Raw genomic sequence first — 109933 nt, 5'->3', positions numbered from 1 at the left:
CCGCCGGTGTCGGGGATCTTGACGACGCCCGACGAGGTCATCGTGGGGCTCTGCGGCAGGAACGGCACCGACTCGCTGAAGACGACGTCGCCCGAGCCGTTGCGGACGGTGATCGTCGGAGCGTAGCCGTTGCCCATGAGGTAGACGCGGTCGCCCGCCATGGTGATCGGGTGGTTCACCTCGATGACCTGGTCCTCGGCCTTCTGCCCGGGGAAGCGCGTCGTCACGTGAGCGGCGAAGTCGCCCGCCTGCCCCGACGGCGGCGGCGCGTAGGTCACGTCGAAGCGGTCGAGGGTGATGGAGTACGGCGTCAGCGCCTCGGTGTCGACGAAACGGCCCGGGTTGAAAGAGGTGTAGCCGAGGCCGAGCGAGTTGACGAAGCCGTCGCCCTCGGTGATGACCGTCTGACCGGTGTAGGTGAACCCGCCGCCGATGCCGACCGAGAGGAGCACTCCCACCAGGGCGCCGTGGAAGATCAGGTTGCCGGTCTCGCGGAGGTAGCCGCGTTCGGCGGAGACCGAGGCGACGCCGTTCCGGTCGTACCGCTCGACGCGGTAGCGGGCCGAGCGCAGCTGCGCCTCGGCGAGGTCGACCGCGTGCGCCGCGTGACCCGCGGCATCCTCACCCTCGGGAACGGCGACCCGCGACTCGACGTGGTCGTCCAGGCGGGACAGGCGCGCAGGCGTGCGCGGCGGGCGGGCGCGCAACGCCTTCCAGTGGTGCTTGGTGCGCGGCAGCACGCAGCCGATGAGGGAGATGAACAGGAGGATGTAGATCGCCGAGAACCACACCGACGAGTAGACGTCGAAGAGCTGGAGCGTCTCGAAGGTCGGGTAGAGGTCGGGGTTGGTGGCCCGCCACTGGGTGACGCCGTTCGGGTCGGCGCTGCGCTGCGGCACGAGCGATCCCGGGATCGCCGCGATGGCGAGCAGCAGCAGCAGCACGAGGGCCGTCCGCATGCTCGTCAGCTGCCGCCAGCCCCACCGCAGCCAGCCGACGATGCCGAGCACGGGCTGAGTCGGCGAGCCGTCGTCGGCCGCGCCCCGCTCGCCCGTCTTGTCGAGGTGGTCGCTCGGTCGGAGCGGTCCGTCGACGGCCGTCGCGCCGGAACGGTCAGAAGAAGGTCGGGACACCACCGATCACCCCCTGGAAGTTCGAGATGAGCGTCGTCCACACTCCGGTCACCATGAGGACCCCGAGCGCGACCAGCAGAACGCCACCGACGATGTTGACCGTCCGGATGTGGCGGCGCACGAACGAGACGGAGCGTGTCGCCCAGCCCGCGCCGAGCGCGAGGAGGACGAACGGGAGCCCGAGTCCGAGGGAGTAGGCGACCGCCAGCGTCCCGGCCCGGAGGGGGTCCGCCTGGCTGTAGGCCATCGTCAGGATCGCTGCGAGCGTGGGGCCGATGCACGGCGCCCAGCCGATCCCCATGGCGACACCCAGCAGCGGGGCGCCGAGGATGCCGAGGTTCTGCGTGAGCTGCGGACGATAGATCTTCTGCGCGAAGCCGAAGACGCCGACGAAGACCAGTCCGAGCGCGATCACGACGAGACCCAGGATGCGGGTGATGAGGTCCTGGTACTCGATGAAGAGACGTCCGAGGGTGCCGGCGAACACGCCCATCATCAGGAAGATGACGGTGAACCCGGCGATGAAGAGGGCGACCCCGAGCAGGAGGCGTCCGCGGGCCGGCGCATCGACGCGGGTCCGCGTCGCGGCTCCCGCCGGGGCGGTGCCGGCGGCATCCGTCGATGTCACCCGTGAGGCGCGAGGGGTCATGGCCCCGCCGAGGAAGCCGAGGTACCCGGGGACGAGCGGCAGCACGCACGGCGAGAGGAAGGAGACGAGTCCGGCAAGGGCCGCGATCGGGATCGCGATCCACAGCGACCCGTCGACCACGATCGAACCGGGGTTCATCCCTTCTCCGCCAGGGTGTCGTCGACGAGCTCGCGGAGCGTGGTCGCATCGGGCAGCTGACCGAACAGTCGTGCGGCCACCCGGCCCTTGCGGTCGACGACGAGCGTCGTCGGTGCCGCCTGGAGCGAGGTCCAGTCCGCGAATGCGAGCTTCAGGTCGACGTCGCCACGGGCGAGGATCGACGGGTAGGTGATCTTGTACGTCTCGTCGAAGGAGGTCGCCTGCTCAGGACCGTCGTAGATGTTGACGCCGAGGAAGTGGGCTCCGTCGCCCTTCGTGTCCTGATAGGTCTGCTCGAGGACGGGCGCCTCCGCCCGGCACGGACCGCAGGCGGCGTACCAGAAGTTGAGGACGACGACGTCGCCCGCGAAGTCGGTGCTCGAGATCTCCGACCCGTCGGTGCTCGTGCCCGTGAACGACAGGGCGTCGCCTCGCTGAGCGGCGGGGATCGTCTCGACGCGACCGTCGCTCGAGATGAAGCCCTGCGTGTTGCCTTCGCGGTACAGGTCGGAAAGGTTGTCGTTCTCACTCGAACAGGCTGCGAGACCCGCGACGAGCGTCAGAGCCGCGACGGCGGCGAGGATGCGGCGTCTCATACGGCCCCCACGTCCACAGCGCCGGCGGTCGGGGCCGGCTCGGCGTAGTCGACTTCGCGCCAGACGTCGCCGTCGAGCTCGAAGCTCGTGATGCTCGACAGGTCGCACCGGCGGCGACGCGGGTCGTGACGGAGCGGGAGTCCTGCGACGGACAGGTGCGTGATCCAGATCGGGAGCTGGTGCGAGACGATCACCGCGTCGCCCGAGGGCGTGCGGTTCCACGCGTCGCGCATCGCCGCCTGCATGCGCTCGACCACCTCGAGGTAGGCCTCTCCCCAGCTCGGCAGCGCGGGAGTGCGCAGGTGCCACCAGTTGAGCGGGTTGCGCAGTGCGCTCCGCATCCGCTTCCCCTCGAAGACGTTCGTCGGCTCGAGCACACGGGCGTCGATCACGGGGGTCAGCCCGAAGAGCTCCGCGATCGGGGCGGCGGATTCGCGCGCCCTCTCTAGCGGGGACGAGACGAGCGACTTGACGGGACGCCCCTGCGCCTTCAGGTGCTCGGCCGCGGCACGGGCCATGTCCTGACCGTCCTCGCTGAGGTGGAAGCCCGGAAGTCGCCCGTACAGCACGCGGTCGGGGTTATGGACCTCCCCGTGGCGCACGAGATGGAGGCGGGCGGCAGGCACGCCTTCAGTCTACGTGAGGGGGTCCTATGCAGGGCCTGAGCGCCGACCGCATGCGGGGCCTCAGCCGGCGGCATCCTCCGTCGACTCCCGGCGGTGACGGACGGCGGCGCGGATGCGGACGAACAGGAACCACGCGATGAGGGCGACGACGACGACGATCACGATGTTCTGGAAGACGCCGGCGTACTGTTCGACGATGTGCCAGTTCTCGCCGAGGAAGAATCCCGCGAGCACGAAGATCGAGTTCCAGATGAGGCTGCCGGCCGTCGTCAGGAGCCCGAACTTCCACCAGGGCATCTTCGAGACGCCCGCCGGGATCGAGATGAGGCTGCGGAACAGCGGCACCATCCGGCCGAAGAAGACCGCGACCGAGCCGTGCCGTTCGAACCAGGCGACCGTCTTGGTGACGTCCTCCCCCTTCATGAGAGGCAGCTTCTCGGCGACGCGCGTGAGACGCTCCGCGCCGAGCACGCGGCCGAGCACGTAGAGGATGTACGCGCCGGCGAGCGACCCGAAGGTGGTCCAGCCGATCGCTTCGGCGAGGGTGAACGACCCACGCGACGCGGCGAGACCGGCTACGGGCAGCACCGCCTCACTGGGGATCGGCGGGAAGAGGCTCTCGAGGCCGACGGCGATGGCCGCGCCCGCGGGACCGATCGTCTCCATCAGCATCACGAGCCAGTCGGCCAGGGCCGACAGCCACGACCCGCCACCCGAGGAGGAGGTGGCGGCAGTGTTCATGACGGTCATCGGGTGCTCTCTCGCGCTCGGTGATCGGATGCCCGGCCGGGCTCCCCGTCGGGTCAGCCTACGGTGCGGGAGGTTTCGGAACCTGGGCGCCGCGTAGACTCGACCCTCGTGAGTGAACGCACCCTCGTCCAGCAGCTGCAGTCCCGTGAAGACGGCCCCGTCTCGGTCTCCGGATGGGTCGAGACCGTCCGAGACCAGAAGAAGGTGCAGTTCGTCATCCTGCGCGATGAGACGGGCGCCGTGCAGCTCGTCAATCCCGCGACGCGCCCCGCCGAGGACGGCAGTGAGCAGGATGCCGCGGCCCTGGCGCTGACGGACCTCATCTCCAACCTGTCGACCGGCACCTTCCTCACCGCGACCGGTGAGCTCAAGCACGACGAGCGGGTCAAGCTCGGCGGCGTCGAGATCAAGATCGGCGGGCTCGACATCGCGGCCGCCGCTCTGCCCGAGACGCCGATCGCGGCGGACTCCGGCCTCGACAAGCGCATGGACTGGCGCTTCATCGACCTGCGCCAGCGTCGCAACAACCTCGTCTTCCGCATCCAGACGACCCTCGAGCACGCGATGCGCACCTACTGGGTGGAGCGCGACTACATCGAGGTCCACTCCCCCAAGCTCATGGCCTCGCCATCGGAGTCCAACGCCGAACTCTTCGAGGTGCCCTACTTCGAAGACAAGACGGCCTACCTCGCGCAGAGCCCGCAGTTCTTCAAGCAGATGGCCCAGGTCGCCGGCTTCGGCAAGATCTTCGAGATCGCGCCCGCCTTCCGCGCCGACCCCTCGTTCACCTCGCGCCACGCGACCGAGTTCACCTCGATCGACGCCGAGATCAGCTGGATCGACTCGCACGAGGACGTCGCCCGCATGCAGGAGGAGCTCCTGCAGACCGCGATCCGCGCCGTCGCCGACAAGCACGGCGACGAGATCAAGGCCCTGTTCGACATCGACGTGGTTGTCCCCGAGCTGCCGTTCCCGCGCATCCCGCTCGCCGAGGCGCGCGAGATCGTCGCAGCGCGCGGGTACGAGATCCCCCGCACCGACGGCGACCTCGACCCCGAGGGTGAGCGTCAGATCGCGGCGCACGTGCAGGAGACCTACGGTCACCAGTTCGTCTTCATCACCGATTACCACCCCGAGATCCGCGCGTTCTATCACATGCGCGACGAGGAGACCGGGCTGACGAAGTCGTACGACCTGCTCATGGGCGGCGTCGAGATCACCACCGGTGCGCAGCGCGAGCACCGCGTCGACGTCCTGATCGAGCAGGCCAAGGAGAAGGGTCTCGACCCCGAGCACCTCGACTTCTACCTCGACTTCTTCCGCTTCGGCGCGCCGCCGCACGGTGGCTTCGGCATGGGCCTCGCCCGCGTGCTGATGCTGCTGCTCGGCCAGGACTCGATCCGCGAGGTCACGTACCTCTTCCGCGGACCCACGCGCCTCGCCCCGTAACACGGCACCCCGCACTCTCGGCAACCGCTCGGCTCCGGCCGGGCGGTTGTCGTATGGTGGCTGACTCTCCGACGGAAGGATCAGCGGTATGTGGGATGGATGGGTGGACTTCGGGATCGCGGTCGTCGTCGGGATCGGCGTCGCGATCGTCGTCGCCGTCATCGCGACGATCGTGCTGGCGGTCGTCGCGCGCCGCCGGCGATGGGCGGGGGTCCTGAGCCGGCAGTCCCGCGCTCCGTTCCGGATGCTGCTGCTCGTGGTCGCGCTCTGGGTCGCCGTCCGGGTGGCATTCCCCGACGAGACGTGGCGCGGCATCCTGGGCCAGATCCTGACGATCCTCATCATCTCGGCGAGCGCGTGGCTGCTGGCCTCGCTGGTCGTCGTCGCCACCGACGTGGCGCTCGGGCGGTACCGCATCGACGTGCCCGACAACCGGGTGGCCCGCCGCATCCGCACGCAGACCCTCGTCGTCCGGCGTCTGGCGATCGCGATCATCGTCATCATCGGGATCGGCGCCGTGCTCCTGACGTTCGACTCGGTCCGCGCGATCGGTGCGAGCGTGCTCGCGTCCGCGGGCATCGCCTCGATCGTCGCGGGCCTCGCCGCGCAGTCCGTGCTCGCCAACGTGTTCGCGGGTCTGCAGATCGTCTTCAGCGACGCCCTCCGGGTCGATGACGTCGTGGTCGCCGACGGCGAGTGGGGCCGAGTGGGCGAGATCACCCTGAGCTACGTCGTCCTCGACCTGTGGGACGACCGACGCCTGGTCCTGCCGTGCACGTACTTCACGACGACCCCCTTCGAGAACTGGACTCGCAAGGGATCGGAGCTCCTCGGCGCCGTCGAGATGGACCTCGACTGGAACGTCTCGCCCGCCCTCATGCGCGCGCACCTGCGGCAGGTCCTCGAGCGCACCGACTTGTGGGACGGACGGACGTCGGTCCTGCAGGTGACGGATGCCGTCGCCGGCTACGTCCGCGTCCGCATCCTCGTCACGGCGAAGGATGCGCCGACCCTGTTCGACCTCCGCTGCCTCGTCCGCGAGGCCATGGTCGCGTGGGTGCAGGAATCGATGCCGCAGGCCCTGCCGGTCCAGCGCGTCCTGATGACGGATGCCGCAGCCCCCGCACCCCGGACGTCCGCCGACCCGACGCCCACCGGTGACGGCCTGTTCACCGGCAGCGCCGAGGCCGAGCGACGCGCGAGCACCTTCACGAACGCGATCCCGATCCTGCGGGACGACGACGCGGAGCCGTCGACGTAACGTCACCGACCGTTCACGCATCGGGAGTCCTCGGGTCATCGGCCGGACGTAGCTTCCCCTCGTTCCCCCCGGCGCCCCGCATCCGCGGACGCCGGAACACCCGAGAGGAAACGCATGTCCCGCATGTCCCGGCGGCGAGCCGTCACGCTCGCCCTCACCACCATCGCCGCGCTGTCCCTGGCCGGCTGCGCCGGTGCCACCGGCGCCGAGAACGCCTCCGGCGCCAAGCCCGCCGCGGCGACCGCGAAGAGCGTCAGCGACCTCGGCGGCTTCGACAAGCTCGAGGCGGCGGCCAAGGCCGAGGGCGCCCTGAACGTCATCGCCCTCCCCCGCGACTGGGCCAACTACGGCGAGATCCTCGACCTGTTCACCAAGCGCTACCCCGAGATCACGGTCACCGAGCAGTCGCCCGACTTTTCGAGCGCCGAGGAGATCACCGCGGCCAAGACCAACGAGGGCCTCGACACCGCGCCCGACGTGTTCGACCTGGGCCTGACCGTCGCCCTCCAGAACACCGACCGCTTCGCGCCGTACAAGGTCCAGACCTGGGACGACATCCCTGCGGAGCTGAAGGAGTCGACGGGCCTGTTCGTCGGCGACTACGGCGGGTACATGTCGGTCGGGTACGACTCCTCGAAGTTCGCCGCGCCGACGCAGCTCAGCGACCTGCTGAGCTCGGAGTTCCGCGGCTCGGTCGCCATCAACGGCGACCCGACGCAGGCCGGTGCCGCCTTCGCCGCCGTCGGGCTCGCTACCGTGCAGTCCGGCGGGTCGCTCGACGACTTCCAGCCGGGGATCGACTTCTTCTCGAAGCTCGACAAGGCCGGCAACATGCTGAAGCTCGACGTCACGAGCGCCACCGTCGCGAGCGGTGAGACGCCCGTCGTCTTCGACTGGGACTACCTGAACGCGGCGCACTCCGCCGACGTCCCCACCTGGAAGACGGTCGTGTTCGACGGCGTGGGCTATGCCGGCTACTACAACCAGGCCATCAACGCCGACGCCCCCCACCCCGCCGCCGCGCGGCTGTGGGAGGAGTTCCTCTACAGCGACGAGGTGCAGAACCTCTGGCTCAAGGGCGGGGCACGTCCCGTCCGCATGGAGGCGATGACGAAGGCCGGCACGATCGACGCCGACCTCGCCGCGAAGCTCCCGAAGGCCCCCGCCGACACGGTCGTCCCCACCGAGGACCAGTCGACCGAGGCCGGCACGCTCCTCGGCAAGGAATGGGCGGCCGCGGTCCAGTGACCGCTGTCGCCCCCGCGGGGAGCCCGGTCACGGGCTCCCCGCTCCCCCGCTCGCGGCGGATCGGATGGTCATGGCTGGGCCTCGTCCCCTTCCTCGCCTACCTCGCCCTGTTCCTCCTCCTCCCCACCGTCCTCGCCGTCGTCACGGGCTTCCAGGACGGCACCGGGGCGTTCACGTGGGACAACCTGACCGCCCTCGTCGATCCGGTGATCACCGAGACGTTCTGGAACTCGACCTGGGTCTCGCTGCTCACCGCGGCCATCGGCGCGATCGTGGGATCGCTCGTCTGCTTCGCTCTGCTGGGGCTGCCCGAGACCGGAGTGATCCGCACCGCGGTGGATGCGGCATCCGGTGTCCTCGCGCAGTTCGGCGGCGTCATGCTCGCCTTCGTGATGGTCGCGACGCTCGGCACGCAGGGTGTCATCACCCGCCTGCTCGCCGGCGCTCTGGGAATCGACATCTTCGCGGACGGCGCCTGGATCTACGGACTGCCGGGCCTCATCCCCGCGTACATCATCTTCCAGGTGCCGCTCATGGTGCTCACGTTCATGCCGGCCCTCGCCGCCCTCCGCCCCCAGTGGGCCGAAGCGCACATGACCCTCGGCGGCACGCGCGCCGGCTTCTGGGCACACGTCGGCTTCCCCGTCCTCGCCCCCTCGTTCCTCGCGAGCTTCCTCCTGCTGTTCACGAACGCGTTCTCGTCCTACGCGACGGCAGCCGCACTCGCCAGCCAGGGCTCGTCGATCGTGCCGCTGCAGATCCGCACCGCGCTCACCAGCGAGACCGTGCTCGGCCGCGAGAACCTCGCGGGGTCGCTCGCGCTCGGCATGATCCTGGTCGTCGCGGCGGCGATGGTCGTCTACAACCTGGTCCAGCGGCGGGCCTCGAGGTGGCAGGCATGACCCGCTCGCCCCTCGCACCCTCCCGGGCGACACGGTGGACCATCGGCATCCTCGTCGGAGCGGTGTTCGCTGTCCCGTTCGCGGCAACCCTGCTGTTCACCCTGACCGCCGCCGACGGCAGCCTGACGCTCGACCGCTGGACCGCGCTCTTCGACCCTGCCCGCGCCGCGGCCTACGTCCCCGTCTGGGCGGGCCTGGTCAACTCCCTCGTCCTCGCGGTGGTGACGGTCGCGATCGTCCTCGTCGTCCTCGCGCCCACGATGGTGCTCGTCGCCCTGCGCTACCCCGCTCTCCGACGGGTGTTCGAGTTCTTCGCCCTGCTGCCGATCACCATCCCGGCCATCGTCCTGGTGGTCGGTCTGGCACCCATCTACCTCGCGATCGGCAGGACGTTCGGCACCGGGACGTGGAGTCTCGCCTTCGCCTACGGCATCGTCGTCCTCCCCTTCGCCTACCGGTCGATCCAGGCCTCGATCGACGCCGTCGACCTTCGGACGCTCGCCGAGGCGGCGCGCACGCTCGGCGCGAGCTGGCCGGCGGTCCTGATCCGCGTCATCGCGCCGAACCTGCGACAGGGGCTGCTGGCGGCATCCCTCATGACGGTCGCCGTCGTCCTCGGCGAGTTCACGATCGCCTCGCTGCTGAACCGGCAGGTGCTGCAGACGGGACTCGTCCTCGTCAACAAGCAGGATGCCTGGGCCTCCGCGATCTTCACCCTGCTGGCGCTCGCCTTCGCCTTCGTGCTCCTGCTCATCATCGGCCGCGCGGGACGCGTCGGCGCCGGAAGGAAGACCTCATGACTCTCGACGTGACACCCGCTGCCCGCGCTCTGCCCCAGACCGCGGACAACCACCTGCTCGCCGCCGCCGGCGACGGCACCCGCGTGGCGCTGCGCGGCATCGTGAAGGACTACGGTCCGACCCGGGTGCTGCACGGCGTCGACCTCGACATCGCACCGGGCGAGTTCGTGTCGCTCCTGGGGCCGTCCGGGTGCGGCAAGACGACCGCGCTGCGCGTGATCTCCGGCCTCGAGGACGCCACGGCGGGAACCGTCTCGTTCGGCGGAACCGACGTCTCGCGGACGCCGACGAACAAGCGCGACATCGGCATGGTGTTCCAGGCCTACTCGCTCTTCCCCCACCTGCGCGTGCGCGACAACGTGGCCTTTGGGCTCCGCCGACGCCGAGTGGATGCCCGGGCTGCGCGTCGCCGGGCCGGTGAAGCGCTCGAGCTGGTCGGCCTCGACCACCTCGCGGACCGCTACCCTCACCAGCTCTCGGGCGGGCAGCAGCAGCGCGTGGCGCTCGCTCGCGCGCTCGTGACCGAGCCGCGGGTCCTCCTGCTCGACGAGCCGCTGTCGGCCCTGGACGCCAAGGTCCGCGTCCAACTGCGCGACGAGATCCGGCGCATCCAGCTCCGCCTCGGCACCACGACCGTCTTCGTGACGCACGACCAGGAGGAGGCCCTCGCGGTGTCGGATCGCATCGCCGTCATGGATGCCGGGCGCATCGAGCAGATCGGGTCCCCCGAAGAGCTCTATCTTCGACCCGCCACACCCCGCGTGGCCGCGTTCATCGGGCTGTCGAGCTCGGTGCCCGGCGTCGCCGCGGGCGGCACGGCCACCGTGTGGGGGACGGATGTGCCGCTCCAGAGCGACGTCCCCGACGGGGAGGTCGACGTCCTGCTCCGTCCCGAGCACGTTCATCTGGTCGGTGCCGGATCAGGTGTGGGGGCGGTCGTCGAGGAGAGCATGTTCCTCGGCAGCATCCGCCGCTCGCTCGTGCGCACCGACGACGGGTCGCTCGTCCGCCTGCAGCATGCGGCCGACGAGAGGCTCCAGTTCGGCGAGCGGGTCCGCATCGCCGTCCGGCCGGTTCCTGTCGTCGCGACGCCTCGGCAGACCCGCTAACGGCCTCAGACCTCGAAGTCGACCGCCAGGCGGTCACCGGTGACGCTGCGGATGTAGCCGGCGACCTCCTGGTGAGCGGGGTGCGTCTGGTAGGCATCCAGCGCGGCAAGGTCATCGAGGTCGATGACGAGAGCGACGTCCGCGTTGCTCTCGGGCACGGCGACGTTCACGCCGACGCTCAGCGAGCGGATCACGGGGACGACGCCGACCAGGCCCTCGAGGAGGCGCGCGACCTCGGCCGCGTGCTCCGCTCTCGTCCCGGCGTCGTCGGCGGCCATCCGCCAGATGACCGTGTGCCGGATCATGCGCGGTCCTTCTCTGCGAGGGCGGCACGGAGGCGATCCGCAGACAGTCGCCAGTGGGCGTGCAGGTCTCCGTCGATGAGGACCACCGGGATCTTCTCCCACCACGTCGAATACAGCTCGGCGTCGTCGGCGATCGACAGCTCCCGGACCTCGACCTGCCCCTCGGGGAGATCGGCGACGACGGTGTCGACGATCTCGCGCGCGACGTCGCAGAGGTGGCAGTCGGGTTTCGAGATGAGGGTGAGTGCGGTCACGGCATCCATTCTCACCTGGGAATGGATGCCCCGGACGCAACACGAAGCGCCCCGACGACCGGCTGACCGGACGGGGGCGCTTGGTGTGCGATGCCGCTTACTTCTTGTTGCGGCGCTGGTGGCGAGTCTTGCGAAGCAGCTTGCGGTGCTTCTTCTTCGCCATGCGCTTGCGGCGCTTCTTGATGACTGAACCCACGGTAAACCTCACTAAGTAGGGGTCTGGACGCCCGATATCGGCGTCCGGGAACGGCAGAACGAAAAATGCCTCGGATCAGTCTAGCCGACGTCGGCGATGGGACGTTGCAACGCTGCGGTGACGGCCGTCTCGGGGACGCGGTAGCTGCGACCGAAGCGGACAGCGGGGAGCTCGCCGGAGTGCACCAGACGATAGACGGTCATCTTCGAGACGCGCATGAGGTCTGCGACCTCGGCGACCGTGAGAAAGCGCACATCCGAGATGTCCGACATGTGTGTCCCCTTTGAATTTTTTCATCCCCGCGAGTCCCTCCACATTAGGGGTTCGCTGGGACGCCTGTAAACCTGTGTGACCGGTGTGGCGAAAGGCGGGTCAGCGACCCGGCAGCTTGTTGAAGACGCTGGTGACCGCGTGCTTGGCCGACGCGGCGGCCCGCCCCACGACCTCGGCGGCGTGCGCCGCTCCCTCCGTCAGCGTCGCGCCGGCGGCATATTCGTCGTCGGCGACCGCGAAGAACGGGAAGAGCCAATCGTCGACCGCGTCGAGCGGCTCGGGCGACAGGCTGTAGTAACGGTGCTGGCCGTCCTCGCGGACGGAGACGAGGGATGCCTCGCGCAGTACCTTCAAGTGCTTCGACACGGTCGGCTGGCTGACGCCGAGCGCGGTGACGATCTGCGAGACACTCGTCCCGTTACCCCCGGACGCCCCGCGCTCGCGGAGCAACTGCAGGATGTCCCGACGGGTTCCGTCGGCGATCACGTCGAAGATGTCCGCCATGGCATTAGGTTAGCCCGCCCGCGCGCGGGAGTACCATGACAACGATCCGAACGAGGAAGGGGCGCGGATGACGGGCTTATCCGTCGACGAGCGCGCCCGACGGCGCGGACCGGCGTGGCATCGCCGCGCGTCCTCCGCGATGCGCGACCTGGCCACGGCATCGCCGTCCCGGTTCGCCGTCCTCATCTTCTCGGCGCTGATCCTCGTCTTCACCGCTCTCTTCTCGCTGCCGATCATGGCCTCGGACGGCCGGGTGACCCCGCTCCCCGACGCGCTGTTCACGGCGGTGTCGACGATCTGCGTCACGGGCCTCTCGACCGTCGACATGGCGACCCACTGGTCGCCCCTCGGTCACGTCGTCGTGTTCATCGGCGTTAACGTCGGCGCCCTCGGCGTGCTGACTCTCGCCTCGATCCTCGGCCTCGTGATCTCCAAGCGACTCGGACTCCGGGCCAAGCTCCTCGCCGCGGGCGACAGCAACCCGATGCGCGCGCACGGCGGCCCGGTCAACGAGGGCCAGGCCGTGCGCCTGGGCGAGGTCGGTCAGCTGCTCGCCACGGTCGCGCTCTCGACCCTCGTCATCGAAGCCGCCCTCGCGATCCTCCTCTACCCGCTGCTGCTGGCGAGCGGGGTCGACGCCGTCACCGCGCTCTGGGAAGCGCCGTACTACGCGGCGATGGCCTTCACGAACACCGGTTTCGCGCCGAACGCCGAGGGGCTCGCGCCCTTCGCCCAGAACTACCTGCTCCTCACCGTCCTCATGGCGGGGGTCTTCCTCGGGTCGATCGGCTTCCCGGTCATCTACGCACTCTGGAAGCACCAGTGGCACCTGCGCAAATGGTCGATCCACGTCAAGCTGACGCTGATCACCACGGTCGTCCTGTTCTTCGCCGGCGCCGTCGCCTTCGTGATCCTGGAATACGGCAATCCGAAGACCTTCGGGACGATGGATGCCTGGGACACGACGTTCCAGGCGCTGTTCCTGTCGGCCATGACACGCTCGGGCGGATTCTCGATCATCGACATCGGCGAGATGCACGAGTCCTCGCTCGTCGTGGGGTCGATGCTCATGTTCGTCGGCGGCGGATCCGCGTCGACGGCGGGCGGCATCAAGGTCACCACGCTCGCCGTCCTCGCACTCGCGGTGTGGTCCGAGGCGAAGGGCCGCCCGAGCGTCTCGGCGTTCGGACGCCGCATCCCGAGCGACGTGCAGCGGGTCGCCCTCTCGGTCGTCGCGTGGGGCGCGACGATCGTCGCGCTGTCGACGATCACCATCGCCCACCTGACGAAGGCGCCGCTCGACGAGGTGCTCTTCGACGTGGTGTCGGGCTTCGCGACGGTCGGCCTGTCGACGGGGCTGACGCAGGAACTCCCCGACCCCGCCGTCTTCGTCATGGCCCTGACGATGTTCATGGGGCGCGTTGGTACAGTGACACTCGCCGCGGCGGTGGCCGCGACCAATCGAACGCAGCACTATGCGCTGCCCGTGGAGAGGCCCATCGTTGGTTGAGCAGTTGCGCAGCGATTCGCCCGTCCTCGTCATCGGACTCGGTCGCTTCGGCGCCGCGTGCGCCGGCGAACTCGACCGTCTCGATCGTGATGTCCTCGCGATCGACGACAGCCTCGACCTCGTGCAGAAGTGGTCGGAGCGCGTCACGCACGCCGTTCAGGCCGACGCGCGCAACATCGATGCGCTGAAGCAGATCGGCGCACAGGACTTCCAGGTCGCCGTCGTCGCGGTCGGGTCCTCGATCGAGGCATCCGTCCTCATCACGGCGAACCTCGTCGACCTCAAGGTCCCGCAGATCTGGGCGAAGGCGGTCTCGCAGTCGCACGGCAAGATCCTCGCCCGCGTCGGCGCGAACCACGTGATCTACCCCGAGCGCGAGGCCGGCGAGCGCGTCGCCCACCTCGTGAGCGGCCGGATGCTCGACTTCATCCGCTTCGACGACGACTTCGTGCTGGCCAAGATGTACCCGCCGCGCTTCATCCGCGGCGTCGGCCTGAACGAGTCCGGAGTCCGTTCCAAGTACAACGTGACCGTGGTCGGCGTGAAGAGCCCCGGCAAGCCCTTCCGGTATGCGGAAGCGACGACCGTCGTGACCAACCACGACCTCATCATCGTGTCGGGGACGAACTCCGACATCGAGCGGTTCGCGTCGCTCGACCGCTGAGGACCTCGGTCAGATCTCGCGCTGCGCGTTGGCGAGAAGGCGCGCGAGGAGGCCCGCGAGGGCGTCGCGATCTGCGGGCGAGAACCCGTCGAGCAGTCGCTCGTCGTGAGCGAGGGCACGGGGCATCTCGCGTTCCACGACGGCACGGCCGGCATCCGTCAACGACAGCTGGACGGCTCGGCCGTCCCGGTCGGAGCGCTCGCGGCGCAGCAGCCCGACCGACTCGAGTCGCGTCGTGAGCTTCGTCGTCGCCGCCCCGCTGAGCATCGTCTCTGCTGTCACCTCGCTCGCCCGCAGGGGCCGGTCCATGCGGGCCAGGGCGCAGAGGACGTCGAACTCGGAGCGCGAGACGCCGCTGTCGGCGAGGAGGCGCTCGATCTGCGCGGTCGCGAGCGCGCTCGTGCGGTTGAGCCTCCCCCAGACATCGATGGGAGACGTGTCCATCTCGGGCATCGACGACGCCCAGGCGGCGCGGATGCGGTCGATCAGGTCGGCGCGCTCGGTCACGGGTCCACTGTAGCCGTGCGCACCTATTTAGTTCACTAGTAAATCATCGGTGTACAATTTGACGAATGACCGCCCTCGACACCGGAACCACCTCGACCGCCCCCGAGACCACCGCTCCGCGCCTGCTCTCGCAGCCGCCCGCCGTCTGGGCCATCGCTTTCGCCGCGATGATCGCGTTCATGGGGATCGGGCTCGTCGGCCCCATCCTGCCCACGGTCGCAGCCACGCTGCACGCCGCCCCCGTCGAGACGTCGTTCCTGTTCACGAGCTACCTCGCCGTGACCGCCTCGGCGATGTTCTTCACGAGCTGGCTGTCGACACGTATCGGCACGCGCGCCGTCATGATCCTGGGGCTCTCCGTCATCGCCCTTGCCGCCGTCGGCTGCGCCCTGTCTCCGACCATCGGCGCCCTGATCGCCTGCCGCGCCGTGTGGGGCCTCGGCAACGCGCTGTTCCTCTCGACCGCGCTCGCGTCGATCGTCTCGGCCTCCGGCGGACGCAGCGAGCACGCCGTCATCTTCTACGAGGCCGCACTCGGCATCGGGCTGGCCGTCGGCCCGCTCGTGGGTGGCCTGCTCGGCGAGATCGGCTGGTTCGCGGCGTTCTGGGGAACCGCATCCCTCCTCGCCGTCGGCGTCGTCGCCCTCCTCACCCTCGTCCGCGACCCCGGGCACGCCGCGCAGCGCAGCTCGATCGGCGCGCCCTTCCGCGCCTTCGCCGACAAGGGGCTACTCGCGATCAGCGTCGTCGCCTTCCTCTACAACGCCGGCTTCTTCGTCACACTGTCGTACACGCCCTACGCCCTCGAGCTGCCGGCCGTCGGGATCGGCCTGGTCATGATGGGCTTCGGCATCGGCCTCGCGATCGCCGGCGTGCTCATCGCCCCGCGACTGACGAAGCGGTACTCGGTCGTCTGGGTGCTGTTCTGGTTCCTCGTCGCCTTCGCCGCGACCCACGTCGCCGCCTCGCTCAGCGCAGGCTCGCGTCCCCTGCTCGTCGTCTGCGTCGTGCTCCTCGGCGTCGAGATCGGCGCGGTGAACACGATCCTCACCGAAGCGGCGATGGAGGCGACGACCCTGCCGCGTGCCGTCGCGAGCTCGGCCTACTCCGGATTCCGTTTCTTCGGCGGCGCCATCGGCGCACCCGTCGGCACCGCCCTCGCGGTGTACGGCGTCGGCGCCCCCTACGCGGCCGCGGCGGTGTCGGCGGCGGTCGGCGCAGCCATCCTGTTCGCCGTTCGCCGCGTCGTCGGCCGGGCCGACCACACCGCGGTGCTCAGCGAGCGGACGACGGCCGAGGACCTCACCCTCGGCGACGCCTGAGCGCCGGCCTCAGACGCCGGTCGCCAGCTCGCGCGCGCGGGCCAGCGCGGCATCCGTCGCCTGCGCGAAGAGACCGTCGAGGTTCCCCGTCTGCAGGACGCCGATGGCGCGCTCGGTCGTCCCCTTCGGGCTCGTGACGCGGCGGCGGAGTTCGGCGGGATCCTCACCGGATGCCGCGAGCAGCGCGGTCGCCCCGATGAAGGTCTGCTCGGCCATGAGGCGCGCATCGGCCTCGTCGAACCCCTTGCCGCGCGCGGCTTCGGTGAGGGCCTCGACGAGCAGGAACACGTAGGCCGGGCCCGACCCCGAGATCGTCGAGAGCGCGTCGATCTGCGCCTCAGGAACCTCGATCACGACGCCGCACGTCTCGAACAGCCGCCGCACGAGGGCGACGTGCTCGGGCGTCGCGGTCGAGCCGGCAGCAAGGCCCGTGACGGCCTTGCCGACGACGGCCGGCGTGTTCGGCATCGAACGGATGACGGGGATGCCGGGCCCGACGATCGCTTCGAAGGTGTCGATCGTGACGCCCGCCGCGAGGCTCACCACGATCGTCCCGGGGCGCAGCGCGCCCGCGATCTCGCGCAGCACGTCGGGCACCATGGCGGGCTTCACCCCGATGAGGACGATGTCGGCGGATGCCGCGGCATCCGTGTTCGCGCTCGGCTCGTCCGCCAGCGCCACGCTGGTGACGGCGTCGAGCCCGTCGAGCTCGCTGGCCTTGGCGGCGGTGCGGTTGGTCACCACGACCGACGATGCTTCCCCCGAGCGTGAGATGCCCTGGGCGATCGCACCCCCCATCGAACCTGCTCCGAGAATGGCGACGGGCGGGAGGTGGTGCGTCATGGACCCATCCTGTCATCGACGCCCTCGGCATGGATGCGGCGGCCGCCTATCATCGGGTCATGACCCTCCTCGACGGAATCTCGTCCCGCATCATCGACACGGACCGCCTGGGCGTCAACATCCTCGAGCGCACCGGCGACAACCCCGGCACCGCGCCCGACCGCACCGTCGTCCTCCTGCACGGCGGGCTCTCCTCCGCCCTCGTCTGGCAGGAGCTCATGCAGGACCTGCCTGCGGAGTTCCGCGTCGTCGCGGTCGATCTGCGCGGGTTCGGCGGCACGGAGCACATGCCGGTCGACGCGAGCCGCGGCGTCCGCGACCTCAGCGACGACGTCGCCGTAGCACTGGCAGAGCTCGGCATCGACGCACCGCATCTCGTCGGTTGGGATCTCGGCGGAGCGGTCGCTCTGCAGTTCGCCCTCGACCACCCCGTGCGGACGATTCTGCTCGAGTCCCCCATCTCGCTCTACGGGCTCGGCGGCACGCGCCTGGACGGCACCCGGTTGACCGACGACGACGCCGGCTGCGGCGCGGGCATGGCGAACGCGGAGTTCGTGCGCCGACTCAACGCCCGCGAATCCGACGAGGAGTCCCCCACCTCGCCGCGGAGCATCTTCCGCTCGTCCTTCGTGGCGGAGGGGTTCACCACCGAGCACGAGGACCTGTGGGTCGAGGCGATGCTGTCGACCTCGACGGCGACCGGCAACTACCCCGGCGAGGCCGTCCCCAGCCCGCATTGGCCCGGATACGCTCCGGGCCGCTTCGGCGTGCTCAACGCGCTCGCGCCGTCGAACTTCGACGTGTCGGCGATCGTCGAGCTGCCCGTCAAGCCGACCATCCTGTGGGTGCGCGGCGTCCTCGACCCGATCGTGTCGGACGCATCCTTCTCCGACCCGAACCACCTCGGCGCGCTCGGCATCCTGCCGGACTGGCCCGGCGCCGATATTGCGCCCGCCCAGCCGATGGTGTCGCAGACCCGTGAGGTCCTGCGCCGCTACACGGATGCCGGGGGTGTCGCCACCGAGCTCGCGCTCCCCGGCGTCGGCCACACGCCGCACCTCGAGCGTCCCGCGGTGTTCCGTCGCGCGCTGCTCGAACTGACGGGGTACATCGGGTCGCCGGCATCCCCCGCCCCTCCGACCGAGGCGATCATCCTCAGCTCGTCCGACTGACGCGCGGGATCAGCGCTTCTCGTCGAAGAACGCGCGCAGGAGCGTCGCACCCTCCTCGGCCCGCACGCCGCCCAGGACCTCGGCGCGGTGCGGCATCCTGCGGTCGCGCAGCAGATCGTGGACCGATCCGGCGGCGCCGGCCTTCTCGTCCCAGGCACCGAACACGACTCGGCCGACGCGCGTCTGCAGGATCGCCCCGGCGCACATGACACACGGCTCGAGGGTGACGACGAGGGTGCAGTCCTCGAGGTTCCAGGACCCCAGAGCGGATGCCGCGGCCCGCAGCGCGATGATCTCGGCATGCGCGAGGGGGTCGCCGTCGCGCTCGCGCAGATTGCGACCCTCGCCGATGACCTCGCCCGCCCGCGTGACCACCGCGCCGACGGGGACATCACCGTGGGCGGGGGCGGATGCCGCGAGTTCCAGCGCCCTCGTCATCGCCGCATCATCGGCGGCGGGAACGGGCAGACTCACGAGGTCAGCGTAGCCCCGGTACCCTTGGGCTCATGCGTGTGCACGTCGCCGACCACCCCCTCATCACCCACAAGCTCACGGTGCTGCGCGACAAGCGCACCACCTCACCGGTCTTCCGCCAGTTGACGGAGGAGCTCATCACGCTCCTCGCCTACGAGGCGACCCGCGGCGTCCGCGTCGAGGAGATCGAGATCGACACCCCGGTCACCCGCACAACCGGACTCAAGATCAGCGAGCCCCGCCCGTTGGTCGTCCCGATCCTCCGCGCCGGTCTCGGCATGCTCGAAGGCATGACGACCCTGCTGCCGACGGCCGAGGTCGGCTTCCTCGGCATGGCTCGCAACGAGGAGACCTTCGAGCCGTACACGTACGCCGAACGGCTTCCCGACGACCTGAGCGATCGGCAGTGCTTCGTCCTCGACCCGATGCTCGCCACCGGCGGCTCGCTCGGTGCCGCGATCGACTTCCTCTTCGCGCGCGGCGCGCAGGACGTCACCGCGGTCTGCATCCTCGCCGCCCCGGAAGGCGTCGCCGCCATCAAGAAGCAGGTCGGCGACCGGGATGTGACCCTCGTGCTGGGCGCGATGGACGAGCGCCTCAACGAGAAGGGCTACATCGTCCCCGGCCTCGGCGACGCGGGCGACCGTCTCTACGGGACGGTCTGAGGCGGCACCGTCTGAGACAGCTCGGTCTGGGGCGGCACCGCCCCCTCGGCTGATGCCGTCCCGACCAGCCGGGCGAACGCGCTGAGACGCGCGACCCCGTCGGGCGTGCGCGGCAGGTCGTCGAGCAAGCCCGTGCTGTAGACGACATAGGCCGTGTGCATCGCACGCGAGACGGCGACGTTGATGCGGTTCTGCAGCAGCAGGAACTCGAGCCCGCGTGGCGCATCGCGACCCGACGACGCCGCGAGCGAGACGACGACGACGGCCGCCTCCTGCCCCTGGAACCGGTCCACCGTCCCGACGCGCACGCCGGGGAACCCTGCCGCGACGAGCGCCTCTTCGACGAGCACCTGCTGCGCGTTGTAGGGCGTGACGACGATGACATCCTCGGGCGCGAGGGGACGGGCGGCGTCGCCGTCGGACCAGGGGGTGCCGCTGAGGTCGCGGACGATCCGGACGACCTCCTCCGCCTCCTCCGGCGACTGCGTCGCGTTGCGCGTGTGGGCGATCGGCACGGGGATCACACCCGCGGGCACGCCCTCGAGCCGCCGGAGTGCCGTGTCGGGGTGGGCCTCGAGCCGACCCTCGTAGGCGAGCTGCGACACGGGTTCGGCGACCTCCGGCCGCATCCGTCGCGTGCGGGCGAGGAAGTAGCCGCGATCTGCCGGGATGACCGCATGGTCGTCCATCACCCACGCGAGTGCCGACGTGTCGACGGGCTCGGGGTGGGTGCCCTGGCTGACCTGAGGCAGCTGCTGCGGGTCGCCGAGGAGCAGCAGCCGCTTCGCGGCGGCCGAGACCGCGATGGTCGAGGCGAGCGAGAACTGACCCGCCTCGTCGATGACGAGCAGATCGAGCGAGCGGCGCCCGACCCGTCCGGTGTGGGTGAGGTCCCATGCCGTGCCGCCCACGACAAACCCCGCGGGCTGGGAGTCGATGTAGGCGGAGAGCTGGTTCTTGGCGATGACGGTGAAGCGTTCCTGCCCGGTGGCCGGCCCCTTGGGGGCCTTGGCGACCTGCGCGGCATCCACCCCCGCCTCGACGATCCGGTCGAGCATGTGCTCCACCACGTTGTGCGACTGCGCGACGACGCCGACGCGGAAGCCGCGCTCGCGAACGAGGCGCGCCACGACGTGCGACCCGACGTAGGTCTTGCCCGTCCCCGGAGGGCCCTGCACGGCGAGGTAGCCGTCGGTCGCCTCAGCGAGCGCCGCGGAGATGTCGGCGACGTCGTCGCCGGTGCGCGGCAACGGGGTCTCACGGCGCGGCGGGCGGCGGAGCAGCAGGTCGGTCGCGGGATCGGTCGGCAATGCCGGCGCCGCGGCCAGCACGGCGTCGGCCCACTCGTCGATTGCCGCCTGCTGGCTGCCCGCTCGCGGTGGCGCGGGCGGCGTGAGCGCGACGGGCAGCTCCTGCCAGGTGAACCCCTGATAGGCGTTCTCCTCGATCACGACACCGTCGTCGAGGACGTCGACGACGGAGATGGACCGCGCCGCGTGGATCCACCGCGGGCTCGTCTCGATGGGGAACGGCGCCGGCAGCTCGTAGACGGCGTAGGGGCTCTGTCCCACGGTCACCCGCGTGCCGGGGGCGAACTCGCCCCGGATCTCGACGACACGGCGGACGGCGGTCAGGCCTTCCGGGCGGTGCCAGTCGGTGAGCACCCGGCAGCGGTCGCGATCGACGACCACGACGTCGCGGGTGTCCTCCCAGACCGACACCGGTTCGCGGAGGCGGAGGAAATGCGTCGCCCAGAAGGTCTTCGCCTCGCGCGGGTAGTAGTCGATCGCCGCCGCCCCGAGTCGGAGCGCCTGCGCGACCGATTCGTCCTCGGCGTCGGCAGCGAACCGGGCGAGCGAATCGGCGTGCGGCGAGGGCTCGTAGACGGCTTCGCCGGCGTCGGGCTCCCGCGAGGGCACGAGCTTCGCCTCTCGGGCCCGCTCCACGAGCCAGTCGCGCAGTCGACGCGTCGACACGCAGTCGTAGCGGTTGTAGTCGGCGAGGTCGTCGAGGATCATGCGGGCGGCCTCGTCATCGCCCGCATCCTGCAATCCGCGGGCCTCGACGTAGCGGACGATCGAGTCGTCCCCGCGCTGCACGTCGCTCGTGCGCACCTCGTCGCCCATGTAGAGCGGTTCGAGCTTCTTGATGGAGTACGACCGCGAGCCGACGCGCAGGGCACGCCGGACGATCGGGTAGAGGTCGACGAACACTCCGTCGCGGAGCAGCCGATCGACGGCCGCTTCGCCCACGCCGTGCCGTGCCGCCATGGCGAGCAGGTGCGTCGGCTCGTACGGTGCGTAGTGGTAGATGTGCAGGCCCGGGTGGGCACGGCGACGGACGGCGACGAATTCGAGGAAGTCCTCGAGCGCGCGCTTCTCGTCGGCGAAGGAGTGGGCCCACAGCGCGGAGTACTGCTCGGTCTCGTCGACCCAGCCGAACAGGTAATCGATCCCCCACTGCACGGCGGCGCCCTCGGTGTAGAGCGGGTCGCCCTCGAAGTCGAAGAACAGGTCGCCGTGGTCGGGTCGCGGCAGTGCTCCCAGCGCCTTGGGGAAGACGACGTCGAACGTCGGGATCGCGGGCCCCGTCCCGGCGGGGGTGTCGTCGACGCCGCCGGCGGGGCTTTCGAGCTGCAGGCGCGCCTGGGTCCGGAGCCCCGAGAAGGTGTCCCACGACATCCGAGGAGGAGCGTCGCGGGATGCCGCGAGGCCGTCGATCGTCGTAATGCCCGCCGCGCGGAGGCGGTCGCGCTGGACGGGACGCATGCCGGCGACCAGCAGCAGGTCACGGTGGGAGACGACCTCGAGATCGCAGGTCGCGCACCGCCCGCACGCGACGACCCGAAGCTCGCCGCGGTCATCGCCCCAGGGGATGGGCTCGCCTGCCGCACCGGCGGCGAGATCCCGGTCGGCGATGAGCGCGCGGAGGCGCTCGCGTCGCAGTGAGAAGACCGGCATGAGGTCGCGGACGGCGTGCGTCGAGGTCGTGCCGTCGCCGAGGAGCAGCTGCACCTCGTCGGCGCGGGGAACACCGAGTCGGTCGAGCTGATCCACGTATGCCGCCAGCTGCATGAGGGCCGTGACCCGCGCGTGGCGAGCGAGTTTGGTGTCCTGCACGATCCAGCGGCCGTCGTCGCCGCGGACGAGGAAGTCGGCGAAGCCGACGAACTCGTCGGTCGAGAACGCCGCCTGGTAGACGACGTGGACGGCGGGGTCGGCGAGAGCCGCATCGGTCGCGGCGACCGCCGCCGCCAGGCCCGCGGCATCCGACGACCTGGTCTCGGGGATCTCGACGACCGCCCCCGGGTGCGCGGCGCGGTAGGCCTCGTACACCCGCCGCTCGTGCTGGGTGCCGAGGCGGCCCGCGCGTTCGAGGGTGAGGTCTTCCGGGTCGTCGACCGCCGCGATCCGGCCGAGCTTCGCGTCGATCGCCCGCAGCCAGGCGAATTCGCACTCGGCCGCGGCTTTCAGGTCGCTCGCGCTCCAGACGATCCGGCCGTCGTCTTCGATGTATCGCATGATCCCCTCTCGGGAATCGACACTATCCGCGGTCGCCGACACTCTTGCCGAGCATGCCGCGACGCCACCCGTCCATGCGCTGCTGCGCGAAGGTCGTCCCGAGCTCGTGGCGCATCTCGGGATGCTCCGCCCAGAACCGGATGGAGGCGTAGATGAGCCACGCGTGGGCGCGGAAGCCGCTGATGTTCAGGTCGAGCAGGATCTCGTCGTCGACGGCTCGGAGTTCGACGGACGGGGTGAAGTCCCCCGTCGTCTCGTCGACGGCCGACACCGTCGGAGCGACGCGCGCGATGCGGGCCCAGTCGATGTCGTCCGTGTCATCGAGGTAGTAGCGGGTCACACCCGACGGTCCGATCCCGACGCCGATCGGCAGCCGACCGAAGGATGCCGCGCGCCACGTCGAGACGATCGCGATGCTGCCCGCCAGGAGGACCACGAGAGCCCCCAGGAGCAGCGGGATGAGCCAGATGAGGGCGAGGGCGGCATCCGTCGTCACGGACCGGACGATCGCCCAGACGAACGCCGCGGTCGACACGACGCCCGCCACGGTGAACCACGCGCTCACCCACGACCCGGCACCGCGCTCGCGGAAGAAGTGCACCCACGAGTCGGGAGGGCGCTTCTCCGCTCGCGTCAGGGCGACGGCGTTGAGGAGTTCCGGCATGCCCCGTTCACCGCCGGCGCGCTCGAAGTGGACGCCGAACCCGAGCGTCGCGCCCGCGAAGACGAGCACCCACCACGTCGCGGCACCGACGTTCCCGCCGAGCACCGCGAACGCGAGCGCCGCAGCGCTCCCGAGCACGACCAGGCTGTAGATCACGACCGTCCACGGACGGATGCGGGTGGGCGTGCCGACCCGCCAGTCCTTCGGGAGCGGATACGGCGGCGGGAGCGGCGGGTATCCGCCGGCACGGGTGGGCACCTGACGATGAAAGCACAGGCTGCCGCACGCGGGCGGGCACCTGACAGACTGGAGCCGTGACCCAGGACCTCCCGTTCGAGAACCCCTACCGGCACGGTTTCGCGCGCGTCGCCGCGTGCACGGTGCCGGTCGCGATCGCCGATCCGGCGACCAACGCCGAGGCGGTCCTGACCAGCGCCCGCGCCTGCCACGACGAGGGTGTGGCCGTCGCCGTCTTCCCCGAACTCGGCCTCTCGGGGTACGCGATCGAGGACCTCGTCATGCAGGACGTCGTGCTCGACGCCGTCCTCACGGCCATCGAGACGCTCGTCGCGGCATCCGTCGACCTCTCCCCCCTCCTCGTCGTCGGCGCACCGCTGCGCATCCAGAACCGGCTCTACAACTGCGCCGTCGTCATCCACCGCGGGCGCGTGCTCGGCGTCGCGCCCAAGTCGCACCTGCCCACCTACCGCGAGTTCTACGAATCCCGCTGGTACGCGCGCGGCGACGGCGCACCCGACACCGTGACGCTTGCGGGCGACGAGGTGCCGGTCGGTACCGACCTGCTCTTCGAGGCGACCGACGTCCCCGGACTCGTCGTCCACGCCGAGATCTGCGAGGACTTCTGGGTGCCGGTGCCGCCGTCCTCGCACGCGGCCCTCGCCGGCGCGACCGTCCTCCTGAACCTCTCGGGCAGCCCGATCACGATCGCCCGCGCCGAGGACCGCCGCGTCCTCGCGCAGTCGCAGTCCTTCCGCTGCCTCGCCGCCTACGTGTACGCCGCCGCCGGCCAGGGCGAGTCGACGAACGACGTCTCGTGGGACGGGCAGACGCTGATCTACGAGAACGGCACGCTCCTCGCCGAGACCGAGCGCTTCCCCGACGGACCGCGGCACGCGATCGCCGACATCGACCTCGATCGCCTCCGCCAGGATCGCCTGCGTCAGGGCACCTTCGAAGACAACGCCCGCAGCGAATCCACCTGGTCGAATCGCATCCCCTTCACGGTCGGGCCCGCGGCATCCGTCTCGGGGCTCCGCCGCCCGCTCGACCGGTTCCCCTTCGTGCCGGACGACCCCGCCCGCCTCGACCTCGACTGCTACGAGGCCTTCAACATCCAGGTGTCGGGTCTCGAGCAGCGCCTCCGCGCGATCGGGCAGCCGAAGCCCGTGATCGGCGTCTCGGGCGGGCTCGACTCGACCCACGCCCTCCTCGTCGTCGCGCGCGCCATGGACCGTATGGGACGCCCGCGCAGCGACATCCTCGCCTTCACGATGCCGGGCTTCGCGACCGGCGAGCACACGAAGTCGAACGCGATCGCCCTCGCCGAGGCGATCGGCGCGACGATCGAGACGATCGACATCCGTCCGATGGCGACCGAGCTGCTGGCCGGGCTCGGGCATCCGTTCGCGAAGGGCGAGCCCGTCTACGACGTGACGTTCGAGAACGTGCAGGCCGGCGCCCGCACCGACTTCCTGTTCCGCCTCGCCAACCAGCGCGGCGGCGTGGTCATCGGCACGTCGGACCTGTCGGAGCTCGCCCTCGGCTGGGCGACCTACGGCGTCGGCGATCACATGGCCCACTACGGCGTCAACGCGGGCGTGCCCAAGACCCTCATCCAGCACCTCATCCGCTGGGTGATCGCGCACAGCGACGAGTCGGGCGCGACTCTGACCGACCGTGCGAAGGAGGTGCTCCAGGCCGTCCTCGACACCGAGATCAGCCCCGAGCTCGTGCCGGCCGGTCAGGACGGCAAAGTCCAGTCGACCGAGAGCACGATCGGGCCGTACGCCCTGCACGACTTCACGCTCTTCCACGTGCTCCGCTACGGCTTCCGCCCGTCGAAGATCGTCTTCCTCGCCGAGCACGCCTGGTCGGATGCGGAGACCGGAGCGTGGCCTCCGGGCTTCCCCGCCGACGACCGGTTCGCCTACGACCGCGCGACCATCGTGCGGTGGATGCGGGTCTTCCTGAAGCGCTACTTCGGGTTCGCGCAGTTCAAACGCAGCGCCGTCCCGAACGCGCCGAAGGTGTCGCCCGCCGGCTCACTCTCGCCGCGCGGCGACTGGCGGGCACCGTCCGACGGCAACGCGACGGCGTGGCTCGCGGAGCTCGATGCGGCCTTCCCCGGCGAAGCGTCCTGATCCACGGTGGGATGATGGTTCGGTGAAGCTCCTCGTCGCCGCTCTGGATTCCGAACTCGTCGCCTTCCCCGAGGAGCTCCCCGGCTTCGACCGGCTCGTCACCGGGCCCGGCAAGCTGCAGGCCACGTACGCCCTGACGCGAGCGCTGGACCGCGCGAGCTACGACGAGATCGTGGTCGTCGGCACCGCCGGATCGGTGGATGCCGAGACGGTGGGTGTGCACGAGGTGACCACCGCCCTGCAGCACGACGTGTCGGACGTCGACGGTGTCGCAGGTCAGCACGTCTCGCTGCCGCCGACGGTGTCGATCGCCGGCCGCGAGGGGACGACGATCGCGACGGGCGACCACTTCGTCGACGACGCCGACACGGTCGAGGCGATCCGCGCCCTCGGCGGAACACTCGTCGACATGGAGGCATACGCCTACATCTGGGTGGCCCAGCAGTTCGGTGTGCCGATCCGCATCCTGAAGGCGGTCTCTGACAGCGCGCAGGACGATGCGATCACCGACTGGCGTGACGCCGTCGCGATCTGCAGCGGTCAGCTGCGCGAGCGCATCAGCGAGCTGTACGGCGTCTGACGTCCGCGAGAGACCTCAGGCGTCCCGGCGGCTGAACAGCGAACGCAGCACGAAGAAGACGATCAGCGCGACGATGGCGATGATGACGAGCTTCGCGGCGACGAAGACGAGCTTCAGCACCACGTCGACGACGATCCACGCGATGATCACCGCGACGACGACGCCGAGGATGGTCCAGATCGTGCCTTTTCTCATGCCTTCAGCCTAAGGGCTGCGCCACGACGTCCTGCCGGACGATGCTGGGGCCTTCGGGGGTCGCCTCGACGACGAGCTGGGCGGGGATCTGCTCCTTCATCGCCTCGACGTGGCTGATGACGCCCACGATACGGCCGCCGGCACGCAGCTCGTCGAGCGTCCGCATCGCGAGCTCGAGTGTCTCGGGGTCGAGCGAGCCGAAGCCCTCGTCGATGAACAGCGTGTCGAGCCGGATGCCGCCGGCACGCGACGTGACCACTTCGGCGAGTCCCAGGGCGAGCGCGAGCGAGGCCAGGAAGGTCTCGCCGCCCGAGAGCGACTGCGGCGAGCGGAGCCGTCCCGTGTGCGCGTCGAGGACCTCGATGGACAGACCGGATGCCGCGCCCCGAGCCTGCTTCGCATCGGAGTGACGCAGGGTGTACCGGCCCGACGACATCTCGGCCAGGCGCAGGTTCGCGGCGGCGACGATCTCCTCGAGCTCGGCCGCGAGGACGAAGGTCTCGAGGTCCATCTTCATCGTGTTGGGAGCCCTGCCCGCGACGGTGTCGGCGAGACGCGTGATCGCGGCGGCATCCTCGGCCTGGCTCGCAACGGCGCCCGCGGCGGCGTCGATGCGCTCGACCAGGTCGCGCAGGCCCGTCGCGACGTTGACGGAGTCGGCCTCGGCGGCGATCGCGGCGGAGCGGGCCTCGTCCGCCTCGGCCGCTGCGCGTGCCGCGGCGGCCAGGGCTTCGGGCTCGACGTGTGCGTCGACGGTCTCGAGTTCGAGTTCGAGAGCGCGCGCCCGCGCGGCGTTGAGGGCGGCGGCGTGCTCCTCGACCCGATGCGCGAGTCGGCTCGTCTCGTGGGCCGGCAGCAACGCCGCGACGACGTCGTCGAGGGTCTCGAACACCGTGTCGGCGATGCGCGCGTCGCGGTCGCCCGCGGCGGCGTCCGCCGCCTCTCGACGGGTCTGCTCGTCTCGACGGGCTTCGAGCAGACGCGCAGCGAGACGGCGGAGCTCCTCATCGGCGGCGATGCGCGCGGCGACGCTCTCGTGATCGCCGCGCGCCGCCTCGACCGCTCGCCGCGCGGTCTGGAGCGTGCCCTCGACCGTCGCGAGCTCTTCGCGCAGAGCGCCCGCGCGCTCTCGAAGAGCAGCTGTTTCGCGGACGGCGTCTGCCTCGAGCGCGTCGATCTGCTCGGCGTCGCGCGTCAGTTCGTCGACGCGCGAACGCGCCGCCGCAGCGGCCGCGAGCTCGTCGTCGAGGTCGGCCAGGGCGGCAGCCAGATCGTCGGCCCCGCGACCGCCTGCCGTGGCCGCGGCCGTCGTGACGGCTTCTCGCGCTGCGGCGGCCGCCCTCGCGGCATCCTTCTCCGCCGCTGCCGCGTCGTCCCGCGCCTTCTCGGCGGCTGCGAGGTCGTCGTCGGTGACCGGTTCGCTGTCGTGCACGGCCGGGCGGGGGTGCGTCGTCGAGCCGCAGACCGCGCACGGTTCACCGTCGACGAGGGATGCCGCGAGCTCGCCCGCGTACCCGCGCAAGCGGCGGCGGAGCAATTCTCCGACGCGAGCTGATGCCGCGGCGGAGGCCGCGTTGGCGTCGACGTACGCGGCGTCGGCGTCGGCCGCGCGGGGAGTCAGTCGCTCGAGCGACCGGGCGGCGTCGAGTCGCGCGGCGAGATCGATGCGCGAGGCGGCGAGGTCATCGTGCCGCCCCGCGATGGCGCGAGCTTCTGCGAGCTGTTTCGCCGCGCGCTGCCTGCGCTCGGGAACGGCCGAGAGCACGGCATCCAGGTCGCGGAGTGCCTCGTCCAAGCCGGCCAGCTCGTCGCGGCGACGCTGCTGTGCGTCACCGAGGGCCGCGGCATCCCGTTCCGCCTCGGCGGCAGCCTGGGCGCGGGCGATGCGGCTCGTGAGATCGTCGACCGTCGCGGCGAGGTCGTCGTCCGGCGAACCGCCCGCGGCGTTGCAGGCGTCCTCTGCGGCACGACGATCCGTCTGCGCCGCAGCCAGCACTCCCGCCGCACGCGTCGCGTTCTCGACGGGAGCGCGCAGCGCCTCCGCAGCGCGTGCCCGGTCGAGGCGCCCCCGAAGGGCGTCAATCTCGGGGGACTCGGACTCGCGCGCGGAGAGATCCGTGCGCGCCTTCTCAAGGTCGGCAAGACGCTCCGCGATCTGGACGAGCCGCCGATGCTCGGCGGCCGCCGCCTCGGCCCGGGACGTCGCGACCGCTCGTTCGTTACCGCGGGCGTCGACCCGGTACTCGGCTCGGGCGAGTGCGCGCTCGACGGCGTCCTTACGTCCGAGGACGTCGGATTCGAGGGGCGCGTCGCCCTTATCGGTCCCGTGGAGGTCGTGGGCCGCGACCTCGCGCTCGGCGACCTCGAGGAGTGTGCGCACCCGGGCGCCGGTCTCGTCGAGCCGCTTCTGCGCGTCGCGCCGTCGCTCGTCGAGAGCGTCTTTGTACGCCTCGAAGCGCTTGGTCCCGAAGAGGGTGCGAAGCAGCTGCTGGCGTTCAGCGTTGGCCGCGAGCAGGAACCGGGAGAACTTGTTCTGCGCGAGCAGGATGACCTGCTGGAACTGCTGCGCGCTGAGCCCGAGCACCTCGTCGAGGGCGATCCCGACCTCGCGCTGCTTTGCGGCACGTCCGACCCACCGGTCGTCGACCCACTCCTCGAGCTCGGCGCGCGCCGGTTCGAGGGTCAGACCGCCGCCGCGTTTGGCGGGCCGCTCGTATTCGGGCGCGCGCGTCACGCGCCAGCGGGTGCCCCCGACCGTGAACTCGAGGCGCACCTCGGTCGGGTCGGTGAGGAAGCTGTGGTCGCTCCGGAGACGCCGGTCGCCGCCCTCGTAGCGCGGTACCGAGCCGTAGAGGGCGAAGCTGACGCCGTCCAGGATGCTGGATTTGCCGGCGCCCGTGCGCCCCGAAATCAGGAAGAGACCGTCGGCGTCGAAGGCGTCGAAGTCGACGACCTGACGCTCGCGGAACGGCCCGAACCCGGTGAGTTCGAGGCGGTGCAGCTTCACGCCATCGCCTCCTGGCGCACGCGCTCGTCGAGCACCTCGTCGATGAGCCCGGCCTCGCGCTCGGTCGCCCCCTGCCCCTCTCGCACGTGCTCGAGGAAGGCCTCGACCAACTCGCGGTCGGAGCGCGCCGCGCGGACGCGGTCGACGTAGGTCGCCGTGTCGCCGGTGCGGACCTTGGCAGGCGCGTGCACGACCTTCGCGCAGAAGGGGAACCGCTGCTGCAGCCGACGGAGCGGGTCGGCCTCGGGCAGATCGTCGGTGTACTCGACGCACACCCATGCCTCCGCATGCGCGGCGAGCGCCTCGTCGGCCAGGATCTCGGCGAACGGACCGCGGAGCGTCACGAGGCGACGGGGAACCGGCAGGTCGAGCCACTCGACGCCGGCGAGGCCGTCGGCATCCAGGTCGATGAGCCAGGAGCCGCGGGGCTTGTCGCCCTCGCCGAAGCTGTAGTGCAGAGGCGCGCCGGCGTAGCGGACACTCTCGGACAGACGCTGCCGCCCGTGGATGTGCCCGAGCGCCATGTAGTCGACACCGTCGAAGGTCGACAGCGGCACGACGTCGAGACCGCCCTGCTGGATGTCGCGCTCGAGCTGAGGCGTCGGCTCGACGCCCGCGGCGAAGCAGTGCGCGATCGCCACCGACCGCCCGCCCCGTTCGGCGAGGTCGGCGCGGACGAGGTCCATCGCCCGCCCGAGGACGGCGGCCTGGGTCCGCACCCCCTCCCACCGGTGACGCAGGAGCGCCGGCTCGAGGTACGGGATGCCGTAGAACCGCACCGGCCCGTCGGCGTCCTCGATCGTGAGCGGGGTGCCGACGGCATCCGGATCGGTCAGGACGTGGATGCCGTCGCGCAGCAGCCCTGCCTGGAACCCGAGCCGCGCCGCGGAGTCGTGGTTGCCGCTCGTGACGATGACCCGTGCACCCGCGTCGGCGATGCCGCGGAGGACGTCGGACAGGAGCGTGTACGACGCGGCGGCCGGGGTCGCGGAGTCGAACACGTCACCCGCGACGATCACGACGTCGACGCCGTGCTCGCGGACCTGCGCCGTCAGTTCGCTCAGCACACCTCGGAGCGCATTGAGCGTGGAGTGACCGTGGAAGGTCCGCCCGATGTGCCAGTCGGAGGTGTGCAGGATGCGCATGCTCACACGCTAGGTCGAGGCTCCGACATCGCCGCCGAGGCGTGCCGCGCAGGCGTCACTCGGAGGCGGGAGACATCGCTCCTCGACGACGCAGGTTGATCAGATCGACGACCGAGATGAGGGTCGCGATCGCCAGGAAGAGCCCGACCGCCGCCATCCCGTAGGCGTACGCGTCGTGGAAGACGGCGAGGGATTCGAGGCCGGCATCCGATTCGCGGTAGATCGTCGCGTAGAACAGGGACAGTCCGATGGCGGTGCCGACGGCGGTGCCCACGCGCTGGCCGAGCTGGCCGACGGATCCCGCGAGTCCGCCTTCGCGGACCGGGATCTCGGACAGGGTGAGGGTCTGGTTCGGCGAGACCACGAGGCCACCTCCCGCGCCCGCGACCAGGAGCGCGGCGGCCATGCCGTAGGCGACGGTCTCGGGCGGCATCGTGTACGCCACGATCGTGAGCGCCACGACGCTGACGAGGACGGTCAGCAGCCCGATGGTCACCAGCTGGCGACCGAACCGGTTGACGAGCAGTCCGCCGTAATACGACGAGAAGGCGCTCGCGACCGCGAAGCCGATCGAGACCATGCCCGCGAAGACCGGCTCGAGGCCCACACCGATCTGCAGGAACAGCGTCCCCAGCAGGAACATCGGCGGGATCGCGGTGAAGTAGGCGACCACCACGAACGTGCCGTTTCGATACGAGGGGATGCGGAACATCCGGAACGGGATGAGGGGCTGACGGCCGGATGCAGCGTACCGCCGCTCCCACCAGAAGAACAGCGTCGCGAACAGGACGAAGGCCGTCAGGAGCCACCAGCGGTTGGGGTCGTCATCGGGCGAGCCGGTCGTGAACAGGAACGGCCACATCAACGAGATGACCGTGAACGCGAAGAGGACGATGCCGACCGGATCGAGCTGCAGGCGCTTTCCGCTCGCGGTGCGCGTCTGCGGCAGCAGCCAGATGACGCCGGCGAGCACGAGCAGGCAGAGGGGCACGTTGAACCAGAAGATGCCGCGCCACCCGTCGGTCTCTCCGCCGATCGCGATCATCAGTCCGCCGAGGGTGGGTCCGAACGCGGTCGCGATGCCGATCGTCGCACCGAAGAGGCCGAATGCACGGCCGCGTTCCTTGCCCGTGAACAGCTGCTGGATCGTGCCCATGACCTGCGGCATCTGGATGCCGGCCGCGATGCCCTGCACGAGTCGGGCCGCCATGAGCACCTCGATGCTCGGCGCGAGTGCGCACGCGGCGCTCGTGAGGGTGAAGAGGCTGAGGCCGATGATGAAGAGGGCCTTGCGCGACCGCTGGTCTCCGAGGCGGCCGAACGGGACGAGTGCGAGGCCGAAGGTGAGGATGTACCCCGAGACGACGAGCTGCAGCTGGGTCGAGGTCGCACCGAGGGAGGTCTCGATGGCGGGGAGCCCGACGTTGACCTTGCTGAGGTCGAGGATCGTGAACGCGGCCACCGACACGCAGACCCAGAACGCCCGCCAGCGCTGCGAGGAGGACAGGGGGATGCTGGCTGTTACAGGCGATGTCATGACCGTCCCACGTTACCGGCAGCCCGGCGGACGAGGGCGATGTCAGGATGCGGCGACGCGCTCCGCCTTCTTCCGGTCCTGGAACTCCCGGAGGGCCTCGTAGCGGTCCGCGGAGCGGGCACGGCGCTTCTCCGCCTCTTCATCGCGATCCTTCGGAGGGACCGTCGACACGAGGTCGTCCAGGAGCCGTCGCGTCGCCGCGGCGATCTCGTCGACGGCGCGGTCGAACGCCTCGGTGTTCGCCTGCGACGGTTTGTTCATCCCGCTGATCTTGCGGACGAACTGCAGCGCGGCGTCGCGGCACTCGGCATCCGTCGCCGCCGGCTCGAAATTGTGGAGCGGAACGATGTTGCGGCACATGGCCGTCACGGTACGCCCGCGAGTCCGCGTCCACCAGGGGGCTTACTCGGCGCGACGATCCGCCTGCTCATCCGTCAGCACGTCGGGGTCGAGGCCCTGCTGGATCTCGGCGCTCTCGACGAACTGGTCGGATGCGGGCTCCGGCATCGGGGCACCTTCGCCCCGGCCTCGATCGGCCTCGTCGGCCGCTTCCTTCTGCTCATTCGTGACGGCACCGGAGGCGACGACGGCGGTGTCCTCCTCCGCCCATCCACCGGCGGCGGCCGCTTCGCTCGTCCGGTCGGTTGCGTCGTTGTCCATGGCCGTCTCCTCGTCGTGGTCGTTTAGCCATGCTCGCCCGGATGCGTCGGGCGGTCGATGGGCTTGACCCGGTCGCCGGGTCGCGACTACGAACGAAGAGGACGGGGCGGAGGGAACGGGATGTCGGGACACGGTCGGGACACGGCGGGCGGGCCGTTCGTGGTGACCCTCGTCGTCGACCTGCCGATCACGAAGCCCGACGCTCTGGAGACGATCGCGTTCGCGTGCGACGGTGTCGTCGAGCATGCGCGTACCGCCTATCCGCGCGTGAGCCTCTCCCCCGGCGCGTGGGCGGAAGTCCAGATCCCCAAGTTCGCCGACCCGCCACCGCTCGCCATCGACGTCTGCTCCGACGAGTCGACAGCAGTCGCCCGGGCCGCCGCCGACAGGCTCATGGGAGCACTCGAGAACCTGGGCTGGCGGATCCGCGATCCGAAGCCCGGTGAGGCCTAGGCCGTCCGCCGCTCCTTCAGGAGGGACTCGTGACCCGGGTTCGCGTCGAACCAGTCGGCGACGTACCAGCAGACGGGGATGACGCGCCGATCACCACGGCGTTCGAGGTCCGAGACCACCCGCCGCACCAACTCTCCCGCGTACCCGGACCCACGGAAAGTGGGGATCGTGTACGCACGGGTCAACGCGATCGTCGTGCCGTCGTCGTTGTAATCGAGGATGCTGACGAGATCCTTACCGCGGTGCAGGCTGTACCGCGCGGCATCCTTCTCGTCGGTGAAGATCAGCTCGCTCATGCGCTCACGCTACGCCGATCGCCGGGTGCCACACACGATCTCCGACGGATTGAGCAATCTGTCACATTCCGTCATGCGGCGCTCCTCGGGGGCGGGCGGTTTGACACATCCCGACGCGGTTCGTCATAATCGGCCACATGACTGACTTCGCACGCACTCTGTCCGCCCGGGAGGCGAACGGAACTGCCGGCATCATGATGCCGCAGCGTGCTGTCATGTGTTGCCGAATGTGTCGCTGACACGGTGATCCCCGCCGGGTCGCGCCGCCGTTTCTGAACACGGCGAGTCCGACCCCCGAGACTCCAGCTTTGCCGCCCACAACGCGGATGCCGGTTTCTCGCACATCGGCCTATGAGAGGCCACCCGCGCAACACTCTCGAACCCGCGTCCCGCTCCGGGTTCCCCCTTCGAAGGACATCGCCATGTCGACCTCCGCTCTCCTCTCCGCCCCCGCCGCTCCCCGTCACCTCCGCGCCGTCGAGGACATCGCCACCCCGCCTGCGACGGAGCGCCCCGTTCCTAAGGGACTCCCGGCCGGCACCGCCCCCCGCGGGTTCGCCCTCTACGTCGGTCTCGACGAGCTGAAGGCCGCCGCTGACGGCGTCAGCCTCTCGGTCATCGTCGATGCGCTCCGCCGGACGATCGCCGAGCTCGCCCCGTCTGCCGAGACCCACGCGACGGTCGCCCTCGCCCCGGTCGGCGCCGGTGGCCGCGACGTCGACGTCGTGCGACTCGCCCTGCACGAGCCCGCCGCCGTCGCCCGCACCAAGCCCGAAGAGCCCCTCGACGAGCACGTGCCCGGTGGCGTGACGATCGACATCTCCCGTCGCCGCGTGCACATCGACGGCGAGACCGCGTCGCTCACCTTCAAGGAGTTCGAGCTGCTGCAGTACCTCGTGCTGCGCGAGGGCCGCACCATCGAGCGCACCGAGCTCGTCTCATCGCTGTGGAGCCACACCGACGGCGACGACGCTCCCGGCGAGCGCACGATCGACGTCCACGTCCGCCGCCTGCGCTCCAAGCTCGGCCGCTACGAGGACATCGTCCGCACGGTGCGCGGCATCGGCTACCGCTTCGACCGGCACGCCGACGTCGTGATCCGCTACGGCCACGGCACCCCCTCGCCCGACCGCTTCTGATCAGGCCGCTGTCGGCGCCCGGACGTAGGGTGTCGGCATGAGGTCGGGACTGCGTGAACGAATGCCGCATCCGTCGCCGTCCTCGCACCTGAAGCCGCTCGAGGCGGAGTACCGCCCGACCGTTCCCACCGACGTGGCGGGCGCGATCCGGTATCAGCAGCGCGGAGCGCACGACCCGTCGCAGACCACGGCGGACGGCGTCATCTGGCGGGCGACCCGTACTCCCGAGGGGCTCGCGACGATCGCGATCCGCCCGGGTCTGCGAACGGTCCGGGCGGCCGCCTGGGGACCGGGTGCCGCGTGGACACTCGACCAGCTGCCGCGGCTGTGCGGCGCGGACGACGACCCCGGCGACTTCGATGCGTCTCGGCATCCGCTCATCGCGGCGACCCACCACCGGCGGCCCGACCTGCGGATCGGGGCGACCGACCTCGTCTTCGATGCGCTCGTCAGCAGCGTCTTCGAGCAGAAGGTCACGGGGCTGCAGGCCTTCGGTGCGTGGCGCCGGATCCTGACCCACTACGGCGACGCCGCGCCCGGCCCGACGCCTCGGCCGATGTATGCGCCCCCGGCGGACTGGCGGATGATCCCGAGCTGGTCGTGGCACCGCGCCGGGCTCGAACCGCCGCAGTCGCGCACGATCGTCGATGCCGCACGCCGCCGCGCCTCGATCGAGCGCGCCGCGGTCGCAGCGGTGACCGGGGACGACCGCGACCGGGTCTTCACGAGCCTGCCGGGCGTGGGCGTGTGGACGAGCGCGGAGACGCGCATCCGCGCCTTCGGCGACCCCGACGCGGTCAGCTTCGGCGACTACCACGTCGCCCATCAGGTGGGCTACGCGCTGACCGGTTCACGCGTCGACGACGACGGGATGCGGGAACTCCTCGAGCCGTGGAAGGGACAGCGGCAGCGTGTCATCCGCCTCATCGGCGCGAGCGGCGTCGTCGAGCCGCGGCGCGGTCCTCGCCTCGCCCCGGAGGACCATCGGGACCGCTGACCGTCAGATCCGCTGGAGCGCAGCGAGTGCGGCGGGCAGATGGTCGAGGACCGCGATGTGCCCGACGTCGGGGATCCGCAGCAGCGTCGCGTGAGGGATGCCGCCGGCGATCACCGTCGCATGCGATGGCGGGATGACGCGATCGAGCTCGCCCTGCACGACCACGACCGGCGCGACGACGTCGGCGAGCGCGAACCCCCAGGGATGGGTGAAGGCGACGTCGTCGTCGACCAATCCGTCCGACCCCCACCGCGCGGATGCCGCGACGTCCTCGCCCAGCGACGCCCATGTCTCTTCGAGCGCGCGGTAGTCCGCCTCGACGAAGCTGGTCGGATCGAACTCCTCGACCTCGAGGTGAGCCGTGCGCGACGCGATCCCCGCGGTGGCGGATCGAAGACCGGACGGATCGGCCATGCCCGAGAACCACGACGCGTCGCCGGGACGGAACGGGGCGATCGACGCGAGGGTGACGACGCCGGCGACGCGCTCGGGTGAGAGTGCAGCGACGCCGAGGGCATGGGGGCCGCCCCCGGAGGCTCCCACCGACACGACGTCCCGAAGGTCGAGGATGTCCAACACGTCGGCGACCCGTGCGGCCGCCTCACGGACGCTTCGCCCGGGCAGGCGGGGCGCTCCCCCGTACGCCGGGCGGGCGATGGAGACGACGTCGAAGCCTGCGGCATCCGCCATCGCGGCCACGGGCGGTAGGACGGCACCGGTCTGCGGAGAGCCGTGATGCCACAGGAGTACCGGGCGCTCCACCCCGGGCTGCTCGACGCTGGCGTGGACGATATGGTCGGCCAGCTCCGGACGAATGAGCCTCATGCGCGTCACGGTAACGCCCCACGGTCCGAAGCGCGAGCGCCGGGCGACGGGAACCGTAGGCTGGCCGCATGGTGCAGCGACAGCGAGGACGCGGATTCTGGATCCTCGGGACGGTTCTGCTGTTCGCCGGCGGCATTCTGTTCGGACTCATTTGGCAGAACGTGTGGGTCGGGCTCGTCCTGGCGGCGGCGATCTCGATCGGGTGGCTCATCGCCTACGAGTCGCGCCGCGGGCGGAACCAGGGAATCTACGACCGTGACGACGACGGCGCCCAGCTCTGACCCCGCCGCCCGGAAGGATCCTCCCGTGGAGTTCCGACCGCTGCGCGAGTCAGACCTGACCTCCGCTCCCGCGTGGACGGCGGGGCATGAGCTCCGACCGGATCTCTGGCGCGGCGAGCACACCCGGGCCGTGGCCCTGGAGACCGACGAGATCGTCGCCGTCGGGATCATGTGGACGAGCCGCGTGCACGGCGACCGCTATTGGGTGGACGTCGTGGTGCACCCCGCACACCGCCGTCGCGGGATCGGGACCGCCGCCGTCCGGCACCTCACAGGCCTTCGCGCCGCGCCCCTCCCCCTCATGACACGCGCATACGTGGACGACCCCGCGCTCGCCTTCGCCGACGCGCTCGGCGCACGGACGATCCAGGTCGTGCCGCCTGCGGAGTCGACGACCACGGCGCGGGCCGCCCTGCGCGCCGATCCGGCTGTGATCGCCGTCGACGCGGTCGACCGGACGGTGATCGAGGCGGCGAACGCCCGGATCTACGAGTGGACGCATGCGTCGTGGAGCCCGGTCGGACCCGCCTTCGCCGATGCGCTCAACGAGGACCTGTGGGACGAGATCGACACCGAGGCATCCTCCGTCGTGAGGGATGCGACCGGTCGGGTCCTCGCGCTCGCCCTCGTCTACCTCGACGGCGAGACCCCGCTGCTGACGGCGGAGACGACGGATGCCGCGGCCCCCGACGGCGAGCACCTCGTCGAGGCCTGCGTCCGCCGCTCGCTCGACGTGCTGGCGGAGCGTGGGATCGCGGACGTGGAGTTCGACGGTCACGTCAGCGATCCGCACTTCCTTCCCGTTCTCGCCCGGTTGCAGCCAACCGGCCGCTGGTTCCGCCTCGTCGAGATCCCGGTGTGATCGCCGGGCGATCCGCTCCGGTTCAGAGGGTCACGACGATCTTCCGCGCAGAGACCCCCGCGCGCTGACGATCCAGCGCCTCCTGTATCGCACCCACCCCGTCGCCGGCCACGACCGGCTCGGGCAGCGGACGGACGGTGCCGTCCGCCAGCCACTGCGGCAGCAGTCGCCCCCACAGCCGGCGCCCGATCTCGTCGTCGCGCAGGCTCGTCCCCCAGATGAAGGCGGCTCGGATGCCAGCCCGACGCGCGCGAGCGTTCAGCAGAAGCGTCCTCAGCCCCAGGCGTGCGAACGTGGGCAGCATCGCGGGGAAGAGCCGGCGGCGCCCGGCGAGCTCAGCGAGCGAGACGGGCATGCTCGCCATCGCGAGAACCAAACCGCCCGTCCGGCGCAGCACCTCGAGGCATCCGGCGGTCGATGTCTCGCCGAGGGCCACGGCACCGACGACGGGGCGCCCGCCGATCCCCGCCACGAGATCGTCGACGGCGCGGGGGGAACCGTGGTCGACGACGACGTCGGCACCGAGCGACCTGACGAGGTCGGCGTTGCGCGGCGACGCCGTGCTGACCACGTCGTATCCGGCCGCGCGGGCGAGCTGGATCGCGTTCATGCCGACGCTCGTCGACCCGCCCCACACGACGACGACCCCGCGGTCGCGGGGACGGGCGTCGGCGGGGTCGTGGATCGCCAGTCCGAGATGGCGCGGCTGGAACAGCGCGCACGCGGCGGTGGAGACGCCGAGGGGAAGGACGGAGGCCTCCACGTCCGAGATGCCGTCCGGGATGGGGGCCGTGAGGTGTTCCAGGAGCGTCGTGTACTGCTGGAACGCGCCCTCGCGCCGGGAATCGCGACCGCGATCCGTTCCCGTGGCGAGCCCGAAGACACGATCACCGACGCGGAACCGCGTGACCTCGGAGCCGATAGCGACCACGTCGCCGGCGACGTCGGAGCCGAGTACCGCCGGCGTCGGCAGCCACCGGTAGGTGACCGAACCCGTGCCCTGGATGACCCAGTCGACCGGATTGACCGCGACGGCGTGGACGCGCACGAGGACCTCGCGTGCCGCCGGGTCGGGCGTCGGCATCCGCTCGACGGAAAGACGCGCGCGGGGCGCGGCGAGGACGGCGGCGTCGTGGTGTCGGGGCATGTCGGTTCCTCCGGTCGTGATGTCACGTGGTGTCATCACTGTACCTCGCATGACACAGGGTGTCGTCACTATGCTGTCCGGATGGCCAGATGGGCACCGGACACCCGGGAACGACTGCGAGCGGCGGCGCTCTCGCTCTTCGAGGAGCGCGGCTACGCGGCGACCACCGTGCCCGACATCGTCGACCGGGCCGGCGTGACGCGCCGCACGTTCTTCCGCCACTTCAGCGACAAGCGCGAGGTCTTCTTCGACGACGACGAGATCCCGCAGCTCGCGACCCGCATGATCGCCGAGGCGCCGCGGGACGCGCAGCCGATGCAGGTCGTGATCGACGGTCTCCGGATGCTGGCGCGCGAGCGCTTCGAGCCCCGGCGTGCCGAGATGCGCTTCGCCCGCCAGGTGATCGCATCCGAGCCGGCGCTGCGCGAGCGGGACCTGCGCAAGCAGGCGGATCTGCGGGACGCCATCAGGGAGGGCTTCCGCCGCCGCGGCGAGGACGAGGCGACGGCGGCGGCGATCGCCGGGATCACGGTCGAAGCCCTGCAGGCCGCTCTGGAGGCATGGGCATCCGAGCAGGCAGGCGCTCCCCTGACGGATCATGTCGACGAGGTGCTCCACCGGATGCGGATGCTGCTGCAGTCTTTCGAGAGCTCACGAGGGTGATGCCGTGAGCACCGTCATCCCGCTCGACCTGGATGCCGATCCGGACCTGCCCGACGCGATCGCGGTGCGGGTGGTGGCCGAGATCGACGGCACGATCCACAGCCTCATCGTCGACACCGGCGGCGCGCGCAGCGGCCTCGTCGACGGTCCGCTCACGGCCGGGCTCGAGCGGCTGACACCGCAGGACCCGGGCGGCGGCGGGGTCTTCTCCCGGGCCGGGTCGACAGAGCGCGTCACCGCGCGTGAGCTGCGCATCGGCGACCTCGTGGTCGAGCGGCCGGTGTTCGACCTCGAACCGAATCCCGCGGCGCCGTCGCTGCTCGGGCTCGATGTGCTGCGTCGCCACCGGCTGGACTTCCGCTTCGACGCCGCGCTGCTCGAACTCGACGCCGAGTCGCCCGTGGACGAGCGGCGCGATCTGGTGCAGTCCTCGCGCGGGCATCCCTACGTCGACGTCGCCTGGGCGGGCGGCGCGTGGCCCGCCATCTGGGACTCGGGTGCGAGCGTGAGCGTCATCGACCGGGGTGTGGTGGCGCGGCATCCGGAACACTTCCGTCCTGCGGGCGAGGCGGAGGGGACGGATGCCTCGGGTGCCGCGAACGAGCTTCCCCTCGTCTTGCTCCCCGAGGTGACGATCGGAGGTCGTCGGTTCGCTCCATCGATCGCCGCCGTCGCCGACATCGCCGGACTCGTCCGGCCCGGCGATCCGCCGTTCGAGCTCATCCTGGGGATGCCGGTGCTCCGCCACGCGGACTGGGCCGTCGACCTGCGCGACGGCTGGTGGGGATATCTCGCCTGAACCCTAGCCCACGCGTGACCGACGGTCGGCGGCATCCTCACTTCCGTGGCGCGCGGCGAGCCGCACGATCCAGTAGATCCCCCAGACGATCAACGCGATCATCGCGACGACTCCGAGGAGGATCAGCAGATGCCAGCCGACGAGTCCACCCATGCTCACATCTCCTCGTGGGTGTCGGGGTCGCCGTCCCACAACCGGCCGCGCTCGAGGGCCGAGATCGCGGCGATCTCGTCGTCCGTCAGCGAGAACTCGAACACGTCGGCGTTCTCGGCCTGGCGGGCGGGGTCGGCGGACTTCGGAATGGGCGTGCTGCCGAGCTGAACGTGCCAGCGGAGGACGACCTGCGTCGGCGTGACATCGTGCGCGGCCGCGGTGTCGATGACAACCTGCTCGCTCAACAGCTCCGAGCGCCGGGCGAGCGGGCTCCAGCTCTCGGTGCGGATGCCCTGCGAGGCGTGGAACGCCCGCAGGTGCGCCTGCGGGAAGTACGGGTGCAGCTCGACCTGGTTGACCGTCGGCACGACGCCGGTCGCCTCGATGATCCGGGCGAGCATCGGCTCGGTGAAGTTGGAGACGCCGACCGATCCGACGCGCCCCTCCTTCTGCAGATCGACCATCGCGCGGTAGGTGTCGACGTACTTGTCGACGCTCGGGTTGGGCCAGTGGATGAGGTACAGGTCGATGCGCTCGAGCCCGAGGCGCTCGAGCGATCCCTCGGCGCTGCGGCGGGTCTCGTCGTAGCCGTGATCGCGACCGGGGACCTTCGTCGTGACGATGAGGTCGTCCCGGATGCCGCTGCGCCGCACGGCCTCGCCGACCTCGCGCTCGTTCTCGTAGTTGACGGCCGAATCGAGCAACCGGTAGCCACCCTCGATCGCGGTGACGATCGACTGCGTGCCGTCCTCGCCGCGGAGGTTGTAGGTGCCGAGACCGAGCTGCGGGAACGCGGTGCCGTCGTTGAGGGAGACCGTGGGGATGCTGACCATTCCGCCACCGTACGCCGGATCCGCCCTTTGGGGGATAACCCGAAAGGAGGTCTCGGGTCCGCCCCGATGTGGCGGTCTCGGGGTCGCCCCTAGCGTGGGGACATGACTTCCGACACCTCCGCGCCTCCCCGGCGGCTCCGGCCGCTGCGGCGCCTGGGCGCGCTCGCGCAGCTCGCCGCCATCGCCCTGGTGGGCATCGGCATCCTCACCACCGCCGCCACCCTTTTCGGCACCGGTATCGGCTTGGCGCTCGTCCTGGGTATCGGCCTCGTCCTGATCATCGCTGCGCTCTACGTCGCGTGGGCCGCGGCCTGGCTCGAGCATGAACGAGCCGAAGGCCTGTACGGCCACGGCATCCCGCCGCTGGCGATCCGCGCGAGCGGTCAGCCGGGCTTCCGAGGCTTCCTCCGCACGCTGTGGCTCCAGTTCACCGACGGGGCGATGTGGCGCGGCATCGGCAGCTTCGCGATCGCCGCCGTGCTCGGCTGGGTCGTCATCGGCGCCACGTCGGCAGTGGTCACCGGAGTGGGGCTCGCCGTCTCGCCTCTCGGTGGCGCCGCGGGCGGCCGACTGCCGGTCCTCGGCATCCTCGTCACCGACGGCTGGGCCGTCGCGGGCGGCATCCTCGCAGTCCTGGTCAGCCTCGGCATCCTGTTCGGGGTATCGCTCCTCGACGACCTCCTGACCCGGTCGATCCTCGTCCCCTCGCGCGAGGCCGTCCTCGCCGAGCAGGCGCGGACCGCCGGAGCGCAGCGGGCCGGCGCGGTGCGGGCCAGCGAGGTCGAGCGCACCCGCATCGAACGCGACCTGCACGACGGCGTCCAGCCGCGGCTGGTTTCGGTCGGGATGACCTTGGGGCTCGCGCAGCAGAAGATCGACTCCGACCCGGTCGCGGCGAAGGCGCTGATCGATGAGGCGCACACCTCGACGAAGGCGGCCATCACCGAGCTCCGCCAGCTGGCCCGCGGCATCCACGCCTCGGTCCTCGACGACCGGGGACTGGATGCCGCCCTCTCGGCCCTCGCGGCACGGTCTCACGTCCCCGTCGCCCTCGACGTCCGTCTCGACGAACGCTGCAGCGCGACCTCGGAGGCGGCGGTGTACTTCGTCATCGCCGAATCGCTCACCAACGCCGCCAAGCACGCCCGCGCCACCGAGGTGCGCGTCGTGGTCCGCAGCCGCGACGACGCCCAGGCCGGACGCCTCATCTGGGCGCGCGTCGAGGACAACGGCATCGGCGGCGCACGCGTGCTGCCCGGCGGCGGTATCGACGGGATCATGAACCGGGTGCTCGCCGCCGGCGGCACCGCGACGCTCGACAGCCCGATCGGTGGACCGACGGCTCTGGAGGTGACGGTCCCGTGCGCATCCTGATCTGCGAGGACTCGACGCTGCTGCGCGAAGGCCTGGTCCGCGTGCTCGAGGACGCCGGCCACACCGTGGTCGCCGCCCTCCCCCACGCCGGCGACATCGTCGAGACGGTGACCGCGTCGGCGCCGGAGCTCTGCATCCTCGACGTCCGGCTGCCGCCGACGTTCACCGATGAGGGCATCCGGGCCGCGCTGACGCTGCGGGCGCAGCATCCCACCCTCCCCGTGCTGGTGCTCAGCCAGTATGTCGAGGAGCGCTACGCGAGCGACCTCATCACCGGGCAGAACGCCGCCCTCGGGTACCTGCTGAAGGACCGCGTGGCCGACGTCAAGGACTTCCTCGACTCGATCGACCGGATCGCCGCCGGGGCCACGGTCCTCGACCCCGAGGTCGTCGCCCAGCTGCTGACCCGCCGAGCGCGGGACGAGCGGATGTCGCGCCTCACCGACCGGGAACGCTCCGTCCTCGCGCTCATCGCCGAGGGAAAGAGCAACGCGGCCATCGCCACGGCGCTCTTCGTCTCGGAGGCGAGCGTCGAGAAGTACATCACCTCGCTCTTCCAGAAGCTCGGCCTCGAACAGGATGAGCACGGCAACCGACGGGTGCTCGCGGCTCTCGTCCACCTCGAACACGGCACATCGCCCGCCGCTGGGCATCCCGATCAGAACGGAACGAACCGATGAGCATCGACCTCACTCCCCCGCCCACCGCTCCCACGACGCCTGCCCCGCAGCCACCGCAGCAGCCGCGGCGCGCGTCGGCGCAGATCGTCTCGATCATCGCGATGTCGCTCGGCGGCGTACTGCTGCTCGGGACGCTCGTCTCGGGCATCGGCTCGATCGCCTACGCGAGCACGAATCGCGGCGCCGGCGATCAGTCGGCCGATGTCGCGGGTGTGACGGGCCTGTCCTTGGACGTCTCCGCCGGTCACGTCGTCGTCGACTACGCGGACGTCGACGAGGCGACCCTCACCGTCGACGGGAACCGGGACTGGACGCTCGAGCGACGCGGGGAGACGCTGTCGCTCTCCAACTCGCGCCCGTGGTGGATGCTGCAGGTGGGCTTCGACGCGACCGAGAATCGCGCGACGCTGACGCTCCCCGAGGAGATGGCGGACCAGAAGCTGGATGCCGACGTCAACGTCGCGGCGGGATCGGTCACGGCAGACGGCACCTACGGGCTCCTCGACGTGTCGGTCGGTGCGGGCGACGCGACGGTGACCGGCACCGCGGACGACGTCCGGGTCGATGTCAGCGCCGGTGATGCCGACGTCGCTGTCGACGGGGTACAGCGCGCGAATCTCACCATCGGCGCGGGTCAGATCACTGCCGACCTCCGCGGCGAGGACCTCGACGACGTCCGTGTGGATGTCAGCGCGGGGACCCTCGTGGCGACCCTCCCTGACGAGGCGTACCGCGTGACGTCTGACGTCTCCGTCGGCACGTTCGACAACCGACTGCAGACCTCGACGAGCGCCACGCGCACCATCGACGCCACCGTCTCGGCCGGTACGGTCACCCTCCGCCCCGGCGTCTAGCCCCTTACGTACGACGAGCCGTCGCAGATGGTCGCCCCCGAACCGGGGAAACGACCATCCGCGACGGCTCGCGGTGTGTCAGGGGTCAGCCGACGACGGCGATCTCGTTCGGGACGTGGTCGAGCGCCAGGGTCTTCGCGATCTTGTCGGCGGCCAGGTCGACGACGATGATCTCGCTGTCGGCGGGATCGGTCACGTAGGCGAACGACCCTGCGACCTTGACGGACGGGTGCGGGTCCTGCCACTCGGCCGGGCCCTCCCACGGGTCGACGACGGACAGCGACGAGATGATCTCACCCGTGGCCGGGTCGATCGAGTGCAGCTTGCCGTCGGTCCCGATCAGGACCGCTTCGGCGTCCGGGCCGCGGCCGACGCCGCGGTAGGTGTACTCGACACCGTCGGGCAGCGCGACCTTCTCGAGCGTGTTCGCCTCGGTGTCGATCAGGGCGAGGTTGCGGAGGAGGTAGCCCTCGGCATCCGGGTCGTCCTTGTAGTCCATGACCACGAGCGGGCTGTTCTCGGACACGTAGGCGTTGCCCATGCGGCCGTACTCGTCAGGAGACGTGAGCTTCGTGATGGTGCCGTCCTTCACGACGAGGGCGCCGTTCTCGCAGCCGAAGACCACCGCTTCGTCCTTCGCGGTTCCTTCACCGTGCACGCCGGGGCACTCGTCGTTCGACGCGATCTCGTTGCGGTCCTTGTCGAGGACGCGGATGCCGGTGCGCCCTGACTCGTCGCCGACGGTCGTCAGCAGGGTGCCGTCCTCGAGCTCGACCGAGACGCCGTGGTGCGCGGTGACGCCGGCGATGACGTCGGCCTTCGGGAGGGCATCGCCCGTCTTCGCCAGCTCTGCCGAGTCGAAGATCGTCGTGTCGCTGGTCGCGTCGTCGTACAACACCGTCTTGCCTGCGTGCGAGACGACGTGCCCCGCGGTGGCGGCGGGCACGACGAGGTCGGTGAGCTCTGGCTGCTGCGCGTCGAGCAGCTGGAAGCCCTTCGACGTGGTCACCATCACGTGTCGGCCGTCGCCGGCGGCGTTGAGGCGGATGAAGTCCTCGGAGCCGAACTCGCCGAGATTCGCGTAGTCGTCGCCACCGAGGACGAGCACGCCCCCCTCGTACCCGACGGCGACACGGGGGCCGTCGGGTACGGCCGCGCTGTCGGCGGGGTCGGATGCGGGCTGCGCTGCGGACGCGCAGCCCGCGAGGAGCAGGGCAGCGGCGCCGGCGAGGGCACCGAACTGCAGGGTCTTCTTCATGGGTTTCCTTTCCAGGGAATGCCTCACGGGGTGAGGCCGTCGGCGATGCTCTGCAGGTTGCGTCGCATCATGTCGAGGTAGGAGCCGCCCGGCGAGCCTTCGGGGGCGAGGGACTCGGTGAACAGCGAGACGACATCGACGTCGCGGCCGGCCTCGTCGGCGAGCACCCGCATGAGCCGGTCGGGCTGCGACGAGTCGGCGAAGATCGTCGTCACGCCGGCCTCGTCGATCGCGTCGACCAGGCCTTTCAGGTCCGAGGCGCTGGGCGCGGCGAGCGTCGTCCCACCCGGGATCGCCGCCCCCAGGATCCGTACGTCATAGCGCCGGGCGAGGTAGCCGAAGACGTGATGGTTCGTGACGAGCGCCCGGCGCTCGGCGGGGATCGCACCGAGGGTGTCGGCCATGTCGGCATCCAGCTCGTCGAGCTCGTCGAGGTAGGCAGCGACCGCCTTCTCGACGACGGATGCCTCCACCCCGGCGATCTGCGCGAGCTGCGGCGCGAGCGCCTCGACCACGCGGGCGGTCTGCGTGGGATCGGTCCAGAAGTGCGGGTCGACGGCATCCGAGTCGGCGTAGTCGAGCGGCTCGATGTGGTCGCCCGCCACGAACGAGGCGACCCCGTCGGCCACCGCGGCGTCGACGTGGTGCTGCACGCCCTCTTCGAGCCCCAGCCCGTTCGAGACGAGCAGGTCGGCGGTGCGCATGCGGGCGGCTTCGCGCGCTGAGAGCTCGAACGAATGCGGGTCGCTGCCGCGGGGCATGAGGGTGACGACATCGACCTCGTCACCGACGAGGTTCGCCGTGATGTCCCCGAGCAGGTCGGTCGTGACGACGACGGTCGGCCGGTCGCTGCCGGCCGCAGCGCAGCCGGTCAGCGTGGCGACGACGGCGACCACCAGCGCGGCGAGCGCGCGCCTCATCGGCCCGTCTCCGCGACGAAGGCAGGCGCGTCTGCCTCGAATGTGCGGGCGATACGCCCGGAATCGGCGTGGTCGATCTCGAACATCACGTTCTCGGCGGGTCCGTTCAGATAGGTGCGGTTCGCGTCGATCTGCAGGGTCACGCCCGCCGCGAGTGCGGGATCGGCGAGGGATGCCGCCACGAGCGGTTTCGTGCGCGCGATCGCCTTGCCGCTCTCGCCGTCGATCACGAGAACCTCCCCCTTCGTCGTGAGGGCGACGACGTGCTGGTCGGCGTCGTCGACCGCGGCGACGCGGGCGAGCGGCTCGCCGGCATCGACGCGGGTCCACGCGCGCTCGCGGGTGTCGAGCAGCCAGAACGCGTCGCCGCCGGTGAGGCCGGCGACCGTCGGCCGCCCCTCGCGTGCGGCGAAGGAGAGCGCGCGGTCGTCGGCACCCTCGGGGTAGGGGATCCGCTCGAACGAGGTGCCGTCGGCATCCGTCACCGCCAGGATCGCAGCGTCGGCGCATCCGACGACAACGCCGACGTTCGTGGCGATCGAACCGGCGGGATCATTGCAGGGCACGGTCTCGACGTCGGCGCCGGTCGCGTCGACGTGGCGGAGACCGTCGGCATCCGTCACGAGCGCGCCCGTCGGCAGGGGCACGACCATGCCGGGGCCGGCGGGGACGTCGAGGCGGAAGCGCTCCTCGATGCGCCCCTTCTTGAGCGCGTCGAGGTCGAGGAGCACGGCCTCTCCCCCGTCGAACCGGATGCCCGCGCCGAGGTCGCTCGCGACGACGGTCGGCTCGCCGTCGCCGGCGAGGTCGCCGAGGACCGCAGCGGGAGCCTCGTAGTAGTGGAAGTGGTCGACGTGGTTCCACGTCCAGACGCCGCTGTCGACGATCCCGACACCGCCGTCGCGCCCCGCGTAGAGGAACCGACCGTCGGTCTCGAGCGAGGTCGACGGCGTGATCTCGCCGAGGGTCTCGGTCGTCTCGTCGAGCAGGTCGAGGTGGTGGACCTCACCGCCCGGGGTGACGCTCGTGAGGTGCAGAGCAGGCTCGGCCAGCTCGGTCGCGCCCGCGATGGCGCCGTGTCCCTCGCCCGTCGGTTCGGGAACGGATGCCGGCGCCGACTGGCAGGCGGCGAGCGTGAGGGCGAGGGCGGGCACGAGGGCGATCGGGACGCGGCGGTTCATGCGGTCCTTTCGTCGAGGGCGGAGCGGGTGGGGCGGATGAGGGCGCGGATGCCGGTGGACACCGCGCCGGAGCAGATCGCCGTGAAGGCGACGGTGGCTCCCGCGGCGGTGCCGAGGTGCCATGAGAGGACGAGGCCGACGGCCACGGCGGCGGTGCCGATGACGGCCGCGAGCGCCATGGTCGGCACGATGCGGCGGGTCCACGCGCCGGCGGCGACGGCCGGTCCGAGGAGCATGCCGACAACCAAGAGCGATCCGACGGCCTGATAGGCCGAGACGACAGCGAGGGTGACGAGGCCGACGAGCAGGATGTGCGCGAGGCGAGGGCGGAGGCCGAGCAGCTGCGCCTGCCTCGGATCGACGGCGAGTGCGACGAAGGAGCGGTGGCCCGCGGCGGCGACCAGCAGGGTCACAGCCGCAGCGACGGCGAGGAGCACGAGGTCGCCCCGCTCGATCGCCAGGATGTCGCCGAAGAGGATGGCCGAGGCATCCGTCGCGAAGCTGCGCGAGGCCGAGATGACGATGACCCCCAGCGAGAGACTCGCGACGAAGAGGAGGCCGATGCTGGTGTCGGCCGAGATCCGGCCGCGGCGCTGCAGGGCTCCGACGCCGAGCGACATCGCCGCCGCGCTGACGGCCGCGCCGGCCACGGGTGGGAACCCGGTGAGAGTGGCGACCGCGATCCCGGGCAGCATGCCGTGGGCCATCGCCTCGCCGAGGAAAGCCATGCCGCGGAGGACGACCCACGTGCCGACGACGGCGCAGACGACCGCGACGAGGGCGCCACCGACGAGGGCGCGCTGGACGAAGGCGACGGCGAACGGATCGAGGAGCACGGACACGGTGCCCGACTGTACACGTAATTGAGAACGGTTTTCATTTGCAATACTGGTCGGATGCACAGCTCAGGGGTCGTCGTCCGGTTGGGTGAGGTCTGCGTCGACATCGACGGGCACCGCGCCCTCGACGGCGTCGATCTCGACGTTCGCGCCGGCGTGCTCACCGCTGTGGTGGGCGCGAACGGGTCAGGCAAGTCGACGCTCGTATCCGTGCTCGCGGGGCTCCGCGCGCCGACGTCGGGCGCGGTCGAGATGCGCCCGGGAACGGCGATCGCACTCGTGCCGCAGCACACCGCCGACACCGCTCGACTGCCCCTGACCGTCACCGATCTCGTGTCGATGGGCCGCTGGCGCGAGCGCGGCGCTTTTCTCCCGCTGCGACGGAGGGACCGAGAGCGAGTCGCCGAGGCGATCGACGCGGTCGGGCTGACGCCGTACGCCTCACGTCCGCTCGGTGCGCTCTCGGGAGGTCAGCGCCAGCGGGCGTTCGTCGGACAGGCGCTCGCGCAGGACGCGGATCTGCTGCTCCTCGACGAGCCGACGAGCGGTCTCGACGATGCGTCGCGGCGAGCCGCGGCATCCGCTCTGCGCGTCGCGGCCGACAGGGGTGCGGCGGTCGTCGTGGTGACGCACGACCTCGGCGAGCTCGGCGAGGTGGACGAGGTCGTGACGCTCGCGGCGGGTCGGATCGCGGATGCGCCGACCGCGTGAGACACGCGGGGGCGGAGGGGTCGGAACGTGAGTAGCGTTGAGGGGTGACCAACGCTCCGATCGATGCCACCACCACGTCCGCCTGGGCTGAACTCGAGTCGCTGAAAGCCGGCTTCACCCCCGATCTGCGCGGCTGGTTCGCGGCAGACCCGGAGCGCGTCGCCAAACTGACGCACGACGTCGCCGACCTGCACGTCGACCTGTCGAAGAACCTCGTGACCGACGAGATCGTCGCCGCCCTCGTGCGCCTCGCCGAGCAGACCGGCGTCGCCGAGCGGTACGCCGCGATGCTCGCGGGCGAGCACATCAACACGACCGAGGATCGTGCCGTGCTGCACACCGCTCTCCGCCGTCCCGCTGACGCGACGCCGTCGCTGACGGTCGACGGTCAGGACGTCGACGCCGATGTGCAGGGCGTGCTCGACGCGATGGCCGAGTTCGCCGGCCGGGTGCGCCAGGGCGAGTTCACCGGCATCACCGGCAAGAAGGTCGAGACGGTGGTTAACATCGGCATCGGCGGGTCGGACCTCGGGCCCGTGATGATCTCGGCGGCGTTGGAGCCGTATGCGGATGCCGGCATCTCAGCGCGCTTCGTGTCGAACATCGACCCGTTCGACATCGCGTCGAAGACGAAGGACCTCGACCCCGAGACGACGCTGTTTATCGTCGCCTCGAAGACGTTCACGACGCTCGAGACGCTGACCAACGCGCGCCTCGCCCGTGACTGGCTGTGGGAGGGTCTCGCGTCAGCGGGGGCCATCGACGGCAGCGACGAGCAGAAGAAGGATGCCGTCGCCCACCACTTCGTGGCCGTGTCCACGGCCCTCGACAAGGTCGCGGACTTCGGCATCGACACCGCGAACGCGTTCGGCTTCTGGGATTGGGTGGGCGGCCGGTACTCGGTCGACTCGGCGATCGGACTGTCGCTCGTGATCGAGTTCGGGCCCGACACGTTCCGCGAGCTGCTGGCCGGATTCCACGCGGTGGACGAGCACGTGCGAACGACGCCGCTCGCGCAGAACGTGCCGGTCCTGATGGGCCTGCTGAACGTCTGGTACACGAACTTCCTCGGCGCGCAGTCGCACGCGGTACTGCCGTATGCGCAGCAGCTGAGCCGGTTCGCCGCGTACCTGCAGCAGCTGACGATGGAGTCGAACGGCAAGTCGGTGCGGTGGGACGGCTCCCCCGTCACGACCGACACCGGCGAGGTGTTCTGGGGTGAGCCGGGCACGAACGGGCAGCACGCGTTCTACCAGTTGATCCACCAGGGCACGCGACTGATCCCGGCGGACTTCATCGCGTTCGCGAACCCCGCCTACGCGCTGACCGACGGCGACCGGGATGTGCACGGCCTGTTCCTCGCGAACTTCCTGGCGCAGACGAAGGCGCTGGCGTTCGGCAAGACGGCCGAGGAGGTCGAGGCCGAGGGCACGACCGGTGCACTGGTCGCGGCACGGACGTTCCCCGGCAACCGTCCGACGACGTCGATCTTCGCGCCGTCCCTGACGCCGACGGTGCTCGGCGAACTGGTCGCCCTGTACGAGCACATCACGTTCACGCAGGGTGCGATCTGGGGCATCAACTCGTTCGACCAGTGGGGCGTCGAGCTCGGCAAGCAGCTCGCCATGCAGATCGCGCCCGCGATCGAGGGCGACAGCGACGCATTCGACTCGCAGGATGCCTCGACCAAGGCGCTCCTGGAGTACTACCGCGACCACCGCGCCTGAGGCTCGTGACGCGTCTCGAGGTCGAAGTCGGTGGGTGGGAGCACGATTGCTGCGGCCCCGAACTCGTCCGGTTCACGCGTGTGGAATGGACTGTCATCCCCGGGGCTGACGGTCCTTTCGTCGAGACGCATCACGGCTTGGAGGAGTCGGAGGGCCTGAAGGTCATCGAGGTCGCCGGCACGATCGTGGAGCTGGAGGCCATCGATCGTGATGGTTCCCGCATACCGATCACGCGTATCCCCAGCGGACGCGCCTTGCTCGGGATGGACGAAGAAGACGCAGGCGACGTGATCGAGATGTACACCGACCGCATCGTCGACGTGTCGGACGACGATTTCATCGTGACCGTTGACGTGCAGGACTGACTGTCGGTCCTAGAACGGTGGTGGGTCGGTGGAGAACTGCGGAATCCGCCGTTCGGGCTTTACGAGGTAGACCCGGCCGGCGGGTGAGGTCCATTCGAGCGCCCCGCCGGGTTGGGCTGTGACCTGCCAGTCGGTGTGGTGTTTGAGGGTGTGATGCCCGCGGCAGAGGGGTGCGAGGTTGCCGGCGTCGGTGTGCCCGCCGTGATGCCAGTCGACGGTGTGGTCGATGTCGCACCGATCCGCCGGGATCCCGCAGCCGGGGGCCATGCACCGGGCGGCCCGCCACGTCACGAGCCGGCGGAGGTCGGCCGGGGGCCGGTAGTGCTCTCGTCCGACGGAGAGGACCACGCCGGTGTCGGGCTGGGTGAGGACCCGCATCCACCCGGATGCCGCCCCGCACAACTCCCGGGCACGGTCGAGGGGGACCGGCCCGACGCCGTCGGCCTGCGCGGCAGGGCCGTCACCAGTCAGGAGCGTGAGAGCGGGCACGGTGACCGTGACGGTCGGGCGGATGCCGCGCACCGTGTCGGGAAGGGATTCGGTCTCCCCGTCGATGAGGAGGTCGCCGAACACGTCGGCACGTTTCTGGTCCAGCGAACGCTCATCATCGAGGGTGTTCGCGATAGCGGTGAGCCGCCCGTGGATCGCGTGCGCTTCGACGGCGGGGAGGTGCGCGGTGAGCCACGCCATCCCGTCCACGCCGGGTTCGACGCGCACGTGCCGGTGGGCGACGGCATCCGCGTGACGTTCCGCGATCGTCGCTTCACGCTCTCGGTCCACGATCCGTTTCACTGCGCGGCGGAACGGCCCGGTCGGCATCTCCTCCGCGAGTGCGAGTACCTCGCGGACCAGCTCATCCCGGATGATCTCGAGCTCATCGAGCCCGTCGACGATGATCGTCGCGTGCGTGTCGGTGATGTCCGCGTGACTCATCGACTCCCACACCGCCGGGTACCGCTTCACCAACGCCCGCCCGACCCCCATGAGACGGCCCGCGGCGTGCTCGCTGATCCGCAATGCCGACGCGACTTCGAGCCGCACCGACCGTTCCACCAGCACCGACGCACCCTCATCCCGGGTCGCCGCGCGGATCGCGTCATCCCACAACTCGACGATGCTCGCGTACCGCTGAGCCGCGTGGATGGTGGCCATGTCCGCGCTCAACACAACCCAGTCCAGGGTCGTCGGAATCCCCTCGGGGACCTCATCGACATACGGGGAAGGGCTGGACATACTCCCAGACTAGAAGGGGGTTCCGACATCGGTTCCGACACCAGCCCGACCCCGCATCCACCCCTTCCCCTGTCGCAACCGACCGCATCCCACGGCACGTTGCGACGGGCGAGCTTCGCCCGCAGCCCGCCCCGGCCCGGCCACCGCACGCCGACCTCACCCGATAGCGTGCAGGCATGCGCGGACGCAGACTCACCTGGACCATCGGCGGCGCCGGACTGATCGCGTGCGGGGTGGCCGGCATCTTGCTCAGTGCCACGCTGGGCTCGTCGCTGACCGATGTCCTGGCATCCTCCGTCGACCTGCTCTGGGCAGCTGCGGTTCTCGTCTTCGCGGTCGGCACGTCACCCCGCGACAGCGTGGTCGCTCGTCGCCCCCTCGGGACGATCACTCTCGCGCTCGTCGCCCTCTGGCCCCTGGCGATGCGGATCGTCGGCCTGTTCCAGGACCCCATGGACCCCATCCCGCTCATCCCGTGGGAGGTATCGACCTTCGTTCCGCTCGCCCTGAGCCTCGTTGCAGTTGTGCAGATCGGCCGCACGTCCGTCGCCCCGCGCGCCTGGCGGTGGGCGCCGGCGATCGCCCTCGTCGTGTCGGTCGCGTGCGACGCACTCAGCCTGGTGGTCGTCGCGGGTGCCGACCAGGCCACGGCCGTCCAGTTCGTCGGGCTCTCGTCGGCGCTCGGCGTGATCGGATTCCTCGTCCGCACACTGGGACTCGGGATCGTGGCACTCCTCGCCGTCGCGTCGGAGCGACCGGCATCCGTCCCGGTCTACTCGTCGCCCTCGGAGCCCGCGCCGGGCTCCTGACCCTTCGCCCCCTGCCATCGATCGGAGCTCCGCGTTCGCGCGGACCTTCGGGGCGCGGAGCCTCCGCGGGAGCGCAGATCCCCGCCCGAACACACAGGCACGACACCCTCCCCCTGGACAAGCCCCGCCGCGAGCGGCACCCTGGTCGCATCCCCGGATGAAGGAGACGGCCATGTTCCAGAACGACGGCGCGTACAGCGGGTTCGCGGTCGACGACCTCGATGCGGCGCAAGCCTTCTACGCCGACATCCTCGGCCTCGACGTGTCGACGCTCGACAGCGGATTCCTCCACCTGAACCTCGCGTCAGGCGGCACGGTGCTCGTCTACGGCAAGCCGCATCACGAGCCTGCGGGCTTCACGATCCTGAACTTCCCCGTTGACGACGTCGAGGCCGCCGTCGACGACCTCAACGCCAAAGGGGTGGAGACCGCGATCTACGACGACATGCCCACCGACTCGAAGGGCATCATGCGCGGCAACGGGCCGACGATCGCGTGGTTCCGCGACCCCGCGGGCAACGTCCTCGCGGTCCACGAGCGCTGACCGTCACGGCACCCAGAAGCCCAGGGTGCAGAGCAGGCGCGTCTCGTCGTCGGCATCCGCGGGCGGATCGATCGCCGGCGGGAACACCCCGAACTGCCGCCACTCGTCGGCGTGCGGGACGACGTTCTCGTTCAGCCCCGCGATGAGCTCGGGAGACATGCGGAACGGGATGCCGAGATGTTTTGCGATCATCCACGCCTGGAACGCGCGATACGTCGCCAGGTGGGCGAACCCCTCCTCGACGGAGTAGTCGCCGTACTGGAACCGGAACGTCGTCCCGGGCGCGACACCCTCCCGCACCGCGGCCGTCGCGGTGTCGTTCAGACGGTCGTATGACTCGATCGGATCGTCGCCGAGGAGGTCGGCGTTCCGGAACTCGTCACCGTCGGCGGGAGACTTCCCGGCGAGCACGTCGGGGACCCAGGCCTCGTCGTACGCGTGCGCGAAGACGATGTCTCGGAAGGTGGGATCGGGAGTGGACGTCCACTCCTTCGGGGCCGGCTTCGACAGGTCGGCCGGATCGATGCGATCGATGACGGAGCGCAACGCGGCATCCGCTTCGAGAAACAGTTCGTCGGTTCTCATGTCGACACCGTACGACCGGCCGCCGACACTGTCACGAGCCGTGCACGTGGATCCGCTCGCCCGACGCGCTGAAGATGCTCACCACCTCGGCGAAACCGTCCTCGGTGGCGCTGATGCTGTGCGGCAGGCCCGTGTCGAACTCGGCCGCTTCCCCCGCCCCGATCCGATGCTCCTCCCCGTCGAGCAGGAGCCGGATCGTGCCGCTCAGCACGTAGAACCACTCGACGCCGTCGTGCACCTTCGGCGCCGGAGCGGTGGATGCCGCGGCGTACCGGATCTTGTAGGTCTGCACCGGCGAATGCTCGAGGGTCAGCGGCGCGACGACCATGCCGTGCCGACGCTCGGTCGCGCGGCGCACCCGCGGGTCGACGGGCTCTCCGCGCACGAGGTCGTCGAGCCGCAGGTCGAGGACAGACACCAGCGGGAGCAGCAGCTCGAGGGATGCCTGTCGTCGGCCCGCCTCGAGTCGGGACAGCGTGCTGATCGACATCCCCGCCTTCGCCGCGAGGTCGGCCAGCGTCCAGCCGCGCTGCTGACGCGCCGCGCGCAGGCGCGGCCCCACGCGGGTCGGATCCGTCGTCATGGGGTCGAGTTTGCCACTTCGGCAAAGTAAGTTGCCATGTCAGCCCTCCTCGCGGGAGCGTGGCGTCATGACAGACACCCTTTACGACGCCGTCATCGTGGGCGGCGGCACCGCCGGACTCAGCGCCGCGCAGATGCTCGGGCGCGCGCGCCGCCGCGTCCTCGTGATCGACGCCGGCTCTCCCCGCAACCGCTTCGCCGCGCACATGCACGGCGTACTCGGACACGACGGGCGCTCCCCCGCCGAGCTCCTGCGCATCGGCCGGGTCGAGGCGGAGGCGTACGGGGTCGAGTTCCTCGAGACAACCGTGACCTCGATCGACGACGCCGGCGACCACCTCACCGTGGCGCACGACGGCGGCATCCTCGCCGCGCGCGGCGCGGTCCTCACCACCGGCGTCGTCGACGACCTCCCCGACGTCCCGGGCCTGCGCGAGCAGTGGGGCCGCGGCGTGATCCACTGCCCCTACTGCCACGGTTACGAGGTCGCCGGGCATCGCCTCGGCGTGCTCGCCACCTCGCCCGCGAGCCTGCACCAGATCGAGCTCGTCCGGCAGTGGAGCGATGACGTGACCGCGTTCACCGCGGGTCTCGGCGACGTCGACGACACGGTCGCCGCACGCCTGGCGGGGCGCGGCATCCACCTCGTCGACAGCCCGGTCACGGAGCTCCGGACCGACGACGACGTGGTGACCGCAGCCCTCACGGCGGACGGCGCCGCGCACGCGATCGACGCGCTGTTCACCGCGCCGACGCCGCGCCTGCACCTCGACTATGCGGCGAACCTCGACCTCGCCGTATCCACCGAGCCCGGCGAAGGCCTCCGCGTCGACATGCGCGGGGCGACGAGTCATCCACGCGTGTTCGCCGCCGGCAACGTCGTGACCCCGTTCGGCAACGTGCCGCTCTCGATGGGCCAGGGCTCGATGGCCGGCGCCGGTCTCAACGCGGCGCTCGTCATGGAGGACGCCGCTTCAGCGACCCTGCGCAGCTGAGGCCGCCGCGGCGGCGCGGGCCAGCCACGCCGGCGGTTCGCCGTACCGCTGGAACGGCACGAGCCTGCCCGCCGCGCAGTCCTCGACGAGCGTCGCGAGCCGGTCGGTGCGGGTCTGCTCGCGCTTCGCGCTCTGCACCCAGTGCGCCACGGTCCTGCGATACGAGGGCGTGGCGGCATCCCAGAACGCTTGGGCGGCCGGGCTCGCGGCGAGGGATGCCGCCTGCTCGGGCGTGAGCTCGTTCCGCTGCTCGTGCGAGTAGACGCCCGACAGGTCGGGGGTCCGTCGCTCGAAGGCGGCGAGTCCCGCGGGGTGCATCCGCCCCTCGGCCTGCAGCCGTTCGATGTGCGCGATGTTGACGGCACTCCAGATCGATCGGGACTTCCGCGGCGTCCAGCGCTGGATGCGGGCGCCGTCGCCGATGCCGCGGCTGACGGAGTCGATCCAGCCGAACCGCAGCGCCTCGGGCACCGCGTCGGCCCACGTCAGACCCAACCGCGGATCGCCCTTCCGGTAGAAGACCGTCCACACCTCGACAGCCGTCTCGTGGTGGGCTTCGAGCCAGTCGCCGAACTCCGCCGCCGAGGCGAAGAAGATCGGGTCGGATGCCGGTTCCACCATGGTCGCGACGGTACCACCGGCATCCGACGCGATCAGCGCAGCTGCAGGCTGTTCCACGCCCCGGGCTCGTCGAACTCGCCGTAGACGACCTCGGCTCCGCTCGCGGAGACCGATCCCGCGCAGACGAGGAGTGACAGCGTCGGGTAGCCGTGCGGGCGATTGTCGCGGATGATGGCGCGGTCGTCGGTCGGTTCCAGTGCCGTGGTGCGTTCGAGCGCGCCGAGCCACTCCGCGATCCAGTCGTCGCCCGACGGCGCCGCGAACGCGTCGTGCCAGGCGACGATGCGCGCCGTCTTCGGGTCGTCGACGTCGTCGTGCGCGATCATGTGGACGCCCGGTGCGAGATCGACTGCGCGTACCGACTCGCCGTCCCACATCGAGACGCGGGCGCGACCCGGCGTGACCGTCAGCAGGTTGAAGCCGTGCGTCGGCGGCGCGTCGGACAGCCCGCGTCCGGCCGCCGCGTCGAGCACGATGTGCCCGCGGGAGCCGGTCGCGAGCGAGTCGTCGATGAGGTCGGCCCGGTTGAGCACGACGGCGAGGCGGGATGCCGACGGGTCCGCCGCCAGCCACGCGCCGCCCGCGCGGGTGTCGCGCACGCCGATCACCCCGGGAAGGTCGGGCCACCACTGCCCGAGCGGATCCCACGCACGGGCGGGATCCTCGTCGCGGACGGCCAGGACGCGGATCGCCGCCGTGGCGTCCTCGGGAACGTGGACGATCACGGTGCACATCGTGGTGGCCTTTCGCGTCCGACCCCGTGGGAGGATCGGACCATGTTCGTCGTCGTGGGCGTCTCGGGCGGCATCGCCGCGTACAAAACGGTGCAGGTGGTCCGTGCACTGGTGACGAACGGGCACGAGGTGCACGTTGTTCCCACGGAGGACTCGCTGCGCTTCGTCGGGACCGCCACGTGGGAGGCGATCAGCCGCCATCCTGTCACGACGAGCGTGCACGACGACGTCGCCGAAGTCCGCCACGTCGCCCTCGGCACACAGGCCGATCTCGTGATCGTCGCGCCGGCGACCGCGAACACGCTCGCCAAGATGGCCGCCGGCATCTCCGACAACCTCCTCGGCGTCACCCTCCTCGCCACGACCGCGCCCGTCGTCGTCGCACCCGCCATGCACACCGCCATGTGGGACCACGCGGCGACGCAGGCCAACATCTCGACGCTCCGCTCGCGCGGCGTGCACATCGTCGGCCCCGCCGACGGGCCGCTGACCGGCGGCGACAGCGGACCCGGGCGCATGGTCGAGCCCGACGAGATCGTCGCGGCGGCCCTCGCTGCCGCCGGAGCCCCGGCATCCGATCTCGCGGAGCTGCGCGTCACGGTGTCGACCGGCGGCACGCGCGAACCCATCGACCCCGTCCGCTTCCTCGGCAACCGGTCCAGCGGAAAGCAGGGGGTGGCCGTCGCCCTCGCCGCCGCCGACCGCGGCGCGTACGTCCACCTCGTCGCTGCGCACGTCGACGAGGGTGTGCTCGACAAGGCCCTCCACCACCCGCGGATCGCCGTCGAACGTGCGTTGACCGCTGTCGAGATGGATGCCGCGATGCGCGCCGCGAGCACCGAGGCTGACGTCGTCGTCATGGCCGCCGCGGTCGCCGACTTCTCGGTCCCCGAGGTCTCGGACGTCAAGATCCGCAAGGAGGATGGCACCGTCACCCTCGATCTCGTCGAGAACCCCGACGTCCTCATCGGACTCGTCCGGGCGCGCCATCCGGGTCAGACGATCGTCGGTTTCGCGGCCGAGACGGCCGCCGACGACGCGGAGCTCCGCGAACGCGGCATCCGCAAACGGGCGCGCAAGGGCGTCGATCTGCTCGCCGTGAACCGCGTCGGCTGGCAGGAGGGCTTCGAGACGGCCGAGAACCGCGTGCTCTTCGTCGACGCCACCGACGAGGTCGCGTCGCAGGCGTCGGGGACCAAGCGCGTCGTCGCCGACGCCCTGTGGGACGCGGTCCTGCGCGTGCGCTGACCCTCTCGCGCTCGCGCGGAAGATAGCGGCATCCGATTCGGTTCGGGCTCCGAATCATCTGTGTGCCGCAGATACACACTCCCCTTCTCGCGCCCGTCGACGGGCATCGCAACGTCACGGACCTCCTCGTCCAGCGTGCCGAGAAGGCTCCCCACCACGCCGCGTTCGACGTCGCCACCGGCGACGGCTCGTGGCGGCAGGTATCCACCGTCCTGTTCCTCGGCGAGGTCCGCCGGCTCGCGAAGGGCTTCGTCGCCGCGGGTGTCGCCCCCGGCGACGCTCTCGCGATCATGGCCTCCACCCGCTACGAATGGGCCGTCACCGACCTCGCCGCCTGGTTCGCCGGTGCCGTCGTCGTGCCCGTGTACGAGACGTCGTCGCCCGTCCAGGTCGCCGGCATCGTCGCCGACGCCGGCGTCGTGCTGGGCGTCGGCGGAACCGAAGCCCAGACCCGCCGCCTCGCCGACGCCTTCGCCGAAACCGGCGCGGGACGCCTGGGCGCCTACGCGATGGACCCGGCCGACCGGGTGGCCGGCGGCATCCGGACCCTCGACGACCTGCGCTCGCGGGCCGACGACGTGACGGATGCCGACCTCGAGCGCCACCGCACGGCGGCCGACCTCGACGCACCCGCGACCATCGTCTACACCTCCGGCACGACCGGGGAGCCCAAGGGAGCCGTGCTCACGCACCGGAACTTCCTCGGCCAGGTGCTCAACATCGCCGCGGCCTACGGCGAGGTCGTCCACGAGCAGGGCAACACGATCATCTTCCTGCCGCTCGCGCACGTCCTCGCACGCGGACTGCAGCTCATCTGCCTCGCGAACGGCATGCGCATCGCGCATCTGAGCGACCCGAGCACGGTCGTCGAGACGCTGTCGGTCCTCCGGCCGACGTTCCTCGTCGTCGTCCCCCGCGTTCTGGAGCGCATTCAGGCAGCCGCCGCGCAGAAGGCGGATGCCGCGCACCTCGGCCGCGTGTGGCGCGCCGCTGTCGCGACCGCCGTCTCGGGCGGACGCGCGGCCGAGCAGCGCACGGACGGGCGGGCACCGGCATCCGTTCGTCAGCGCCTGTTCGAGACCCTGTTCTTCCGCCGCCTGCGCGCCGTGATGGGCGGACGGGTCGACTACATCCTCTCGGGCGGTGCGCGGCTCGACCCCGAGGTGTCGCTGTTCTTCCGCGGCATCGGGGTTCCCGTCATCGAGGGCTACGGCCTCACCGAGACGACCGCGCCGCTCACCGGCAACCTGCCCGGCGACATCCGTGCAGGCACGGTCGGTCGACCCCTCCCCGGCTCGACCGTCCGGATCGGCGACGACGGCGAGATCCTCGCGAAGGGGATCGGCGTCTTCCGCGGCTATCGCGACCCCGCGCACGACGCCGACGCCTTCGTCGACGGATTCTTCCGCACCGGCGACCTCGGCCGCTTCGACGCCGAAGGGCGGCTCATCATCGACGGCCGGGTCAAGGACGTCATCGTCACCTCGACCGGCAAGACCGTCGTCCCCGCCCCGTGGGAGTTCGCCGTCGAAGCGGACCCGCTCGTCTCGCACGCCGTCATGGTCGGCGAGGGACGGTCGTACCTCACCGCGCTCATCGTCCTCGATCCCGACGAGGCCGCCCGCCAGGGCGATGCGCCCGCCGCCGGCCAACTGCGCGAGATCCCCGACGAAGGCCTGCGGGCGCGGATCCAGCGGAGCATCGACGCCGCGAACGCGCTCGTCTCACGCAGCGAGCAGGTGCGCCGCTTCACGGTAATCGCCGCCGACCTCGCCGACACCACCATCATCACGCCGACGCTCAAGATCAAGCGCCGCGTCCTCCTCGAGCGCGGCTCCGACGTCGTCGCCGCCCTCTACAGCTGACCTTCCCCCGCCTCGAAAGGCCACCATGTCTTCGCAGAACCGTTCCGCCGTCATCACCGTCGTCGTCGGGCTCGTCATCGGCGCGCTCGTCGGGCTCGCGGGCAGCCAGGGAGGCGCGACCGTCGGCGGCATCCCGGTCTTCGCCCTCGCCGTCTCCGCCGCGTTCGCCGTGCAGGTGCTCGTCTACATCCCGTCGGCGATCGCTCGCACCGAGCGCTTCTTCGACGCCACCGGCAGCGCGACGTTCATCCTGGTCACGCTCGGCGTCACCCTCCTGTCGCCGTCGCCCGACGCCCGCTCGCTCGCCCTGGCGGCGATGGTGATCATCTGGGCGGCCCGCCTCGGCTCGTTCCTCTTCATCCGCATCCACCGCTCCGGCAGCGACGACCGCTTCGACGACATCAAGGTCCACCCGCTGTCGTTCCTGCGCGTCTGGATCATGCAGGGCCTCTGGGTCAGCATCACGGCCGCCGCGGCGTGGATCGCGATGGCGACCGAGCCCGCGGACCGCGTCTCGTTCGACGTGTTCGCCGGCATCGGCGTCGTGATCTGGATCGTCGGCATGCTCATCGAGGTCGTCGCCGACCTGCAGAAGAACGCGTTCAAGGCGGACCCCGCCAACAAGGGCCGCTTCATCCGGACCGGGCTGTGGTCGCGCTCCCGCCACCCCAACTACTTCGGCGAGATCCTCGCGTGGGTCGGCGTCGCGATCGTCGCCGCACCGGTCTTCGAGGGCTGGCAGTGGATCGGCCTGCTCTCGCCCGTGTTCGTGATCCTGCTGCTGACCCGGGTGAGCGGTATCCCGCTTCTCGAGAAGAAGGCCGACAAGCGCTGGGGAGGCGACGCCGACTACGAGGCGTACAAGACCGCGACGCCGGTCCTCGTGCCCTCGCTCGGACGCGCGAAGGTCGCCGCGCACTGACGCAGGTCAGCCGGGCTCGCCTCAGCCGAGCCCGGCGACCTTCGGCGCGGACGTGCCGTGCACGTGCTCGCCGAGGAAGCCGAACACCGTCTCGTACCAGACGACGGCATGCTGCGGCTTCAGCACCCAATGGTTCTCGTCGGGGAAGTACAGGAACCGGTGCACGGTCGACCCGTCGTCTTCGCCGAAGTGCTCGTTGAGCTCCGACCAGAGGCGCAGGCTCTCGCCGATCGGCACGCGGTAGTCGCGGTCGCCGTGGATCACGAGCAGCGGTGTGGAGATGTCCTTCACGTAGCGGTGCGGTGAGTTCAGGGCCATCGCCTCGGGCGTGAAGATCTCCTGCCAGTACGACGAAGCGTCGGTCGTCCCGGCGAACTGGTCGAGGGCCCACAGGCTCGCGTGGGTCACGATGGCGCGGAACCGGTCGGTGTGACCGGCGACCCAGTTCGCCATGTACCCGCCGAACGAGCCGCCCATCGCGGCCGTCTTCGTCTCGTCGATGTCCGCGCGCGCGACGACCTCGTCGGTGATCGACATGAGGTCGGTGTACGGCTTCTCGCCCCAGCTGTTCCAGCCCCGGGCGATGAACTCGAGGCCGTACCCGGTCGACAGCGCCGGGTCGGGCAGCAGCACGGCGTACCCGCGGGCGAGCGCGAGCTGCGGGCTCCAGCGCCAGCTCCAGGCGTTCCAGCTGTTCAGCGGCCCGCCGTGGATCCAGAGCAGGAGAGGTGCGGGGGATGCCGCATCCGCGCCCTCGGGCAGGAGCAGCCAGCCGCGCACCCGGGCGCCGTCCTCGGCGGTCGTCTCGACCTCGGTCATCGTTCCGGCGGGCGTGGGCAGCGCAGCCGGCGTCGCGAGCGCGGTCACGGTGCCGTCGGGGTCGATGCGGACCGGATGCGGCGGCACCATCCACGACGAGCGGAGCGCCACGAGCGCGCCCGTCGCGCGGTCGACGGACACGTTCGAGTACGCGTGGTCGTCGGTCGTGAGCTGCACGGGAGCGCCGCCGTCGAGCGGCACGCGGAAGACGGGGCCTCGCCCGTCCTGGTCGGCGGTCACGATGAGCGCGGTGTCGTCGTGCGCGAACGCGATGCTGGTCGGCCAGCGGTCCCAGCCCTCCGCGATCCGGCGCGGCTCCGAGCCGTCGATGCCGGCGATCCAGAGCTCCTGATCGGCGGGGCCGGTCGGGTCCGAGAACGCCGCCCGCCCGTAGGCGATCGACCGGCCGTCGTGGCTGACGGCCGGCGACTCGAAGTACGTCGACCGCTCCTCGAACAGGGTCGTGTGCGCGCCCGACGCGACGTCGATCGAGACGATCGCGAACCGCTCGGCGCGGCCCTGCGGGAAGCGCATCGCGGCGATGAGCGTGCGGCCGTCGGGGGTGAGCGCCGTCCCGGCGGTGTCCGCCGTGCGGCCGGGGGCGGGCGTCAGGTCACGCGGGCGCGGAAGCGACGCGGGGTAGGGGGTCGTGGCATCCGGTTCGTCCTCCGCCGTGTCCGAAGCGGCGAGCGATCCGATCGTCTCGGCGAGCGCGTCGAGGTCGAGCGAGAGCAGGTGCGGCTCGGCGGGTCCGAGGTCGTGGTCCCAGTAGCGGACCGGGTAGGTCGTGTGCAGGATCGCGGAGAGCTTGCGCTTCTTCCGCTCGGCCCGCAGCTTCGCGTCGGCCTCGAGCGAGTCCGCCGACGGCAGCAGGTCGGCGGCGAGGACAGCGACGGATGCCGCATCCGCGACGGCCGCGATGCCCGACACTCCCCCGGCCAGGCGCGTGATCGCGCGCGCATCGCCGCCGTTCGCGGGGAGGAGCCAGAGCTGCGCGGCCTCGTCCTCACCATCGCCCTCCGCATCGGGACGGGCGCTCACGAACAGCAGGTCGCCGTCCGCGGTGAACGCGGCGCCCTGCTCGCCCTTCGCCGAGCGGGTCAGCCGGCGGGGCGTGCCGCCACCGGTCGCCGGGACCTCCCACAGCGCCCGGTCGTATCCGGTCTTGTCCTTGTTCAGGGTCGCGACCGTGAGGACGGCGCGGGTGCCGTCGGGCGAGAGCGCGACGGCGTCGATGCGGGGCAGGGCGATGTAGTCCTCGAGCGAGGCGAAGGGGTTCTGCGGCATCCCTCCACGCTAACCGCGGACCCCGTCGCGGCGACAGGGTCGGTTCAGCGGAGCAGGTCGGCGCTCGAGCAGACGGTGGCGAACTCCCCGTCGAGGTTCGTCGCCGTGATCGCCGCGAGCGTCGCTGCGGTGACGACGGTGCCGTCGGGCGCCGTCCGGTCGAACGAGTGGGTGGCGTCGAGGGCGAAGTACACGTCGTAGCCGAGGTTGCCACCCACGCGGGCCGTCGTCTCGCAACAGTGGTTCGTCGAGATGCCCGTGACGACGATCTGCTCGATCCCGTTCGCGCGCAGCCACGCGTCGAGGTCGGGCGTCCCGTGGAACGACGAGTTCACGCTCTTCGTGACGAGCAGATCCGGGATGCCGGTGACCTCCGGCTTGAGGTCGTTGCCCGGCTGGCCGGGTCGAAGCGGCGACACCGGCGACGTCGAGTCGTGCCGGACGAACACGACCGGCCAGCCGCGCTCACGCCACCGCTCGAGCAGTGTGGCGATGTTCGCCTCGCACTCGGGGTTGTCGCGCTCGCCCCATTGCGCGGAGTCGTCGAAGCCGCGCTGCACGTCGATGACGACGAGCGCAGCGCGGTCGAGGGTGAGGTGTCGCGGCGGGATCTGCACGAGTCGAGCCTGGCACGCGACTCTCCTGTGCGGCGGTCAGGGAGCGGCGGGATCCTGCCAGGCTTGGTGCTCGAGGCATCCGGTGTCAAGGGTGTCCTCGGACGTTGCGGCGTCGACGACCGTGGAGGGATGCCACGCCGCTCCACCTCTGCATCGTCCGCTCCCGATCGCGCCGAGGTCGAGCGCGTCGCCGCCGAGCGGTTCGGACTGACGCACCTGCGCCCGGCGCAGCTCGACGCGATCGAAGCGGCTGCCGGCGGGCGCGACGTGTTGGTCGTCTGGGCGACCGGATCGGGCAAGTCCGCCGTCTACCAGGTGACCGCAGCGCTGCGGCCCGGCGTCACCGTCGTCGTGTCTCCGCTCATCGCGTTGCAGGAGGACCAGCTCGCCGGTCTCGCGCACGCCCCCGATGCGCCGAAGGCCGTGGCCCTCAACTCCGGGCGGGGCGAGAAGGCCCGCGCCGAGGCGTGGCGCCGCCTGCGCGAGGGCGAGGCGACCTACGTGCTCCTCGCACCCGAGCAACTGGCAGGCGACGAGGTCGTCGCCGAGCTCGCCACCCTCGACATCGCGCTCCTCGCCGTCGACGAGGCGCACTGCATCGCCTCGTGGGGGCACGACTTCCGTCCCGATTACCTCGGTCTCGGCGAGGTCGCCGAGCGCCTCGGGCGGCCACCGATCCTCGCGCTGACCGCGACGGCATCCACCCCCGTCCGCGAGGAGATCGCGGCCCGCCTCGGACTCGACGACCCCTCCATCCACATCGGCGACGTCGACCGACCGTCGATCCGCCTCGGCGTCCGACGGCACGGCGACGACCGCGAGAAGCGTGCCGCCGTGGTCGACGAGGTCGCCTCGCTTCCCGTCCCGGGGCTCCTCTACACATCGACGCGGCGCTCGGCGGAGCAGTACGCCGACGACCTGACCGAGCGCGGCAAGCGGGCCCGGGCGTACCACGCCGGTCTCCCGTCGAAGGAGCGGGCGGAGGTGCACCGGCAGTTCCTCTGCGACGAGCTCGACGTCGTCGTTGCGACGAGCGCGTTCGGCATGGGGATCGACAAGGAGAACGTGCGCTTCGTCATCCACGCCGACGTGCCCGAATCGATCGACGCCTACTTCCAGGAGCTCGGGCGCGCCGGCCGCGACGGCGAGGAGGCCCACGGCACGCTGCACTACCGTGCCGAGGACCTCGCGCTGCGGCGCTACTTCGCGACGAAGAATCCGGATGCCGCCGAGCTCCGCCGCCTCATGCGGGCGATGTCGACGCGGGCACGTCTGAAGTCCGCTCTCGCGAAAGAGTCCGGACTCTCGCCGCGCCGCGTCACGGGACTGCTCACCCTGCTGATCGACACCGGATCGGCGCGCGCGTCGAAGTCCGGGGTGGCGCTGCGGCGGAACCTCGACGAGCGCGCGGCCGTGAAGGCGGCGCTCGAGCGGGTCGACGAGCGCGAGCGGATCGAGCGCTCCCGCATCGAGACGATGCGGGAGTACGCCGAGACGCGGCGCTGCCGGCGGCAGGTGCTGCTCGGCTACTTCGGGCAGGACCTCGACGAGCCATGCGGCAACTGCGACACCTGCGCGGCAGGAGCAGCCGACGCTGGGCGGGAACCGGCATCCGCTTCGGACGCGGGATTCGAGATCGATGAGAAGGTGTCGCACCGCGAGTGGGGCGCCGGCACCGTCGTCTCGATCGACGACGACCGCATGCGGGTGTTCTTCGACAGCGAGGGCTACAAGGTGCTCTCGCTCGAGATCGTCGAGCGAGAGCACCTACTCAAGGCGGGCTGACGTGCCGAGTGCAGGTCCAGAGGTAGTTTGGGGCCGCCACGGCCGCCGTTTCGCACGCTGAACCTGCATCGGGCGCGGCGACCGAGCCCCAGGGCCGAACGCCCCTCAGACCTCGATGCCGACGGCGGAGCCGCGGTGTGCCGAGTGCAGGTCAGGAGGCCGCTTCAGGCCCGTACGGGCCGTGCAGCGCGCGCTGAACGTGCACTCGGCACAGCGAACGCCCCTCAGACCTCGATGCCGACGGCGGTCGAGCAGCGGGCGAGCTCGTCGGCCGACAGCTCGAGGGTGCGCGCCTGGAACGAGTCGGTGATGGATGCCGGGCGGCTCGCCCCGGGGATGGGGATGACGGTCTCGCCGAGCGACAGCTCCCAGGCGAGCACGACCTGCTGCGGGCTCACGCCGTGCGCCTGGCCGATCTCGGCGATCACCGTGAACCGCTCCCCGATCGAGCCGGCGCCGCCGATGCCGCCGAGCGGGCTCCACGGCAGGAAGGCGATGCCGTTCTCGACGCAGTACCGGAGTTCGCCGTAGCTGCCGGGATGCCGCGGCGAGAACTCGTTCTGCACGCTCGTGAGGTTCCCCTCACCGAGGACCTCCTGTGCGATCTGGATCTCCTCGACGCTGGCGTTCGAGATGCCGACCGTGCGGACGAGTCCCTCGTCCTGCAGCGTCTTGAGGTTCTGCATGACCTCGCCGTAGACCATCCAGCGGTCGGGACGGTGGTACTGGTACAGGTCGATCACCTCGACCTGCAGGTTCTTCAGCGACTTCTGCACAGCGCTCCGGAGGTACTCCAGAGATCCGTCGCGACCGAAGTCCTTCTCGGCCGTCCGGGTGATGCCGCCCTTCGTGGCGACGACGATCGACGACCGGTCGCCGTCCCAGCCGGCGAGCGCGTCGGCGACGATCCGCTCGTTGTGGCCCATCTCGTCCCAGCTGGGGGCGTAGATGTCGGCGGTGTCGATGAGCGTCACGCCCGCGTCGAGCGCCGCGCGCACCGTCGCGACGGCGTCGTCGTGCGAGGGCAGGCCGTTGCCGTTCATCGACACCGGCATCGCGCCGAGTCCGATGGCCGAGACGGTGAACGGTCCGAGTGTGCGCTGCGACATGAGTCTCCTTCGACGGGGTGGGGTGCGGCATCCACCCTGCCAGTCGACACCGCCCGGCGCGACGACCCTTGACAGATCAGCCCGCGGTCAGCTGCTCCCGCACCTGTCGGCGCAGCACCTTGCCGATCTGCGAGCGCGGCAGATCGTCGAGTTGCACGACCTTGCGGGGCACCTTGTAGGCGGCGAGGTGCGAGCGGGCGAAGTCCTTGAGGGCGGATGCCTCGAACGCCGTCCCCGGCTTCATGACGACAGCCGCGACCACGTCCTCGCCGCCGGTGGCCCGTGGGACGCCCACGACCGCGGCGGACTCGACGTCGGGGTGCAGGGTCAGGACCTGCTCGACTTCGCTCGGGCTGACGTTGAACCCGCCCGTGATGATGAGCTCCTTGACGCGGTCGACGACGGTGACGAAGCCGTCCTCCGAGACGGTGACGATGTCGCCGGTGCGCAGCCATCCGCCGTCGAGGAGGACCGCGGCGGTCTCCTCGGGGCGGCGCCAGTAGCCCTGGAACACCTGCGGCCCGCGGATGAGGAGCTCGCCCGCCTCACCGGCGGGACGGTCGACGTTGGGGTCGTCGGGGTCGACCACCCGGATGTCCGTGCTGGGGAACGGCACGCCGACGGTGCCCGGGCGGCGCGTCGGGCCGATCGGGTTGCCGAGGGCGACCGGCGAAGTCTCGGTCATGCCGTAGCCCTCGACGAGCAGGCCGCCCGTGACCTCCTCCCACCGGGTCACGGTCGGGACCGGGAGGCTCATGGCACCCGAGATCGCGAAGCGGATCGTCGAGAGGTCGACGCCCTTGCGGGTGCTGGCCCGCGACAGCGCGTCGTAGATCGGCGGCACGCCCGGCAGGAACGTCGGCGGAGACTTCTTCAACGCGCCCACGACGAGGTCGACGTCGAACTTGGGGAACAGCACGATCCGCGCCCCGATCGACACCGCGAAGGTGAGGCAGAGGGTCAGCCCGTAGGCGTGGAACATCGGGAGGACGGCGTAGAACGTCTCTTCGCCCTCGGTCAGCCCCGGCACCCACGCGCGCCCCTGCTCCGCGTTCGAGCGGAGGTTCCGGTGCGAGAGGACGGCGGCCTTCGGCATCCCGGTCGTCCCGCTCGTGAGCTGCAGGAGCGCGGTGTCGTCGAGGACGGGCCGCGCGTACTTGCGGGGCAGCCGGCGGGCGTTCGTGAACTGCGACCACCGGATGATCCCCCGCGCGGTCGGCTTCGAGGTCAGCGCCTCGCGTCGCTCGCGGAGGGCGGGGACGGGCAGGCGCAGGGCGGTGCGCGATGCCCAGGGCAGGGCGTCGGTCATGTCGACGGCGACGATCGCGGCGGGCGCGATGTCGCTCGGGAACTCGGCGACCATGTCGGCGATCTTGTCCCAGACGATCGCGACGACGGCCTCGTGCACCTCGAACTGGTGCCGCAGCTCACGGGCCGTGTAGGTCGGGTTGTGCTCGACGACGATCGCGCCGATGCGCAGCGCGGCGTAGAACGCGACGATGTGCTGCGGGCAGTTCGGGAGGACGAGCGCGACGCGGTCGCCGGCGCTGACGCCGAGCTTGCGCAGGGCGTTCGCCGCGCGCGAGACCTGCTCGCCGAGTTCGGCGTAGGTGGTTTCGGCGCCGAAGAACTCGGTCGCGACCTTCGACCCGTAGCGCGCGACCGAGTGGTCGAGCAGGTCGACGAGCGTCTCGTCGACGGGGTCGATGTCTGCGGGGACGCCGGGCGCGTAAGCGGCCAGCCAGGGGCGTTCCTGCAGATCGGATGCCGGCGGTGTCGAAGTCATCGTCGTGTGTCCTCCTCGGTGTCCCGCCAGCGTAGGGCGGTTTTTCGATGCGTCTGCTGTGCGTCCGCTACGCGCGTTCGAATCCGGCGAGCCCCGCGGCGAACACCCGGATGACATCGTCGACGTGGTCGTCGTCTCCGGTCGCGAGCCACCACGCGGCGAGTCCCTCGGCCGCCGCATGCACGACGGCCACGAGCGTCGCCGTCGGCGCGGTGAGCACACCGCCCCGGGACGCGATCCACGCCTCGACGAGCCGCTCGATCTCCCCGCGGACAGCCTCGGTCTCGGCGCGCGCGGCACCGGCGAGCGCCTCGGATGAGCGAGCCATCGCGGTGAGCTCGGCGAGGCGTTCGTGACGTACGCGCTCGCGCCGCAGCTCGGCGACGAAGGTGTGGAGCGCCGCAGCGACGGCATCGCCGAGGGGGAGCGGTGCGAGCGGCTCGGCCCACAGCCGGCGCGTCAGCAGCCCGGACTCCCGCTCGAGCAGGGCGGTCACGAGATCGGCCTTCGACCCAAAGGCGTAGCTCACGACGCGGTGGGCTACGCCCGCTCGCTGCGCGACGCTGCGGAGCGACAGCGCGGCGACCCCGTCGTGCACCATCACCTCGACCGCGGCGTCGAGCAGCTGGCGTCGGCGATCGTCGACGTCGAGATAGGTCCGGCGAGGTGACGGGTCGTTCACAGTGATCTCCGAGCGTGCGGCGCGTGGTGGCATCCATATTAGTTTTATCCACTCGGACCAATTGAGGAGATCTCATGATCAGCGTGACCCCCGCCCGCGCCACCGACCTCGCTCCCGCCGCCGCGATCCTCGCCGAAGCGTTCGCGCAGGACCCCGTCATGGCGGCCGTCGTGCCGGGCACGCGGCGTCGGCACGAACGGCTCACCGATCTGTTCCACGGCCTGCTCGCCAGTGGGCCGTACGCGACGGGCACGGTCGACCTCGCGCGCGATGCGGACGGCACGATCCTCGGCGTCGCCGCGTGGGAGGGGCCGCACGCCGAGCGGGGGGCGCTCGCACGCCAGGCGTCGGAGCTCCCCCGCTTCGCGCGGGCGCTCGGCTGGCTCGGGATGCCGCGGGCCCTCTCCCTGCTCTCTCGCCTCGCGCGCCACCGGCCGCGCGCCCCGCACTGGTACCTCGCCGAGATCGGGGTGAGCGCCGCGGCGCGCGGCAGGGGCGTGGGCGGGGCGCTGCTGTCGGCGCAGCTCGACACGCTCGACACCACACGTCAGAGCGCGTACCTCGAATCCTCCACTCCCGACAACCGTCGCCTCTACCGACGCCTCGGGTTCGAGGAGCTCAGCCCGATCGAGGGCGTGCCGGGGGCGCGGCCGGTCGCGATGCTGAGGCTGCCCGCCGCGCGATAGCGTGCTGGCATGGACCGATCGGGCGATGACCAGTGGCGTCCGCTCGTGGCCGCGCTCGCGAACGACCGCGTTCGCGAGGCGTTCGCCCGGCTGACACTCGGGGCCACTGCGGACGACGCCCTCGAGGGCCTGTCGCCGTCGCGTCGGCGCCACGTGGTCGAGACGCTGCAGCGCGCCGGGCTGCTCACGGATGACCTGCGGGCGGACGGCGGGGCGTTCGCCCGCGCCCTGGCAGCTGCGCCTTCCGCGCCGAGGCCGACGGGCGTCGCGCGCTACCTCTCACCTGACGGACGTTTGATCGGGTATCCGTCGAATCCGGACGAACGCCGCGAACTGCTGATCCTCCTCGCCGCCCGCATCCTCGCCCCCGGCGAGGTCCTGGACGAGCGCGGGATCAACGAGCGGCTCGAAGCCCTCACCGACGACGTCGCCGCCCTCCGGCGGCACCTCGTCGACCACGACCTCGTCGAACGCACGCGGTCGGGTACCGAGTACGCGCTGGTCGTCGACCCGTCCTCATAGGAGACGCTCTGCCGGCGCCGTCAACCGCTATGCGGACGGCCGCCTCCGGGTGTGCACTGGTGCGGTGAACTCGCTCCCGTTCTGGCTGGTCGTCGTCGTCTTCGTCGCAGCCGCCGCCGTCGTCTGGGTCGCCGGCATCCAACTCTCGAAGACCACCGACGTGCTCGACGCGCGCTGGCACATCGGCAGCGCCTTCGGCGGGCTGATCATCCTCGCCGTCGCGACGAACCTGCCCGAGATCGCCATCACGGTCAGCGCCGCTGCGGCGGGCAACCTCGGGGTGGCGGTCGGCAACATCCTCGGTGGCATCGCACTGCAGACCGTCGTCCTCGTCGTGCTCGACGCGTTCGGCCGCCGGGGCCGCGGGGTGAAGCCGTTGACCTACCGCGCGGCATCCCTCGTGCTGGTCCTCGAAGGGCTCGTCGTGGTGGCCGTGCTCGCGGCCGTCGTGGCCGGCAGCCAGCTGCCGGAAGGACTCGTCGCCCTGCGCCTCACGCCGGACGTCGTCCTCATCACCGCGCTCTGGATCGCGGGCCTGCTGCTCGTGCAGCGCGCCGGTCGCCACCTGCCCTGGAGCGGCAGCGGAACCGTCGACGACGCGTCGCCGCACACCCCCGGACACCGCCGCTCGAAGCCGCAGCACCCCCACAAGAGCCGGCCGACATGGCTGGTCGTCACGATCTTCCTGGTCGCCGCCGCGGCGACGCTCGGCGCCGGTGTGGTCCTCGAGCGCGCCGGCGACGCCATCGCCGAGGACATCGGGCTCTCGGGCGTCCTGTTCGGCGCCACGTTCCTCGCCCTCGCGACCTCGCTCCCCGAGATCTCCACGGGCCTGCAGGCGATCCGGCAGGGCGACGACAACCTCGCGATGAGCGACATCTTCGGGGGCAACGCGTTCCTCCCGGTGCTCTTCCTCGTCGCGACCGTCATCTCGGGCCAGGCCATCCTGCCGCGCGCGGGCGCGACGGACATCTACCTCACCGCGCTCGCTGCCCTGCTGACCCTGGTCTACGTGGTCGGGCTCATCTTCCGTCCTTCGCGGCGGGTGCTGGGGATGGGCGTCGATTCGCTGACGGTCCTCGTGCTCTACGCGGTGGGGGTCGCGGGCCTGTTCGCGGTCGCCTCCGGCTGAGTCCGTCCGGTCAGTCGTACGACGCGAACACGCGCCGCTCGACACCGTCGAGGCGCATCGTCCCGCCGTAGGGCACGATCCACTGCGGACGCGTGTGCCCGAAGGGCACGCCGACGCAGACGACGGCGTCGGGGTTGTAGCGGGCGACGAGCCGGATGACCACCTCGCGCTGCGCCTCGCGGCGCGCGCGCCGGGTCTCGGCATCCGGTTCGTCGCCGAATGTGCTGACCGGCGGCCGCGCGACGACGACGCCCGCGACGACGCCGAGCACGCCGCGCTCGCCCAGTGCGCGGACCCAGCGGGCGACGAGGCGGGGCGAGGGCAGTTCCTCACTCGTCTCCAGCAGGAGGATGCCGCCACGGAGGTCCTCGAGCTCCGGCATCCGTCCCGCCAGGCCGATCTCGTCGAGCACGTCGAGGCACCCGCCCCACGTGCGGCCCTCGACGACCCGCGCCGGCCCGGACCACGTCCACGGCTCGGTCGGGACGCGGTCGCCGTACGAGGTCAGCGCCCGCGGGTCGAGCCAGTCCACACCGGTGTCCTCCGATTCGCCCGGTTCGGTCAGCTCGAGCTCGCCGCCGTCGAACAGCGCGGCGCGCAGCGACTGCAGATGGATGCCGTCGACCCCCGGCCCCGCGCCGATGTGCACCTGCGTCGACCCACCGTAGAAGCCGGGCACACCCGCCTGCCAGAGGGCGTTCAGCAGGTGCGTGTTGTCGCTGTACCCGACGAACGGCTTCGGGTCGGCGAGCGCACCCGCGAGGTCGACATGCGGCACGACCGTGATCTGGTCGTCCCCGCCGATGCTCGCGAAGACGGCACGGACGTCGGATGCCGCGAGCGCGGCCTCGACGTCGGTGGCGCGGGCGCGCGGGTCGGCCCCCAGCATCCGCGTCGTCGGATACTCGACCGGCTCGAGCCCGAGTTCGTCGCGGATGCGGCGGAGCGCCTGCTCGTGCACCGCGGGGGCGAAGCCGGGGGCCGCGAACGACGGCGAGAGCACGGCGACGCGGTCGCCGGGGCGGAGCTTCGAAAGGGTTCGGAATGAGCGGGGCACGCCCTCATCGTGGCATCCGAGGACCGTCACGCGCTGTTCACCGGTGATTCACCCCGTCGCAGGAACGCCGACGGATCCTGGAACGGATCTGCACGAGAGGACCCCCCTGTGACCACTGTGGAACCCCCCACCACCCGCACGACGCTTCCCCTCGCGGCTCACGCCGTCGGAAAGCGCTCCGCCGTGACCTGCCAGTTCAAGTGCGCGAACGCGTGCCTCGGCCCCGAATGCAACGGGTCGGACAACCCGACGTTCCGCAGCATCGCCGAGCTCGCTCTCTCGCGCCGCATGCTCATCGGCGCCGCGGCCGCGGGCGCCGTCGTGGTCGCGACGGACGCGTTCGGCGTCCTCACCCCCCAGGCCGCATCCGCCGCCACGACGGGCGGGGCGGTCGAGTCCCACTGGGGCTGGAATCACCACAGCCTGCCGTTTCAGCCGATCGCTCCGGTCCCGGCAACCGTCGACGCGCTCACGGTCCCGAAGGGCTACACGTGGTCGCCGATCATCCGCTGGGGCGACCCGCTGTTCTCGGACGCGCCGACGTTCTCGCTCGACGGGCAGAGCCGCGCAGCGCAGGAGCGCCAGTTCGGCTACAACAGCGACTACCTCGACATCCTCGCCGACCGCTCCGGCAAGACCGGCGTCCTCGTCAACAACCACGAGTACGTCAACCCGAACATCATGTTCCCGCCGTCGACGGATGCCGCCGAGCTCCGCCGTCGCGGTGAGGTGTTCAAGGCGGCCCAGGGCATGTCCGTGGTCGAGATCACGCGTCGTCGCCGCGGCAAGCCGTGGCGCTACGTCGTCGACGGCCGCCGCAACCGGCGCATCACGGTCGAGACCGTGTTCGAACTGACCGGCCCCGCCGCCGGCTCCGACCTGGTGAAGACCGCCGCCGACCCCGAGGGCCGCTGGGTCCACGGCACGCTCGGCAACTGCTCGGGCGGCACGACCCCGTGGGGCACGATCCTCTCGGGCGAGGAGAACTTCAACGGCTACTTCGCGTGGGCCGCCGACACGGCCGGTCAGAAGCGCTACCAGGCGAGCGCCTCGCGGACGACCTCGACCGGCTGGGAGGCCTACGACCCGCGGTTCAACTCGTTCGACCCCGGCTACGTCAACGAACCCAACCGCTTCGGGTACATCGTCGAGATCGACCCGGACGACCCCACCTCGACGCCCAAGAAGCACACCGCGATGGGTCGGTTCAAGCACGAGGGCGCGAACGTCATCGTCGCGGAGGACCGCCGCGTCGTGGCCTACATGGGCGACGACGAGCGCAACGACTACCTCTACAAGTTCGTGTCGAAGAACCGCATCAGCTCGTCACGCAAGAAGAACATGTCGCTGCTCTCGGAGGGCGACCTGTACGTCGCGCGCTTCCGCGGCGACTCCCCCGCGAGCCAGATCGACGGATCCGGGAAGCTTCCCTCCGACGGCGCCTTCGACGGCACGGGCGAGTGGATCGCGCTGACCCGGCACGGCAAGAGCGTCGTGCCCGGCATGACGATCGACGAGGTCCTCGTCTACACGCGCCTCGCCGCCGACAAGATGGGCGCGACGAAGATGGACCGCCCCGAGGACGTGCAGCCGAGCCTCCGCACCGGCAAGATCTACGTGGCCCTGACGAACAACTCCGACCGCGGCAAGACGTCGATGGTGGATGAGGCGAACCCCCGCACCGGCAACCGCTTCGGTCACGTGCTCGAGATCACCGAGCGCCACGGTCAGGCGGGCACGTCGTTCGGCTGGAGCATCCTGCTGCAGTGCGGCAACCCGTCCGACCCGAGCACCTACTTCGCGGGCTACCCGAAGGACAAGGTGTCGCCGATCTCCTGCCCCGACAACCTCGCGTTCGACGAGGACGGCAACCTCTGGATCTCGACCGACGGCGCCCCGAGCACGATCGGGTTCAACGACGGCCTGTTCCGGGTCCCGCTCACCGGACGGGAGCGCGGCCACGTGGAGCAGTTCCTCGCCGTGCCCCGCGAGGCCGAGACGTGCGGCCCCGTGATCCACGCGCGGGAACAGCTGGTGTTCGTCGCGGTGCAGCATCCCGGCGAGAACGGCACCGTCGCAGCTCCCACCTCGCTGTTCCCCGACTACGGCTCGACGCGACGGGGCGACATCCCCAACGCGCCTCGACCGTCGGTCGTGCAGGTGTACCGGAGCTGATCGGAGCCAGCGTCAGCCCGCCGGCGGGCTGACGCGGGAGCGATCGTCCGCCGCCAACGACCCGAGCAGCCCCAACCGCTCCGCCGAGGGTGAGCCGGGCTCGGCGCTGTAGATCAACAGGACACGACCGGGCTCGGCGGTGACGGCGAGCTCCTCGTACACGAGGGTGAGTTCGCCGACCGCGGGATGCCGGAAGCGCTTCTTCCCGGAACCGTGGGCCCGGACGTTGTGGGCGGCCCACAGCTTCCGGAACTCGTCGCTGCGGGTCGACAGTTCGCCGACGAGATCCTGGATGCCCTTGTCGTGCGGGTCGCGGCCGGCCTCCGCGCGGATGACGGCGACGCACATGTCCGCGAACAGATCCCAGTCCGGATAGAAGTCCCGCGCGACGGGATCGAGGAACTGGAAGCGTGCGAAGTTCGGGACGCGTCCGCCGTCACCGATGAGAGGCGAGTAGAAGGCTCGGCCGAGATCGTTGAACGCGATCAGGTCCTGACACTGGTCGCGCACGACGGCCACCGCATCCGTGATCGACGACAGCGCCCACTCGAGGCTCGGACGGATCGGCCCCGCCTTCGAGGCGCGGCGACGATGGCGCCCCGAGGCGGGAATCCCGTCGGCGTTGCGTGCGAGGTCGAGAAGGTGCGCGTGCTCGGCGTCGGAGAGGTGCAAGGCGCGGGACAGGGACTCCAGCACCGCACCGGACGCGCCCGCGATCGCTCCCCGTTCGAGCTTGGCGTAGTACTCCACGCTCACGCCGGCGAGGGCAGCGACCTCGCTGCGCCGGAGCCCCTCGACCCTTCGGCCCGGTCCCGCGGGGATCCCCGCCGCATCCGGCGTCACGCGTGCCCGACGCGTCATGAGGAACTCACGGACCTCGGCTCGATTGTCCATGCCCACAGGCTAGATCGGCCGAGCCGGATCAGGGATGCCCTCTCGGTACACCTTCCGGCAGGGACTCCCGCCCGCGCCCGAGCGCGACGACGCTGAAGGACATGACCGCATCCGCTCTCACGCAACGCACCGGCTCCCGGAGGGCGCTGCCGACCCTGCTCCTGCTGCTGACCGTGTTCGGCCCGATCTCGATGGACCTCTACCTCCCGGCCCTCCCCGCGCTGACGGCGGAGCTCGACGCCGTCACCTCCGTGGCTCAGCTCACCGTCACCGCCTGCCTGATCGGGCTCGCCGCCGGCCAGCTGATCGCAGGCCCCCTCTCGGACCGGTTCGGACGCCGCGGCATCCTGCTCGTCGGCATCGCCGCGTACGTCCTGATGTCGGCGGTGTGCGCGCTGAGCCCAACGGTCGAACTGCTGATCGCGGCCCGGTTCGTGCAGGGGCTGGCCGGCGGGGTCGGCATCGTCATCTCGCAGGCCGCGGGCCGCGATGTGTACACGGGCGGCGCGTTGATCCGGTTCTACGGGCGCCTGACGGTCGTCGGCGGCCTCGCCGCGATCATCGGGCCCCTCCTCGGCGGACTCCTCGACGCGGTCACGGACTGGCGCGGCCTGTTCGTCTTCCTCGCCGCGATCGGGGCGGCCATCCTGGTCGTCACGCTGCGGATGTTCCCCGAGACGCTGGCACCCGAGGAGCGGACCGCCCGCGGCTTCGCGCACACCGTCGCCGACTTCCGGACGCTCCTGCGGGACCGGGCATTCGTCGGGGCCGTCCTGAACCAGGGGTTCCTCTACGCCGCCCTGTTCGCCTACCTCGCCGGATCGACCTTCGTCCTGCAGGACGTCTACGGGCTGTCCCCGCTCGGCTACGCGCTCGCTTTCGGGCTGAACTCGGCGGGCTTCATGACCCTGGGACACCTCGCCGGGCGCTCCGCCGAGCGGTGGAGCATTCCCGGCACCCTGACCGCCGGCGTCCTGACGTCAGGTGTCGGCGCGATCGGACTCCTCGTCGCCGGCCTCACCGCCCTTCCCCTGTGGGTCGTCATCGTGTCGCTGTTCCTCCTGGCGGGCGGGGTCGCGATCTCGTCTCCCCCGGCGACGACCCTCGCCCTCGCCGACTATCCGCGGATGGCGGGCACGGCCTCATCCCTCCTCGGGATGGTGAGGTTCGGGTTCGGGGGGATCGCGGCTCCGCTGGTCGGGGTCGCCGGTGCCCTCAGCATCCTGCCGCTCGGCATCGTCACAACGGTCTCCGTCCTCCTCGCGGGCGCCTCCTTCCTGTTCCTCGCCCGCGGACGCACCGCATCGGCGGTCCGCTCCCCGCAGGTCGGGAGTGCCTCGTGATCGGCGACCCCCGCGGACGGATGCCGCGCCGCAGGGCAGCTGTCGGCTTCGGGCTGCTCGGCGTGGCCCTGCTGGGCGGCTGCGCCGCCGAACCCACTCCGCAGCCCGCGGCGACCCGCCCGGACGCGCCCTCGGCCTCGGCATCCGTTCCGGCGGAGGTCGTGGGGACGCGCATCCGGTTCTCGTCCGACCGCACCACGATCGACGTCACGATCGGCGAGGACAGCCCGGCGGTGCGCGATCTCCTATCCCTCCTCCCGGCCGAGCTGTCGTTCGAGGACCTGAACAGCCGGGAGAAGATCGCCTCCCTGCCCCGCGAACTCGCCTGGCAGGGATCACCGGGCTCCGACCCGGAGGACGGCGACCTCATCTACTACTCACCCTGGGGGAACCTCGGGTTCTACTACGACGCCTCCGGGATCGAGTACTCCGACGACACGCTCCACATCGGCACCTACGACGCCACCGAAGAACAACTGGCGCTCCTCGTGGGCGGACCCGTCACCGTCGAGATCATCGACTGACCACTGAGACAAGGAACAGAAGTCATGCGCGCAACCCTCATGTACTCCGCGGGCGACGTCCGCGTCATCGACGTGCCCGAGCCCACCCTCGAAGCGCCCACGGACGCGATCATCCGCGTCACCTACGCGTGCGTCTGCGGCTCCGACCTGCACCCGTATCACGACCTCGAGGACACCCCCGAGGGACGCCGCATGGGGCACGAGGCCGTCGGCGTGGTGGAGCGGATCGGCGAGGAGGTGACGACCCTCCGGGTCGGCGACACCGTCATCGTCCCTTTCGCCTGGTCCGACGGCACCTGCACGTTCTGCCGCGACGGGATCACGACCTCCTGCATCCATGGGGGCTTCTTCGACGGCGCCGCATCCGCCACCCAAGCCGAGAAGCTGCGGGTGCCGTACGCAGACGGCACCGCCGTCGCCATCCCGGCCGGCACCGACGAGGCGCTCATGCCGTCGCTGCTGACGCTGTCCGACGTCTACCTCACCGGCTACCACGCGGCTATCCGCGGCGGCGTCGAGGCGGGCAAGACCGTCGCGGTGATCGGCGACGGAGCGGTGGGCCTCTCCGCCGTGCTGGCTGCGCGGCAGCTCGGCGCCGAGACCATCATCCTGATGGGCCGGCACACCGCCCGCACCGACCTCGGCCGCGAGTTCGGGGCGACACACGTCGTCGCCGAGCGCGGCGAGGACGGCGTCGCGAAGGTGCTCGAGATCACCGGCGGCGAGGGCGCCCATGTCGTCCTCGAGGCGGTCGGCCACATGCCGGCATACGAGCAGGCTTACGGCATCGTCCGCCCCGGCGGCGTCATCTCGCGCGTCGGCGTCCCCCAGTACGAGGATGCCGCGGTCGGGTTCACCTCGCTGTTCGGCAAGAACGCGACCCTCACCGGCGGGCCGGCCACCGTCCGCGCCTACCTCGAGGGCGCCATCCCCCAGGTGCTCGACGGCACCATCGAGCCGGGCAAGGTCTTCGACCGCGAGCTCCCCCTCGACGACATCGCCGAGGGCTACCGCCTGATGGATTCGAGGGAGGCGCTGAAGGTCCTCATCCGCCCCTGATCAGCGGGCGACGCCGATCGGGTCGCCGGTGCGGGCGAGGTCGGCCTCCAGCTCGCGGACGATCGGGATGACCTTCTCACCGAACGCCTCGAGCTCCTCCTGGAAGTGCAGGAAGCCGAGCAGGAACAGGTCCACCCCGCGCTTCTTGTAGGCGATGATGCGCTCGGCGACCTGCTCGGGCGGACCGAACAGCTGGGTGCGGAAGCCGTCGTTGTACTGCACGAGGTCCTCGAACGAGGAGTCGGCCCACATCCCCTTGCGGTCCGCGGTGGATGCCCCGGCCTGCTGCACCGACTTGCGGAAGCCTTCGACGGACGCCGGATCGGCCTGCGCGATGATCTCGCGCAGTTGCTCACGTGCTTCCGCCTCAGTGTCGCGGACGATCGCGAACCCGTTCAGACCGAACCGCACGGTGCGCCCGTGCTCAGCGGCGACCCGGGTGACGTCGTCGTACTGCTCGGTGAACCCGTCGAAGTCCTTGCCGTTCGAGAAGTACCAGTCGGCATGAGCGCCGCCATTGAAGCGCGCGGCCGTCGAGTTGCCGCCCTGGAAGATGTCCGGATGCGGGCGGCCGGGCACCGGGTAGGGGCCGGGGCGCAGCGTGAAGTCGTTCACGCGATAGAAGTCGCCGTGGAACTGCACGTTCTCCTCGGTCCAGAGCTTTCGCAGCACCTCGATGAACTCGGCGGAGCGGCGGTAGCGCTCGTCGTGCTCGAGCCACGGGAGGCCGAGCTTCGTGTACTCGTCCTTGAACCAGCCCGAGACGACGTTGACGGCCGCGCGGCCCTTCGAGAACTGGTCGGCCGTGAGGATGAACTTGGCCAGCACGGCCGGCTCCCACAGGCCCGGGTGGACGGCGGCGATGACCTTCAACTTCTCGGTCGCGAGGAGCAGGGCGAGGCTGATCGACGTCGACTCGTGCTGCTGAGCAGCGCCGTAGCTCGACAGGTAGCGCACCTGACTCAGGGCGTACTCGAACCCGACGCGCTCGGCCGTCTGAGCGAGCTTCACGTTGTAGTCGTAGTCCCACGACGTCCGCTGCTCGATGTTCGACACCACGAGGCCGCCGCTGACGTTGGGCACCCAGTACGCGAACTTCAGCGGCTCGTGGGTCGAGGCCTGGTCGAACGAGGATGTCTGCTCGGTCATGGTGTTCTCCGTGGGCTGGCGACGCGGGCGGGCGACGCGATCGGATGGGTTCCCCGGAACCTTCCGCCCGGGCGCCGGGCAGTGTCAATCGATGTGAACGCGTGTGTCGGGGCGTGACGGTGTGTGTCGGCCCGTGACGACGGGATGCCGCGATTCACGACACAAACGCGCCTCGCGCGGATTCGGCGAGTAGCAAGGGTGCGACGACCACGACCCACTGCTGAGAGGCGACGACATGACCCGGCATCACGACCCCGCATTCCACGACGAGCTCTCGCTCGGCACCGACTACGAGACGCTCGCGGCGCGGTTCCGGCCGTTGTTCGCGCAGATCGCCGACGGCGCGGTGGACCGCGAGAACGACCGTCGGCTGCCGCGCGAGGAGATCCGGCTGCTCACCGATGCCGGGTTCGGCGCCGTCCGTGTCCCGCGTGCGTACGGCGGGTCCGGGGCATCCCTCCCCCAGCTGATCGAGCTGCTCACCGAGCTCGCTGCCGCCGACTCCAACATCCCGCAGGCGCTGCGGGGCCACTTCGCCTACGTCGAGGACCGCCTCAACCAGCACGCGACCGTCGACCAGTCGGCCTGGTTCACGCGCTTCGTCTCGGGCGAGATCGCCGGGAACGCCTGGACCGAGATCGGCGAGGTGAAGGTCGGCGACGTCAACACGAAGGTCACCCGTCGCGGCGACGACCTCGTCGTCAACGGCACCAAGTTTTACAGCACCGGGAGCATCTTCGCCGACTGGCTCGACGTGTACGCAGAGCACGACGGCGTCCCCGTGATCGCGATCGTGCGCGCCGATCAACCCGGCGTGACCGTCCACGACGACTGGGACGGCTTCGGGCAGCGCACGACCGGCAGCGGCACGACGATCCTCGAGGACGCCCGCGTCGATCCCGACGACATCACCGTCTTCGCCGATCGCTTCCGCTACCAGACGGCCTTCTACCAGCTCGTCCACCTCGCCACGCAGGCCGGCCTCGTCGCGGGCGCGGCGCGGGAGGTCGCGGCGCACGCCCGCGCCCGCACGCGTGTCTTCAGCCACGGCTCCGCCGGAACCTGGTCCGAGGATCCGCTCGTGCAGCAGACCGTCGGGGTCGCGACCGCGCAGGGGTTCGCGGCCCGGGCAATCGCGGTGCGGGCAGCTGAATCCGCGCAGGACGCCTACGTGGCGCGCTTCGTGAGCGATCCCGAGGCCGAGGAACGCGCCAATCAGCGCGCCGAGATCGAGTCCGCCCAGGGACAGATCGTCCTCACGTCCCTCTCCCTCGAGGCGACGAGTACCGTGCTCAACGCGCTCGGCGCGTCGGCCGTCTCCGAGACGAAGCGCCTCGACCGCTTCTGGCGCAACGCCCGCGCCGTGTCGTCGCACAATCCCGTCATCTTCAAGCAACGCATCGTCGGCGACTGGGCGATCAACGGCACGCCCGCCCCCTATGTGTGGGCGATCGGGCAGCAGCGGACGCCCGCCGCCGCGGCGCGGTGAGGGCCACACCGGACACCGAGCTTGCTCATCACAAATTGATAACAGGAATTCCTTGCCACCGTTATCTCGCCGTTATACAGTCATTGCACGGTAGATGTTTTGCTGTGGCAGCTACCGACATGTGATTGCAGGACACTCTTGGTGCAAAGGGACAAGGGCCGGCTGGATGCCTCTCCAGCCGGCCCTTACTGCGTCACCCGTCAGGCGGTCTCGCTCCGGCGGCGGCGCATCACGAGCACCGTCCCGAGCGCGAGAAGCGCCGCACCGGCACTACCCGCGACCCACAGCGGCCCGGCCTGACCACCGGTCGACGCCAGCTCGTCGCCGTCAGCCGCCGCGACCGCACCGCTCGAGACGGTCACCGCGGCCCATCCGACGAGATCGCCGGACTCGTCGACGACGGCGACCCGATGGGCGCCGGGCTCGACGTCGTTCGGCAGCGCGAAGCTCGCGGCACCGGCGGCATCCGCCGTCACCTGTCCGAGCGCCGTCGGCGTCGAGTACAGGAACCCGGAGTACCGCTCGCCGGCCGTCAGCCCCGAGACGACGACGCGGTCGCCGCGGACGGACGCTTGGATGCCGCCCTCTGCCGCAGCCGGCAGGTCGTCACCGTTCGCGACCGGAGCACCAGGGGCACCGCCGGTCGACGGGAGCGTCGGCTGGGGAGCGGGGGTCGGCTCGGGCGAACCGGTCGGTGCGGGCGCGGGAGTGGGCTCAGCCGTGGGAGCCGGCGTCGGCTCCGGGGTCGGGGTGGGCTCGGGCTGCGGGCCCGGGCTCGGCTGGGGCTGCGGGGTGGGCTCGACGCTTCCGTCGCCGATCACGACCGAGCCGTCCGCCTTCACGGTGACCTTCGCGGCCATAGCCGCCGCGAGGTTCATCCGCTGCCAGCTCTCCTGCTCACCCACGTCGAGGGGGTTACCGGAGTCCTCGGCGGTCAGCGCGAGCACCTGTCGACGCTGCGCCGGCGTCAGGTCGGGGTGGGACGAGACGAGCAGCTCCTCGGCTCCCGCGGGCACCACGACCTTCTCACCCTTGGGGCCGATGTCGGGGAAGCCGTACCCGAGGTGCTCCTCGTAGTACGCGAGCGCCTTGTCGGTCGGCAGGTACGGGACGTCCTTCTTGATGCAGTTCTCGAGGGTGTCGCCGCAGCCGCGCTCCAGAACGCCGCGCAGTTCGTCGGCGGCTTCGTCGACGAGCGCGCGCATGGCCGGGTCGGCGAGGCGGAGCGCGATGATCTTCTGGCCCATCATGCGGCCGCTGATGACGTCGAGTGGGTAGTGCGCAGCCATCACGACGCGGTTGTTGCCGGCCTCGGCCGTGCGGGCGAGGATCTGCGGCGCGAGCTGGGGCAGCATCTCGGCGAGCGCCGTGCCCTGCCAGTACGCCTGCGACGTGTGGCCCGACGGGAAGGAGCCGCTCGTGGAACCCCACGCGTCGCCGCCTTCCTTGTCGCGGTAGACGAGGTCCTTCGTCTTGTCGAGACGGATGTACGGCCGGTCGTAGTCGAAGTAGTTCTTGGGCGGGTTCGTCGACGAGGTCGAGCCGAGCTTGCCGCCCTCCTTGTTGAGCAGCCAGGTCACCTTGGGCAGTTCGCCGTCGGCGATGGCCTCGGCGTAGATCGCCCCGAGCTTCTTCCCGAACGCGTCGCCCATGCTGACGGACATGTCCTGGTACTGGTCGACGATGGCCCGCTGGACCTGCGCCTTCGAGGCCGTCCGGTTGATCTCGCTCGTCAGCTCGTCGTTGTAGTCCATGACGGCCGCATTGCCGCCTGGGCCGCGGTCGGTGCGGAGGTTCTGGAAGACATCCATCATCCGGACCGACCAGTTGTCGGCGCTGGGAGCGCTCGAATCACCCGTCGAGGCGGTCGCGTCCGACGAGTAGGTCGCCGTCTTCTGCGCCTCGGTGAATCCGTCCGCCGCGAAGGCGGGGACGGCTGCCAGAGTGCACGCGACGAGGATGCCGAGGCCCCCGATCGCGCCGCGAGTCCGGCTGCCTGCTCGTCTTGTCTGTTTCTTCACGCTCACGGGCGCGCCTCACTTCCATCGGTTGCGGGAGTCGTCGCAGACTATCGATGACACGCGGGTTTGTCAGGACATAGCGACAACACAGTTCATGAGAATGCTCTCCTGAGCGTGAGAACGGCACGTGACGGCGTGGTGAAGCCGAGGCGACCATCGGCGCTCGGCGCGTCTGCCCGCGGCGATACAGTTGACGCCATGACCGATCGACGCCTCGCCATCGCCGCGTGGGAGAGCCTCTTCCGCGCGCAGCACGAGGTCATGGCCGAGATCTCCCGGGACTTCGACGACGATCAGCTGTCCGGTGCCGAGTACGACGTCCTGCTGACGGTGACGCGCTGCGATGAGCACACCGCACGCCTGCGCGACGTGACCGCCAACATGCTCATCAGCCAGCCCAGCGTCTCGCGGCTGGTCGACCGGATGGTGGCACGCGGGCTCGTCTCCAAGCAGCCCGACCCGCAGGACGGCCGCGGCGCGATCCTCCGCGCGACCGACAAGGGCGCGACGATGTTCCGTCGGCTGGCGACGGTCCACGGTCGGACGATCGCCGAACGCATGTCGGTCCTCACCGACGACGAACTCGCACAGCTCGAGAAGCTGACCGCGCGCCTTCGCGGCGTGTGACACATGCGAATCGCCCCGCATCCGAGACGGGATGCGGGGCGATTCGCGTCAGTGCACAGATGCCGTGGTGATCACTGGTCGATCGGCTGCGGCTCGCTCTCGCGGGCGGAGATGGTCGGGGCCGAACCGTCGGCGACCACCTCGACCTTGCGCGGCTTGGCCTTCTCGCTCACCGGGATGGTGACGGTGAGCACACCGTTGCTGTAGGTCGCCGTGATGGCGTCGGTGTCGATGCCCTGGCCGAGGTTCAGCTGGCGCAGGAAGCTCGCGGTCTCACGCTCGCGCGTGATCCACTTCACCCCGTCGGCCGCCCCCACGGTGCGCTCGGCACGGATGGTGAGCAGCTGGCCGTCCACGTCGATGTCGACCGAGCCCGGGTCGATGCCCGGCAGGTCGGCGTTCAGGACGTAGTGGTCGCCGTCGCGGAACAGGTCCATCGGCATCCGTCGCGGGCCGCGGCGCGTGTCGAAGAGGGTCGACGCCAGGCGGTCGATGTCACGGAACGGGTCGTAGGTTGCCATGATTCTCTCCTTCGGTGATGTGGTCTCAAAGTTGAGCCCCTGCGGCTCAAGTACGTTCAGATTAGCACTCTGACCCACCGAGTGCCAACGGTTCTCGCACGGCGAACGCCCACGTCGGAGACGGCCTTAGGCTGGCGACATGAGCGCCCACGAGACCGCCCCCGAGCCCGCCGACCCGTTCCTCTGGTTGGAGGAGATCGACGGGCCCGAGGCCCGCGCCTGGGCAGCCGAACGGACCACCGAGACCGAGGCGGCCTTCTCGGGCAACACACGCACCGCGCTCGAGCGCCGCCTGACCGGCATCCTTCAGGACCCCGATCGACTCGTCATCCCGAGCCGCCACGGCGATCTCATGTACGACCTGTGGCGGGATGCCGCAAACCCCCGCGGCCTGTGGCGACGGACATCCCGCGCCGCCTTCGCAGCGGGCGAACCGACCTGGGAGGTGCTGCTCGACGTCGACGCGCTCGGCCGCGAGGAAGGCGTGGCGTGGGCGTTCGCGGGCGCGGCTCACGGACCTGCCGGCAGCGGGCGGGCGCTCGTGCGGCTGAGCCCCGACGGCGGCGACGCCACCGTCGTGCGCGAGTTCGACCTCGACGCACGTCGTTTCGTCGACGACACCCCGTTCGCCCTCGACGCCGAGAAGACGATGATCGCGTGGGTCGACCGCGACACCCTGCTCGTCGCCACCGCACTGCACGGCGGCGGCGTGACCGACTCGGGGTATCCGATCAGCGCCCGCGCCTGGCGACGGGGCGAGTCGCTCGCGGACGCGCCGCCCATCGTGACGGGTGTCGCCTCGGACGTCGGGGTGTTCGCGCACGTCGACCGCACCGGCGGTACGGCGACGCCGATCGTGGTCATCGCGCACGACTTCTTCCACTCCGAATCGTTGGTCTGGGACGGCGGCGAGCCGCGTCTGATCGCCGTGCCGCAGGACGCGAACGTCGATGTTCACGGCGACCTCGTCACCGTGCGGACCACGACCCCGTGGCGCATCGGCGAGACGACGCATCCGTCGGGCACCCTCCTCATCGGTCCACTCGAGACCGTCACGGAGGGCGACGGGTCGAACCTGCGCGTCGCCTTCGCCCCGAGCGACACGGCGGTGCTCGAAACGTGGACATGGACCCGCACGCGCCTGGTCCTGACGATCCTCGACCGCGTGCAGAGCCGGCTCGTGTCGCTCGATCCCGAGACGCTGACCGGAGTCGACATCGACCTGGGCCTCGGCGACGCCGACCTCTTCAGCGCGAGCGTCGCCACCGCCGACGACGACGAGGACGACGAGCTGTGGGTGGTCGCTCGCGGCTTCCTCACTCCCCCGACGCTCCTGGTGATCGCCCCCGGCGCCGAGCCCCGCGTCGTCGACCGCAGCCGCCCCACCTTCGACGCGTCCGGACTCGTCGCGGAGCAGCACTGGGCGACGTCGGCCGACGGCACGCGCGTGCCCTACTTCGAGGTCGGTCCGCGGGAGCGCTCCGGCACTCTCCCCGTCCTCATGAACGGCTACGGCGGGTTCGAGCACGCGCTCACCCCGGAGTATCCGACGATCGTCGGCCCCGCCTGGCTCGAGGAGGGACGCGTGTACGTCGTCGCGAACATCCGCGGCGGCGGGGAGTTCGGACCCGAGTGGCACCTGGCCGCCCTGCGCGAGAACCGCCACCGCGCATACGAGGACTTCGCCGCCGTCTCGCGCGACCTCGTCGCACGCGGCGTCTCGACCCCCGACCGCATCGCCTGCCACGGCCGCAGCAACGGCGGCCTGCTCGTCGGCAACATGCTGACCCAGTACCCCGACGACTTCGGGGCGATCGTCTGCGGCGTGCCCCTCCTCGACATGAGGCGGTACACGCGACTGTCGGCCGGTGCCAGTTGGATCGCGGAGTACGGCGACCCCGACGACCCGGCCGAGTGGGAGTTCGTGAAGACCTTCTCGCCGTATCACCTCATCGAGCCCGGGCGGCGGTACCCGGCATCCCTCATCTATGCGGCCGCGAGCGACGACCGGGTCGGCCCCGTGCAGGCGCGCAAGATGGCGGCACGGTTGGCAGACGAGACGGATGCCGAGGTGCACTACCTCGAGCCTATCGAGGGCGGTCACTCCGGAGCGATCGACGCGGCCTCGACCGCCGCACTGCACGCGACGATCCACGCGTTCCTCGACCGCACGGTGGCGCGCGCCGACTGAGCGGCGGGGGCCCGCCCTCTACGCTGGGGGCGGGAGGTCCACCGCATGAGCAACATCGGGGCCGTCGAGGATGACCTCGCGGCGACGCTGTCCGCTGTCGCGGAGCGCGTCCGCATCGACGACGCCGCGGCCGAGCGGATCCGCCAGCACGTCCCCGGGCTGCGCGCGGCGCTGGCCCGACGCGGATCGTCTGCCGATCTCGTCGACCTCGTGACGGCGGCGGTCGTCGCCGCGAACGGTCGCTCCCTCGACCTCAAGGTGCACGGCGAGCAGCGCGCCGCGAACCCCGTGCGCATGAGTTCGCGGTTCGCCCTCGGCGCCGCCTGCTACGCCGACAGGTACGCCGGCAACCTCGCCGGGCTCCGAGACGAGATCCCCGCGCTCCGCGACCTCGGCGTGAGCGTGCTGCACGTCCAGTCACCGTTCGCCCGCCGGGAGGACGGCACGATCGACCTCCGTCGCGGCGACCCCGGTCTCGGATCGATCGACCGCCTCTCCGACCTGGCCGCCCACCTTCGCCTGTCCGGCATCTCGCTCGCGGTCGACGTCCCCGCGCGCGACGATCTCGCTGGACTCGTGGACGATCTCCTCTTCCTCGCCGGGCGCGGGGTCGAGGTCTTCCTCCTTCCGGCTCGCGACACGGTGGGCGTCCTCGCCCCCGTGCTGGCGATCGGTGCACCGGGAGTCGATGTGCTCCCGGCATCCCCCGGTTCCGCTCCCCTCTGGCACGCGCTCGCCACGGGCGACGCGACACCCGTGCAGCGCGCGCTCGAGGCACGCGACGGCAGTCTCGACGTCGCCGCGGTGCGGGATGCGGACGCGGTGGTGTGGCGAGCGGATGCCGCCGAGCTCACCGCTCGCTACACGGGCGGCTCCTCGTTCGGGCGCGGCCTGGCGACCGCGGACGGCGTGGCCGGAACGACCGCGTCGCTCGCCGGGGTCGAGGCGGGCGACCCGCTCGGCGAAGCCCGCGTGGCCCTCGCGCACGCGTTCGCGCTGAGCGTGCCGGGTCTTCCCGTGCTGTGGCTGGGCGACGAGGTCGGTCAGCTGAACGACCCGACGTTCCGCGACGATCCCGAGCGCCGCGACGACCCGCGCTGGACGCACCGCGGTCAGAAGCCGCGTGACCGCTACGCGCAGAAGACGGATGCCGCCACCTCGGCCGGCCGCATCCACCGCGACCTCACGAAGCTCATCGCCGTCCGCCACACGACGTCGGAGTTCGACGGCACGCGCCTGATCGGTTTCGACGTACCGGCCCCGTCGGTCGTCGCGTATCAGCGGCCCGGTGACGGGTCGATCGTGCTGGTGCTCGCGAACGTCGCTTCAGAGCCCGCGCACGTTCCGGCGGTGACGCTGTCGGGCTTCGCGCGCACGGCACTCGATCTGGTGGAGGGCGTCGAGCTCGCAATCGACGAAGGGCTCACGCTGCCCGCCTGCGGTTTCCGCTGGCTGCGCGTGAGCCCTGTCGTCTGAGTCCGGCGGAGGTCAGTCCTCGACGACCGTGACGGTGACCTCGATGTTGCCGCGCGTGGCGTTCGAGTAGGGGCACACTTGGTGTGCGGCGTCGGCGAGCGCCTGCGCCTGGTCGTGCGGGAGGTTCGGGATGACGACCTCGAGCTGCACGGCGAGACCGAAGCCGCCCTCGCCGTTGGATCCGATGCTGACGCGCGAGCCGACGCTGGTGTCCTCGAGGGTCACCTTCTGGGCGCGAGCGACGGACTGGAGGGCGCTGTGGAAGCACGCGGCGTAGCCCGCGGCGAAGAAGACCTCGGGGTTCGGAGCGCCACCGGCGCCACCCATCTCCTTGGGAACGCGCACGTCGGTGTCGACGAGGCCGTCGACGGTGCGGACGTGTCCGTTGCGGCCGCCTCCGGTCGCGAGTGCTTCTGCGGTGTAGAGAGCTTCCATGATGTCCTTCGGGTCAGGAGGCGATTGCCTCGTCGGTGGTACGCATGACGCGGTTCAGGTCGTGGACCACGTCGAGCAGCATCCGCGCCTTCTCCTCGTCGAGTCCGGTGCAGCGCGCGATCTCCGCGCCGACGACGGACAGCTCCGAGCGGAGCGCACGGCCGTCGTCCGTCAGCGAGACCTCGACGACACGGTCGTCGTGAGGGCTGCGCGAACGGGAGACGATGCCGCGCGCCTCGAGGCGGCGGATGAGCGGCGAGAGGGTCCCGGAATCGAGGAAGAGCTCAGCGCCCAACTCCTTGACCGACCGGGGCTCCTGATCGCCGAGAGCGACGATGACGAGGTACTGCGGGTACGTCAGCTTCCACGGCGCGAGCACGCGCCGATACGCCTGTCCGAAGGCGTGGCTGGCCGAGTACACCCCGAAGCACACCATCTGCTCGATCGCTCTCATGTCTTTATGGTTGCACGCAATTGAGTTGTGCACAACTTAACTGAGGGTGAACGATCCTCGCGATCGTTCGTAGAGTAAGCGGATGCGTCGTGTACTCGTCTTCTCGGGCGGTGCGGATTACGCCGACCCGTGGCATCCGTTCGTCGAAACGAGTGCGATCGTCGCGGAGGTGCTCCGGGAGGAGGGCGACGCCACCGTCGTCGACACGCTTGAAGACCTCGCCGCGCGGATCGACGCTGCGGACCTACTCGTGATCAATGCGGGCGGCGGCACCGCGCCGCATCCGCTCGACTCGCGCCTGGCCGAGATCCTCGCGGGGTACCGCGGTCCGCTTCTCGTCCTGCACGTCGCGGCGACGCTGCTGCCGGAGCACGCGGCGTGGGAGGCACGGCTCGGCGGACGCTGGGTGCGCGACGTGACCTTTCACCCCGAGCGCGGACCGCTGCACGTGCGGCCCGTCTCGGCATCCGTGGCAGACCTCGCCGACCTCGACACGGTGGATGAGGCGTACACGGCGCTGCGGGTCTCTCCCGACGCCGACGTCCTTCTCGTGCACGACGACGCCGACGGGGTCGCGCACGCGCTCGCCTGGACGCACGAGAACGACGGATGCCGCGCCGCCTACAGCGCACTCGGTCACGACGCGGAGGCCTACGGGTCCCCGCTCGCCCCGGAGCTCATCCGGCGACTCACCCGCTGGCTGCTCGCCTGAGCCTGGAGTACGTACATCCCGGACTCAGGTGGCTGGATCGTGTCAACGGATGCTCGTCGACACAGATGTCACGACCGTCGGGCGAGAGGGCGCGCGCGGTATGGAACGATGAGGCGATGTCCGAGCTCCGCCATCGACTGCGCACGACGTTTCGCTGGCTGGGCGACCGCACCGATCCGGACTTCCGTGCGGATGTGACGGGTTGGTGGCGAGACGCCGACATCCTCGGTGGGATGGGCGCCGCGCTCTCCCGGCTTTTCCCCGACGAGGAGCCCACTGTGGTTATGGGGACGCAGTCGAGAGGGAGTCTGCTCGGTGTCCTGTGTGCACAGCACCTCGGGGTGGGGTTCGCGGAAGTGCGGAAGAACCCGGGTTGCGCGGCGGACAGCGATGCGTGGTGGCAGGTGACCACGGCTCCTGATTACCGCGATGAACACCTCGAGCTCGGAGTCCGCCGAAATCTGCTGCGGTCGGGCGATACCGTGTTGTTCGTCGACGACTGGGCCGCGACGGGCGCCCAAGCGACGGCGTCGCGCACGTTGGTGCAGATGAGCGGCGCGAAATGGTGTGGTGCTGCTGTCGTGGTCGACGGCCTCGAGAGCTCCGCAGTGCGGCGAGATCTCAATCTCCGCTCACTGCTCCATGTCCGCGATCTCTGACGACGCGCCTCGGCACGGACCGCAAGTCACCCGCTGGGCGCTCGCCCGACCACGCACCAACAAGAAAAGCCCCGCCGAAGCGGAGCTTTTCTCAGACTGTCTCAACACAGTGTGCGCCCGAATGGACTCGAACCCCTAACCTTCTGATCCGTAGAGAGAACGGTGGCAACTCGGAGGTGCTCGGGAGCACACTGGCCCGCGCGCGCCCTGCCCCACTTCGCCCCGAGATCTTGTGGTTTGAGGTTCGGCGTGTGCGGGTCAATCGGAGCCGCACCGAGCGGGTCGGAGCGGCGCGTGCGAGCTGTTTCAGAGCTGGAACCGGCCCGTCGCGCGCAGCCTCAGACGCGACGTTTGATCGCGCCCGAAGCGAACCACTGCACTAGTGGGACGGCAAGCAGAACCGCAGCCTCGGCCTCAGCTTGAGTATTGGGCGCCCAGTCAGGCTGGCCAGCGTGACGGCCCTGCCCAGCCCAGAGCATCTGCACCATGCCGAGAATGACAGCATCGGCAGGGAAGTCAGCATGCTGCTTCTTGATGTCGAGACCCCACCCGCTCTGATCACGCATGACTGTGAACACCTTGCCGAGTGTCGCCGTTCGGTCGGACGGAATGACGACGGGGACGGTAGCTGCCTCTACCGCCAGAACAGCGTTGGTGTACGCCGACACCGGGTTCGGTGAGACACCAAACGCCGCGTGCCAGGCCTTCGCGAGGAGCTCACCAGCATGACCCGGCAATGCCATGGCACTTTCGGCCGCTTCGCGCACTCCGTCGGATACCCGGTCCTCGAGACCTGCATTGCCCGCTCTGGTGCCGACGGTCCATTTGGAACCGCTGCGACGCAATATCTCTTCGAGATCTTCCAGGCGAGCTCCCCCGCCGTATTCGCCTGAAACGAGGTAGACCAAATAGTCCAGGAAGTGGATGTAAAGGTTCTCCCCCTCTGCGTCATCTTGGAGCTCCCTCTCGAGCGCGTCGAATCCGTAGTCTTCGAACACTTCCGATAGCGGAGACTCTCGCCGAGTGAGTTGGTCGAACGCGCGCACACGCGCGATCCAGCGAAGGTTGCGACCTTCACTTACGTAATGGACTCGCGGTTTCAGCCAAGCTTTCAACCCGCTTCGCATCCACGCTGGGACACCGTCTACCAGCACCGGGGAGTCTGACCGGGCGCGGCCCATGGGAGTCCAATTCACGATCCCATGATGGACCATGCCTCGGACGTCAGACCGAGGTCAGTCGCATGAAGGCTCTAACGGCGGATGAGGATGCCGAACTCGTCGGGGTCGGTCCCGTTGCCGGTCGCCTGGTCAGCGATCCCGGCCCGGCGCATCAGTCCTGCCCGCTCACCCACGCCGAGCCGTCACGGCGAGCCATCCGGGGCGAGGTACTGGGGGCCGCGGGCGCCGGAGTGCTCACTGCGCTCGCTGAAGATCGCTTTGTAATCGGGTGCCATGGCGTCGTCCTCTCGTTGCCCTCGGACACAGCGTAGGGCGACGACTCCGCATCGACGGCGGAGTTCGACGCTACGACCCTCGTCTCTCTGCATCAGCTTCGAGGATCGGCCTGCAGGCGATGCCGTCCCTCGGAAGCAGCGCGAGAAGAGTCGCCGCGTACCATTCGGGCCGGTCACGACACAGCTCCCGAGACTCAATACCTTCGGTGGCCACCCATTGGGCGCCGCGCCTACCCGCTGCGAGCAACAACGTCATCTCGCCCTGCGTACCCACCACACTTCCAACAACTTGTTCCCCACCGCGCAGGCTCACGGCCTCGCGGGCGAGCCAAGGTTGAAGCAACACCGAAAAAGCCAAGAACCCCAGCGCTGATGCCGCGATCCAGTTGTTTGTGTTCTGGTCGAATAAGGGCGCGTTCTTTGCTGGAGGCGCCAGGCCCGCCTTCACGGCCCTCTTGCTCGCCCAGCGGTGAATCACGAGGTAGACGATCCATCCGACGAGCCACCCGATCAGCAGCGGCACAGTGAATGTAGACAAGACGATTCCCGACAGGGGAATCCAGAGCAACGCTGTCCGCATCTGTGCCGAGAACGGCGCGCCATCCCGATTGCCGGCCAGAACCCACTTCCGGAATGCGGGCTGGATGAAAATGAGAGGCACCACGAGGACCATGCCCGTTAACACCGAGGAGGTTAGGAGTTGCGTCCTGTCGACAATAGCGAGCACCGAGAGCGCCGTTGGCATATCGAACCCTGCCACGAAGTAGACCCTCAGGATTGCGATCACTACCAGGAACAGCGCGCCAAGTAGGGCCAAGTGGCGATCGACGAAGCGCCTGAGCGGCGTGCCTGCCCCGGCACTCGCTTGAGCCTCTGTCACGACCTCATCCTGCCGCAGGGCACTGACATACGCACTGCCCAGTCCAAGCGCATGTCAAGCTCGTCCGATCATCACTTGCCGAGCTGTCGATCGCGACGGTTTGCAACGTGGCGCGCCGACAGGTCGAGCAAGGGACGAATCGCACCTTGAGCGGCGCGCTTCAAGTCGTCATGGCTATATAGGCCACCACCACCCATGCCACGCATGAAGCCCACGTCCCATCCATCGACGGTGGGCTCGAATGTGATTCCGAAGCCCTCCTGCTCACCCAACGCGATCAATTCTCCGACGGCGCGGAGAGTCTCATCATCAAAGTTGGCCATAGCTGCCTCTACTCCGCGTCTCGCAACAGCTTCTGCGCGGTCCGAACCACGAGCACTGTCGCTTGCGCGGCCGCGAACGCATCAACATCGGCGATGTCTCCATGCGTAACCTTCTGCGCGAGGTCCCAAACCGCTCGCATCGTCGACCTCAACTCAGCTTTGTCTTTTCCGACCGCGTACTTCGCGAGGAACAGGTCAAACCATGCCTTCGCATCCCCCGCCTTTGGAGCCGGCTGTCCATCGGGCAGTAGAGAGGGATCCGCGATGAGCTTGCCGAAGTCAATCAGGATCTCGCGGCTTCGCCTACCAACGTCCTGCCATCCGTCGCGATCGCGAGCAGAGGAGTATTCCTCAATGAGGCCCAATATGCGCGCGTTGAGGTTCTCCCAGCTTGGCGAGTCATCGTCCGCAGCGGGATCGTGGATTCCACCCCGCGCCTCGATGTTGTCGAGCTGTTCCAGCGCCGCCTGCGTCAATTCCCGGACGTGGGTGCGGCGCTCGTGATAGGTGGCGAGATTCTGCGAATAGAAGCCGTGCCAATCCCACAGACCGTTCCAAGGAAACGGAGGCTCGAGCCCGAGTCGACGGAAGTTCGCATTAAGTGTGCGAGTGTCTCGCTGCCACTGCCCATCGACATTCTGGATGCGCTCACCGCCCGTCCCCACAGACACGATTGTGTTCGCCTGCGCCTGTAGCAGACCCCTGAGCGCGTCAATACTCATCGCGGGCGGGGTCTCGTTTCGCCTGGGATCGAACAGGCCGTCAATTGCGTCTGACACGCCCTCATCTTGGCAGTTGGGTGTTCTGGCCGCACTGTCCGGTCGGAGCTGTTCCAGAGCTGTTCGGTGTTGTGCGCAGCGAAGCGTCGCCAGACAAGACAGAAGGCCAGAAGCCACGCGAGATGTGTGGTTCCGGCCTTCTTACTGTCTCAACACAGTGTGCGCCCGAAGGGACTCGAACCCCTAACCTTCTGATCCGTAGTCAGATGCTCTATCCATTGAGCTACGGGCGCATGGCCTGTTTCCGGGCCGAGGAACAGCATACGTCACGTCGGGCCCCAATCCGAAATCGGGCCGCTACTCCATCTCCCCCGGGTCGATCCCGGCGGGATCGGACTCGAGGATCGGCTCGGGTTCGACGCCGCCGTCGCGGAGCGCCTGCTGCTTCGCGACGCTCCGGCGGTGCGCGCGGAGCTTCGGCAGGTCGACCAGGCGCAGCGCCTGCATGCGGGCCACCCGCATCCGCTCGTAGTCGGCGTCCAGGTCGGGACGCGCCGCGGCGATCCGCAGCGACCGGTCGATGTTCTTCGACACCTCGGCCCAGGCGGCGTCGCGCGCATCCGCGATGAGCTTGCGCAGCTCCTCCTGATCTTCCGACCGGGCGCGCAGCTCCTTCGCGACGTGCAGGGACTGCTTGCGGCGGCGGCGCAGGTTGCGGACGTCGCGACTGCGGTAGTCGTGCGTGCCGCTCGAATCGGAGTACCGGTTGCGGGCGGCCTTGCGCTCGCGCTCGGTGCGGGCGGCATCCGCTTCGGCCTCTTCAGCGAGAGAGATCAGGATGTCGCGGGCATCGCCGACGAAGCGATCCGAATCGAAGTCGTCACCGTCGACGAGGATGTCGACCAGGATGCGGTTCTTCAACGCCAAACGAGTCGCCGCGGACGCGATGTAGAGCCCCTCGGCGACGACGTCTCGGGTCCTGACCCGCTCATTGTCCGTCAACGCTCACCCCTTGCCTCCAGTCTACCGAGCAGGGGGTGTCGGATGCCGGTCAGCTGAGCGACGGCAGCGCGTGGCCTGCGGGCCCATCACCGCGCAGCGGCGGGAACCGCCACGCGAGCGACGCCGGGCCGTTCGGTGCGATGTCGACGTGAAGGGTGTGCGGGGTCTGGATCATCCGCAGCCGTGCGTGCCACGTGCCGTCGGCACCGACGCCGGCGACGGAGCGGAACGGCACCGCGTCGAGTCCCGCGGCGGGCGCGGGCCACTCCCCCGCGGCCCAGTCGCCTCGCCCGACCGGCAGCGTCACGTCGATCCCTTCGCCCAGGAATCGGATGCTCCAGCCGCCGTCGGCCTCGGTCACCTCGACGCGCTCAGCGCCGGGAACCGGCCCGTTGCTCGTGAAGGGTCCGGGAGGGTAAACGGCCGCGTCCACGTCGAACGTTCCCGAGAAGCCCGTGCCGCTGTCATCCGGCAACGGCAGGGCCAGCGACGACAGCCGCTCGGCGAGCGCAGCATCCGCGTCCTTGGGGCCGGCACCGGCCATCGCGGGACGCAGGTGCTCGGTGATGAGGCTGAGGAGGGTCTGCATGTCGATGGTCTCGGCCGTCGTGATGATGACGGCGTCCTCTTCGGGCCAGACGATGATGAACTGCCCGTACGCGCCGTCACCGCGGAAGCCGTTCCGGTTCATCCAGTATTGGAAGCCGTAGCCCTGCTGCCAGTCGATCGGGTCGGGGGCTCCGGGACCGCGGTGCGCGGTGTCGTTGTCCATCTGCTTCGAGGTCGCCGCAGCGACCCACTCGGGGTCGAGGATCTGCTCGCCCTGCCAACGCCCCTTGTCGAGCATGAGCTGACCGGTCTTGGCGAGCGACTCGGTGAAGACGTGGATGCCGCTGAAGCCCATCTCGACGTCGCCGATCATCATCCACTGCGCCTCGTCGATGCCGAGGGGCTCGAGCAGCCTCGGGCGCAGGTAGTCGAGGATCGTGCCACCGGTCGTCTTGGCGACCAACCGCCCGACGCCGTAGATCGTCGGCTGACTGTAGGCGAAGACCGTGCCCGGCTCCCGATCCGGCGCGACGCGGAAGAAGCCGCCGAGCAGATCGCCGCCCGCGTCGCGCGAGGCCGTCGCGGCGCGGTCGAGGGTTTCGCTCTCGTGACCGCTCGACATCGAGAGCGCGTGCCGCACGAGATACCGGCGGTACTTCTCATCGAGGTCGTCGGGAACGAGTTCGGGGAAGTGGTCGACCATCACGTCGTCGAGCCCGAAGCGCCCCTCCGAGATCGCCAGGCCCGCCGCGGCCGAGGTGAACGTCTTCGACAGCGAGTAGACGAGGTGCTTCAGATCGGGCGCGAACGGCGCCCACCACCCCTCCGCGATGACGTGCCCGTGGCGGAGCACCATGAGGCTGTGCATCTCGGTATCGGTCTGACCGATCGCATCGATCAGACGGTCGACACCGGCGGCATCCACCCCCTGCGCTGACGGAGTGGACCGGGGCAGGGAGGAGGACGTCGACGTCATGCCGCCATCCTACGAAGGGCTTCCCCTCAGAGGGCCGAGATGCGCCAGGATGCCGCGAAGGTCGCTCCGGGCGCCAAGACGAGCAGTCCCGTGTCGTAGTCGTAGTCGCTCGCATTGAACGCATCGGGCGCGCACGTCATCGGCTCGACCGCGAGGCCCTTCCGGTGCCCCGGGTGGGCGGCTCCGGTCGGCTTGTCGGCGGTGTGCACCTGCACCCACGGGCACTCGGCACCCCAGCTGACTTCGACGCCGACACCCGAGGGATCCGTGACGCGGACCGCGGCCGTGCCGTCGGCATCCTTCTCGATGTCGGTGAACGCGTGGTCGAGCTCGACGTCGCCGAGGACCCGCGGTGCGCGACGGTCGAAACGGTCGGCCTCGTACTCGGCGACGGGGTGCACGGCGACGGGGCTGAGCCGGTCGGGCGTGACTTCGAGGACGGATGCGGCGGGCAGCGCGAGCGTCCACTCGTCGAGCGGCGCGGGGCCGGCGACCACGTACGGGTGCGGGCCGGTGCCGAACGGCGCGGGCTTCGTGCCGAGATTCCGGGCCCGGACGGTCTGGGTCAGGCCGTCCGCGGCGAGCGCGAACGTCGTCTCGACGCGGACCCGCCACGGGTAGCCGGTCTGCGGCTCGATGGTCGCGGCGATCGTCACGCTGCTGTCGGTACGCTCGACCTCCGCGAAGTCGAGCCAGGCCACGAGCCCGTGGAGCGCGTGCGAGCGGTTCGGCTCGGTGAGCGGGGTCACGAGCTCCTCGCCGTCGAACTCGTACTCGCCGTCGACGATGCGGTTCGGCCAGGGCGCGAGGGTCGCACCCCGGTAGTCGGGTCGCACCTGGTCTGCCTCGAACGGGACGACGAGATCACGACCGTCGTGGCGCAACTCGCGGAGCGTCGCTCCTACCGAGGCGATGACGGCGTCGTAGGCGCCGGAGCGCAGCGAGAACTGGACGCCCGAGAGCGGGGCGGGGGCTGAGGTCACGGGCGGAGCATCACTTTCAGGGCGGCGCGGTCATCCATCAGGCGATAGCCGTCAGCGGCCTCGCCGAGGCTCAGCTCGCGATCGAAGACGGCCCCGGGATCGACTGTACCGTCGAGGACTCCCGGGAGGAGTTCGTCGATGTAGGCGCGGACCGGCGCGACGCCGCCGGTGACGGTGACGTTCTTCTCGAACTGCACGCGCTGCAGCGGCGCCTCGGTGTACTGCGGGGCGCCGACGCGCGACATCGTGCCGCCCGCGCGCACCGCGCCGAGCGCCTGCTCGTAGGCGGGGAGGTGGCCGACGGCGTCGATGACGACGTGCGCGCCGAGCCCGCCCGTGAGCTCGCGGACGGCCGCGACCCCCTCGTCGCCGCGCTCGGCGACGACGTCGGTCGCACCGTAACGGCGGCCGAGGTCGGTGCGCGCCTCGTGGCGGCCCATGAGGATGATGCGCTCCGCGCCGAGCTGCCGAGCAGACAGGACGGCGAGCAGGCCCACGGCGCCGTCGCCGATCACCACCACGTCCTTGCCGGGTTCCACACCACCGGTGACCGCGGCGTGCCAGCCCGTGCCGTACACGTCGCTCAGCGTGAGGAGCCCCGGCATCCGCTCGTCGTCCTCGGCGATGTCCACGCGGTACAGCGTGCCGTCGGCGAAGGGGGCGCGGCGGCGTTCGGCCTGCGCGCCGCCGGCGCCCGTGGGCTTCGTGGTCCCGGCGTTCACGCACGAGGTCTGCAGGCCCGCTCGGCAGAACTCGCACTCGCCGCACGAGAAGACGAACGGCACGATGACGACGTCACCCGGCGAGACGGTGCGGACGTCGGCGCCGACCTCTTCGACCACGCCGATCATCTCGTGCCCCATCGAGCGTCCCGCGTCGTCCGGCTGCATGGAGTGGTACGGGTGCAGGTCGCTGCCGCACACGCACGCCACGACGGTGCGGAGCACGGCGTCGGTGGGCTGTTCGATCCGGGGCTCGGGTGCGTCGACCACGCGGACGTCACCGGGGCCGTACATGTAAGCAGCTCGCATCCTCCGATTCAACTACGGATGCCGCGCCCGCGCGCCGTGCCAGGCTGTGGGCATGAGCGCGGTCCATGATGTGGCGGTCGTCGGCGCGGGTCTCGCGGGGCTCCGCGCCGCCACCCTGCTCGCCCGCGCCGGGCGGGACGTCGTGCTGCTCGAGGCGCAGGACGAGGTGGGCGGCCGACAGCGGACCGACCGCGTCGACGGGTTCCTGCTCGACCGCGGTTTCCAGGTGATCAATCCCCGTTACGACGCGCTGGCCCGCGCGGTCGACCCCGCCGACCTCGATCTGCGGCCGTTCCCCGTCGGCGTCCGCGTGGTGCGCGGCGCCCGGTCGAACGTTCTCGCTCACCCCGTGCGCCACCCCGGGATGCTGCCCGCCACGATCGCGGGCGCGCTGTCGGGACTCGTGGCGCCGGCGGACGTCGTGGGCGCCGTGCGGTGGCTGCTGCCGGGGCTCGTGCGACCGGCATCCGTCGCCCACGGCCCGGATGAGACGCTGCACGAGGCGTGGGACCGCGCCGGCCTCACGGGGCCGCTGCGGCGGTCGGTGCTCGAGCCGTTCCTGACCGGAGTGCTCGCCGACGACGGCGCCGCGACCTCGGCGGCCTACGCCACGCTGATCACGCGGCTGTTCGCGCTCGGGCGACCGGGCGTTCCGGCGGCGGGCGTCGCCGCGCTGCCGCGACGGCTCGCCGAGCTCGCGCGCGCGGCGGGTGCGGAGATCCGGCTGTCGCACCCGGTCGACGGCGTGACGGTGAACGGCGCCCGGGTCGACCTCGACGGCGGTGTGGCGGCGCGCGAGGTGATCGTCGCGGTCGGCGGCGAGCACCTGTCGCGGCTGACGGGCGAGCCGGCGCCGCCGATGCGGGGTCTGCAGACGTGGTGGTTCGGGACGGGGGCGGAGGCACCGGCATCCGCTCTGCTCGCGGTCGACGGCGAGCGCGCGGGTCCGATCGTGAACAGCGTCGTGATGTCAAGCACCGCTCCCGGGTACGCGCCCGCGGGGAGGCACCTCGTCGCCGCGAGCTGCCTGTTGCGGGATGCCGCCGACGAGACGAGCGTGCGCGCACAGCTCGCGCGGATGTGGGGCGGCGAGGCGGCGACGTGGGAGCTGCTGCGACGCGACGACATCCCGCACGCGCTGCCCGCGTTCGCGCCGCCGATGCGGCATGCATCCCCGGTGAGACTGTCGGAGCGGGTGGTCGTCGCGGGCGATCACCGCGAGACGCCGTCGATCGCAGGCGCCCTCGTGTCAGGCGAGCGCGCGGCGGCGTCGGTGCTCGGTCAGGGCTGATCGCCGGTCGCGACGGGGCGGTCGGGGTGGTTCGACCACTGGCTCCACGATCCGCCGTACAGCGCGGCGTCGATGCCGGCGAGGCTGAGCGCGAACGCCGCCTGCGCGGCCGACACCCCCGAGCCGCAGCTGACGCCGACGGTCGTGTCGCCCGTGACGCCGAGCGCCTCGTAGCGTGCGCGCAGTTCCTCCGGCGAACGGAACCGACCGTGCTCGTCGACGTTCCCGCCGGTGGGCGCGTTCACCGCGCCCGGGATGTGACCGGCCCGCGGATCGATGGGTTCGACGTCGCCCCGGTAGCGCTCGGGCGCACGGACGTCGAACAGGATGCCGCTGGTCGGCAGCTCCGCGGCCTCGTCGATGTCGAGGCGAGTGAGGTGCCGCGGGGTGAGCGCGACGTCTCCGCGGGCGGCGTGGACCGTCCCTGACTCGAGCGCAAGCCCGGCGTCGCGCCAGGCCCGCAGGCCGCCGTCGAGGACGCGGACGTCGGGCACACCGGCATCCGTCAGCACCCACCAGGCACGCGAGGCGCCGAACGTCTGCCAGTCGTCGTAGACGACGACGGTGTCGCCGCGGTCGACGCCCCAGCGCCGCGCGGCCGTCTGCAGGTCGGCGATCTCGGGCAGCGGATGCCGGCCGTCCTCGGGCGTGCCATGGGCGGCGAGTTCGTCGTCGAGGCTCACGTACACGGCGGTCGGGATATGACCCGCCTCGTAGTCGTCCCGTCCGTCGGGGCGGTCGAGACGCCACCGGACGTCGAGGACCGTGAGGGGGGCGGCATCCCGGATCATATCGTCGAGCTCTGCAGGGCTGATCAGTCGCGCACGCGTCATGCCCCGACCCTACGACGCCCGACGCGACGATGCCGGAGCCCCGTCGGACGGGGCCCCGGCATGTGCGTGGGAGTGCGGGTCTAACGCGCGCAGGCGATCAGTTGCCGAGCACGCCGTCGACGAGGTCGTTCACGCTCGAGGAGACGTCGCCGACCGTGCTGTCGACGTCACCGGTGATGTCCTTGACGAGGTCGCCGGTCTTCGAGGAGACATCGCTCGAGACGTCGCCGACCTCACCCGAGACATCCGTCTTCGGGGAGACATCGGTCTTCGGGGCGACGTCGGCCTTGGGCGAGACGTCGGTCTTGGGCGAGACGTCGGTCGTGTTGCCCGAGCCCACGTCGTTGCCGTTGCCGACCTCGTTGCCCGAGCCGAGCGGCGCGTCGACCTTCGTGTCGTTGCCCGAGCCGAGCGGAGCGCTCACGTCGTTGCCCGAGCCGATGGGGGCGTCGTTGCCGGAGCCGATGTCGCCGACGGACAGCCCGCCCGTCGACACGTCGCCCAGGAGGGGACCGTCGAGCAGCGAGCCGATGGAGCTCTCGAGAGCCTTGTTGGCGTTGAGGAAGTCGGTGAACCCCTCGGCCGCCGTAGTTGTGGTGGTGGTGTCTTCGCTCTGCGCGGCGTTCGCCGGGAGGGCGAATCCGGCGGTGAGAGCGACGGCCGCGAGGCCGGTCGAGCCGAGGACGATGGTCCGCTTCAGGTTGGTACGCATGGTGTGTTTTCCTTCCTTCAGTGCGGCTTTCGCACGATCGGTTGTCCGGTCACGGCCGCAGATCGGATTGGATCGGATGCCGGAGCAGCCGCCGACCGGACGGTGACCAGCCCACGCGTCCCGCAGGATTCCGGGCGACGAGCGGCATCCTGAAAAGTTGTTATGAGGCGTCGCAGCGCGGCGCCCGGGTCAGGATTGTGCAAGTGGTCGGCAGGAAGTTCCATGACCACGCCGACCTGAAGGAGATCCGTGACCACGCCGACGCACATCCTCCAGGAGAACGGCTCCAGCAGATTCCCCCTGATCGACAATCTGCGGTCATTCGAGGACCAGCTCCGGTTCACCCTGACGCAGATGGACGGCTCCTCCTTCTGGGCGCTCAGCCTGTGGCGCGCGCCCGAGGGCGCCAACCTGCGCGCGAGCCTGCCTCCCTCGGAGAACTACATCCAATGCGCCGGTGATGCCGTAGGCGTGACGGTCGAGGTCCGTTCGACCGACGCCACCGGCACGGCGCACCAGTACACCGTCGGCAAGCCCGGTACGCCCTCGCCGGGAGAACCCACCGAGACGATCCGCTGGGACAGCGGGCGACGCAGCACGACGGTCCATGCGCACGAGGTGTTCACCCTCGATGAGGCCGCAGAGATGTTCATCGCCTACTACCGCGACGACCGCGTGCCCGCCGAGAACACCCTGCGCGAGCTCGGCGGCGCCTGACACCCCCCGACCCGACGCAAGCGGCATCCATTCATCGCGGATGATCGCCGTTTCCGTCGGGTCGAGACCTCGCTCATGGTCGCCGTCGATGGGGCGTTCTCCCCATCGCGGCCGAGGGTGTGCCGTGGCTACTGTCGATGGCGGAGGTGGTCGCCGTGGGGATGATGTTGCCCAATGAGTTGATCTGGATCATGGACAAGATGGGGCTCGAGTGGCCCGACATCGACGAGGACGAGGTCCACAAGGCAGCCGACCTCGTGCGCGGGTACCGCGACGACATGGAGTCGATCATCCAAGCCGTCGACAGTCGCGTGAACGGCGACCTGGCCACGGCGCTGCAGGGCAACGCCGGCACGGCGCAGGTCGAGGGGTGGAATCGAAACCGCTCCGACAACATGCAGAAGCTCCTCGATGTGCTCGGCCCCGCAGCGACGGGGATCGACATCGCGGGTGGCATCGTCCTCGCGATGAAGATCAAGGTCATCGCCGAGGTGACCCTGACCCTCATGCAGCTCGTGCCGTTGCTCGCCGCAGGCCCGCTCGGCGCCGGCGGCGCGGCGCTGCTGCTGCTCGCACGCAAGAAGCTCCTCTCCATGGCCATGGAAGCGACGATCGAGCAGGTGATCAACGAGGTGCTGCCGCTGGCGGTCGAGCCGCTCGCCGAGCAGGTCCCGGTGATCGTCATGGCCCTCATGGACGCCCCCGTCGTGGAGGGTGCCATCGGCGACGTGGACGAGTTCGAAGCCGACCTCGAGGCGCTGGAAGCAGCCGCCGACGAGATGGACGCGCAGGCCGTCGACATCGAGGACCGCACCGATCGGCTCCTCGCCGACCTCGCCAACCTGCAGATCTCGGGAGACTGACATGACCATGAAGAGCCTCATGCGCGAGATCGTCGACGCCGTCGACGGCGCGGGTCGCGAGTTCAAGAAGGGGTTCGGGGGTGCGTTCCGCAAGCGCGGCGGCAAGCACCGCGCGGACGCCGCACGCATCCGGGGCACGGACCGACGCAACAGCGCCGACGCCGGGCAGCACCGGCGCGACGCACCCGTCGCCACCCACGCCGCGGAGTACGACATGCTCACGGATGTCAGTCGCGGAGTCGACCAGCTCGGCCGCACCGGGCGCCACGCCGCGCCGGACTACAACGTCGCGAACGACCTCGGAACCTCGGTCGGCAAGGCTGTGCGCGAGACCCCGCGCGAGGTGCTGGACGACGTGCTCGGCACGCCGAAGAAGATCCCGGGGCAGGTCGTCGAGGAGCTGTACGAGGATGCCATCGGGCAGGACAACCCCGACGCGTACGGCAAGAAGAGCCGCGGTGACATGGAGTTCCTCGCTCCCAGCGGCGAGGCGGCAGACCTGCGCGGACTGAATCAGGCCGGCATCGAGGAACGGTTCGGCCTCACGCCCGGCGCGCTGGACGGCGCGACGTGGGAGGTCCGCCCCGTACCCGGGACCACCTTCGTCACCATCGACGTCTCCCGCCCCGAGGAGTGACCGGCCGGTCGAGGGGTCGCAGATGGTCGCGGTGAAGGCGGCGGGACGACCATCTGCGACGCCTCGGCGACGGCTCAGCCGCGCAATGCGTCGGGCGCGACGCCGAGCAGCGCGGCGAGCGCGCGGCGGGTGAGGTCGGTGCGCGCGGGGTCGGCGCGCCAGCGCACGAGACCCTGCGCGCCGAGGCCGTCGATGATCGCGAGCAGGTGCCAGGCGATCGCGTCGGCGTCGATCGCACCGAACTCGCCGCGCTCGCGGCCGCGGTCGATCTCGGCGGCGAGCGCGCGCTGCCACGCGTCCATCTCGGCGCGCACCCGCACGGCGAGCTCCTCGTTGCGGGTGCCCAGCGCCCACCCCTGTACCCAGACGAGGGTGACGTCGTTCGGTTCCTCACCGAAGACGGTGTCGAGCAGGATGCCGAGGCGCGTCGTCGCGGCATCCGTCACCCGCATCGCGGCCAGCACCGCGGCGAGCTCCTCGGCGACGACAGCGCCGAAAGCCTCAGCCACCAGCACGTCCATCCCGTCGGCGTGGTGCGCGACGAGCCCGGGCGCGACGCCGACCCGGGCGGCGACCGCGCGCAGGGTGACGGCGTCGAGGCCGTCGGCGAGCGCGATCTCTCGAGCGGCGAGGGCGATCTCCTCGCGACGCTCGGCGGGGCTCTTGCGGGCCCGGCGGGCAGTTGACGCCTGAGACATCGACTCGGTAGCCTCCCCTTGTTGATCAATTGATCAATAAGTTACCCGAGGATGGAGGAGCCCGCCATGGCCTGGCGCATGCCGAGCGAGACCGCCGCGCACGAGCGCACCTGGATGGCCTTCCCCCGTGAGGGCTTCACCCTCGGCGACACCGATTCCGAGCGCGAAGAGGGCTACGCGACCTGGACGGCCGTCGCCGCCGCGGTGGCGCGCTTCGAGCCGGTGACCATGGTCGTCGACCCGACCGAGACGGCCCGCGCGCGGCGCATGCTGCCAGGCGAGGTGACCATCGTCGAGGCCCCCGTCGACGAGTTCTGGATGCGGGACCACGGCCCCACCTTCGTCGTCGACGACGAGCGGCCCGGCGCCCTCGGCGCCGTCGACTGGATCTTCAACGGCTGGGGCGCCCCCGACTGGGCCGAATGGCAGAAGTCAGCGGCCCACGCCCGGCTGATCGCCGGCGAGGTCGGTGCCGAGCTGATCCCCTCCGACATCGTCAACGAAGGTGGCGGCATCCACGTCGACGGCGAGGGCACCGTCCTGCTCACGCAGACCGTGCAGCTCGACCCGCGACGCAACCCCACCGCCGACCGCGCGCGCATCGAAGCCGAGATGGCACGCACCCTCGGCGCGACCCACGCCGTCTGGCTGAGCCAGGGGCTCACCCGCGACTACGACGACCTCGGCACGAACGGTCACGTCGACATCGTCGCGACGATCCCCTCGCCGGGCCGCATCCTGCTCCACGATCAGCGCGATCCCGCGCACCCCGATCACGCCGTGACCGCAACGCTGCGCCGAGAACTGGAGGCGCAGACGGATGCCGCCGGTCGCCGCTTCGAGATCGTGTCGCTCCCCGCACCCGAGACCCTCACCGACGCGCACGGCCCCGTCGACTGGAGCTACGTCAACCACCTCGTCGTGAACGGCGGCGTCATCGCGTGCGGGTTCGGCGAGGAACGGGCGGATGCCGAGGCGCGGGAGATCCTCGCGATGGCCTACCCGGGCCGCAGGGTCGTCACGGTCGATGCCCGTGGCCTGTTCGCCCGCGGCGGCGGCATCCACTGCATCACGCAGCAGCAGCCGAAGGTGACCCGATGATCGACGTCGTCGAAGCGTCCATCGCCGACCTCCGCGCGGCGCTGGAATCCGGCGAGACGACCGCGGTCGAGCTCGTCGACGCCTACCTCGCCCGCATCGCGGCGTACGACGGGCCTGACACCGAGACGGCGCTGAACGCCGTCGTGGTGCACAACCCCGACGCGCGCGCCGAGGCCGCGGCATCCGATGCCCGTCGGGCCCGCGGCGACACGCTCGGTCCGCTCGACGGCATCCCGTACACGGCGAAGGACAGCTACCTCGTGCGGGGCCTCACTGCTGCGGCAGGCTCCCCCGCGTTCGCGGAGCTCGTCGCCCAGCGCGACGCGTTCACGATCGAACGGCTCCGCGCCGGCGGGGGGATCTGCCTCGGCCTCACGAACATGCCCCCGATGGCGAACGGCGGTATGCAGCGCGGGGTCTACGGCCGTGCCGAGAGCCCCTACAACGCGGACTGGCTCACCGCTCCCTTCGCGAGCGGCTCGTCGAACGGCTCGGGCACCGCGACGGCTGCGAGCTTCGCCGCGTTCGGCCTGGGTGAAGAGACCTGGTCGTCGGGTCGCGGTCCCGCCTCGAACAACGCGCTCTGCGCCTACACCCCGTCGCGCGGGGTCATCTCGGTGCGCGGCAACTGGCCGCTCGTCCCGACGATGGACGTCGTCGTGCCGCACACCCGCACGATGGCCGACCTGCTCGAGGTGCTCGACGTCGTCGTCGCCGACGACCCCGAGACGCGCGGCGACTTCTGGCGCGTCCAGCCCTGGGTCGAGCTCCCCGCCGCGTCGAGCGTGCGGCCCTCGTCGTACCCGGCGCTCGCAGCGGGCGCCTCGCTCGACGGGGTGCGCCTCGGCATCCCGCGCATGTACATCGGTGAGGACCCGGATGCCGGGACGGGCACGACGATCGGCGGTCCGACCGGTCAGCGCATCGAGACGCGGGAGTCCATCCTCGAGCTGTGGCGCGCGGCACGTGCCGACCTCGAAGCCGCCGGAGCGACCGTCGTAGAAGTCGACTTCCCCGTCGTGAGCGACTACGAGGGAGACCGCGTGGGCGCCAGGACGATCGAGGACCGCCTCCCGGCGGGATACCTGGACCGCGAGATCGTCGACCTGTCGGCGTGGGCGTGGGAGGACTTCCTCGACGCGAATGGCGACCCAGCGCTCTCGTCACTCGCAGACGTCGACGGTGCGACGATCTTCCCGCATCCGCCCGGCGCCCTCCCCGACCGCTACACCGGCTTCGACGACGACATCGGCGAGTACCCCGACTGGGTGCGATCGCACCCGGGCGCGACGCTCGACGACATGCCCGAGCTGGCTGACGGCCTCCGCGCACTCGAAGATGTCCGCCGCACCGACCTGGAGGAGTGGATGGATGCCGCCGGCCTCGACGCCGTCATCTTCCCCGCCGTCGCCGACGTCGGCCCCGCCGACATGGACGTGAATGCCGCCTCGGCCGACCTCGGGTGGCGCAACGGTGTGTGGATCGCCAACGGCAACCTCGCGATCCGACACCTCGGCATCCCCACCGTCACCGTCCCGATGGGCACGATGACCGATATCCGGATGCCGGTGGGCCTCACCTTCGTCGGGCGCGCCTACGACGATTCCGCCCTGCTCCGCCTCGGCGTAGCCTTCGAACGTCTGGGTACCCGCCGGACGCCGCCGCCGCGCACACCCGCGCTCCCCCGCACCACCTCGGAGACCCGATGACCCAGCCCGCACGCATGCACGATGTGACCGACGAGACCCGTCAGATCGTCGACCTCGTCCTCGACTATTCGCGGCAGCGGCTGCTCACCGACGACAACCCGCTCGACAAGCCGCTGCCCCCGGCCGAGCTCGCCCGCCTCGCCGGTGTGACGATCAGCGAGCAGGGCATCGGCGCGCGCAAGGCGCTGGGCGTCTTCGAGCATGTCCTAGCACCGGCCTGCATCACGACCGACGACCCGCGGTATCTGTCGTTCATCCCCAGTGCGCCGTCGAAGGCAGCCGCGGCGTTCGACCTCGTCGTCTCGGCGAGCGCGCTCTACGGCGGGTCCTGGCTCGAAGGCGCGGGTGCCGTCCACGCCGAGAACGAGGTGCTCCGCTGGCTCGCGAACGAGTTCGGCCTGCCCGCGACCGCTGGCGGTGTGTTCGTGCAGGGCGGGACGCTCGGCAACCTGTCGGCGCTCGTGGCCGCACGGGAGACCGCCCGGGAACGCGGCATCCGTCCTGACCGCTGGCGCGTGGTCTGCTCGGCCGAGGCGCACTCCTCGATCGCGTCGGCGGCCCGCGTCATGGATGTCGAGGTCGTCCCCGTCGCTCCGGATGCCGGGGGTGTGCTGCGCGGAGATGCGGTGCGCGCCGCGCTCGAGGAGCACGGCGACAGCGTGTTCGCCGTGGTCGCGACCGCCGGGTCGACGAACTTCGGGATCGTCGACGACATCGCGTCGGTCGCCGAGGCGACCCGGGAGTTCGGTGTGTGGCTGCACGTCGACGGCGCCTACGGACTCGCGGCAGCACTGTCGCCCGAGGCGCGGCACTACTTCGCCGGGCTCGAGCATGCGGACTCGCTCATCGTCGATCCGCACAAGTGGCTGTTCGCACCGTTCGACGCGTGCGCCCTGCTCTACCGCGACCCCGAACTCGGCCGTCGCGCGCACACGCAGCACGCCGAGTACCTCGACACCCTCACCGAGACGAGCGACTGGAGCCCGTCGGACTTCGCCGCGCACCTCACGCGCCGAGCACGCGGCCTGCCGCTGTGGTTCTCGCTCGCGACCTATGGCGCCGAGGTCTACCGCGAGGCGATCACGTCATCGATCACGCTGGCCGAACGGATCGCCGCCGAGATCGAGTCGCGCGACGAGTTCGAGCTCGTGCGGCATCCGCAGCTGAGCGTCGTCGTCTTCGAGCGGCGCGGGTGGACCAAGGACGACTACACCGCCTGGTCGAACCGTCTGCTCGACGACCAGCACGCCTTCGTCACGCCGTCGAGCCACGCCGGCCGCACCAACGCCCGTTTCGCGATCCTGAACCCCCGCACGACGTTCGAGGACCTCGTCGGCATCCTGAACACGATGCGCTGAGCGGGTCGCCCCGGCTCAGGCGATGACGTTGCGTCGCGTGAGCTCGGGCTCCCGCGGTGGGACGAGCCAGTTCACGGCGGCGATCGCCAGCGGCAGGGCGATGGCGAGTACGCCGAGTAGCCACCACGGGATGTCAGCGAGGTCCAGCGGTTGCCCGGACGTCTGCGACTGCAGCCAGAAGCCGACGGGTGGAAGGATGCCGGCAGCAGCCCCCGCGAATGTGCCGAACCCCGCGATCACGAGTCCCTGCCACAGTCCGATCCGCCGCCGAAGCCCGGGCGTGCCGCCGACGGCGGCGAGCGTCGCGTCGTCGGGGCGCCGCTCGAAACGAGCGAGTCCGAGGGCGACCGCGCTCGCGCCCAGGACGAGGACGGCGACGGCCGCGAGCAGCGGGACGAGCCAGACGGCAGGGCTCGAGGGGCCGGTCTCGCGCCACAGTGAGACCTGGTAATCCGCGGTCATGAGACCGCCGGCGAGTTCGTACAGGTGATCTTGCGAATTCATCTCCGAGCCCTCGGGGAACGTGGCGAGCACCTGTCGTGGCACTTCCGTGATCCCCCAGGCGCGGGCGGTCTCCGGGGCGATCGCCGCCACGATCTGCTGGTGCGGTGCATCAACCGAGATCGCCGGCGCAGTGCGCTCCCAGCGTGGGGCGGGAACGTCGGCATCGTCGCGCCAGATGTTGCTGGGGACCTCGCCCTCGTAGTACTCGCGCGCGCTCCACGATCCCGCCGTGACCCGGCCATCGGTGACGTACCTGTCGTCGCTGATGATGACAGCGCCATCGGCGTAGGCCGCGCGCTGCGCCGGATCCAAGGTGACGCGCATCGCTGCCTCAACGTCGTCCGCGGCCACGATCGAGAGGTTGTCTGAGGGGTAGCCGTAGTAGGAGCTGACTCTCCTGTCGTCCTCGCCGGGCGACAGAAGCGAATCGCGGGGAGCAACGATCATCGCTCGATCGAGATCAGCGGGCAGGTCGGCCGACGACCCGACATTGAGGATGTCGGGCTGGGCGCTCACGAGGGCGGTGGATGTCGCCCCCGACGACGTGAACAGACGGGCGGCTTCATTCGCCGCTTGCTGCCCGACCTTCGCCGTCAGGAGAGGCTCCGACATCGAGGAGATATCCGCGACGACGGTCCCCAACGGCGCGCTGTACGTGTACGTCCGGGCCTGCTGCTCAGCCGTCATCGTCCCCATCGAGACTGCGAACACGCCGACGAACACCGTCGCTCCGATGGCGGCGAACGCGGGAACGGTTCGCGCCCCGTTCGCGACGGCGTCCCGTGAGGCGAGACGCGCGGCCAGACCGACGCGCGACAGGGCGCGGGACGCGAGCCACAGGAGCC

At 70.6% G+C, this 109933-nt stretch carries 112 protein-coding genes and 1 tRNA gene (2 of these 113 cut by a window edge); 53 read left to right on the top strand and 60 right to left on the bottom strand.

Annotated features, from left to right (window positions below; translation table 11 throughout):
* The 5 genes in view from resB to MRBLMI1x_RS05650 are tightly spaced (at most 60 nt apart) and all read right to left on the bottom strand, a layout consistent with a single transcriptional unit that may run on beyond the window.
* Nucleotides 1-1136, bottom strand: the 5' portion of a protein-coding gene (gene resB, locus MRBLMI1x_RS05670) for a cytochrome c biogenesis protein ResB (protein ID WP_336126124.1). Its footprint begins 601 nt before the window's first position; 1136 of the gene's 1737 nt are visible here — the first part of the coding sequence; the start codon lies at nt 1134-1136; its stop codon lies off the left edge, out of view.
* Nucleotides 1114-1920: a cytochrome c biogenesis CcdA family protein gene (locus tag MRBLMI1x_RS05665; RefSeq protein ID WP_336126122.1), complete on the bottom strand. Its 807-nt coding sequence runs from the start codon at nt 1918-1920 to the stop codon at nt 1114-1116. The genes resB and MRBLMI1x_RS05665 overlap by 23 nt, the downstream gene beginning before the upstream one ends.
* A complete protein-coding gene (locus MRBLMI1x_RS05660; RefSeq protein WP_018186854.1) occupies nt 1917-2516 on the bottom strand; it encodes a TlpA family protein disulfide reductase in 600 nt (199 codons plus the stop codon). The genes MRBLMI1x_RS05665 and MRBLMI1x_RS05660 overlap by 4 nt, the downstream gene beginning before the upstream one ends.
* Nucleotides 2513-3142: a histidine phosphatase family protein gene (locus tag MRBLMI1x_RS05655; RefSeq protein WP_026302861.1), complete on the bottom strand. Its 630-nt coding sequence runs from the start codon at nt 3140-3142 to the stop codon at nt 2513-2515. Before MRBLMI1x_RS05655 ends, MRBLMI1x_RS05660 begins: the two co-directional genes overlap by 4 nt.
* A 60-nt stretch (nt 3143-3202) precedes the next feature.
* Nucleotides 3203-3892, bottom strand: a complete 690-nt coding sequence (locus MRBLMI1x_RS05650) for a DedA family protein (protein WP_336126119.1) — start codon at nt 3890-3892, stop codon at nt 3203-3205.
* Nucleotides 3893-4000: 108 nt separating this feature from the next.
* On the opposite strand from MRBLMI1x_RS05650, the gene aspS reads away from it, so the two are divergent.
* From aspS to MRBLMI1x_RS05620, 6 genes are all read left to right on the top strand, one after another.
* Entirely contained in the window at nt 4001-5341 is a 1341-nt protein-coding gene (aspS, locus tag MRBLMI1x_RS05645) for an aspartate--tRNA(Asn) ligase (RefSeq protein ID WP_311859029.1), read from the top strand.
* 88 nt (nt 5342-5429) lie between these two features.
* Nucleotides 5430-6602 (top strand): mechanosensitive ion channel family protein, encoded by a 1173-nt coding sequence (locus tag MRBLMI1x_RS05640; RefSeq protein WP_363457015.1) that lies wholly within the window; start codon nt 5430-5432, stop codon nt 6600-6602.
* A 114-nt stretch (nt 6603-6716) separates the two neighbouring features.
* Nucleotides 6717-7850, top strand: a complete 1134-nt coding sequence (locus MRBLMI1x_RS05635) for an ABC transporter substrate-binding protein (RefSeq protein ID WP_363457012.1) — start codon at nt 6717-6719, stop codon at nt 7848-7850.
* Complete coding sequence (locus MRBLMI1x_RS05630; RefSeq protein ID WP_363457009.1) at nt 7847-8752, top strand: ABC transporter permease; 906 nt, start codon at nt 7847-7849, stop codon at nt 8750-8752. The genes MRBLMI1x_RS05635 and MRBLMI1x_RS05630 overlap by 4 nt, the downstream gene beginning before the upstream one ends.
* On the top strand, nt 8749-9552 hold the full coding sequence (locus MRBLMI1x_RS05625) for an ABC transporter permease (protein ID WP_363457006.1): 804 nt from the start codon (nt 8749-8751) through the stop codon (nt 9550-9552). The genes MRBLMI1x_RS05630 and MRBLMI1x_RS05625 overlap by 4 nt, the downstream gene beginning before the upstream one ends.
* Complete coding sequence (locus tag MRBLMI1x_RS05620; RefSeq protein WP_018186846.1) at nt 9549-10661, top strand: ABC transporter ATP-binding protein; 1113 nt, start codon at nt 9549-9551, stop codon at nt 10659-10661. The genes MRBLMI1x_RS05625 and MRBLMI1x_RS05620 overlap by 4 nt, the downstream gene beginning before the upstream one ends.
* Nucleotides 10662-10666: 5 nt before the next feature.
* Here the strand turns inward: MRBLMI1x_RS05620 and MRBLMI1x_RS05615 are convergent, their stop codons facing one another.
* The 5 genes from MRBLMI1x_RS05615 to MRBLMI1x_RS05595 all read right to left on the bottom strand — a co-directional run bounded on the left by MRBLMI1x_RS05615 (nt 10667) and on the right by MRBLMI1x_RS05595 (nt 12193).
* Entirely contained in the window at nt 10667-10966 is a 300-nt protein-coding gene (locus tag MRBLMI1x_RS05615) for a Dabb family protein (protein ID WP_363457003.1), read from the bottom strand.
* Complete coding sequence (locus MRBLMI1x_RS05610) at nt 10963-11220, bottom strand: glutaredoxin family protein (RefSeq protein ID WP_020098036.1); 258 nt, start codon at nt 11218-11220, stop codon at nt 10963-10965. The genes MRBLMI1x_RS05615 and MRBLMI1x_RS05610 overlap by 4 nt, the downstream gene beginning before the upstream one ends.
* 97 nt (nt 11221-11317) lie before the next feature.
* Nucleotides 11318-11416: a 30S ribosomal protein bS22 gene (locus MRBLMI1x_RS05605; RefSeq protein ID WP_003792170.1), complete on the bottom strand. Its 99-nt coding sequence runs from the start codon at nt 11414-11416 to the stop codon at nt 11318-11320.
* Between the two features lie 80 nt (nt 11417-11496).
* Complete coding sequence (locus MRBLMI1x_RS05600) at nt 11497-11688, bottom strand: helix-turn-helix domain-containing protein (protein WP_018186843.1); 192 nt, start codon at nt 11686-11688, stop codon at nt 11497-11499.
* A 100-nt stretch (nt 11689-11788) separates the two neighbouring features.
* Nucleotides 11789-12193: an ArsR/SmtB family transcription factor gene (locus MRBLMI1x_RS05595; RefSeq protein WP_018186842.1), complete on the bottom strand. Its 405-nt coding sequence runs from the start codon at nt 12191-12193 to the stop codon at nt 11789-11791.
* A gap of 67 nt (nt 12194-12260) precedes the next feature.
* Here MRBLMI1x_RS05595 and MRBLMI1x_RS05590 point away from each other — a divergent pair, with 67 nt between their 5' ends.
* Both MRBLMI1x_RS05590 and MRBLMI1x_RS05585 read left to right on the top strand, forming a co-directional pair.
* On the top strand, nt 12261-13703 hold the full coding sequence (locus MRBLMI1x_RS05590) for a TrkH family potassium uptake protein (RefSeq protein WP_018186841.1): 1443 nt from the start codon (nt 12261-12263) through the stop codon (nt 13701-13703).
* Nucleotides 13696-14367 carry a potassium channel family protein gene (locus tag MRBLMI1x_RS05585; protein ID WP_026302859.1) on the top strand — a complete coding sequence of 224 codons (672 nt, stop codon included), beginning with the start codon at nt 13696-13698 and terminating at the stop codon, nt 14365-14367. Before MRBLMI1x_RS05590 ends, MRBLMI1x_RS05585 begins: the two co-directional genes overlap by 8 nt.
* A gap of 9 nt (nt 14368-14376) precedes the next feature.
* On the opposite strand, the gene MRBLMI1x_RS05580 is transcribed toward MRBLMI1x_RS05585, so the two are convergent.
* On the bottom strand, nt 14377-14874 hold the full coding sequence (locus MRBLMI1x_RS05580; protein WP_018186839.1) for a MarR family winged helix-turn-helix transcriptional regulator: 498 nt from the start codon (nt 14872-14874) through the stop codon (nt 14377-14379).
* Between the two features lie 65 nt (nt 14875-14939).
* Here MRBLMI1x_RS05580 and MRBLMI1x_RS05575 point away from each other — a divergent pair, with 65 nt between their 5' ends.
* A complete protein-coding gene (locus tag MRBLMI1x_RS05575) occupies nt 14940-16196 on the top strand; it encodes an MFS transporter (protein ID WP_018186838.1) in 1257 nt (418 codons plus the stop codon).
* Nucleotides 16197-16205: 9 nt separating this feature from the next.
* Here the strand turns inward: MRBLMI1x_RS05575 and proC are convergent, their stop codons facing one another.
* Nucleotides 16206-17039, bottom strand: coding sequence for a pyrroline-5-carboxylate reductase (proC, locus tag MRBLMI1x_RS05570; protein WP_363456996.1), 834 nt, complete (start codon nt 17037-17039; stop codon nt 16206-16208).
* Nucleotides 17040-17098: 59 nt separating this feature from the next.
* Here proC and MRBLMI1x_RS05565 point away from each other — a divergent pair, with 59 nt between their 5' ends.
* Entirely contained in the window at nt 17099-18211 is a 1113-nt protein-coding gene (locus MRBLMI1x_RS05565) for an alpha/beta fold hydrolase (RefSeq protein ID WP_363456993.1), read from the top strand.
* A gap of 9 nt (nt 18212-18220) precedes the next feature.
* On the opposite strand, the gene tadA is transcribed toward MRBLMI1x_RS05565, so the two are convergent.
* Nucleotides 18221-18649: a tRNA adenosine(34) deaminase TadA gene (gene tadA, locus MRBLMI1x_RS05560; protein ID WP_363457830.1), complete on the bottom strand. Its 429-nt coding sequence runs from the start codon at nt 18647-18649 to the stop codon at nt 18221-18223.
* Between the two features lie 68 nt (nt 18650-18717).
* On the opposite strand from tadA, the gene upp reads away from it, so the two are divergent.
* Nucleotides 18718-19350, top strand: a complete 633-nt coding sequence (gene upp / locus MRBLMI1x_RS05555; protein ID WP_363456990.1) for a uracil phosphoribosyltransferase — start codon at nt 18718-18720, stop codon at nt 19348-19350.
* Here the strand turns inward: upp and MRBLMI1x_RS05550 are convergent.
* Nucleotides 19335-22871: a TM0106 family RecB-like putative nuclease gene (locus MRBLMI1x_RS05550; protein ID WP_363456987.1), complete on the bottom strand. Its 3537-nt coding sequence runs from the start codon at nt 22869-22871 to the stop codon at nt 19335-19337. The genes upp and MRBLMI1x_RS05550 overlap by 16 nt on opposite strands.
* A gap of 22 nt (nt 22872-22893) precedes the next feature.
* Nucleotides 22894-23793 (bottom strand): hypothetical protein, encoded by a 900-nt coding sequence (locus MRBLMI1x_RS05545; RefSeq protein ID WP_363456984.1) that lies wholly within the window; start codon nt 23791-23793, stop codon nt 22894-22896.
* 56 nt (nt 23794-23849) lie between these two features.
* Between MRBLMI1x_RS05545 and MRBLMI1x_RS05540 the strand changes: the two genes are divergently transcribed.
* Together MRBLMI1x_RS05540 and MRBLMI1x_RS05535 are read left to right on the top strand one after the other, a co-directional pair.
* Nucleotides 23850-25916, top strand: a complete 2067-nt coding sequence (locus tag MRBLMI1x_RS05540) for an NAD(+) synthase (RefSeq protein ID WP_018186831.1) — start codon at nt 23850-23852, stop codon at nt 25914-25916.
* 22 nt (nt 25917-25938) lie between these two features.
* Nucleotides 25939-26496 (top strand): nucleosidase, encoded by a 558-nt coding sequence (locus MRBLMI1x_RS05535; RefSeq protein WP_018186830.1) that lies wholly within the window; start codon nt 25939-25941, stop codon nt 26494-26496.
* A gap of 15 nt (nt 26497-26511) precedes the next feature.
* Here the strand turns inward: MRBLMI1x_RS05535 and MRBLMI1x_RS05530 are convergent, their stop codons facing one another.
* Genes MRBLMI1x_RS05530 through MRBLMI1x_RS05505 form a run of 6 tightly spaced genes read right to left on the bottom strand, consistent with a single transcriptional unit; the run spans nt 26512 to nt 33040 of the window.
* Nucleotides 26512-26691 (bottom strand): hypothetical protein, encoded by a 180-nt coding sequence (locus MRBLMI1x_RS05530; RefSeq protein ID WP_363456980.1) that lies wholly within the window; start codon nt 26689-26691, stop codon nt 26512-26514.
* Between the two features lie 4 nt (nt 26692-26695).
* A complete protein-coding gene (locus MRBLMI1x_RS05525; RefSeq protein ID WP_363456977.1) occupies nt 26696-29698 on the bottom strand; it encodes an SMC family ATPase in 3003 nt (1000 codons plus the stop codon).
* Nucleotides 29695-30843 carry an exonuclease SbcCD subunit D gene (locus MRBLMI1x_RS05520; protein ID WP_363456974.1) on the bottom strand — a complete coding sequence of 383 codons (1149 nt, stop codon included), beginning with the start codon at nt 30841-30843 and terminating at the stop codon, nt 29695-29697. Before MRBLMI1x_RS05520 ends, MRBLMI1x_RS05525 begins: the two co-directional genes overlap by 4 nt.
* Nucleotides 30844-30898: 55 nt before the next feature.
* Nucleotides 30899-32380 carry an MFS transporter gene (locus MRBLMI1x_RS05515; RefSeq protein WP_363456971.1) on the bottom strand — a complete coding sequence of 494 codons (1482 nt, stop codon included), beginning with the start codon at nt 32378-32380 and terminating at the stop codon, nt 30899-30901.
* A gap of 42 nt (nt 32381-32422) precedes the next feature.
* On the bottom strand, nt 32423-32740 hold the full coding sequence (locus tag MRBLMI1x_RS05510; RefSeq protein WP_116228165.1) for a DUF2277 domain-containing protein: 318 nt from the start codon (nt 32738-32740) through the stop codon (nt 32423-32425).
* A 42-nt stretch (nt 32741-32782) separates the two neighbouring features.
* Nucleotides 32783-33040, bottom strand: a complete 258-nt coding sequence (locus tag MRBLMI1x_RS05505; RefSeq protein ID WP_116228164.1) for a hypothetical protein — start codon at nt 33038-33040, stop codon at nt 32783-32785.
* Nucleotides 33041-33160: 120 nt separating this feature from the next.
* On the opposite strand from MRBLMI1x_RS05505, the gene MRBLMI1x_RS05500 reads away from it, so the two are divergent.
* Nucleotides 33161-33493: a hypothetical protein gene (locus tag MRBLMI1x_RS05500; RefSeq protein WP_363456967.1), complete on the top strand. Its 333-nt coding sequence runs from the start codon at nt 33161-33163 to the stop codon at nt 33491-33493.
* Here MRBLMI1x_RS05500 and MRBLMI1x_RS05495 read toward each other — a convergent pair.
* Nucleotides 33490-33789, bottom strand: a complete 300-nt coding sequence (locus MRBLMI1x_RS05495) for a GNAT family N-acetyltransferase (protein WP_018186822.1) — start codon at nt 33787-33789, stop codon at nt 33490-33492. The genes MRBLMI1x_RS05500 and MRBLMI1x_RS05495 overlap by 4 nt on opposite strands.
* A 422-nt stretch (nt 33790-34211) precedes the next feature.
* On the opposite strand from MRBLMI1x_RS05495, the gene MRBLMI1x_RS05490 reads away from it, so the two are divergent.
* Nucleotides 34212-34928, top strand: a complete 717-nt coding sequence (locus MRBLMI1x_RS05490) for a winged helix-turn-helix domain-containing protein (RefSeq protein ID WP_363456963.1) — start codon at nt 34212-34214, stop codon at nt 34926-34928.
* A 61-nt stretch (nt 34929-34989) separates the two neighbouring features.
* Nucleotides 34990-35925 carry a DNA-3-methyladenine glycosylase family protein gene (locus MRBLMI1x_RS05485; protein ID WP_363457827.1) on the top strand — a complete coding sequence of 312 codons (936 nt, stop codon included), beginning with the start codon at nt 34990-34992 and terminating at the stop codon, nt 35923-35925.
* A gap of 3 nt (nt 35926-35928) precedes the next feature.
* On the opposite strand, the gene MRBLMI1x_RS05480 is transcribed toward MRBLMI1x_RS05485, so the two are convergent.
* Nucleotides 35929-36750 (bottom strand): alpha/beta fold hydrolase, encoded by an 822-nt coding sequence (locus MRBLMI1x_RS05480; RefSeq protein WP_363456960.1) that lies wholly within the window; start codon nt 36748-36750, stop codon nt 35929-35931.
* A 68-nt stretch (nt 36751-36818) separates the two neighbouring features.
* Between MRBLMI1x_RS05480 and MRBLMI1x_RS05475 the strand changes: the two genes are divergently transcribed.
* Together MRBLMI1x_RS05475 and MRBLMI1x_RS05470 are read left to right on the top strand one after the other, a co-directional pair.
* Entirely contained in the window at nt 36819-37031 is a 213-nt protein-coding gene (locus MRBLMI1x_RS05475; protein WP_018186818.1) for a hypothetical protein, read from the top strand.
* 25 nt (nt 37032-37056) lie between these two features.
* Nucleotides 37057-37893 carry a GNAT family N-acetyltransferase gene (locus MRBLMI1x_RS05470; protein WP_116228161.1) on the top strand — a complete coding sequence of 279 codons (837 nt, stop codon included), beginning with the start codon at nt 37057-37059 and terminating at the stop codon, nt 37891-37893.
* Nucleotides 37894-37915: 22 nt separating this feature from the next.
* Here the strand turns inward: MRBLMI1x_RS05470 and MRBLMI1x_RS05465 are convergent, their stop codons facing one another.
* Nucleotides 37916-39040 carry a zinc-binding alcohol dehydrogenase family protein gene (locus tag MRBLMI1x_RS05465; RefSeq protein WP_363456955.1) on the bottom strand — a complete coding sequence of 375 codons (1125 nt, stop codon included), beginning with the start codon at nt 39038-39040 and terminating at the stop codon, nt 37916-37918.
* A gap of 81 nt (nt 39041-39121) precedes the next feature.
* On the opposite strand from MRBLMI1x_RS05465, the gene MRBLMI1x_RS05460 reads away from it, so the two are divergent.
* On the top strand, nt 39122-39703 hold the full coding sequence (locus MRBLMI1x_RS05460) for a TetR/AcrR family transcriptional regulator (protein WP_363456952.1): 582 nt from the start codon (nt 39122-39124) through the stop codon (nt 39701-39703).
* A gap of 4 nt (nt 39704-39707) precedes the next feature.
* Nucleotides 39708-40502 (top strand): aspartyl protease family protein, encoded by a 795-nt coding sequence (locus MRBLMI1x_RS05455; RefSeq protein ID WP_363456949.1) that lies wholly within the window; start codon nt 39708-39710, stop codon nt 40500-40502.
* Nucleotides 40503-40505: 3 nt separating this feature from the next.
* Here MRBLMI1x_RS05455 and MRBLMI1x_RS05450 read toward each other — a convergent pair whose 3' ends face one another.
* The gene (locus MRBLMI1x_RS05450; protein ID WP_018186813.1) at nt 40506-40655 is read right to left on the bottom strand and encodes a hypothetical protein; all 150 of its coding nucleotides are present in this window, start codon (nt 40653-40655) and stop codon (nt 40506-40508) included.
* Between the two features lie 2 nt (nt 40656-40657).
* Nucleotides 40658-41488: an aldo/keto reductase gene (locus MRBLMI1x_RS05445; protein ID WP_020098019.1), complete on the bottom strand. Its 831-nt coding sequence runs from the start codon at nt 41486-41488 to the stop codon at nt 40658-40660.
* Nucleotides 41489-41590: 102 nt separating this feature from the next.
* Between MRBLMI1x_RS05445 and MRBLMI1x_RS05440 the strand changes: the two genes are divergently transcribed.
* The 3 genes from MRBLMI1x_RS05440 to MRBLMI1x_RS05430 are packed head-to-tail and all read left to right on the top strand — an operon-like array spanning nt 41591 to nt 44396.
* The gene (locus tag MRBLMI1x_RS05440; protein WP_363456944.1) at nt 41591-42862 is read left to right on the top strand and encodes a sensor histidine kinase; all 1272 of its coding nucleotides are present in this window, start codon (nt 41591-41593) and stop codon (nt 42860-42862) included.
* Complete coding sequence (locus MRBLMI1x_RS05435) at nt 42850-43542, top strand: response regulator (RefSeq protein WP_018186810.1); 693 nt, start codon at nt 42850-42852, stop codon at nt 43540-43542. The genes MRBLMI1x_RS05440 and MRBLMI1x_RS05435 overlap by 13 nt, the downstream gene beginning before the upstream one ends.
* Entirely contained in the window at nt 43539-44396 is an 858-nt protein-coding gene (locus tag MRBLMI1x_RS05430; protein WP_363456940.1) for a hypothetical protein, read from the top strand. The genes MRBLMI1x_RS05435 and MRBLMI1x_RS05430 overlap by 4 nt, the downstream gene beginning before the upstream one ends.
* 85 nt (nt 44397-44481) lie before the next feature.
* Here MRBLMI1x_RS05430 and aztD read toward each other — a convergent pair whose 3' ends face one another.
* Genes aztD through aztB form a run of 4 tightly spaced genes read right to left on the bottom strand, consistent with a single transcriptional unit; the run spans nt 44482 to nt 48597 of the window.
* Entirely contained in the window at nt 44482-45654 is a 1173-nt protein-coding gene (aztD, locus tag MRBLMI1x_RS05425) for a zinc metallochaperone AztD (RefSeq protein ID WP_363456936.1), read from the bottom strand.
* Nucleotides 45655-45677: 23 nt separating this feature from the next.
* Nucleotides 45678-46574, bottom strand: a complete 897-nt coding sequence (locus tag MRBLMI1x_RS05420; RefSeq protein ID WP_363456933.1) for a metal ABC transporter substrate-binding protein — start codon at nt 46572-46574, stop codon at nt 45678-45680.
* Nucleotides 46571-47755, bottom strand: a complete 1185-nt coding sequence (locus MRBLMI1x_RS05415; RefSeq protein ID WP_363456930.1) for a hypothetical protein — start codon at nt 47753-47755, stop codon at nt 46571-46573. The genes MRBLMI1x_RS05420 and MRBLMI1x_RS05415 overlap by 4 nt, the downstream gene beginning before the upstream one ends.
* Complete coding sequence (aztB, locus tag MRBLMI1x_RS05410; RefSeq protein WP_363456927.1) at nt 47752-48597, bottom strand: zinc ABC transporter permease AztB; 846 nt, start codon at nt 48595-48597, stop codon at nt 47752-47754. Before aztB ends, MRBLMI1x_RS05415 begins: the two co-directional genes overlap by 4 nt.
* 54 nt (nt 48598-48651) lie before the next feature.
* Here aztB and aztA point away from each other — a divergent pair, with 54 nt between their 5' ends.
* Genes aztA through MRBLMI1x_RS05395 form a run of 3 tightly spaced genes read left to right on the top strand, consistent with a single transcriptional unit; the run spans nt 48652 to nt 51397 of the window.
* Nucleotides 48652-49305 carry a zinc ABC transporter ATP-binding protein AztA gene (gene aztA / locus MRBLMI1x_RS05405; protein ID WP_363456924.1) on the top strand — a complete coding sequence of 218 codons (654 nt, stop codon included), beginning with the start codon at nt 48652-48654 and terminating at the stop codon, nt 49303-49305.
* Nucleotides 49306-49349: 44 nt separating this feature from the next.
* Nucleotides 49350-51032 carry a glucose-6-phosphate isomerase gene (gene pgi / locus MRBLMI1x_RS05400; protein ID WP_363456921.1) on the top strand — a complete coding sequence of 561 codons (1683 nt, stop codon included), beginning with the start codon at nt 49350-49352 and terminating at the stop codon, nt 51030-51032.
* Between the two features lie 5 nt (nt 51033-51037).
* Entirely contained in the window at nt 51038-51397 is a 360-nt protein-coding gene (locus MRBLMI1x_RS05395; RefSeq protein ID WP_363456918.1) for a hypothetical protein, read from the top strand.
* 9 nt (nt 51398-51406) lie between these two features.
* Here the strand turns inward: MRBLMI1x_RS05395 and MRBLMI1x_RS05390 are convergent, their stop codons facing one another.
* Complete coding sequence (locus tag MRBLMI1x_RS05390; RefSeq protein ID WP_363456915.1) at nt 51407-52630, bottom strand: HNH endonuclease signature motif containing protein; 1224 nt, start codon at nt 52628-52630, stop codon at nt 51407-51409.
* A gap of 176 nt (nt 52631-52806) precedes the next feature.
* Here MRBLMI1x_RS05390 and MRBLMI1x_RS05385 point away from each other — a divergent pair, with 176 nt between their 5' ends.
* The gene (locus tag MRBLMI1x_RS05385) at nt 52807-53439 is read left to right on the top strand and encodes a hypothetical protein (protein WP_363456912.1); all 633 of its coding nucleotides are present in this window, start codon (nt 52807-52809) and stop codon (nt 53437-53439) included.
* 172 nt (nt 53440-53611) lie between these two features.
* On the top strand, nt 53612-53983 hold the full coding sequence (locus MRBLMI1x_RS05380; protein ID WP_363457824.1) for a VOC family protein: 372 nt from the start codon (nt 53612-53614) through the stop codon (nt 53981-53983).
* 3 nt (nt 53984-53986) lie between these two features.
* Here the strand turns inward: MRBLMI1x_RS05380 and MRBLMI1x_RS05375 are convergent, their stop codons facing one another.
* Entirely contained in the window at nt 53987-54568 is a 582-nt protein-coding gene (locus MRBLMI1x_RS05375; protein WP_336126041.1) for a hypothetical protein, read from the bottom strand.
* Between the two features lie 31 nt (nt 54569-54599).
* Nucleotides 54600-55151 carry a helix-turn-helix domain-containing protein gene (locus MRBLMI1x_RS05370; RefSeq protein ID WP_363456908.1) on the bottom strand — a complete coding sequence of 184 codons (552 nt, stop codon included), beginning with the start codon at nt 55149-55151 and terminating at the stop codon, nt 54600-54602.
* A 67-nt stretch (nt 55152-55218) separates the two neighbouring features.
* Between MRBLMI1x_RS05370 and MRBLMI1x_RS05365 the strand changes: the two genes are divergently transcribed.
* Nucleotides 55219-56145 (top strand): NAD(P)/FAD-dependent oxidoreductase, encoded by a 927-nt coding sequence (locus MRBLMI1x_RS05365; RefSeq protein WP_363456905.1) that lies wholly within the window; start codon nt 55219-55221, stop codon nt 56143-56145.
* Here the strand turns inward: MRBLMI1x_RS05365 and MRBLMI1x_RS05360 are convergent.
* Together MRBLMI1x_RS05360 and MRBLMI1x_RS05355 are read right to left on the bottom strand one after the other, a co-directional pair.
* Nucleotides 56125-56823 carry a YdeI/OmpD-associated family protein gene (locus MRBLMI1x_RS05360; protein WP_363456902.1) on the bottom strand — a complete coding sequence of 233 codons (699 nt, stop codon included), beginning with the start codon at nt 56821-56823 and terminating at the stop codon, nt 56125-56127. The two genes, MRBLMI1x_RS05365 and MRBLMI1x_RS05360, sit on opposite strands and share 21 nt — an antisense overlap.
* Complete coding sequence (locus MRBLMI1x_RS05355; RefSeq protein ID WP_363456899.1) at nt 56799-57500, bottom strand: NRDE family protein; 702 nt, start codon at nt 57498-57500, stop codon at nt 56799-56801. The genes MRBLMI1x_RS05360 and MRBLMI1x_RS05355 overlap by 25 nt, the downstream gene beginning before the upstream one ends.
* Nucleotides 57501-57542: 42 nt before the next feature.
* On the opposite strand from MRBLMI1x_RS05355, the gene coaBC reads away from it, so the two are divergent.
* The 3 genes from coaBC (at nt 57543) to MRBLMI1x_RS05340 (ending at nt 61535) form a co-directional block, all read left to right on the top strand.
* Nucleotides 57543-58748, top strand: coding sequence for a bifunctional phosphopantothenoylcysteine decarboxylase/phosphopantothenate--cysteine ligase CoaBC (coaBC, locus tag MRBLMI1x_RS05350; RefSeq protein WP_363456896.1), 1206 nt, complete (start codon nt 57543-57545; stop codon nt 58746-58748).
* Nucleotides 58749-58810: 62 nt separating this feature from the next.
* The gene (locus tag MRBLMI1x_RS05345; protein WP_363456893.1) at nt 58811-60613 is read left to right on the top strand and encodes an AMP-dependent synthetase/ligase; all 1803 of its coding nucleotides are present in this window, start codon (nt 58811-58813) and stop codon (nt 60611-60613) included.
* A 25-nt stretch (nt 60614-60638) separates the two neighbouring features.
* Nucleotides 60639-61535, top strand: a complete 897-nt coding sequence (locus MRBLMI1x_RS05340) for a DUF1295 domain-containing protein (protein WP_363456890.1) — start codon at nt 60639-60641, stop codon at nt 61533-61535.
* Between the two features lie 21 nt (nt 61536-61556).
* On the opposite strand, the gene MRBLMI1x_RS05335 is transcribed toward MRBLMI1x_RS05340, so the two are convergent.
* Together MRBLMI1x_RS05335 and MRBLMI1x_RS05330 are read right to left on the bottom strand one after the other, a co-directional pair.
* A complete protein-coding gene (locus MRBLMI1x_RS05335; protein ID WP_363456887.1) occupies nt 61557-63641 on the bottom strand; it encodes a S9 family peptidase in 2085 nt (694 codons plus the stop codon).
* Nucleotides 63642-63685: 44 nt separating this feature from the next.
* Nucleotides 63686-64258: a cysteine hydrolase family protein gene (locus tag MRBLMI1x_RS05330; protein WP_363456884.1), complete on the bottom strand. Its 573-nt coding sequence runs from the start codon at nt 64256-64258 to the stop codon at nt 63686-63688.
* A 66-nt stretch (nt 64259-64324) separates the two neighbouring features.
* On the opposite strand from MRBLMI1x_RS05330, the gene MRBLMI1x_RS05325 reads away from it, so the two are divergent.
* Nucleotides 64325-66043 carry a RecQ family ATP-dependent DNA helicase gene (locus MRBLMI1x_RS05325; protein WP_414685568.1) on the top strand — a complete coding sequence of 573 codons (1719 nt, stop codon included), beginning with the start codon at nt 64325-64327 and terminating at the stop codon, nt 66041-66043.
* Nucleotides 66044-66267: 224 nt separating this feature from the next.
* On the opposite strand, the gene MRBLMI1x_RS05320 is transcribed toward MRBLMI1x_RS05325, so the two are convergent.
* From MRBLMI1x_RS05320 to MRBLMI1x_RS05310, 3 genes are all read right to left on the bottom strand, one after another.
* Nucleotides 66268-67152 carry an aldo/keto reductase gene (locus tag MRBLMI1x_RS05320; protein WP_363456878.1) on the bottom strand — a complete coding sequence of 295 codons (885 nt, stop codon included), beginning with the start codon at nt 67150-67152 and terminating at the stop codon, nt 66268-66270.
* A 76-nt stretch (nt 67153-67228) separates the two neighbouring features.
* Complete coding sequence (locus tag MRBLMI1x_RS05315) at nt 67229-68938, bottom strand: long-chain-fatty-acid--CoA ligase (RefSeq protein ID WP_018185493.1); 1710 nt, start codon at nt 68936-68938, stop codon at nt 67229-67231.
* Between the two features lie 67 nt (nt 68939-69005).
* Complete coding sequence (locus MRBLMI1x_RS05310; protein WP_363456875.1) at nt 69006-69620, bottom strand: TetR/AcrR family transcriptional regulator; 615 nt, start codon at nt 69618-69620, stop codon at nt 69006-69008.
* Nucleotides 69621-69694: 74 nt separating this feature from the next.
* Between MRBLMI1x_RS05310 and MRBLMI1x_RS05305 the strand changes: the two genes are divergently transcribed.
* The 3 genes from MRBLMI1x_RS05305 (at nt 69695) to MRBLMI1x_RS05295 (ending at nt 71960) form a co-directional block, all read left to right on the top strand.
* Nucleotides 69695-70306: a GNAT family N-acetyltransferase gene (locus MRBLMI1x_RS05305; RefSeq protein WP_018185495.1), complete on the top strand. Its 612-nt coding sequence runs from the start codon at nt 69695-69697 to the stop codon at nt 70304-70306.
* 9 nt (nt 70307-70315) lie between these two features.
* A complete protein-coding gene (locus tag MRBLMI1x_RS05300; RefSeq protein WP_363456867.1) occupies nt 70316-70828 on the top strand; it encodes a DUF2087 domain-containing protein in 513 nt (170 codons plus the stop codon).
* A 64-nt stretch (nt 70829-70892) separates the two neighbouring features.
* Nucleotides 70893-71960 carry a sodium:calcium antiporter gene (locus MRBLMI1x_RS05295; RefSeq protein WP_363456864.1) on the top strand — a complete coding sequence of 356 codons (1068 nt, stop codon included), beginning with the start codon at nt 70893-70895 and terminating at the stop codon, nt 71958-71960.
* 10 nt (nt 71961-71970) lie between these two features.
* Here MRBLMI1x_RS05295 and MRBLMI1x_RS05290 read toward each other — a convergent pair whose 3' ends face one another.
* Nucleotides 71971-73017, bottom strand: coding sequence for an LD-carboxypeptidase (locus MRBLMI1x_RS05290; protein WP_363456861.1), 1047 nt, complete (start codon nt 73015-73017; stop codon nt 71971-71973).
* Between the two features lie 108 nt (nt 73018-73125).
* Here MRBLMI1x_RS05290 and MRBLMI1x_RS05285 point away from each other — a divergent pair, with 108 nt between their 5' ends.
* Complete coding sequence (locus MRBLMI1x_RS05285; RefSeq protein WP_363456858.1) at nt 73126-75192, top strand: PhoX family protein; 2067 nt, start codon at nt 73126-73128, stop codon at nt 75190-75192.
* A 12-nt stretch (nt 75193-75204) separates the two neighbouring features.
* Here MRBLMI1x_RS05285 and MRBLMI1x_RS05280 read toward each other — a convergent pair whose 3' ends face one another.
* Nucleotides 75205-76086, bottom strand: coding sequence for a helix-turn-helix transcriptional regulator (locus MRBLMI1x_RS05280; protein WP_363456855.1), 882 nt, complete (start codon nt 76084-76086; stop codon nt 75205-75207).
* A gap of 101 nt (nt 76087-76187) precedes the next feature.
* On the opposite strand from MRBLMI1x_RS05280, the gene MRBLMI1x_RS05275 reads away from it, so the two are divergent.
* Genes MRBLMI1x_RS05275 through MRBLMI1x_RS05265 form a run of 3 tightly spaced genes read left to right on the top strand, consistent with a single transcriptional unit; the run spans nt 76188 to nt 79012 of the window.
* The gene (locus MRBLMI1x_RS05275) at nt 76188-77429 is read left to right on the top strand and encodes a multidrug effflux MFS transporter (protein ID WP_363456852.1); all 1242 of its coding nucleotides are present in this window, start codon (nt 76188-76190) and stop codon (nt 77427-77429) included.
* Nucleotides 77426-77953, top strand: coding sequence for a cyclophilin-like fold protein (locus MRBLMI1x_RS05270; RefSeq protein ID WP_018185502.1), 528 nt, complete (start codon nt 77426-77428; stop codon nt 77951-77953). Before MRBLMI1x_RS05275 ends, MRBLMI1x_RS05270 begins: the two co-directional genes overlap by 4 nt.
* A gap of 24 nt (nt 77954-77977) precedes the next feature.
* The gene (locus MRBLMI1x_RS05265) at nt 77978-79012 is read left to right on the top strand and encodes a zinc-binding dehydrogenase (protein WP_363456848.1); all 1035 of its coding nucleotides are present in this window, start codon (nt 77978-77980) and stop codon (nt 79010-79012) included.
* Here the strand turns inward: MRBLMI1x_RS05265 and sfnG are convergent, their stop codons facing one another.
* Entirely contained in the window at nt 79013-80161 is a 1149-nt protein-coding gene (gene sfnG, locus MRBLMI1x_RS05260) for a dimethylsulfone monooxygenase SfnG (protein ID WP_363456845.1), read from the bottom strand.
* A gap of 235 nt (nt 80162-80396) precedes the next feature.
* On the opposite strand from sfnG, the gene MRBLMI1x_RS05255 reads away from it, so the two are divergent.
* Nucleotides 80397-81650 carry an acyl-CoA dehydrogenase family protein gene (locus MRBLMI1x_RS05255; protein WP_363456842.1) on the top strand — a complete coding sequence of 418 codons (1254 nt, stop codon included), beginning with the start codon at nt 80397-80399 and terminating at the stop codon, nt 81648-81650.
* A gap of 200 nt (nt 81651-81850) precedes the next feature.
* Here the strand turns inward: MRBLMI1x_RS05255 and MRBLMI1x_RS05250 are convergent, their stop codons facing one another.
* Nucleotides 81851-83677 (bottom strand): acid phosphatase, encoded by a 1827-nt coding sequence (locus MRBLMI1x_RS05250; protein ID WP_363456839.1) that lies wholly within the window; start codon nt 83675-83677, stop codon nt 81851-81853.
* A gap of 192 nt (nt 83678-83869) precedes the next feature.
* Here MRBLMI1x_RS05250 and MRBLMI1x_RS05245 point away from each other — a divergent pair, with 192 nt between their 5' ends.
* Complete coding sequence (locus MRBLMI1x_RS05245; protein ID WP_018185507.1) at nt 83870-84298, top strand: MarR family winged helix-turn-helix transcriptional regulator; 429 nt, start codon at nt 83870-83872, stop codon at nt 84296-84298.
* A gap of 71 nt (nt 84299-84369) precedes the next feature.
* On the opposite strand, the gene MRBLMI1x_RS05240 is transcribed toward MRBLMI1x_RS05245, so the two are convergent.
* Nucleotides 84370-84819, bottom strand: a complete 450-nt coding sequence (locus MRBLMI1x_RS05240) for an Hsp20/alpha crystallin family protein (protein WP_116228126.1) — start codon at nt 84817-84819, stop codon at nt 84370-84372.
* A gap of 139 nt (nt 84820-84958) precedes the next feature.
* Here MRBLMI1x_RS05240 and MRBLMI1x_RS05235 point away from each other — a divergent pair, with 139 nt between their 5' ends.
* Nucleotides 84959-87010 carry a prolyl oligopeptidase family serine peptidase gene (locus tag MRBLMI1x_RS05235; RefSeq protein ID WP_363456835.1) on the top strand — a complete coding sequence of 684 codons (2052 nt, stop codon included), beginning with the start codon at nt 84959-84961 and terminating at the stop codon, nt 87008-87010.
* Between the two features lie 45 nt (nt 87011-87055).
* Entirely contained in the window at nt 87056-88486 is a 1431-nt protein-coding gene (locus MRBLMI1x_RS05230; RefSeq protein WP_363456832.1) for a hypothetical protein, read from the top strand.
* A gap of 12 nt (nt 88487-88498) precedes the next feature.
* Here MRBLMI1x_RS05230 and MRBLMI1x_RS05225 read toward each other — a convergent pair whose 3' ends face one another.
* Nucleotides 88499-88921 carry an organic hydroperoxide resistance protein gene (locus tag MRBLMI1x_RS05225; protein ID WP_020097977.1) on the bottom strand — a complete coding sequence of 141 codons (423 nt, stop codon included), beginning with the start codon at nt 88919-88921 and terminating at the stop codon, nt 88499-88501.
* Between the two features lie 13 nt (nt 88922-88934).
* Nucleotides 88935-89357, bottom strand: coding sequence for a MarR family winged helix-turn-helix transcriptional regulator (locus MRBLMI1x_RS05220; RefSeq protein ID WP_020097976.1), 423 nt, complete (start codon nt 89355-89357; stop codon nt 88935-88937).
* 100 nt (nt 89358-89457) lie between these two features.
* Here MRBLMI1x_RS05220 and MRBLMI1x_RS05215 point away from each other — a divergent pair, with 100 nt between their 5' ends.
* A complete protein-coding gene (locus MRBLMI1x_RS05215) occupies nt 89458-90087 on the top strand; it encodes a ThuA domain-containing protein (protein WP_363456827.1) in 630 nt (209 codons plus the stop codon).
* Between the two features lie 116 nt (nt 90088-90203).
* On the top strand, nt 90204-90746 hold the full coding sequence (locus MRBLMI1x_RS05210; RefSeq protein WP_363456824.1) for an adenine phosphoribosyltransferase: 543 nt from the start codon (nt 90204-90206) through the stop codon (nt 90744-90746).
* A gap of 338 nt (nt 90747-91084) precedes the next feature.
* Here MRBLMI1x_RS05210 and MRBLMI1x_RS05205 read toward each other — a convergent pair whose 3' ends face one another.
* The 9 genes from MRBLMI1x_RS05205 to MRBLMI1x_RS05165 form a co-directional block, all read right to left on the bottom strand.
* The gene (locus MRBLMI1x_RS05205) at nt 91085-91744 is read right to left on the bottom strand and encodes a hypothetical protein (RefSeq protein WP_363456821.1); all 660 of its coding nucleotides are present in this window, start codon (nt 91742-91744) and stop codon (nt 91085-91087) included.
* Between the two features lie 528 nt (nt 91745-92272).
* Complete coding sequence (locus MRBLMI1x_RS05200; protein ID WP_363456818.1) at nt 92273-93082, bottom strand: hypothetical protein; 810 nt, start codon at nt 93080-93082, stop codon at nt 92273-92275.
* A 71-nt stretch (nt 93083-93153) separates the two neighbouring features.
* Entirely contained in the window at nt 93154-93405 is a 252-nt protein-coding gene (locus tag MRBLMI1x_RS05195; protein ID WP_363456815.1) for a hypothetical protein, read from the bottom strand.
* A gap of 8 nt (nt 93406-93413) precedes the next feature.
* The gene (locus MRBLMI1x_RS05190) at nt 93414-94184 is read right to left on the bottom strand and encodes a hypothetical protein (RefSeq protein WP_363456812.1); all 771 of its coding nucleotides are present in this window, start codon (nt 94182-94184) and stop codon (nt 93414-93416) included.
* A 160-nt stretch (nt 94185-94344) separates the two neighbouring features.
* A tRNA-Arg gene (locus tag MRBLMI1x_RS05185) sits at nt 94345-94417 on the bottom strand.
* A gap of 64 nt (nt 94418-94481) precedes the next feature.
* Nucleotides 94482-95126 (bottom strand): asparagine synthase, encoded by a 645-nt coding sequence (locus MRBLMI1x_RS05180; RefSeq protein ID WP_363456809.1) that lies wholly within the window; start codon nt 95124-95126, stop codon nt 94482-94484.
* Nucleotides 95127-95175: 49 nt separating this feature from the next.
* On the bottom strand, nt 95176-96651 hold the full coding sequence (locus tag MRBLMI1x_RS05175) for a serine hydrolase domain-containing protein (RefSeq protein ID WP_363456806.1): 1476 nt from the start codon (nt 96649-96651) through the stop codon (nt 95176-95178).
* 26 nt (nt 96652-96677) lie between these two features.
* On the bottom strand, nt 96678-97634 hold the full coding sequence (locus MRBLMI1x_RS05170; RefSeq protein WP_363456803.1) for an aldose 1-epimerase family protein: 957 nt from the start codon (nt 97632-97634) through the stop codon (nt 96678-96680).
* Nucleotides 97631-98665 (bottom strand): zinc-binding dehydrogenase, encoded by a 1035-nt coding sequence (locus MRBLMI1x_RS05165; RefSeq protein WP_363456800.1) that lies wholly within the window; start codon nt 98663-98665, stop codon nt 97631-97633. The genes MRBLMI1x_RS05170 and MRBLMI1x_RS05165 overlap by 4 nt, the downstream gene beginning before the upstream one ends.
* Before the next feature lie 52 nt (nt 98666-98717).
* Between MRBLMI1x_RS05165 and MRBLMI1x_RS05160 the strand changes: the two genes are divergently transcribed.
* Nucleotides 98718-99956: an NAD(P)/FAD-dependent oxidoreductase gene (locus MRBLMI1x_RS05160; RefSeq protein ID WP_363456797.1), complete on the top strand. Its 1239-nt coding sequence runs from the start codon at nt 98718-98720 to the stop codon at nt 99954-99956.
* On the opposite strand, the gene MRBLMI1x_RS05155 is transcribed toward MRBLMI1x_RS05160, so the two are convergent.
* Together MRBLMI1x_RS05155 and MRBLMI1x_RS05150 are read right to left on the bottom strand one after the other, a co-directional pair.
* Nucleotides 99947-100789 carry a sulfurtransferase gene (locus MRBLMI1x_RS05155; RefSeq protein WP_363456794.1) on the bottom strand — a complete coding sequence of 281 codons (843 nt, stop codon included), beginning with the start codon at nt 100787-100789 and terminating at the stop codon, nt 99947-99949. The genes MRBLMI1x_RS05160 and MRBLMI1x_RS05155 overlap by 10 nt on opposite strands.
* Nucleotides 100790-100886: 97 nt before the next feature.
* Nucleotides 100887-101501: a hypothetical protein gene (locus tag MRBLMI1x_RS05150; RefSeq protein WP_363456791.1), complete on the bottom strand. Its 615-nt coding sequence runs from the start codon at nt 101499-101501 to the stop codon at nt 100887-100889.
* A gap of 249 nt (nt 101502-101750) precedes the next feature.
* Between MRBLMI1x_RS05150 and MRBLMI1x_RS05145 the strand changes: the two genes are divergently transcribed.
* The 3 genes from MRBLMI1x_RS05145 to MRBLMI1x_RS05135 all read left to right on the top strand — a co-directional run bounded on the left by MRBLMI1x_RS05145 (nt 101751) and on the right by MRBLMI1x_RS05135 (nt 103718).
* On the top strand, nt 101751-102218 hold the full coding sequence (locus MRBLMI1x_RS05145; RefSeq protein WP_363456788.1) for a hypothetical protein: 468 nt from the start codon (nt 101751-101753) through the stop codon (nt 102216-102218).
* 137 nt (nt 102219-102355) lie between these two features.
* A complete protein-coding gene (locus tag MRBLMI1x_RS05140) occupies nt 102356-103081 on the top strand; it encodes a hypothetical protein (RefSeq protein WP_081626405.1) in 726 nt (241 codons plus the stop codon).
* A 1-nt stretch (nt 103082) separates the two neighbouring features.
* Nucleotides 103083-103718 carry a hypothetical protein gene (locus MRBLMI1x_RS05135; protein WP_363456784.1) on the top strand — a complete coding sequence of 212 codons (636 nt, stop codon included), beginning with the start codon at nt 103083-103085 and terminating at the stop codon, nt 103716-103718.
* Nucleotides 103719-103792: 74 nt separating this feature from the next.
* On the opposite strand, the gene MRBLMI1x_RS05130 is transcribed toward MRBLMI1x_RS05135, so the two are convergent.
* Nucleotides 103793-104416 (bottom strand): TetR/AcrR family transcriptional regulator, encoded by a 624-nt coding sequence (locus MRBLMI1x_RS05130; RefSeq protein ID WP_363456781.1) that lies wholly within the window; start codon nt 104414-104416, stop codon nt 103793-103795.
* A gap of 66 nt (nt 104417-104482) precedes the next feature.
* On the opposite strand from MRBLMI1x_RS05130, the gene MRBLMI1x_RS05125 reads away from it, so the two are divergent.
* The 3 genes from MRBLMI1x_RS05125 to MRBLMI1x_RS05115 are packed head-to-tail and all read left to right on the top strand — an operon-like array spanning nt 104483 to nt 108584.
* Nucleotides 104483-105517, top strand: a complete 1035-nt coding sequence (locus tag MRBLMI1x_RS05125) for an agmatine deiminase family protein (protein WP_363456778.1) — start codon at nt 104483-104485, stop codon at nt 105515-105517.
* On the top strand, nt 105514-107226 hold the full coding sequence (locus MRBLMI1x_RS05120) for an amidase (protein ID WP_363456775.1): 1713 nt from the start codon (nt 105514-105516) through the stop codon (nt 107224-107226). Before MRBLMI1x_RS05125 ends, MRBLMI1x_RS05120 begins: the two co-directional genes overlap by 4 nt.
* Nucleotides 107223-108584 (top strand): aminotransferase class V-fold PLP-dependent enzyme, encoded by a 1362-nt coding sequence (locus MRBLMI1x_RS05115; protein WP_116228109.1) that lies wholly within the window; start codon nt 107223-107225, stop codon nt 108582-108584. Before MRBLMI1x_RS05120 ends, MRBLMI1x_RS05115 begins: the two co-directional genes overlap by 4 nt.
* 15 nt (nt 108585-108599) lie before the next feature.
* On the opposite strand, the gene MRBLMI1x_RS05110 is transcribed toward MRBLMI1x_RS05115, so the two are convergent.
* Nucleotides 108600-109933 carry the 3' portion of an FtsX-like permease family protein gene (locus tag MRBLMI1x_RS05110; RefSeq protein ID WP_363456771.1) on the bottom strand. The gene runs 1531 nt beyond the window's last position, so only the last 1334 of its 2865 coding nucleotides appear in the window; its start codon lies beyond the right edge, outside the window; the stop codon is at nt 108600-108602.

Origin of the sequence: Microbacterium sp. LMI1x-1-1.1 (genome assembly GCF_040676205.1) — a bacterium.
GTDB classification, from domain to species: Bacteria; Actinomycetota; Actinomycetes; order Actinomycetales; family Microbacteriaceae; genus Microbacterium; species Microbacterium aquilitoris.
This window is presented reverse-complemented; position numbering and strand designations above follow the sequence as displayed.

What these genes read in the sequence shown, in the direction of transcription:
- MRBLMI1x_RS05665 (WP_336126122.1), bottom strand. Translation starts at nt 1,920, where the DNA reads ATGAACCCCGGTTCGATCGTGGTCGACGGGTCGCTGTGGATCGCGATC.
- MRBLMI1x_RS05660 (WP_018186854.1), bottom strand. Translation starts at nt 2,516, where the DNA reads ATGAGACGCCGCATCCTCGCCGCCGTCGCGGCTCTGACGCTCGTCGCG.
- MRBLMI1x_RS05650 (WP_336126119.1), bottom strand. Translation starts at nt 3,892, where the DNA reads ATGACCGTCATGAACACTGCCGCCACCTCCTCCTCGGGTGGCGGGTCG.
- MRBLMI1x_RS05640 (WP_363457015.1), top strand. Translation starts at nt 5,430, where the DNA reads ATGTGGGATGGATGGGTGGACTTCGGGATCGCGGTCGTCGTCGGGATC.
- MRBLMI1x_RS05635 (WP_363457012.1), top strand. Translation starts at nt 6,717, where the DNA reads ATGTCCCGCATGTCCCGGCGGCGAGCCGTCACGCTCGCCCTCACCACC.
- MRBLMI1x_RS05625 (WP_363457006.1), top strand. Translation starts at nt 8,749, where the DNA reads ATGACCCGCTCGCCCCTCGCACCCTCCCGGGCGACACGGTGGACCATC.
- MRBLMI1x_RS05620 (WP_018186846.1), top strand. Translation starts at nt 9,549, where the DNA reads ATGACTCTCGACGTGACACCCGCTGCCCGCGCTCTGCCCCAGACCGCG.
- MRBLMI1x_RS05615 (WP_363457003.1), bottom strand. Translation starts at nt 10,966, where the DNA reads ATGATCCGGCACACGGTCATCTGGCGGATGGCCGCCGACGACGCCGGG.
- MRBLMI1x_RS05600 (WP_018186843.1), bottom strand. Translation starts at nt 11,688, where the DNA reads ATGTCGGACATCTCGGATGTGCGCTTTCTCACGGTCGCCGAGGTCGCA.
- MRBLMI1x_RS05595 (WP_018186842.1), bottom strand. Translation starts at nt 12,193, where the DNA reads ATGGCGGACATCTTCGACGTGATCGCCGACGGAACCCGTCGGGACATC.
- MRBLMI1x_RS05590 (WP_018186841.1), top strand. Translation starts at nt 12,261, where the DNA reads ATGACGGGCTTATCCGTCGACGAGCGCGCCCGACGGCGCGGACCGGCG.
- MRBLMI1x_RS05575 (WP_018186838.1), top strand. Translation starts at nt 14,940, where the DNA reads ATGACCGCCCTCGACACCGGAACCACCTCGACCGCCCCCGAGACCACC.
- proC (WP_363456996.1), bottom strand. Translation starts at nt 17,039, where the DNA reads ATGACGCACCACCTCCCGCCCGTCGCCATTCTCGGAGCAGGTTCGATG.
- MRBLMI1x_RS05565 (WP_363456993.1), top strand. Translation starts at nt 17,099, where the DNA reads ATGACCCTCCTCGACGGAATCTCGTCCCGCATCATCGACACGGACCGC.
- tadA (WP_363457830.1), bottom strand. Translation starts at nt 18,649, where the DNA reads ATGACGAGGGCGCTGGAACTCGCGGCATCCGCCCCCGCCCACGGTGAT.
- upp (WP_363456990.1), top strand. Translation starts at nt 18,718, where the DNA reads ATGCGTGTGCACGTCGCCGACCACCCCCTCATCACCCACAAGCTCACG.
- MRBLMI1x_RS05550 (WP_363456987.1), bottom strand. Translation starts at nt 22,871, where the DNA reads ATGCGATACATCGAAGACGACGGCCGGATCGTCTGGAGCGCGAGCGAC.
- MRBLMI1x_RS05530 (WP_363456980.1), bottom strand. Translation starts at nt 26,691, where the DNA reads ATGAGAAAAGGCACGATCTGGACCATCCTCGGCGTCGTCGTCGCGGTG.
- MRBLMI1x_RS05520 (WP_363456974.1), bottom strand. Translation starts at nt 30,843, where the DNA reads ATGCGCATCCTGCACACCTCCGACTGGCACATCGGGCGGACCTTCCAC.
- MRBLMI1x_RS05515 (WP_363456971.1), bottom strand. Translation starts at nt 32,380, where the DNA reads ATGACATCGCCTGTAACAGCCAGCATCCCCCTGTCCTCCTCGCAGCGC.
- MRBLMI1x_RS05510 (WP_116228165.1), bottom strand. Translation starts at nt 32,740, where the DNA reads ATGTGCCGCAACATCGTTCCGCTCCACAATTTCGAGCCGGCGGCGACG.
- MRBLMI1x_RS05505 (WP_116228164.1), bottom strand. Translation starts at nt 33,040, where the DNA reads ATGGACAACGACGCAACCGACCGGACGAGCGAAGCGGCCGCCGCCGGT.
- MRBLMI1x_RS05500 (WP_363456967.1), top strand. Translation starts at nt 33,161, where the DNA reads ATGTCGGGACACGGTCGGGACACGGCGGGCGGGCCGTTCGTGGTGACC.
- MRBLMI1x_RS05495 (WP_018186822.1), bottom strand. Translation starts at nt 33,789, where the DNA reads ATGAGCGAGCTGATCTTCACCGACGAGAAGGATGCCGCGCGGTACAGC.
- MRBLMI1x_RS05490 (WP_363456963.1), top strand. Translation starts at nt 34,212, where the DNA reads ATGTCGACCTCCGCTCTCCTCTCCGCCCCCGCCGCTCCCCGTCACCTC.
- MRBLMI1x_RS05485 (WP_363457827.1), top strand. Translation starts at nt 34,990, where the DNA reads ATGCCGCATCCGTCGCCGTCCTCGCACCTGAAGCCGCTCGAGGCGGAG.
- MRBLMI1x_RS05480 (WP_363456960.1), bottom strand. Translation starts at nt 36,750, where the DNA reads ATGAGGCTCATTCGTCCGGAGCTGGCCGACCATATCGTCCACGCCAGC.
- MRBLMI1x_RS05475 (WP_018186818.1), top strand. Translation starts at nt 36,819, where the DNA reads ATGGTGCAGCGACAGCGAGGACGCGGATTCTGGATCCTCGGGACGGTT.
- MRBLMI1x_RS05465 (WP_363456955.1), bottom strand. Translation starts at nt 39,040, where the DNA reads ATGCCCCGACACCACGACGCCGCCGTCCTCGCCGCGCCCCGCGCGCGT.
- MRBLMI1x_RS05460 (WP_363456952.1), top strand. Translation starts at nt 39,122, where the DNA reads ATGGCCAGATGGGCACCGGACACCCGGGAACGACTGCGAGCGGCGGCG.
- MRBLMI1x_RS05450 (WP_018186813.1), bottom strand. Translation starts at nt 40,655, where the DNA reads ATGGGTGGACTCGTCGGCTGGCATCTGCTGATCCTCCTCGGAGTCGTC.
- MRBLMI1x_RS05445 (WP_020098019.1), bottom strand. Translation starts at nt 41,488, where the DNA reads ATGGTCAGCATCCCCACGGTCTCCCTCAACGACGGCACCGCGTTCCCG.
- MRBLMI1x_RS05440 (WP_363456944.1), top strand. Translation starts at nt 41,591, where the DNA reads ATGACTTCCGACACCTCCGCGCCTCCCCGGCGGCTCCGGCCGCTGCGG.
- MRBLMI1x_RS05430 (WP_363456940.1), top strand. Translation starts at nt 43,539, where the DNA reads ATGAGCATCGACCTCACTCCCCCGCCCACCGCTCCCACGACGCCTGCC.
- aztD (WP_363456936.1), bottom strand. Translation starts at nt 45,654, where the DNA reads ATGAAGAAGACCCTGCAGTTCGGTGCCCTCGCCGGCGCCGCTGCCCTG.
- MRBLMI1x_RS05420 (WP_363456933.1), bottom strand. Translation starts at nt 46,574, where the DNA reads ATGAGGCGCGCGCTCGCCGCGCTGGTGGTCGCCGTCGTCGCCACGCTG.
- MRBLMI1x_RS05415 (WP_363456930.1), bottom strand. Translation starts at nt 47,755, where the DNA reads ATGAACCGCCGCGTCCCGATCGCCCTCGTGCCCGCCCTCGCCCTCACG.
- aztA (WP_363456924.1), top strand. Translation starts at nt 48,652, where the DNA reads ATGCACAGCTCAGGGGTCGTCGTCCGGTTGGGTGAGGTCTGCGTCGAC.
- MRBLMI1x_RS05390 (WP_363456915.1), bottom strand. Translation starts at nt 52,630, where the DNA reads ATGTCCAGCCCTTCCCCGTATGTCGATGAGGTCCCCGAGGGGATTCCG.
- MRBLMI1x_RS05385 (WP_363456912.1), top strand. Translation starts at nt 52,807, where the DNA reads ATGCGCGGACGCAGACTCACCTGGACCATCGGCGGCGCCGGACTGATC.
- MRBLMI1x_RS05380 (WP_363457824.1), top strand. Translation starts at nt 53,612, where the DNA reads ATGTTCCAGAACGACGGCGCGTACAGCGGGTTCGCGGTCGACGACCTC.
- MRBLMI1x_RS05375 (WP_336126041.1), bottom strand. Translation starts at nt 54,568, where the DNA reads ATGAGAACCGACGAACTGTTTCTCGAAGCGGATGCCGCGTTGCGCTCC.
- MRBLMI1x_RS05370 (WP_363456908.1), bottom strand. Translation starts at nt 55,151, where the DNA reads ATGACGACGGATCCGACCCGCGTGGGGCCGCGCCTGCGCGCGGCGCGT.
- MRBLMI1x_RS05365 (WP_363456905.1), top strand. Translation starts at nt 55,219, where the DNA reads ATGACAGACACCCTTTACGACGCCGTCATCGTGGGCGGCGGCACCGCC.
- MRBLMI1x_RS05355 (WP_363456899.1), bottom strand. Translation starts at nt 57,500, where the DNA reads ATGTGCACCGTGATCGTCCACGTTCCCGAGGACGCCACGGCGGCGATC.
- coaBC (WP_363456896.1), top strand. Translation starts at nt 57,543, where the DNA reads ATGTTCGTCGTCGTGGGCGTCTCGGGCGGCATCGCCGCGTACAAAACG.
- MRBLMI1x_RS05340 (WP_363456890.1), top strand. Translation starts at nt 60,639, where the DNA reads ATGTCTTCGCAGAACCGTTCCGCCGTCATCACCGTCGTCGTCGGGCTC.
- MRBLMI1x_RS05335 (WP_363456887.1), bottom strand. Translation starts at nt 63,641, where the DNA reads ATGCCGCAGAACCCCTTCGCCTCGCTCGAGGACTACATCGCCCTGCCC.
- MRBLMI1x_RS05320 (WP_363456878.1), bottom strand. Translation starts at nt 67,152, where the DNA reads ATGTCGCAGCGCACACTCGGACCGTTCACCGTCTCGGCCATCGGACTC.
- MRBLMI1x_RS05315 (WP_018185493.1), bottom strand. Translation starts at nt 68,938, where the DNA reads ATGACTTCGACACCGCCGGCATCCGATCTGCAGGAACGCCCCTGGCTG.
- MRBLMI1x_RS05305 (WP_018185495.1), top strand. Translation starts at nt 69,695, where the DNA reads ATGATCAGCGTGACCCCCGCCCGCGCCACCGACCTCGCTCCCGCCGCC.
- MRBLMI1x_RS05300 (WP_363456867.1), top strand. Translation starts at nt 70,316, where the DNA reads ATGGACCGATCGGGCGATGACCAGTGGCGTCCGCTCGTGGCCGCGCTC.
- MRBLMI1x_RS05280 (WP_363456855.1), bottom strand. Translation starts at nt 76,086, where the DNA reads ATGGACAATCGAGCCGAGGTCCGTGAGTTCCTCATGACGCGTCGGGCA.
- MRBLMI1x_RS05275 (WP_363456852.1), top strand. Translation starts at nt 76,188, where the DNA reads ATGACCGCATCCGCTCTCACGCAACGCACCGGCTCCCGGAGGGCGCTG.
- MRBLMI1x_RS05265 (WP_363456848.1), top strand. Translation starts at nt 77,978, where the DNA reads ATGCGCGCAACCCTCATGTACTCCGCGGGCGACGTCCGCGTCATCGAC.
- sfnG (WP_363456845.1), bottom strand. Translation starts at nt 80,161, where the DNA reads ATGACCGAGCAGACATCCTCGTTCGACCAGGCCTCGACCCACGAGCCG.
- MRBLMI1x_RS05255 (WP_363456842.1), top strand. Translation starts at nt 80,397, where the DNA reads ATGACCCGGCATCACGACCCCGCATTCCACGACGAGCTCTCGCTCGGC.
- MRBLMI1x_RS05245 (WP_018185507.1), top strand. Translation starts at nt 83,870, where the DNA reads ATGACCGATCGACGCCTCGCCATCGCCGCGTGGGAGAGCCTCTTCCGC.
- MRBLMI1x_RS05240 (WP_116228126.1), bottom strand. Translation starts at nt 84,819, where the DNA reads ATGGCAACCTACGACCCGTTCCGTGACATCGACCGCCTGGCGTCGACC.
- MRBLMI1x_RS05235 (WP_363456835.1), top strand. Translation starts at nt 84,959, where the DNA reads ATGAGCGCCCACGAGACCGCCCCCGAGCCCGCCGACCCGTTCCTCTGG.
- MRBLMI1x_RS05230 (WP_363456832.1), top strand. Translation starts at nt 87,056, where the DNA reads ATGAGCAACATCGGGGCCGTCGAGGATGACCTCGCGGCGACGCTGTCC.
- MRBLMI1x_RS05225 (WP_020097977.1), bottom strand. Translation starts at nt 88,921, where the DNA reads ATGGAAGCTCTCTACACCGCAGAAGCACTCGCGACCGGAGGCGGCCGC.
- MRBLMI1x_RS05220 (WP_020097976.1), bottom strand. Translation starts at nt 89,357, where the DNA reads ATGGTGTGCTTCGGGGTGTACTCGGCCAGCCACGCCTTCGGACAGGCG.
- MRBLMI1x_RS05215 (WP_363456827.1), top strand. Translation starts at nt 89,458, where the DNA reads ATGCGTCGTGTACTCGTCTTCTCGGGCGGTGCGGATTACGCCGACCCG.
- MRBLMI1x_RS05210 (WP_363456824.1), top strand. Translation starts at nt 90,204, where the DNA reads ATGTCCGAGCTCCGCCATCGACTGCGCACGACGTTTCGCTGGCTGGGC.
- MRBLMI1x_RS05195 (WP_363456815.1), bottom strand. Translation starts at nt 93,405, where the DNA reads ATGGCCAACTTTGATGATGAGACTCTCCGCGCCGTCGGAGAATTGATC.
- MRBLMI1x_RS05175 (WP_363456806.1), bottom strand. Translation starts at nt 96,651, where the DNA reads ATGACGTCGACGTCCTCCTCCCTGCCCCGGTCCACTCCGTCAGCGCAG.
- MRBLMI1x_RS05165 (WP_363456800.1), bottom strand. Translation starts at nt 98,665, where the DNA reads ATGCGAGCTGCTTACATGTACGGCCCCGGTGACGTCCGCGTGGTCGAC.
- MRBLMI1x_RS05160 (WP_363456797.1), top strand. Translation starts at nt 98,718, where the DNA reads ATGAGCGCGGTCCATGATGTGGCGGTCGTCGGCGCGGGTCTCGCGGGG.
- MRBLMI1x_RS05155 (WP_363456794.1), bottom strand. Translation starts at nt 100,789, where the DNA reads ATGACGCGTGCGCGACTGATCAGCCCTGCAGAGCTCGACGATATGATC.
- MRBLMI1x_RS05150 (WP_363456791.1), bottom strand. Translation starts at nt 101,501, where the DNA reads ATGCGTACCAACCTGAAGCGGACCATCGTCCTCGGCTCGACCGGCCTC.
- MRBLMI1x_RS05140 (WP_081626405.1), top strand. Translation starts at nt 102,356, where the DNA reads ATGGCGGAGGTGGTCGCCGTGGGGATGATGTTGCCCAATGAGTTGATC.
- MRBLMI1x_RS05135 (WP_363456784.1), top strand. Translation starts at nt 103,083, where the DNA reads ATGACCATGAAGAGCCTCATGCGCGAGATCGTCGACGCCGTCGACGGC.
- MRBLMI1x_RS05130 (WP_363456781.1), bottom strand. Translation starts at nt 104,416, where the DNA reads ATGTCTCAGGCGTCAACTGCCCGCCGGGCCCGCAAGAGCCCCGCCGAG.
- MRBLMI1x_RS05125 (WP_363456778.1), top strand. Translation starts at nt 104,483, where the DNA reads ATGGCCTGGCGCATGCCGAGCGAGACCGCCGCGCACGAGCGCACCTGG.
- MRBLMI1x_RS05120 (WP_363456775.1), top strand. Translation starts at nt 105,514, where the DNA reads ATGATCGACGTCGTCGAAGCGTCCATCGCCGACCTCCGCGCGGCGCTG.
- MRBLMI1x_RS05115 (WP_116228109.1), top strand. Translation starts at nt 107,223, where the DNA reads ATGACCCAGCCCGCACGCATGCACGATGTGACCGACGAGACCCGTCAG.